The following is a 91157-nucleotide window of genomic DNA, read 5'->3' as shown; positions in this document are numbered from 1 at the left end:
GCTGTGCGCGTTGGAGACTTGAGAAGGGCTGTCCCTAGTACGAGAGGACCGGGACGGACGAACCTCTGGTGTGCCAGTTGTCCTGCCAAGGGCATGGCTGGTTGGCTACGTTCGGGAGGGATAACCGCTGAAAGCATCTAAGCGGGAAGCCTGCTTCGAGATGAGGTCTCCTGCCTCCTTGAGAGGGTAAGGCTCCCTGTAGACGACGGGGTTGATAGGCCGGGTGTGGAAGCCTTGTGAGGGGTGGAGCTGACCGGTACTAATAGGCCGAGGGCTTGTCCGCTGCAGATAATTGGATGTTCGCGCACATTTTTCACGGATTTTTCCCGTGTCCTGGTTGCCTGGTGGGTGGTCTGGGGTGTGGGGGTTGGTTTCCGTGGTGGTTATTGCTGGAGGGTCACACCCGGTCTCATTCCGAACCCGGTCGTTAAGTCTCTTTGCGCTGATGGTACTGCCCTGTGGTGGGGTGGGAGAGTAGGTCGCTGCCACGGTTTTTCTTGGAGGAAGGGGCGCCCCTGTTGTGGGGGTGTCCCTTTCTTTTTTGTGTGTTGGGGGGTGCCTTGGGGTGCCCCCCTTTTTTTGTGCCCGAAAACGGGAGCGGGGGTGGAGGGGCGCGGGTTCTCCGGGCTTCGAGTCTCAGGAGGGGTCCGTACCGCACCGCGGGGAAGGTCGTCACGACTCGGGGGGAGCAGGGGCGGACCGCGGAGGAGTGAGGCGACGGCACCGAGAACACCGGGGCCGCCCGGCCGGAGAACGTCTCGATGAGGGTGGACCCTCGCCGGGCGCCGGCTCCTCCAGGAGGAGGGCATGAGGGGAGAGGGGCCGGGGTGTCCGGGGGGCGGTTCAGGGAAAGGGCGGTCCGTGTTCGGCGCATCATCGAGGGACGGGCGGGGCTTCCTCGCCCGTCCGTCCTGGGAAGAGTCTCCGGACGACCCGCGCTCGAGAGGCGCTACTGGTCGTCGTCGACCTCCGGAGCGTCGATGAGCTGCCGCAGCAGCGCAACGAAATCCTCTTCGCTCATCGTCGACCAGTCCACGTGCTCGTTCATGTTGAGCGGTCTCCCCAAACTCGCGAGCGCTAAGCCTCGATGGCTCTGATCGCTCGGCGAAGTCCGGGTGAACTCGCTATCGTCGCAGGTGGAGACGGTGGCCGGAAGAGGCCGGCCGTTTCGTGTGTTCAGACGCGCTGCTGGAGGGCTCCTCGGCATTCGGGGCAACGGCAGCGCTTGTTGTACCCGGTCACGGTCCCGTGCGGCAGGGAGGGGTCCCTCTGCTCGGTGAGGGTGGCGTCCAACTGGTCGCCGAAGGCGGTGAGGATACGGGCGGTCGCGAACACCTGTTTCGGGTTGATACCGAGTTCCTCGGCCGCGTCGTCGATGTGCTTACCCATGCGGAGTTTCGCGATCAGCCGTGAGCGGGTGCTCGGCGGCATGTCGGCCTCCGCGTTAGCGATCAGCTGCTCGGCGTCGTCAAGCGGGTAGCTCATGGATTTCCTCACGTGTGCGGGTACGCCCGCCGAAACGGGCACCTCAAGCATCGTACGTGCCCCACGGAGTATCCCGGGATGGTCGTTCCGGGTGATGTCCGAGAAGTCGAGAAGGACGAATGAGCCCGTGAGCGGGCCATGTGACTCCTCTGTACGTCACTTCCTTCACACATCGTAACAAGAGGAGTAATTCCGGCGCTATGTGTCGAAGTTCCTCCTTCTTCGCGAACGAAACGACCGCTGTTTTCTAGAGACGCATTGCTAGATCCTAGAGAGCGTGTTTTTCTGGTGGGACACCCCCCCCGACACTCGGCCATTGGATCAGTGTTATGACCAGTCCCACGGTCCGCCGACGGCGCCTGTCCGCCGAACTCCGCCGCCGCCGTGTGCAGGCCGGCCTGACCCTCAACGACGTGGCCGAGGAACTCGAATGGTCCCCGGCCAAACTGGGCCATATAGAGACGGGCATCCGTAAGTGGCCCTCCGTTATGGAGATCTCCGCCCTGCTGAGGTTGTACGGGGTCACAGGGGGCCAAAGGGAGGCCGTCCTGACCCTGGTGCGCGAATCCCGCCTGCGGCCCTGGTGGACCGAGTACGAGGACGTCCTGTCCTCCGCCTACGTGGGGAACGAGGCCGGTGCCGTGGCCCTGTGGACCTACGGGGGGATCCTCGTCCCCGACCTGCTCCAGGTGCCCGACTACACGGCCGTGGTGGCCCGGGCCCTGGGGCACGACGACCGCGGAGTGGAGAGGATGGTCGCCGCGCACCTCAAGCGTCAGGAGATCCTGGAGTCGAGCTCCTCGGTGGTCTATGACGCTGTCGTCGAGGAGGACGCGCTTCAGCGGGTCCACGGGGATCGCTCCGTGTTCCGTGCGCAGACCCGGCGGATCGTCGAACTCGCGTCCGGTTCCGAGCGCGTCACGGTACGGATCGTGCCGACATCGGCGGGTCCTCACACCGGTTCGGCCGGACCCTTCTCCATCATGGAGTTCGAGGAGGACGAGGCGGACCTCGCCTACGTGGAGGCCCCTCATGGGGGGACGGTCGTGGAGTCGGAGGAGGGGGTCCGCGCCTGCCGGAGGGTCTGGGAGGGGTTGTGCCGGAGCGCGGCCTCCCCCGAGGTGACGGTGGGGATCCTGCGTCGTATGGCGCTGCTCACCTGAGGGTTCGACCTGCCCTTGGAAGGCCTGAAACCGCTGTCCGGGAGGGGACGTGGCCGGTGAAGGAGGGGTCTTCGTGGGAAAGCCGGGGCGAATCGGTCCACCATGGCAGGGAACGCCCGCCACGACTTGCTAGTCTGCTAGGTGACAACCTCATAAAGTTGCCCTCGGTGCCCCGTCGCGGTGACGGGTGCCCGTGTGTACGACCGGTTTTCAACAGAGAAAGGGTCCGGACAGTGAAGAAGATCATCGTTCTGGCGCTGGTGGCCCTCGGGGCTTTCGCCGTCTACCGCAAGATCCAGGCGGACCGCGCCGAGCTCGACCTGTGGACGGAAGCCACCGCGGCCAGCGAGAGCTGATCGCGGACCCGACTGGCCGCCCGACAGGGGGCCGGTGGGTTTCCAAGGCGGGTCGACGGCGCACACCCGGTGTGTCGCCCAGGGTCCGCGAGTGACACGAAGACGTGGGTGGGCCGACGAACCCGTGGTGCGACCCACGGCTTTGTGCTGTGTCCGGCCCCCTGTCCAGTGTGCCGGACCACCCTCCGATGCGGGTATGCTCTGCATGGTGACCGGGCCTGGACCCGGATCCGAGAAACGGGGCCATAGCTCAGCTGGCAGAGCGCCGGTTTTGCATACCGGAGGTCAGGGGTTCGACTCCCCTTGGCTCCACCACAGAAGAAGACTGCTTCGAGCGTACGTGACGGGGATCTCCGATTCGGGATCCCCGTCACCTCGTTCCCGAGGGCCGGCGATCACCTGATCGCCGGCCCTCGGTCATCCGGTACGGACGACCGTGATGTGTCGTTCCCCGCCGGGGATCTCGATCTCGTCGACGACGGCGATGGCGAGGTCGCCGGAGGTGATCCGGGAGACGCCGGTGACCGTGTGGCCCCGATCCAGGGCCTCCTCCACGATCGCGGTTCCGGCCATGCCGGTGGCTCCGAAGACGGAGATCCTCATGAGGTGGGGGCCTTTCGTCGAGTGGTACGAGGGGTGATCTGGCCGGCGAGCATCGCGGCCAGGGCCAGGACGAACCCGGCGATCTGGAGAAGGGTGAGGCTCTCGTCCAGGAGGAGTGCTCCGAGAGCGGCGGCCACGAGGGGTGAGAGCAGACCGAGCAGGGCGGTGGCGGTCACCGGCAGACGGCGGATCCCCCCGAACCACAGGGTGTAGGCCATGAGCCCACCGATGAGTCCGAGCCACAGGTAGCCGGCGAGGGCCGGGGCGTCGACATGGACGGGGACGCCTTCGATGAGCAGGGTGGGGACGAGGAGCACGAGGCCTCCGGCGGTGAGCTGCCACCCCGCCAGGGTGAGGTCGTCGACGCCTTCGGGGCGTCCCCAGCGTTTGGTCAGGACGACGCCCGTGCCCATGGAGGCGGCCCCCGTGAGACCGGCGAGGACACCGACGGGGTCGAGGGTCGCCTCGGGGCCCAGGACCACCATTCCGATACCGGCCAGGCCGACGACGCCCCAAACGACCCGCCAGGCCGACCACCGTTCGTTCAGGAGCGCGACGACGAGGAAGGCCACGATGATCGGCTGGGTGGCGCCCAGGGTGGCCGCCACGCCCCCGGGGAGACGCTCGGCGGTCAGGAACAGCAGGGGGAAGAAGGCGCCGATGTTGAGGGTGCCCAGGACCGCGGCCTTCCACCACCAGTCTCCGCGCGGGGGTCTTCGAACGATCGCCAGGGCCAGGAGGCCCGCGGGCAGTGCCCGCATGAGGGCCGCGAACAGCGGGTGGCCGAGGGGGAGGAACTCGGTCGTCACGATGTAGGTCGTGCCCCACACGGCCGGGGCGAGGGCGGTCAGCGCGGTCAGGCCGACTCTGCCCCCGACGCCCGTTTCGGGGGCTTCGGGAGTCGTCATCACGCACTCATCGTGCGGTCGGAGGTATCGATGAGTCCAACACATGCTTGTCATCGCATCGATCTCATATCAAGATCGATCTATGGAGCTGCAACAACTTCGCTATGTCATCGCCGTGGCCGAGGAGGCCAACTTCACCCGGGCCGCGGCGCGGTGTTTCGTGGTCCAGTCGGCGCTGAGCCACCGGATCAAGACGCTGGAGCGGGAGTTGGGCTTCGACCTGTTCGCCCGGACCAGCAGGAGGGTGGAGCTCACCGCGGCGGGGGAGGCCTTCCTGCCGGAGGCGAGGGCCGCCCTGGAGGCGGCCGAGCGCGCGGTCGCCGACGCCTCGGAGGCGGTGGGGCGGGTGAGGGGTCGGTTGAACGTGGGGGTCATACCGACGGTCACCGCCGTCGACGTGCCCGCCGTCCTCGGCCTGTTCCACCGGGCGCATCCGGAGGTCCGGGTCACCCTGCGGATGGGCGGTAGCGACGCGCTGGTGGAGGAGATCGTTCGAGGGGACGTCGACGTGGCCTTCCTCGGGCTTCCCGAGTCCCTCGAACCGCGCGGGGTCGCCTGGCGTCATCTGGGATCCGACCACCTCGTCGCCGTTCTGGCCGCGGAGCACCCCCTGGCCGAGCGTGCCGAGCTGAGGTTGACGGATCTGGAGGGGGAGACCTTCGCCGACTTCACCGCGGGGACTCCGGGGAGGGCCCAGAGCGATCTGGCCTTCGACGGCGCGGGTGTGCGGCGCGATGTGGCCTTCGAGTCGATGTCCGCCGACCTCATCGTCGATCTGGTCCGTCAGAACCTCGCCGTCACGCTTCTGGCGTCCCGTTACGCCCCTCGTGAGCGCGGGCTCGTCGTCCTTCCCGTGGTCGACGGGCCCTCCCGTGCCGAATATCTGTCCTGGAGCGATTTCAATCCGGGCCCCGCCGCACGCGCCTTCCTCGAACTGGTGGACGAGGCCCCTTCCGCATAGGGGCGGGGCGGTCGGCACGCTCCGATCCGAGAAAGCGCGTGTACGGCTTCGGGTGCCCCCATGGGCGGCCTCCTGTCTCCCGAGGTCGGAGCGGCGCTCTCGGGAGCTCTCAGAGGCCTTTCCCCGGCTGCGGTGGAGTCCGGGCCGAGTGATGAACGGATGTGGTGAAGCGGCCTTACATAAAGGTCCGCTTAAAACCCGGGAACGGGTCCTTCCGTCGGCTGAATAGGACTCTTCCCGTCTTCTGTGGACTATTTGTCGTGGTTACTAAACAGTAGTTCCAGGGGGGGTGGAGAGGGGGTGGGAAAAGGTGGGGGAGGGGGTTGCTCTAGGTGGCCGTGGAGGAGGGTCGCATAGCCCGATCGGGTGGGTTCACGGGAGGGCCGTCCGGTTCGACCAGGCCTGTCCGGACAGGCGGTCCGGGTCATCGGTGTTCCTGAAAGCGCAGGTCATTCAGGGGTTGTGCGTCTGGTTCGCGAGAGTTTCCGGTTTCTCTTCACTTGGTGCGCTCCTACCATATCCAGTGACTCTCCGTGTGTGTATGATGACACTTCCTGAGGAGGCAATGGTCCTACTGGGCCATATGAGAAATAGGCCTCTTGGGGCCTGTTGGTGAACTGGGACGATCCGTAGTTTCGACACCAACGACAACGAGGAACACAGCGCGCCGAAACGAACGACCCCCGAAGACGAGCCGAGCGGCCCCCGTTCGGCTTCGTGCATCGTCCTCGTGGCGGCCCGTTGGTCCCTCGTCCGCCGACAGCCGGTCGGCGGGTTCCGATCACCACACATGCTGATCTTGGGAGTGGGGCAACATGTGGAATGAGAAGATGGCGGCTCGTGCCAAATGCCGCGAGATCGACCCCGACGCACTGTTCGTGCAGGGAGCCGCGCAGAACCGCGCCAAGCTCATCTGCCGAGGATGCCCGGTCCGGACCCAGTGCCTGGCGGAGGCCCTGGACAGTCGGATCGAATTCGGCGTATGGGGCGGTATGACCGAACGTGAGCGTCGTGCTCTGCTGCGTAGGCGCAAGGACGTCACCAGCTGGTACGACCTCCTGACCAGTGCCGAGAAGCGTTACGAGGAGGAGAGGTCCCAGGAGGAGCCGGTGCGCAACGCTCCGGTCGTCGTCGCCGGGCACTGACCCGGGACGTCGAGGAGGGGAGCCTCGACGTCGATCGTGACGGGGATGTTCGCGTGAGGCCGTGGGGACGGCCGGGCGCGGGTTTCGAAGGGGAACGTTCCGACCTGGGACGGATCGACCCGGCCCTACGGGCCGAAGGTCGATGCCGCCTCCTCCTTTCGAAGGAGGGGCGGATCAGGGGAGGATCAGGGACGTCCCTCATGTACGCACTCGGCTCCATGCAGCATCATGGAGGAGGGCGCGACATTCTCGTACGGTCGAGCCCCACGCGGCTTTCGGGAGTGGGGATGACAGAGCAGAGTTCGCGGGACCCTCGGCCACGTCCGTGGAGTCCCGACGGTCCGCGACCACAGGTCCGGCTCACCCACCAGGATCGGGACGCCGTGGCCGAGGTCCTCCGAGAGGCCTATTCGAAGGGCCAATTGGAGGAGGACGAGTTCGACGAACGGCTCGACCGGGCCATGCGCGCCAAGGTCGCCTCGGATCTGGCTCCGCTCACGGAGGACCTCGGGGTCCGGCCCTTCACGGAGGGCGGGGCCCCGGGGCGACCCGGGGGCGAGGGCTTCGGCTCCAAGGGAGGCCGACGGCGTCCCGCCGCCGACCTTCGAGGGATGAGGACGGACAACCCCCTGGAGAAGGTCGGCTCGGGCCTGAGTCACGCGTCCGCGTACTTCTTCCCCCTGCTCGGTCCGCTCCTGATCCTGTTGATCAGTTCGGACAGCACGCCCTTCATGCGCAAGCACGCGTTGGAGGCCCTGAACTTCCAGCTCTTCTGGATCATCGCCATGGCGGTCAGCGCGGTGCTGTCCATCCTGGTCCTGCCGATCCTGATCCTGGTGGCCGTGGCGCTCGGAGGGCTCGTCCTTCCGGTCATCGCCGCCGCGACCAACATCATGGGGAACGGCTGGCGCTACCCCTTCACCTATCGGCTCATCAAGGGCGACGACGACTGACCCTCGTGTCCGGACCCCGGGTTCTCCCCGCGGCCCGGACACGAGGGTCGGGTTCGCGCTCTTACTCGCCGGACCTGCCGTTGGAGGAGGATCGGATCTTCTCCTTGGCCTTGGCCTTGGTCTCCTCGGCCTTGTCGGCCGCGTCCTCCGCGACGTCGGCCGCCTTCTCCTCCAGGTTCTCGCGGGTCTCACGGACCTGCTCACGGGCCTGGTCCAGGTGCTCCTGCCACTCGGCGTCCTGGGAGGCCTGACGCAGGCGGATGAGCGAGTACACGAGCACGCCGCCGACCAGGGCGGCGCCGCCGATCACGAGACCTCGGGGGATCCTCCGGCCACCGGCGCGGAGTCCGCGCAGACTACGGCGGCCCGGCTTCGGGTCGATCCGCTGGGCGGCGACGGTCAGCAGACCGGCCACCCGAGGGGCGACGGTGTCCTCGACGCGCTGAGCGGCGGTCTCCAGGCGGGGTGCGGTCCAGCCGCGGGCCTGGAGGAGCTTCACGGCCGCCTGGTCCCGTGCCTGATCGGCGTAGGGGCCGAGTCGGTCGGCCTGTTCCCGGGCCAGTTCCTGTAGGCGGGCGAGGGCGTCCTCGGCGTCCTTGCGTGCCTTGCGACGCTTGGCAGTGATAGGCACGTCGTCAGCTCCTTCGATCGTTCTCACCGGTTCGTACGGTCACTTCACCCGGCGGCCGACACGTTCCGGCCGCCTGAATGGTGCCGCCGGTCGTCCTTCCCTGTTATCCGGGTGTTATCTCAACATACGTCCTCTGCGTCTGTGATCTACGTTTCGACACCGTCCACGGTCGTCGGGCTTCCGGTGAAGCGCGCCGGTGGGCCGGGTAACGTGAGCACGTAATCTCACTCGAGCGAAAGGCACTGAGGTGTCGGACTCCACGGGTCAGCCCACCGCGCGGCTGAACACCTCCAAGGGAACCATCGTCGTCAAGCTGTTCGAGGAGCAGGCGCCGGAGACGGTCGCCAACTTCATCGGCCTGGCCGACGGTTCCAAGCAGTGGATGGACCCCACGACGGGCAAGCCGTCGAACAACAGCCTTTACGAGGGCACGATCTTCCACCGGGTCATCGACGGGTTCATGATCCAGGGCGGCGACCCGCTGGGCAATGGCCGCGGCGGCCCCGGCTACCAGTTCAAGGACGAGATCGACCCGAGCCTGCGCTTCGACCGTCCGTTCCTGCTGGCTATGGCCAACGCCGGTCCGGGCACCAACGGCTCCCAGTTCTTCATCACCGTCACCGAGCCGCACTGGCTCAACGGCCGCCACACCATCTTCGGTGAGGTCGTCGAGGGCGCCGACGTCGTGACCGCCATCAGCAAGGTCGAGACCGGCGCTCAGGACCGTCCGAACGAGGACGTCGTGATCAACAGCATCGAGATCACCCGATAACACGGGTATCGAGGTCAGACCCAGAGGAGTGACCAGCCGACCATGACCGCACCTCCCCCTTCCCCCGGGGCCTCGTCCGGCCAGGGAACGCCGCGTACCTGCTACCGGCACACCGACCGAGAGACCGGGGTCGGCTGCACGCGGTGCGGGAGGCCGATCTGCCCCGACTGCATGGTCGAGGCGGCCGTCGGCTTCCAGTGCCCGGCCTGTGTGGCCGAGGGGAACCGCAGGGTGCGGTCGGCGCGGACCACCTTCGGGGGCAAGGTCGTCGACAAGCCCTACGTGACCTGGTCGATCCTGGTCATGATGGTGGTGGGCTTCGTCCTCCAGCTGGGCACCTCCGTCCCGCTCGGCCAGGCCCTGAGCACACCTCTGGTCCAGCACTTCAGCATGTGGGGCCAGGGCGTCGTGTGGCACGGCGAGTGGTACCGGCTCATCACCGCGGCCTTCCTGCACGGGGGCGTCCTCCACCTGCTGTTCAACGGCTACGCGATGTACGCCCTCGGTCCGCAGTTGGAACGTTGGTTGGGGCACGGGCGTTTCCTGGCCCTGTGGGTCCTGGGCGCCCTGTCCGGTTCGGTGCTGAGCCTGATCGCCACGCCGAACCAGCCGTCCGTGGGCGCCTCCGGCGCGATCTTCGCCCTCTTCGGCGCGGTGTTCGTGATCGGTCGGCGTCTGCGGTTGGACATCCGGATGCTCCTGGTCCTGCTGGCGCTCAACCTCGGTATCACCTTCCTGGTCCCGGGGATCTCCTGGACCGCCCATATCGGTGGTCTGGTCGGAGGGCTGCTGATCGGGGCGGTCCTGGCCTATCTGCCGTCGAGTTCGGTCAAGGAGGGACGGCGCACCCTGGTGCACACGCTCCTCCTGGCGGCCTTCGGTGTTCTCCTGTTCACCCTGGTCGTTCTGGCCCCGAGACTGTGGATCCTGATCTACGGCTGACGTCCGGAAACGCGAAAGGCCCTCGGAGAACGTTCCGGGGGCCTTTCGTCCACATCCATGGCGGGCATGGTGCGACACGCAGAGTAGAGCTACCCACAACCTGTGGATAACTCTGTGGAAAACCTGATCAAGGCGGCTCGAACGGCCGAGTGGGGCGTCGGCGCCGTTATCGGGCCCGGGGGTGAACGGGGGACATCACGCCCACGGGAGGACCGGGGTCAGTGCCAGCGCGTCGACAGAATGACGGCGATGATGATGCCACTGAAGCCGATCAGCAGGTTCCAGTTGTGCCAGTCCTGCATGTACGGGACCGAGGCGCCGGCGAGGTAGTACACGCCGATCCAGAGGATGCCCAGGATGAAGAAGCCCAGCATCGTCGGCACCAGCCAGCGTGGGCTGACCTTCGGCTGCTCTTTGGAAGGAGGCGGCGTGTAGACGGCCTTCTTCTTGCGATCGTTGCGGGACTTGGGCACGGTCGCTGCTCCAGGATGTGGGGCGGTTCGGAATCACCACAGTGTACGCCCCGGGCGCCCCGGGCGTCACCGCCGGCAGGTCCCGAAACCCCAACGGTCCCACCCGGAACGTGAGAGGGGGCCGTGCCCCTTCGGACACGGCCCCCTCTCACACTGCTCCGGGTCTCATCGACGGCCGAGGACGAACCCGTTCTCCTCCGGCTGATCGGTCTCCCAGGGCGGAGGCGGGAACTCGATCGGCGGACTGTCCGTCTCGCTGGGCTCGTCCGGCTCGTCGGGCTCGGTCGGCTCCTCCTCGGCGGGGGCGACGGCGATCGTCACCGTCACGGTGGTGCCCACGTCCACGCTCTGCTGGGCGGCGTGGGACTGGTTGACGACGGTGTCCTCCGGGGCGTCCGCGGTCTCCTGCTCCTGGAAGTCCGCGACCAGGTTCGCCTGGTCCAGGGCGTTCTGCGCCTGCTCCCGGGTCATCCCCTGAAGGTCCGGCACGCTCGTCTGGTCGGGGCCGGAGGAGATGTGCAGGGTGATCTCCGTGTCCGGGGAGACCTCGTTGCCCGCCGGGGGGTCCGTACCGATCGCGCTGCCCTGGGCGATGGTGTCGTCGGCCCGGGAATCGGTGGTGACGTTCTCGAAGCCCTGATCGCTCAGAGTGGACCGGGCCTCCGACTCGGTCTGCCCCTCCACGCTCGGGATCTCGATCGCCCCGGGCCCGGAGGAGAGCACGATGACGACCTCCTCGTCGACGGGGGCCTCCGTGCCCGCCGTGGGGTCGGTCTCGATGGCCGTGCCCTCGTCGATCTCGTCGTCGGCCCGGGTATCGGTGCCGATGTTCTCGAAACCCTCATCGCGGAGCGCGGCCTCGGCGTCCTCCTGGGACATGCCGGCCACGTCGGGGACGGTGGCCTGTTCGGCCGTATCACCGCTCCGGTTGAGGAGGAAGAAGACCAGGATCAGGGAGCCGATGACGCCCAGGGCGAGCAGGACCCACAGGGCCGTCTTGCCCGCGTTGCCCTTCTTCTCGTCCCGGTAGTCGTCGTCGTAGTCGTCGTAATCGTCGTAGCGGTCGTCCCCCGCGGGCGGCATCGCCGTGGTGGCCCCCGCCGCGGCCATCGCCATGGTGCCCGCCTGGGTGGGCATCCCGGCCAGACCGCGCTGGATGTCGGCGCGCATCTCCGCGGCGTTCTGGTACCGCTCCTCACGGTCCTTGGTCATCGCGCGGAGGGTGACGTCCTCCAGCCACTCCGGGATCTGCGGATCCACCTCGGAGGGCGGGATCGGATCCTCACGGACGTGCTGGTAGGCGATGGACACGGGGGAGTCGCCGGTGAACGGGGGGCGCCCGGTGAGCAGCTCGTAGAGCACGCAACCGGTGGAGTAGATGTCGCTGCGAGGGTCCACGCGTTCGCCGCGCGCCTGCTCGGGAGAGAGGTACTGCGCGGTGCCGATGACCTGGGAGGTCTGGGTCATCGTCGCCTGGTCGTCGCCCATGGAGCGGGCGATACCGAAGTCCATCACCTTGACCTCGGCGTTGCGGGTCAACATGACGTTCGCGGGCTTGATGTCCCGGTGCACGATGCCGTTGTCGTGGCTGTACTCGAGAGCCTTGAGGATGCCGTCGACCAGCTCCGCCGAACGCTCCGGCACGAGCTTGCGGTCGTCGTCGAGGAGTTCCTTGAGGGTGCGGCCGTCCACGTACTCCATGACGATGTACGGGATGGAGACCCCGTCGATCATGTCCTCGCCGGTGTCGTACACCGCGATGATCGCCGGGTGGTTCAGGGAGGCCGCGGACTGGGCCTCCCTTCGGAACCTCGCCTGGAAGATGTGGTCACGGGCCAGATCGTGTCGGAGCGTCTTGATCGCGACGAGTCGGTCGAGTCGCAGATCTCGTGCGCGGTGTACCTCGGCCATGCCGCCGCGCCCGACCACCGTGTCGAGTTCGTAGCGTCCGCCGAGGAGCCGGGGCTGGGACATGTCGTGCACTAATCCTCGTGTCTTTCGGAGACCGCCCGCAGGCCGCCGCCTATCCTGAGCGTCTCTCGATCATCGCTTGGTCATCGGTCCGTGTCTCGTGCTGAAAGCTAGTTCCCTTCGTGCCCCGGCGGGTTGTCCACGCCACCGCCACCGCCGCCACCGCCGCCGGATCCGTCTTCTCCGCCGCCGTTGTCGCCGCCGTTGTCCGGGGGAGGATCCGTGTTGTCCCCACCGTCGGGGTTCTCGGTCTCGGGGACGTCGTCCTCGCCGTCGTCCTCGGGCTGAGTGGGTTCCTCGTCGCCCTCACCGGTGTCAGGGCCCTCGGAACCTCCCCAATCGTGGGCCGGAGGGGTCCAATCGGGGAGATCGTTCTCCGGCACCGGGATATCCGGCTCCTCCGGCTCCTCGGGTTCCTCACTGGGTGTGGGGGAGGGGGAGGTCTCCGAGACCGCGGGCGGGTTGCTGTCGTTGACCTTGTCGGTCCCGGGGTCCCCGCCGAACACGAAACCGGCCGCGGCGGCCGCCACGATCATGACGGCCGCGACCACGGCCGCGAGCACGACCGGCGTCCTGATCCGGCGTTCGGACCCGGAACCTTTCGCCAGGGTAGCGGAATCACCGTTCTGATCAGCGGGTACGAAGGGCTGATCGGCGGTTCGTCGAGCCTGGGATCCGCTCCGCGGCCCGGTGTCCGGAACGGCCCCGACCACCCGGGTCTGCGCCATACCGGAGAAACCGGTGGACGGGGTGGGCGGTCCCGTCCCCGCGTCGGAGCGGATGACCGCGGCCAGATGCGCGACCTCGCCTGCGGAGGAGGGGCGGTTCTCGGGGTCCTTCTCCAACATGGAGAAGACCAGGTCGTCGATCTCGGCCGGGATGTCCTCGGGAAGCGACGGAGGTTCGTCGCGCGTGTGGGCCAGGGCCAGCGCCACCGGGCTGTCGCCGGTGAACGGAGGCTCTCCGGCGAGGCATTCGTAGGCCACCACGCCGAGCGCGTACAGGTCGGAGGCGGCGCTCGCGGGCCGCCCGGACGCCTGCTCGGGCGAGATGTACTGCGCCGTGCCCATCACCATGCCGGTCTGGGTGAGGGTGACGGACGTGTCCCCGCGGGCGATACCGAAGTCGGTCAGCTTGAGCTGCCCCTCCTCGGTCACCAGCAGGTTGCCCGGTTTGATGTCCCGGTGCACCACGCCGCGGGCGTGCGCGGCGGCCAGTGCCTTGGCCGCCTGGCACACGAAGTCCAGGGTCTGGTCGGGGCTCAGCCTTCCCTGCTCGCGCAGGACCTGGGAGAGGGGGTCGCTGACCACCAGCTCCATGATCAGGAAGGCACGGCCGTCCTCCTCGCCGTAGTCGTAGACCTGGGCGATGCCGGGGTGGGAGAGACCGGCGGTGATCCGGCCCTCGGTTCGGAAGCGCTCGCGCGCGGTCGGTTCGGCCATCTGGGCCGGGTGGAGCAGCTTCACCGCGACGGAGCGGTTGAGCAGTGTGTCGGTCGCCCGCCACACGGTCCCCATACCGCCGGAGCCGATCTGCTCCTCCAGGCGGTAACGATCGCTCAGAACGGTCCCGGTGAGTCCACCGGGACCGCTCTGTGAAGACGGTTCGTAGGCGCTCACTACAGAACCACTGCCTCCATCATGTTCCGCGCGATCGGCGCGGCCAGGGACCCACCGCTGCCGCCGCCGTGCTCGATCACGACGGCGACCGCGACCTGTGGGTCGTCGGCCGGGGCGAACCCGATGAACCAGTTGTGGGTGCCCATCTCGCCACCGGTCTCGGCGGTACCGGTCTTACCGGCGACGTCGATACCGGAGATCGCGCCGTTGGGTCCGGAGCCGTCCGGCCCGGTGACCCGGACCATCATGTCGGTCAGGTCGGAGGCGGTGCTGGCGCTCATGGCCTGGGAGTAGACCTCGGGCGTGGTCTGGGTGACGACGGAACGGTCGGCGTCGCGGACCGAGTCCACCAGGTAGGGCCGCATGACCTCGCCGGAGTTGGCCACTCCGGCGGCGACCATCGCCATCTGGAGCGGGGTCGCCTCCACGTTGGACTGGCCGATGCCGGCGCGTCCCAGGATGTTGCGGTCGTCCTCGGGCGGGGCGAGGCTCGGCGTCACGCCCATCGGGACGGTCAGCCTCTCCTCTTCCTTCTCACGGTTGAACCCGAACGCCGTGGCCTGCTCGGACAGGTTCTTTCCGCCCACCTCGATCGCCCAGTTGGCGAACGAGGTGTTGCAGGAGATCTGGATCGAGTGGGCCAGGGTGTCGGGGTCGCCGCCGTTGCAGGTACCGCCCGGGGTGGCGTTGGGCAGCGGGTGCCCCAGCTCCAGGGTGTCCGGAGCGTCCATGGTGCTGTCCGGGCCGGCGTCCAGGTACTCCATGGCCGCCGTGGCGGTCACGATCTTGAACGTCGAGCCCGGGGGGTAACGCTCGTTGAGGGCGCGGTTGAGCAGCGGCTGGTCGGGTTCGACCTCCAACGCGCCGTAGTTCTCGATGGCCTCGGTCTGGTCGGTGATGCTCACGACGTCGTTGGCGTCGTAGGAGGGGTAGGACACCGCGCCGAGGATCGCCCCTGTGGAGGGGTCGATGGCGACGGCGGCGCCGTTCATGCCCAGGTCCTTGAAACCGTTGAAGCCCGCCTGCTGTACGGCGGGGTCGATGGTCAGCTCGACTCGGGCGCCCTCCGGTTCGCTGCCGGTGATCATGTCGCGGAAGTTGCGCACCGCCAGCCGGTCGTCACTGCCGTCCAGCAGGCTGTTCTCGGTGTCCTCGATACCGGAGGCACCGTAGCTGCGGAAGGAGCCCACCACCGGGGTGTAGAGCGTTCCGTCGGTGTACATCCGCTGGTAGCGGGCCGGGTCGCCCTCGTCGGCGATGTTCTCCGAGTAGGCGACGTTCTCCCCGCCGATGACGATCGGGCCGCGCGGCTCGGTGAGCCGTTCGGAGTACTGCCGTCGGTTCAGCGGGTCCTCTCGGATGGCGTCGGCCTGGAAGCCCTGGATCCAGGTGAGCTGGAGCATCAGGGCACCGAACAGGAGCATCGAGAAGACGCTGAGGCGTCGGATGGGTGTGTTCATCGTCGGATCACCTGTGTGGCCCCCTCGTCCTGGATCGCCTGGGGGGCGGGGCGGCGCGCGTTGTCGCTCATCCGGAGCAGCAGTCCGATCATCAACCAGCTGGCCATGAGGGCGGAACCGCCCGCGGCCAGGAAGGGTGTGGTCATACCGGTCAGCGGGATGATCCGGGTCAGGCCGCCGAGCACCACGAACACCTGGAAGCACATGACGAAGGCGATGCCGCTCGCGAGCATCTTGATGAAGAGCTCGCGGGAGGCCAGAGCCACGCGCATCCCTCGCTGCACGAGGAGGAAGACCACGATCAGGATGACCATGACGCCGGTCAGCCCGAGGTCCTCGGCCAACGAGGCGAAGATGAAGTCGCTGTCCGCGGCGAAGATGTGGTGCGCCTGGCCGCCGCCGAAGCCGGTGCCGAACAGGCCGCCGTAGGCCATGCCGATGAGCCCCTTGACGAGCTGTTCGCTGCCGCCGAGCCGTTCGTAGACCTCGGGGTCGAAGGCGTTGAACCAGATGTCCACGCGCTGGCGGAAGTGCCAGAAGATCTGCATCGCCAGGGCGGCCGCGCCGATGAACACGGTGAGGCCGATGATGACCCACGAGGATCGTTGGGTGGCCACGTACAGCATCGCGAGGAAGGTGCCGAACAGCAGCAGCGAGGTACCGAGGTCCTTGGTGATGACCAGCAGACCGATCGCGATGACCCAGCCGACGACCATCGGCATGAAGTCACGGGCACGCGGCAGGTCCAGGATCTTGAACCGGCCGACCTTGATCGACTTGGCGGCCAGCGACAGGACCTGGCGTTTGGTGACCAGATACGAGGACAGGAAGATCACCAGGGCGATCTTCGCGAACTCGGACGGTTGCATGGTGAAACCGCCGAAGCCGATCCACCGGCGGGCGCCGTACTCGTTGATGCCCAGACCCGGCACCATCGGCAGTGCGATCAGGATGATCGCGACCAGGGCGCTGATGTAGGTGTAGCGCTGGAGCACCCGCGGTTCCTTCAGGAAGAACAGCAGGGCGATGCAGAAGATCATGCCCACAGCGGTCCACACGAGCTGCATGCCGATGCCGGCGTGCTCGATCTCGCCGGACTCGGCGGCGTCCAGTCGCCAGATCATGGCCACGCCGACCCCGTTGAGGAACAGCGCGCAGGGCAGGATCAGCGGGTCGGCGTACGGGGCGATGAAGCGCAGCGCCACGTGGGTCGCCAGGGCCAGGGCGCCGAAGATGAGGCCGTAGCCCCACATGGCTCCCGGGATCTGGTTGTTGAGGTTCAACCCGGCGATCGCGATCGCGCCCATGGTGATGAGGATGGTGAGCCCGACCAGCACCAGTTCGGCGTTGCGCCGTTTGACCGGTGGTAGGGCGGTGGGTGCCTCAGGGGCGGTGGTGCTCACAGGGTCACCCCGATTCCTGGGTCTCGGTCCCCCGACCGGAGCCGTCCGCGTCCTTCTCCAGATCGGAGATCAGGGTTCGTGCCGCTTCGAGGTTCTCGACGTCGATGTTGGCCTCGACGCCCTGACGGTCGGTCGGGGCGAGGGAGTCCACGCCGAGGTCGGTCTTCTCGACCTCTTCGGAGAGGCTGATCCCGGCGATGTCGGTGTCGACGCCCTGGTAGATGCTGACGGTCCGGCCGTCGGAGGACAGACCCACGTAGTACTGGTCCTCGACGTATTGACGGCCGAAGTAGTAGCCGCCGCCGGCGATCGCGCCGACCACGATGACGAAGACGAGCACGATCGGCCACCAACTCCGGGACCGGTACTCCTGCTCGCCGTCCGCGTTCGGGCCGCCGGCGGGCGGGGCCTCGTAGGGACGTTCCTCGTACGAGGAGGGGGCGGCGCCCGCGGGCGCCGGGATCTCCTCCCGGATCGGGTTCATCTCGGCGGTGTCGCCGCCGCCGGCGCCGCGCAGTTCCTGCGCCCGTCTGGCCGGGCTGGTCTCGTTGGGGCCGGTGGACTCGTCACGCTGGTCCGCGGCGCCGACCGTCTGCGGAGCGGCGGTGGGCCCCTCCTGGTCGGTGTCGGTCTCGATGACGTCCGCGATCACCGCGGTGATGTTGTCCGGTCCGCCGCCGCGGATGGCCAGCTCGATCAGCTTCTTGGCCGCCGCGCGAGGGTCGCTCTCGGCGGCCAGGGTCTCGTGGATGGTCTTCTTGCTGACCACACCGGAGAGCCCGTCCGAGCAGAGCAGGTACCGGTCGCCGACCTTCGCCCGACTGATGGAGATGTCCGGGTCGACCGGGGTCTTGCCGTCCAGGGCGCGCAGGATCAGGGACCGCTGCGGGTGGGTGGCGACCTCCTCCTCGGTGATCTTGCCCTCGTCGACGAGGGTCTGCACCAGGGTGTGGTCGTGGGTGATCTGCTCGAACCGGGAGCCGCGCAGCAGGTAGGCGCGCGAGTCGCCGATGTGGATCAGGGCGACCTGGGAGCCCGACCACAGCATGGCGGTCAGGGTGGTGCCCATGTTCTCCAGCTGGGGCTCCTGCCGGATGCGGATGGCGAGGGAGTCGTTGGCCTGCTCGACGGCGCGTTGCAGGACCTCGGCCATCTCCTCGGCCCGTGGGTCGTCCGGGGTGTCCAGGCTGCGGATCGACGAGATCGCGATGGAGCTGGCCACCTCGCCGCCCGCGTAACCGCCCATACCGTCGGCCACCGCGAGGAGGTGTTGGCCGGCGTAACCGGAGTCTTCGTTGCCTTCGCGGAGGCATCCTACGTCGGAGTACGCCGCGTATCGGAGAGCGATTGTCATTTGCGCAGTTCCAGGACGGTTTTGCCGATACGGATGGGCTGACCCACCGTGATGGGCTGGGGGCGGTTCAGCTTCTGCTGGCCGAGGTAGGTGCCGTTCGTGGAGTTGAGATCCTCGACGAACCAGCGGCCGTTTTCGGAGTAGACGCGTGCGTGCCGACCCGAGGCGTAGTCATCGGTGATGACCAGGGTCGAGTCGGGGGCGCGTCCGATCAGGATGGGTTGGGAGGCCAGGTCGACCGTGGTGCCCGCCAGGGATCCCTGTGTCACGGCCAGGACCGTGGGCTCGTTACGACGTGCGCGCTGCGGCCGGGCCTGCGACGATGACGATGACGCCGCGACGGGCCTGCGCTGAGGAGGCCGAATGGAGGGCCTGGGTTTCTTCTTCCTGGACTTCCTCTTCGACTGGCCGAAGAGGTCCGTGCGAATGACACCGACCGCCATGAGGACGAACAGCCAAAGCACCGCGAGATACGCGATCTTGATCAATATGAGGGTCAAGTTGGACATCGAACTGCTCTTCAGCCCCTGTCGTGCTTCGGCCGGGGTGGCGGTCATCGGCGCCGCCACCATGTCTGCCCCACCTTCGGTCGGTGAGTCCGGGTCGCTGGTCCACGGCCCAGCCGGCCGCGGTCATTGTGCCCGATCGGTCGGGTCTTCGCGGAGACTACCCTCCCGGTCGGTGTTCCGATACGACTCGGTATCGGGACCGACCCGGTCATCGAACACTCAGACGCCGATTCGGCGCCGTTGGTTGCGGTCCGGAAGGGCCGGATCGTCATCCCTTAGGGGGATCGGGGAGACGATCAGTCGCGACGGAAGGTCATGGTGGTGCGGCCCAGGCTGATACGGGTGCCGTCCACCAGCCGGGCCTGCCTGACCTGCTGTCCGTTGACGAAGGTCCCGTTGGTGGACCCCTTGTCCTCCAGGATGACCTCGTCGCCGTCCACGCGGATCTCCACGTGGTGGCGGGAGACGCCGTTGTCCACCAGACGAAGGTCACAGTCGGTGCCGCGGCCCAGGAGGGTGACCGGGGTGGTCAGCTCGAAGGACTGCTGCATCCCCTGGCTCGCGATGTTGCCCTCGGCGGTCGCGCCGCCGGGGGAGATGAGGAGACGGGGGCGGCCCGTCTGCTGCGGCCCCGAACCCTGTCCCGGGTCGCCCACGGGCTGGCGGAGCTCTCCGCCCTCCACGAGGCTGCCCCGGACCACGCCGGAGCGGATGCGGAAGCGGCCCGTCTTCAGGCCGTCGTCCGAACGGAACTGTACGCGGACCGGGCCGACGAACGAGTAGCCCTGCTCCGTCGCGTAGTCCCGCGCCAACTTGGACAGTTCCTGCCCCAGGCTGTCGGCGTAGACCTCCAGGCGTTCCTTGTCGCTGGCCGAGAGTTCGACGATGAAGTCGTTCGGGACCAGTGTGCGGCCCTGGGCGACGATCGCGGCCCGCTCGTCCATCTCCCGCTGGACCGCGCTCGCGACCTCGACCGGCTGGAGCTCCGACTTGAAGGCCATCGCGAAGGTGCCTTCGATCATGCCCTCGAGCCTGCGCTCGAAGCGTTGGAGCACTCCCACGAGGTACCTCCCTTTCGTACTCCACTCCGTATGTGTAGACGATCGTAACCGGGCCGGGGTGCCCCTGGTTTCAGGTGCACCCCCGGGACGGGCCCGGAGGAGTGTGATCGGGGCCGTCCGCAAACGGTGTGCGAGGCACCTCCAGACCGTGCTAATCTTCTTCATGTCGCCAGGGCGAAGCGGGGAAAACCGGCTCCGAACTGGCATCATAATCGAATACATGTCACTCGGGCGGGTGGCGGAACGGTAGACGCGCACGGTTCAGGTCCGTGTGTCCGAAAGGATGTGAGGGTTCAAATCCCTCCTCGCCCACAAGTTCACGGGACGACCCCGTCGGTAGGCTCAGGCCTCCGGCGGGGTCGTTCTTCGTTTCCTCCGGGGTTCGTGGGTCGAGGGGGCCTCATCGGCCCTCCCCGGGGAGAGAGGCTTCGGGGAGGCGCCGGCTCCCCTGGTTTCGGGGTGACCGTAATACCGGGCAAGCGCGATCAACGATCTTGGATCGTTAGGTTCGCGGCAAGCCGCCTTCGCGGGTCGGAACCGAACACGGGGCACATGTCGGGCGTCGAGGGCCCGGTCGTCCGGTGGGGGTGAGGCCGGGGTGCTCATTCGGACGAAAAGCGTGTGATGAGACACTTCGGGCGTGGGTATCACCGAACGACTTCATGAGATCGGGCGGCCGCTGGTCGCCGAACAACTCGCGCACCCGACGGTCGCCGGCATCTCCCGAGGCGACCTCGACGAGCGCGCCTTCCGCTACTGGCTGGAGCAGGACCACCTCTACCTGCTCGACTACGCGAGGGCCTTCTCCCGTCTGGCCTGGCAGGCCCCCGACGACCATCTGGCCGACCTGGTCGGCATCGCGCACAGCACCCTCACCGAGGAACTCGAACTGCACCGCTCCCTGTCCGGGGAGTTCGGCGCGGACCTGACCACCAAGGAGAAGGGGCCCGCCTGCGAGGCCTACACCTCGTGGCTCCTGGAGGCCGCCGCCGACTACCGGGACGGGCTCGCCGCCGTCTACCCCTGCATGTGGGGGTACAACACCCTGGGGCGGGAACTGGCCCGCGACCGTCCGGAGGACCCCAGGTACGCCCGCTGGGTCGATACCTACAACGACCCCGGCTTCACCGAGCTCACCGAGAGGTACGGGCGCATGCTGGAGGAGTCCGGAGCCGACCCGGAAAGGGCCGAGCGCTTCTTCCTGGAGGGGATGCGTCACGAGATCGCCTTCTGGAACACCCCCTACACCTGATCTCCATCGGAATCACGGGCGAGCGCCCTCACTCCGGCCCCGGCCCCCGGACACGTTCTCTCCGTTCGGGGCCGGAGCGGGCGCGCCGCGGCCGGCTCAGGGAGCGATCACGGCCTCGACGTCGGAGAAGCGCTCGATCTCGCATCCGTTGTGCCTGTTGAACTCGGTGTCGATCTCGGTGCCCCCGACGTGACCGGTGACCCGGGCCGCCTCGGGGCCGCCGACCTGCATCGTGCAGGCCATGCCGTCGGTCTCCATGACGAAGGGCTCGGAGCCGAGTTCGTCGATCTCGGCGCAGGCGGCCTCGGGGTCGGGGTGGTCGCCGCCGGTCGGGGAACAGGTGAGGGTCCAGGTACCCTCCTGGAAGTCTTCGGAGGGGGGCAGGCCGTCCTCGTCGGCCACGAAGGCCTCGATCACGAGCTCCACCTCGGCGTCGCCGTTCCCACCGTCTTCGGAGGTTCCGGAATCGTCGGTGTCGTCGGAGTCGTTCTCCTCGGAGGTGCCGTCCGTGGGATCGGTCTCCTCCGAGGGGTCGGTCTCGGGTGCGGTCTCCTGAGGGGCTTCGGCGTCGGGCCCTGAGGATCCCACCTCGGTGGCGTCGTTGCCGCAGGCCGTGAGTAGCAGGCCTAGGGCCGCGAGCGCGGCGAGGCGGGTCGGCAGGGCCGTTCCGAAGTTGTGCTCACGCATACTGCTTGGACGGGGCGCGCGAACCCGGGGTTCCGTCGTCCTCTCACTTTTTCAGTACACACCCGATGCAGGGGGTCACCACCATGTCCGATGGTCAGGTAGCCGAGGTTCTCGTGAACGAGATTCCGGAGGGCGCCTATCTTCTCGACGTCCGCGAGCCCGCCGAGTGGAGCGCCGGGCACGCCCCGGACGCCGTGCACATCCCGCTGGGAACGCTGGGGGAGCGCGCGGCGGAGGTCCCCCAGGACCGGAAGGTCTACGTGGTGTGCCGTTCGGGCGGGCGTTCCGCTCAGGCCACGATGGCGCTCGGCCAGGCCGGCTGGGACGCGGTCAACGTCGCGGGCGGTATGCGCGCCTGGGAGGCGGCGGGGTTCGACATGAAGGCCGACTCGGACGCCGAGCCGACGGTCCTCTGAGACTCGAATCTGGACGGATTACGCAAAGGCCTGCCACTCGGGGGCTCCCGGGTGGCACTATGACGTCGTGAGTTCCGAGCGCGCGCCCCTCAGCGCCGAAGCCATGCTCGCCTCCTCAGCGGACGCGGTGATCGGCATCGACGGCGAGCTCCGAGTCACCTTCTGGAATCCGGCGGCGGAACGGATGTTCGGCTGGTCCGCGGACGAGGTGCTCGGTGGCGAGCTGCCGATCATCCCGCAAGAGCTGAGACCCGAGTACGGCGCGGTGCTCGAACAGGTGCGCGCGGGCACCCCGTTGACCATCTTCACCCGTCGTCTGCGCAGGGACGGGACCGCTCTCGACGTGCGGGTCAGCACCGGCTGCGTGCACGACGATCGAGGGCGGCACAACGGCTGGGTCCTGGTCCTCTACCCGCGGGAGAAGGAGGCCCAGGCGCAGGCCTCCGCGATGGAGCGGGCCCGACTGGTGCGCAGGCTCACGGACGTCGTGGCCGACATCAACACCGACCTCAGTCTCAAATCGGTCCTGGACCGGATCATCAGCAGCCTGACCGAGCTCACCGGCGCCGACGCGGGCGGTTTCGTCCTGTTGGACGAGAACCGGGTGCGGCTGGTGAGCCTCACGCACCTGTCCGACGAGTTGTACGGGGTGAGCGCACCGCTGGAGACCAGCCTGTTCGGTGAATTGCTGCGCAGCGGCAAGTCCGTGCTGTTGGCCAACAGCGACACCCGCAGCCTGGAGGATCTGGTCTGGGCCGACCTGCCCGGGCTGCACACCATCGCCCTGTGCGTCTCCAACGCCCAAGGACGCCCTTACGGGGCCCTGTACGCGCTGTACAGCCGGCGCAGGGTCGGCCACGTGGAGCTGGAGCTCCTGGAGTTGTTGGCCGAGCACGCCGGTGTGGCCATAGGCAACGCCATGGCCTACGAGGAGCTCAAGCTGCAACGGGCCCGAGAGCGGGCGGTGGCCGACTCCAGCGCCGACGGGATCGCCGTACTCGACTTCAGTGGCAAGGTCCGCAAGTGGAACCGCTCTGCCGCGGAGTTGACCGGTTACTCCTTCGAGGAGGTGGAGGGCAAGCATCCTCCCTTCCCGATCCCCGCCGCGCACGGAGAGCCCGTCAAGCACAAGAACGACGGAGGGCGTTGGCTGGAGATCCTCATGGCGCGGATCCCCAGCACCGACGAGTGGGTGGTGGACTTCCGGGACATCACGGCGCAGAAGGCGTTGGAGGAGGAACGGGAGTTCTTCCTGGCCAGCACCGGTCATGAGCTGCGGACCCCGGTCACCGTGATCCAGGGGTACGCGGCGATGCTCTCGCGAAAGGGAGAGCGGTTGGGTCCGGCCGGGCGCCAAGAGGCCAGCGAGATCATCCTGGATCGTGCCCGGGCCCTGGCCAAACTGGTGGAACGCCTGCGCCTGGGGTCGGACGTGGCCAGCGGTGAGATGACCCTGGACCGGGTCCCCTTCGACCTCGCGGAGCTGCTGGGCCAGTCGGTGGCGGCCTTCCGCCCGCTGGCCGAGCGGCAGGAGTTGGTGCTGGACTCGGAGGGGCCGCTGTGGACGGTGGGGGACCCGCTGGTCACCGGCATGGTCATGGATCAACTGCTGGAGAACTCGTTGAAGTTCTCGCCCGACGGCGGCGAGGTACGGGTCACGGTGGAGGAGGACGGGGAGGACTCTCTCACGATCCACGTTCAGGACGAGGGGGTGGGGATCGACCCGGGAGACGAGGAACGGATCTTCGAGCGCTTCTTCCAGAGCGGTGAGCGTGGTGACCGTCGAGGCTACGGCGGCCTGGGGATCGGCCTGTACATCGTGCGCCAACTCGTCCGGGAACAAGGTGGGGAGGTGACCGCTCATCGGTTGGAGCGGGGGACCCGGATGCGGATCACCCTGCCCAGACACCGCGGCGAGGAGGTCGAGTTCGGGGTGGGTCCGGAGGATACGTCCGTGCGAGGGAGGGTTCCGGGGCCTTCATCCGCGTGAGCGTAGTGCCAGGTCGTTCGTACCGGACGGAGTGCAAAAAAACCTGAAAGTTCCTCGAAGCCCTGTGGCGCCGATGATGTAAGCGCCGGTGAGAGGGGGTGTCAGGGGGGTTTCACCTCGGCGTTGGTTTCCTCCCCGGGTGATCGGGGCATTTCCACCCCTGGCGGAATTCGCCGTCATACAACGGACGGGTTCCGGGCCAGCCGATAAGTACGATCGCGCAGGGACGAAAGCCGTGTCAGGAGACCACACCCCACTCGACAACGGGGACCCCGGGAACCCGCGGAAGGTCGAGCGGAGCGTCGCTCTTCCCTACGCCGCCGAGAGCGTCACCGAGGCCAGACGAGGGTTGTGCGCCGACCTGCGCGCCCTGGAGGTCGGCGACGAACGGATCGGTGACGCGGCGCTGATCCTCAGCGAACTGGTCAGCAACGCCCTCAGACACGCCGGACCCCTACCGGACGACACCGTCGGGGTGGCCTGGCGGATCGAGATGGGCGGCGAGGCCGGTGGACGGTTGGAGATCGCGGTCCGTGACGGTGGATCGAGCAGCATGCCGCGGGTGGCCCGTCCTTCGATCTCCGGTCTGGGCGGCCGCGGGCTGAGCATCGTGCAGACCCTGGCCGGGCGTTGGGGCACCGAGATGGAGCCCACCACCACGACGGTCTGGGCGCTCGTGGACCTGGCCGTCGACGAACCCCCCGTGGCGGACGACGCCGCCGATACCGGCATGTCGTTCCCCTCGACGGGCGGGGAGGGGGCCGTGGAGTTCGGCCTCGACCCCCGAGAGCCGGTCCGCGGCCTTCTGCTGTAGTCGCGGACGACGGGGAGGCTCCGACCTTTCGGGAGGGTCCCCCACGCTCCGGGCGGAGGAACGTGACCGATGGAGCGAAACACCGTCGACGAGGTGGCCCGGCCCTGGTCTGGACGCTACAGTCACGACTGTGGAGTTGAAGATATCAAGCCGGTCTCAGGATGACGTCGCGGTGGTAACCGTGGGCGGCGAGATCGACCTGTACACGGCACCCCAATTGCGCAACGAGCTCGTCGATTCCCTGGAGGACGGGGCACGGCGGCTGGTCATCGACATGTCGCGGACGGAGTTCTGCGACTCGACCGGGATCAGCGTCCTGCTCTCCGCGATGAAGCGCTCTCGTGACAAGGGCGGTGATCTGGAACTCGTGGCCCCCAAGCCGGCGGTCATGAAGGTCCTGGAGGTCACCGGGCTCCACGAGGTCTTCACCATCCACGCCGATCTCGACGCCTCCCCGATGACCGCGGGGACCGGCGGGACCGAGTAACGCCGATGGCACCCGAGGACCGGAGCCGGCCCGCCGGGCCGGCCGATGCCGGGGTCGCCGTGGTGATCCCCGCCAAGGACGAGGCCGACCGCATCGCCGCCACGGTGACGGCCGCACGTGGACTTCCCGCCGTGGACCTCGTCGTCGTCGTCGACGACGGATCCTCGGACCGGACCGTCGAGATCGCCCTGGACTCGGGCGCCCGGGTGCTCCGGCACAGCCGCAACCGGGGCAAGGGCGCGGCCATGGAGACCGGGGCCGAGGGGGTCCTCATGGTGGAGGAGCACGAGGCCGCCGCGGGGACCGTACGTCCCCCGCGCCACCTGCTCTTCCTCGACGCCGACCTCGCGGAGACCGCCAAGGACGCGGCCCCGCTGGTGCTTCCGGTCCTGGAGGGCACCGCGGACATGACCGTCGCGCTCTTCCCGGCCACCCGTCTGCGCCTGGGCGGCCACGGTTTCGTGGTCCGTCTGGCCAGGGACGGGGTGCGCAAGGCCACCGGCTGGGAGCCCGAACAGCCCTTGAACGGTCAGCGATGCCTGAAGCGGGCGGCCTTCGAAGCGGCCCGACCTCTCGCCCCGGGTTTCGGGGTGGAGACCGGCCTGAGCATCGACGTCCTGCGCGCGGGCTTTCGGGTGAAGGAGGTCGAGGTGCCCCTGGAACACCGGGCCACCGGGACCGACCTGCGGGCCCAGATGCACCGGGCGCGTCAGTTCGTCGACGTGGCGCGCGCCCTGGCCGCCCGAGACCTGGGGCCCGCGGTACGGCGGACCTGGGGCGACGCGGTCGACGGGGCCAGGGGTGGGGCTAAGGAAATGTCTCGAAAAATCGGGCAGATTGCTCGCAAAAAACGCTAGGAGTGACCACACGGACGCGATGCGTGGCGATACGCTCGCGCTGTGTTCACTACGTTCCTGGCCTTCATCGGTCTACTCATCGGACTGGGGGGACTCGCCCTCGGCGTGTACATGCTGCTCAGGATCCGTGTGCTCCAGGACGAGTACCGGCTCCTGGCCCGTCGGGCCCTGGCCGTCAACGCCTCCGGCACCGACCCGCGCGCCGTCCGCGACGTCGCCGTTCTGCACTACGACGCCCTGGAGGAGATGACCGGGGCCCGCTCCTTCTCCCTGGCCCTGCTCAACAGCCATGGGGACGGGGTGGTCGTCACCTCCATCAACGGGCGCACCGAATCGCGCACCTACGCCAAGACGGTGACCGAGGGGGAGTCCGAGTCCCTCCTCAGCCCCGAGGAGTACCGGGTGGTCCGCTCCGCGCGCCTGGGAGCCGGGGTCGGCGCCGCCCTCCCCGATCCCGGACCGCTCGAGGAGGAGACCGCCGGATCGGAGGAAGAGCCCTCGGTCACCCTGGTCTCGGTCCCCGGGCCGGAGGGGGAGACGACCGGCGGCGCGGGTACGGGGCCCGACATCGGCCTCGACACGGAGGAGATGACGGACATGGAGGAACCGGTCGAGCGGACCACCGCCCGTACGCCCGAACCACGATCCGAGAGCTGACCACCTCCGACCGCGCTTCCCGTATAGCCTGAACAGCATGCCCAACCGTTACGCCTACCTCGGCCCCGAGGGCACCTTCACCGAAGCCGCCCTGCGCGACCTGCGCCCCGACGCCACCGAAGACGACCGCGTCCCCTGTGACGGGGTGGCGGCGGTCTTCGACGCGGTCCGTTCCGGGGCGGTCGACGGTGGGGTGGTGCCGCTGGAGAACTCGGTCGAGGGAGGGGTCACCACCACGATCGCCGAACTCGTCAACGGCGAACCTCTGCTCATCACCGGCGAGACCGCCGTCCCGGTCGAGTTCGCGCTCTTCGCCCGTCCGGGCACCGTGCTGGAGGACGTCAAACGGGTGGCCACCCACCCCCACGCGCTCGCGCAGTGCCGGGGGTGGCTCTCACGCCGGCTCCCCAACGCCGACACGCACACCGTCTCCTCCACCGCGGCCGCCGCCCGCGCCGTGGCCGAGCCGGGTGCCGCCTACGACGCGGCGATCTGCGCCGTCATCGCCGGTGAACGCTACGGACTCCACGCCCTGGCCACGGGGATCGGCGACCGGGCCGACGCGGCCACCCGCTTCATCTACCTGTCACGGGGCGGCGCGCTGCCCGAACCCACCGGGGCCGACCTGACCTCCCTGGTCGCCTTCATCACCGACGACCACCCCGGCGCGCTCATCGAGGTCCTCAACCAGTTCGCCGTCCGCGGGGTCAACCTGACCCGGCTGGAGTCCCGGCCCACCGGCGACGGCCTGGGCAACTACTGCTTCTGCATCGACGCCGAGGGACACGTCGCCGACGCGCGCGTGGGCGAGGCGCTCATGGGGATCCGCCGCGTCTGTCGTGACGTCCGCTTCCTCGGCAGCTATCCGCGCCGGAGCCGAGGGACCGAACTCGACCCGCCGCTGCGCCCGCGCACCACCACCGACGCGGACTTCGCCGAGGCCGAGCGCTGGCTCGCCCGCGTCCGCGCCGGCGACATCGACTGAGGGCCCCGAGCGGGGCCCTCCCCCTCCCCACCGGGCCGTCAACCGGCCTCGGTGAGGTCGCCCACCTCCTCGAACACCCACTCCTCGGACGCGGCCCGGCGCAGCTCCAGGTACAGGGCCAGCCTCAACGCGGTGTCCTCGGAGTGCGCGTCGTCCAAGGCCTCCAGAGCCCCCGTGAGCTCTTCGATGTTCATCTCGCCGAGTGGTTTCACGACTGTCTCCCCACGGTCGCCGTGCCGTCGGGAGCCCCCGCTCCCGTTCGGCCCTTCCACATGGAGGACGAGGGCGGTGACCTTCCATGACGCGACTACGCGGAAAAGATGTGAACCCGGGTGAGGGCGGGCGGTAACCTGCAAGACGTGATCGACCTTCGCGCTCTTCGAGAAGACCCCGAACGACTCCGTGCATCGCAGCGTGCGCGCGGCGAGGACCCCGCCGTCGCGGACCGGCTGCTCGCCCTGGACGCCGACCGCCGTTCCGCGTTGACCAGGTTCGAGACCCTGCGGGCCGAACAGAAGAGTGTGGGCAAGTCCGTCTCCAAGGCCTCTCCCGAGGAACGGGAGGGGCTGCTGGCCAAGGCCAGGTCGCTGGCCGCCGAGGTCAAGGAGGCCGAGGCCGAGGCCGGGCGTCTGGGAGACGAGCTCGACGCCGTCCTGGCCCGGGTGCCCAACCTCGTCGAGGAAGGGGCTCCCGAGGGCGGGGTCGACGACTTCGTGGTCCTGGAGACCGTGGGCGAGCCCCGCGAGTTCGACTTCACCCCGCGCGACCACCTGGAGCTGGGCGAGATGCTCGGCGCCATCGACATGGAGCGCGGCGCCAAGGTCTCCGGAGCCCGCTTCTACTTCCTCACGGGCGTGGGCGCCCGCCTGGAACTGGCCCTGCTCAACATGGCGATGAACCAGGCCGTCGAGGCCGGGTTCACCCCCATGATCCCGCCGGTCCTGGTCAAGCCCGAGACCATGGAGGGCACCGGGTTCCTCGGCGAGCACTCCGACGAGGTCTACCGTCTTCCCGAGGACGACCTCTATCTCGTGGGCACCTCCGAGGTGGCCTTGGCCGGATACCACGGCGGGGAGATCCTGCCCGGCGAATCCATGCCCCGACGCTACATCGGCTGGTCGTCCTGCTTCCGTCGTGAGGCCGGCTCCTACGGCAAGGACACCCGCGGCATCATCCGCGTCCACCAGTTCAACAAGGTGGAGATGTTCGTCTACACCCACCCGGACCAGGCGCACGAGGAGCACGAGAGGCTCCTCGCCTGGGAGCGGCGGATGCTCGACAAGCTCGACCTGCCCTACCGCGTGGTGGACATCGCCGGCGGCGACCTCGGCACCAGCGCGGCCCGCAAGTACGACTGCGAGGCCTGGGTCCCCACCCAGGAGACCTACCGCGAGCTGACCTCGACCTCGAACTGCACCGAGTTCCAGGCCCGCCGGCTCAACGTCCGCTATCGGGACGAGGACGGCAAGCCCCGTTTCGCGGCGACCCTCAACGGCACGCTCGCCACCACCCGGTGGATCGTCGCCATCCTGGAGAACCACCAGCGCGAGGACGGCTCCGTGGTCGTCCCCGAGGCGCTCCGCCCCTACCTGGGCCTGGACGTGCTCGAACCGATCCAGGCGCCGCGTGGCAAGAAGAAGTGAACGTGACGTCCCGACGGCCGTGAGCCGTCCGAGACACGAGAGCGGGGTCCGACCGGACGGGTCGGGCCCCGCTCTCGTTCAGGTGCGCGGTGAAGGACTACAGGTAGGGGCCCGACCCCATGTGGGGGCGCCCCCGACCGTCCTCGCCCTCGGGCTCCTGTTGGGCCTGCAACCCGGCGACGCCGGGCGGAAGCGCCTTGCGCATGTTCTCCAGCTGGGCCCGGGCCGCCATCTGCTGGGCGAACAGCGTGGTCTGGATGCCGTGGAAGAGGCCCTCCAGCCAGCCCACCAGCTGGGCCTGGGCGATCCGTAGTTCGGCGTCACTGGGCGCCGACCCCTCGGCGAACGGCAGGGTGAGCCGTTCGAGCTCCTCGATGAGCTCGGGGGCCAGACCGTCCTCCAGCTCCTTGATCGAGGAGGTGTGGATCTCCTTCAGGCGGGCGCGGCTGGCCTCGTCGAGAGGGGCGGCCTTCACCTCGTCGAGGAGCTGGCGGATCATGCTGCCGATCCGCATCACCTTGGCGGGCTGCTCCACCATGTCGGCGAGCGAGCGCGGCTCGGCCGTGCCCTCGCCGTCCTCGTCCCCGTGCCCCGAATCAGAGTCCATCACCAGGACCCGGGGTTCCTTCTGGTCGTCTGCGTTGCTCATCGATCCCCTAGCTCTGCTGTGTTCGGCACGCTGTCAGCGGGTGAGAAGGATCTTGCCGGTGTGCGCGCTCGATTCCATGACACGATGTGCCTCCGCCGCGTCCTCCAAGGGCAGTGCGCGGTCGACGACGGGGCGGATGTCTCCTTTTTCTACCAACGGCCAGACCTGCTCCAGTACTCCCGAGACGATCGTGGCCTTCTCCGCCGCGGGGCGGGAACGCAGGGTGGTCGCCTGGACCGAGAGCCGTTTGACCAGCATGCGGCCCAGATCGAGTTCGGCGGTACGGCCGCCCATCAACCCGATGATCACCAGACGGCCGCCCGTGGTCAGCGATCGAAGATTCGCCCCGAGGTACGACCCGCCCATGATGTCGAGGACGAGATCGGCGCCGCCCTCGGCCCGCATGCGTTCGGAGAAGGATTCGTTCCGGTAGTCGATGGTGATCTCGGCGCCCAGCTCACGGCAGCGCTCCAGCTTCTCCGCGCTACCGGCGGTGACCGCCACCCGGGCCCCCAGAGCGCGCGCGAACTGGATCGCGAAGGTTCCGATGCCGCTACCGCCACCGTGGATCAGGATGGTCTCCCCGGCACGCAGCCGGCCGGCCATCACCAGGTTGGACCACACGGTGCAGGCGACCTCGGGAAGCGCGGCGGCCTCGACCGGGTCCATACCCTTCGGGATCGGAAGGAGCTGGCCGACCGGAACGGCCACCCGCTCCGCGTAGCCGCCCCCCGTCAACAGGGCGCAGACCCTGTCGCCGACGGCCCAGCCGGTCGTCTCGACCCCGGGGCCCGACCCTACGATGGTCCCCGAGCATTCCAGCCCCGGATACTCGGAGGCCCCGGGCGGTGGGGGATAGTTCCCCTGACGCTGGGACACGTCGGCACGGTTGACCGCCGTGGCCGCCACGTCCACCAGGACCTCACCCTCTCCGGGAACGGGATCGGGGACCTCTGACCAGGCCAGGACCTCGGGTCCGCCCGGTTCGATGATTCGGATCGCGTGCATGGGGCTGACAGTACCCAGGATCGGGGAGGATCACGTCGCGGGGTCCGGACCGGTTCCGGGGGCCGGGAAGGATGCTTCGCCGCCCCGACACGGGTAAGAGAACCCCCGAGGGCCGTCCCGACACCTCCCCCAGGGAGGGCCCACCTCCCCAGCAAGCCCCCTTGACGCAGGAGAACCCCGGTGGCACAACACGAACACGACGGGTCAGGCACCGAATCGGAGACGCCCGACCGCACCGATTCGGTCCGGAGTTCCCCGGACGTCCCGGACGACCTCGGTGAGGAGACCGGCGAGGCCGCCCCGGGGGCGCCCGCGCCCACACCCAGGGAACAGTGGTTCGGAGGCTTCGAGGGCACCGCCCCACCGCCTCCTCCCTACGCCAGGTCGCCCGAGGAGACCCCGCCACCGCTCCCCGGCACCGCCTTCGACGCCCCCGCCCCACAGAGGGCGGAGGACGAGGAGACCCCCTTCGACGGTCTCGGAGAGGCCGGAGGCGGCACGATCCGGCTCATGCCCGGTGGCGCGCGCAAGGAACGGCCGGCCGGACCCTGGCGCGAGGATCCACCGAAACTCCCCGTCAGGCCCACCCGACCCGGTGCCGCGCCACGGGACCCGCTCGGCCCACGACGAACGCGCGCGGACTCCGACGTCCCCGAACCCGAACAGCTTCCGCCTCTCGAAGCCGAACGCGCCGAACCCCCGAGCGGACCATGGGGGCCGGAGAACGGCGCGTCCGCGCCGGTCGCGCACGAACCGCGCCCCGCCCCGAGCGATCGCGTCGAACCGGAACCGTTCCGGCCCCCGGCGTGGCCCGAACCGACCGGTCCGCGTTCCCAAGGCACCGCCCCTGTACGCCGCGATCCCCCGGCCCCTCCGCCCTACCCCGGGCCCGACCCCGAGGCCGGGGTGACCTCCGACGCCCTCGACGCGGCCACCCTGGTCCGCAACCGTAGACAAGGGCCCAGCGGAGGATGGCGCAAGGCCGTGCACACGGCCAGCCTCGGCCTGATCAACCCGGGAGAGTCCCCCAAGGTGCTGCGCGAACGCGAACTCGTCGCCCGCGCCTGCACACCCGTCGCCTCGGGCCATCACCGTGTGGCCGTGCTCAGCCTCAAGGGCGGGGTCGGCAAGACCACCACCACGGTCGCGCTCGGCGCCACCCTCGCCTCCCTGCGCGGGGACCGGGTCCTGGCCGTGGACGCCAACCCCGACCGGGGCACCCTCTCGGACAAGGTACGGCTGGAGACCGCCGCCACCATTCGCGACCTGCTCAACGAACGCCACCTGGTCGCGCGCTACGCCGACATCCGCGGCTTCACCTCCCAGTCGCCCAGTCGGCTGGAGATCCTGGCCTCCGACCGGGACCCGGCCGTCTCGGAGGCGTTCAGCGACCAGGACTACCGCGAGGTCGCGCGACTCGTCGAGCACTTCTACTCGATCTGCCTCACCGACTGCGGCACCGGTCTGCTGCACTCCGCGATGCGGGGGGTGCTCGGACTCGCCGACCAGGTGGTGCTGGTGAGTTCGGCCTCTGTGGACGGCGCGCGCAGCGCCAGCGCGACACTCGACTGGCTGGAGGCCCACGGCCACGGGGCCCTCGTCGCGAGCGCCGTCGTGGTGCTGTCCATGGTGCGGACCGACAACAAGAGCAGCGTCGACCTCGATCGGCTCCAGGACCATTTCGCCGGGCGCTGCCGGGCCGTCGTCCGGGTCCCCTGGGACGGACACCTGGAAGAGGGGGCCGAGGTGGACCTTGAGCGCCTGGCACCGGCCACCAGGGACGCCTACCTGCAACTGGCCGCGAACGTGGGGGAGGCCTTCGCCCATCGGGGCTGACCTCGAACGACCCTCGGCGCGTGTTTCCCTCGACACTGGTTTATCGCTCCCCGATGACGACAATGGGAGAGGAGGGGAAGGGGTGGACATGAGCGGACAGGAGCGCCCGCCGACGGTCATCGTGGGGGTGGACGGCACGTCGGCCGCGCAGGCGGCCCTGGCGTGGGCGATCGAGGCCGCCGTCGAACGGGACGAACGACTACGGATCGTGCACGGCCTGGGCATGTCCGCCGTGATGGGGACCCTCGCCGGATCCGGAACCGAACGCCACCAGGCCGGGGAACAGGCCCGGGAGGGCGGACACGCGCTCTTGGCGGCCGCGGCGGAGGAGGCCCGACGGGTCCACCCGGACCTGAACGTCTCCACCCTCCTGGCCATGGAGGACGCCCCGGCGGTCCTGCTCGACGAGGCCGGGCACCGGGACATGATCGTCGTCGGCTCGCGCGGGCTCGGTGCGGTCCGGGCGATCATGCTCGGCTCGGTCGGCCTGCGCACCTCCACCCACGCGCCCTGTCCGGTGATCGTGGTCCCCGAGGTGTCGGAGCGGCGGCGCGGGGGTCGGATCGTGGTCGGGGTCGACGGCTCGGCCTCCTCGCGTCGGGCCCTGCGCTTCGCCCTGGACCATGCCCTGGTCACCGACGCCGCCGTGGTGGTGGTCAACAGTTGGGAGGTGCCGTTGCCCCAGGACCCGGAGTCGCTCGCCGCCGACACCCACTCTCTGCACGAGGAGATGTTCGACCGCCAGTCGGAGGAGGTCGTCGCCGGTGTGCTGGCCGAGGTGATCGACGATCGGACCGAGGGGCTCGACATCTCCGCCGTTCGGATCCAGGCCGACCCGGTGGAGTCCCTGCTCGAAGCAGGAGAGGGGGCGGACATGATCGTCGTCGGATCCCGGGGCCGGGGCGGGGTGAGCGGACTGGTGATGGGGTCGACCAGCCAGGGGGTACTGCGCCGGGCGACGGTCCCGGTGGCCGTTCTGCCGCCGCGCGCGGAGGAGACGGACTGAACGGCGGACGACCCTTCCCACCAGGGACCTTCCGCCCTGTGCCGCTACGGGGCGGATCCGGTCTACTCGGTGATGATGGTGGTCGGCGCCAGGGGGAACCTAGGGGGAACAATGGCAACAGAACCGCAGCGAACCGCCAAGGTGGTCGTGGGTATCGATGGTTCCGATCAGTCGCGCGCGGCCCTGGAATGGGCGGCGGTGGAGGCCGCCCGTCGTCGGGTCCCGCTTCTCATCGTCCACGCCCTCGGGATGCCGGTGATCGTCTCGGCCTACGGTGGCCCGGCCCGCTTCCAGCCGACCGAGGAGATGTCGGGTCAGGCCGACGCGGTCCTGAACTCGGCCGAGAGGTACGTCAACGAGCTTCGCCCCTCCGTCGTCGTCGAGTTGGTGACGGCCTTGGAGGAGGCGCCGCTGGCCCTGCTCCGGCAGAGTCACCCGCACGACCTCATCGTCGTGGGCACCAGGGGGTTGGGCGCGTTCGCGTCCATGTTCGTGGGCTCCGTCAGCGTCCGCGTCTCCGCCCAGGCACCGTGCCCCGTGGTCGTGGTGCCCGCCGACGAGGAGGGGCACGCCACCAGGACCGGACTCGACCGTGTGGTGGTCGGGGTCGACGGGTCCAAGCCCTCCCACCGCGCCCTCGGGCTCGCGGTGGACGTGGCCGCGGAGAGCGGAGGGGAGCTCATCGTGGTCAACAGCTGGGAGGTGCCCTTCCCCTATGACCCGGTCGCGATGACCGCCGCGGGGTACAAGTCGCAGGACGAGATCTTCGAGAGGCAGTCCGAGAAGCTCGTCGCCGAACTGCTGGACGACGTGATGGCCGAGCGCCCGGGCGACCTCGGGATCGAGGTCACCATCGTGCGCACCCAGTCCAACCCGGTCGACGCCCTCTTGGAGGCCGCCGCGGAGGCCGACGTCATCGTGGTGGGCTCCCGAGGCCGTGGCACGGTCCGGGGGCTGCTCATGGGCTCCGTCAGCCAGGGCGTGCTCCACCACGCCAAGGTCCCGGTCGTCGTGATGCCCAAACACGCCGACGAGGACTGACCCTCCCCGGGGGCGTGAGAAGCCCCCCCGGGGCACGTCGCCCGGCCCGAGGTCCCTCTATCGATCCAGGAGTGCCCGCAGCTCGTCGACGGTCAGCCAGGGCCGGGACACGTGGATCATCCGATGGCAGTTGGCGCACAACAACGCGAGGTCCTCGAGACGGGTGACGCTCTCTCCGATGTGGTGGAGCGGGACCACATGGTGGACCTCGATGTAGTCCTTGCCGCGGGGGCCATAGGTGGCACCGAAGTCGAAGCCGCAGGCCTCGCAGGCGATGGGCCGGCCCTCGGCGCGGGTCCGGTCGATCTTCTTCTTCCGGAGGCCGCGGTCGCGCTCTCGGGCGTAGTGCTTACGGATGAGCAGACGCCCCTCGGGGGCGCTGATGTCCTCGTCCGCCTCCTCCTCGAAGGCAGGGAGCCCTGCCAACTCCCCGGAGCGCACACCGCGGCGGATGTTCTCCGCGGCGTTCCTCATGCGTCGGGGCTCGTCGAGGAAGGCCCACATGATCTCGGCGTCGCGGGCGCTGCCGTTGGTCTTCTTCGTGTCCCGATCGGGGTGCTCGTTGAGGATGTTGTCGGTCTTGAGCCTGACACTGTTCGGGGAGCGGAAGCCCACCGGTCTTTTCTCTCGGGGATGGAGGGGGAGACGCTGGAGCAGCTCGGAGAGCGCGATCACCTCGGAGCGGGTGGTGTCCAGGGTCTTCCATCCATGCTCGACCAGAAGGTCGCACGCCAGGATCAACTCGTCCCAGGCCCAGGGGATGCTCGGGGTCGAGCGGACCTCGAACCCGAGTTCGCGGAGCCGTTTCTCGATGTCGGCTCTCCCACCCGGGAGTTCGGAATCGTAGGGGAGTCGCCCCGTGGCGTACTTGTGGGCCGCATGGAAGACGGCCTTGGGGTCGTAGGTTCTGTCGTCGTGCGCGAGGGCGTAGGAGGAGGTGAGCCTGAACCCGTAGGTGTCGAGGAAGGCCTCCCGGCCGAGTGCGTCGTACTCGGCGATCGCCTTGAGGACCGCGTCCGCGGTGATGTCTGCCGGACCCATGCCGTCAGCCTAGAGACGAGGGGTGACAGCGTCTCCCCTCCCCGGGGTAACGAAGAAGGGCCGTTCGTCGGTGACGAACGGCCCTTCGGGCGCGGAGGGTGTGGGATTTGAACCCACGAAGCCCCGTCAAGGACTTGGTGCTTTTCAAGAGCACTGCACTCGGCCGCTATGCGAACCCTCCTGGGGGAGAGTGACTCTCCGCCAGACATGGTAGCCCACGGGTGCGTCGGGGGCATCGGGGTGTCAGGGGTGGCGCACTGTGGTTACTCGTGAGTAACATGTGTGGCATGGAGAAAATGGACGCCGCGACGGCGGAAATGGTCAAGACCGGGTTCCTCGACTCGGTTCCCTTCGCGCGCACCCTCGGGGTCACCTTCACCGACCTGGACCACGGTCGCGCCGTCATGCGGCTGCCCGATGACGCGGCCCACCACAATCACGTCGGCGGTCCCCACGCGGGCGCCATGTTCACCCTGGCGGAGTCCGCCTCCGGCGCCATCGTCATCGGCACCTTCGGAGACCAGCTGAACCGCGCGGTCCCGCTCGCGGTCAGTGCCGAGATCCGCTACCTCAAACTGGCCATGGGCGACGTCACCGCCGAGGCCGTCCTCGGACGCCCCCGTGAAGAGGTCGTCGCCGAACTCGACGAGGGCCGGCGTCCCGAGTTCCCCGTCGACATCGAGCTGCGTACCGACGACGGCACCGTCACCGGCCGCATGACGGTCCTGTGGACCCTGCGGCCGAACAAGAAGTAGGAGCGCTCCGGTCGGACCCCTCCTGCGGGGTCCGACCGTGTCCCGCCGATTGTCGTTACCCCTGGGTACGTTGACCTCGAAAGGCATCAGCCGAAGAGGAGGTCGCGCGGTGAGACTACGAGTGGATCGTGACGCGTTCGCCGAGGCGGTCACATGGACTGCTCGGGCCCTCCCGGCCAGGCACGCGGTACCCGTGCTCGCCGGGATGCGCATGGAGCTGTCCGAGGACGGTTCCGCCCTGCGCCTGTCCGGGTTCGACTACGAGGTCTCCACGCGGTCCTCGGTCGAGGTCCTGTCCGAGGAGGGCGGCGCCGTCCTGGTGCCCGGACGCCTGCTGGCCGAGATCGTCACCAACCTCCCCTCCGGCTCGGTGCGTATCGAGACCGACGGCCCCAAGGTGCGGATCGAGGGCGGGGCCGCGAGGTTCACGCTCATCACCATGCCTTTGGAGGACTACCCGGAGCTGCCCGGGATGCCCGACGCGGTCGGTTCGGTGGCCTCGGACGCGTTCGGAGCCGCGGTGCGTCAGGTGACCCCGGCCGCGAGCAGGGACGACACCCTGCCGATGCTCACCGGCGCCTATCTGGACCTCACCGGTGACACCCTCAAGGTGGCGGCCACCGACCGTTACCGGATCGCGGTGCGCGAACTCCGGTGGCGGCCCCTGGACCCGGGAATCGACACGTCCGCGCTGGTTCCCGCCCGTACCTTGGCGAACACGGTGAAGGGTCTGATCGGCCGTTCCCACGTGGACATCGCTCTTTCTCCGGCAGAGGCGGCCGAGGGCGGGGGGCTTTCTCCGGGCGAGGGGATGATCGGGTTCGCCAATGGCGACCGTCGTACCACCACCCGGCTGATCGACAGCGACTTCGTCAAGTACGAGACCTGGTTCCCCACCGAGTTCTCCTCACGGGCGGAAGTGCCCGTCACGGCATTGGTGGAGGCGGTCAAACGCGTCGCTTTGGTGGCGGACCGAAACACCCCTCTCCGGCTTGCTTTCACGGAGGGTGAAGTCGTTCTGGAGGCCGGTTCCGGGGAGGACGCCCAGGCGATGGAGGCCATTCCGGTGTCCTTCGAGGGGGACCCGATCAGGCTGTCCTTCCGCCCCGACTACCTCATCGACGGGCTGGCCGGGGTGGAGAGCGCCACCGCCCACCTGAACTTCACGCGACCCACGAAACCGGCCGTGTTCACCGACGTTCCCGAGAAGGAGGGGGAGAAGCCGGTCTTCCGCTATCTCGTGCAGCCTCTGCGTGCCGTGTGACCTGCGTCTTCTTGGCTTTCGAAGGGCTCCGTCCACCGTGGTGCACAAGTTATCCACAGGCTGCCCTTCGAGGCTGTGGACAACTCCGGGTGATCACCCTGTTCGAAGAGGCGGATCACCCCGGGAAAGGGCTCGTATTTCCCCTTTGACAAGGGAGAATCGAACTCTCCGCCAATCTGTGCACAGCCTGTGGATAACTCGGGGTGAGGGTCTATTCGCCCTCGGCCAGAGTGGACGTCCCGCCACTGGTCACAGGGGTCTCCAGACCCAACTCCGCCTGACGCCCCCGCCGGTATCCGGCCCGGTATCCGGCGGCGCTGTGAGTGCGTTCGGGGCGGTGTTTGCGCAACTGCGGGAACTGCTTGTGGAACTCCTCGTTGACCCGGTGCAGGTCGTCTCGGAGCACCAGTTCGGCCCCGCGCTTCGAGTTCTCGCCATCACCGTCGGTCACCCCTCCGGCGCCGGTTTCGGGCGAGACCGTTTCCTGGAGGCGGGCGCGGAACTCGCGAATGCGCTCGGCCACCGCCTGCCCGTAGGCGCGAACGAAGGAACGGTAGTAACGCTTGCGCTCGGTCTCCAACTCGGAACGCGTGTAGTTGCGCAGTTCCCTGATATCGGAGACGTGCGTCGAGCTCATGAACCTCGCAGACGCCTCCATCTGCATGGAGATCGACGGCATGAGCATTCGCAGCGCTTCCAGCGCGTTGGTCGTGCCCACCAGGATGATGGTGCGGTCCGTGTTCTCGGAGGAGTTGCCTCGGACCGCGGACTGGCAGCCGTAGGCGGCCGCGATGTCGGCCAGGGCCTTCACGCGGGCCTTGCCGTGGCCGCCCACTCCGGAGACGGTGTAGTCCATGCGGCTGATCGCGTCCGGCTCCTCGCCCCGCTCGACGCGGGCCTCGGCCTCGGCGATCGCGTGGCGGGTCATGAGCTCGGCGGCCTTGGCGGTGAACGCCTGGCTCTCGGCATCGGTGACCGCGGGGTCCTCCGCCATGCGAAGGAGCCCGCGGACCCGCTCGACCATCTTCTGACGGGCAGCTTCAGTCATCGGCGCCGGTCGTCTCCCCTAGGTGAGTGTCGTGGTCCCGTCCCCGGGCGGAAACAACGAGCCTAAGCCCTCTTGTTCCCCACCACCATCACGGAGCCCGGTGGATCGCCTCGGCGCCCGTCCGTGCCCGCCTCTCCCGCTCGCGGCGGCCCTGGTCTCCAGGCCGCCGAAAGGGGAGGACGGGGGCTAGGGAGTGTTTTTTGGATGCTTTCGCCTGGCATCGGCGGAGCCGATCCTCGGCGAGCGGTCGCCGGGCGATCTCTCGCCGGACGACGAGCGAAGGTGCCCCTACTGTGCCCTGCTACGCAGGATCGCACAGCGGGGGCCCGCCCGGGTTCGGATGTCCTCGTCAGTGTTTGCTTCGAATGGGCGGCGCCGCGAGAGGAAGCCCGGCCCCGTGTGAAGCACCGCGCGCGTCAGCGCGACCGTTGAGGGTGGTGGTGGGTGACGGCGCGGGAGGAATGATCCAAAAAGCACGACCTAGTTCTTGTCGCCGACCACGGCCGCGACGACGCCGATGATGAGCCACAGCATCAGGCCCACGCCCAGACCGGCGAAGGCCGCGCCGAACAGACCGCTGAAGATCGCGAAGCTGCCGATCACGGAACCGATGTAGGAGATCACTGCGGTGGCGCCGCCACCGAGGATCGCCGGAGCGCTCGCATAGCGGAACGGGTAGGTGGCGGCCCAACGGCGCCCTCGCCGGTCGCCCTTCTTGCTCATCACGCCGCCGATACCGCCGATCAGCGCGAAGAAGAAGATTCCGGTCGTGACCGCACCGGGGATACCGGCAAGCCCGAAGTTCATCAGGAAGGAGAGGGCGCCCGCCACCGAGCCGCCCACGATCGAGGCGCCCCACGGCCAGATCATCGTCGCCGAGGCGACGGGAGTGAATGCGTTACCGCGCTCCAGCGTCATGTTCACAGCTCCAGTCGAATCGCGTGGCCTCCGCGCTTCGCGGGACCCTCCCCACCAGGATGGGGTGTCGAGGCCTCCCGCGCATCAGGGCCTGTCCCTGACTTACCCCGGAGTCGACGCCCTGGCACCCGACATCCTTGAGGAAGCCGACACGTGCCCGGCCGAAAGCCGTCTTCGAGACGCCTCGGATGGGGACAACGATCAGAAGGCCCCGGAAGTGCCCGCCGTTCCGGTGTTCTCGTGTTCCCCTTCGTCCCGGGGGGACGCGCCCAGGTCGGCGCGCAGTTCCGGCCAGGCGGAACGGAACGCCGGGAGGAGGGGAAGGGACTCGGTCGTCTCCAACGGGATCCAGCGGATCTCCTCGCTCTCCGAGTTCCCGGCACGGAACGGGGTCAGGGCCGGGACACGCAGGAGGAAGGTGTCGTACCGCCATACGGACAGGTCGTGTTCGTGTCGAGCGAGTACCGTGTAGCCGTCGAGGTCTCCGTCGACCTCTTCGCGGAACTCGCGGACGGCGGCCTCGAGGGGACTCTCGTCCCTGTTGCGCGCCCCGCCGGGGATCCCCCAGGTGCCTCCCATATGGGTCCACCCAGCACGGTGTTGGAGCAGTACATGCCCACCACCGGCCTCATCGGTGGCGTACAACAACAGCCCGGCGGCGCCGTAGAGCCCCCACCTCTTGGAACCGTCGGGCAGCGTCACCCAACCGTTTCCGTCACCCTCCTGCATCAGGCCCTCCGATCGAGCGATCTCCTCCGGTCCACGATCTCCCACCGCGGACCTGTGGACAACGGGATTCGAGATCGCGAACCCCACTAATCTTTTGAACCTATGGCCCCCTTGACCTCTTCCGCAGCCCGTCTCCCCGTCTACACGCTCGGCCTGGTACGTCGCCACTGGGCTCCGCTGTTGTGCGTGTACACCGGTGGAATGTTGCTCCACGCCCTGATCATGCGTGGTCTGGTGGCGTTCAACGACGTCGAGCCCGCTCTCGCGCTGTCCGGTCTGGGATTGACCCTCCTGATCACCCTGGTCACCTTCGTGGTGATGTTCCAACTCCTGCGCCCCGGGCTTCCCCTCGTCGACTCCGAACTCAACGCGGAGATCGTACGGCGTAACAAGCGGAAAGGTTTCGCGGAACGGGAACGTCGGGTCGTGGACGGTGTCGCCCTCGCGATCATGCCCTTCCTGCTCTTCTACGGGGCCTGGGGGCTCTTCGAGGAGCAGTACAACACCTACAGTGTCGACCTGCTCAACACCGGCGGTGTCGAGGCCTTCTCCGCGCCCACCGAGATGGCCTGGTTCGGCATGCCCCTACTGGTGGCGTGCTCGGCATGGCTGCTGCGACGGGTGTGCGGGCACTTCTACAAGACGGGGCGCAACCCGGTCCTGGGCATCCTCACCGCTCTCTTCGAGGGCGTGTGGATGTTCATGGTCGTGTTCTCCATCGGTGTCCTCATAGGGCTCTGGAACGACTGGATCGGCAGCCGGGTCCTCTGGGTGTCGGTGGAGCTCTCGATCACCCGGGGCATCGACGGTTTCGGCGACCTCATCGACGTTCCGAACCTGTCCCTCGGGGTCTCCGCGGCCTTCGCCGCGCTCTGGGCCACGGTCAAGGAGGGGTTCATCGGGCCGATGCTGTGGCTGACCATCACCGCCGTCGTGTACCGGGCCCAGATCGACGATCACGACGCGCTCTTCGAGGAGCGCCGGGGCGGTGGCCGGTTCGGGGCCGCGGTCAACCGCACCGCGAGGTTGAGCCGGATCTTCGGTAAGCACGCCGACTCCGACTTCCGTGACAAGTTCACGCCCTGCCTCAACGCCGTACGGTTCGTGCTCGGGGCCGGTCCGGTGTTCTACCTGACCTTCTGCCTCTACTTCGTCCTTCTGGACCTGGTGTTCAGCAGGCTGCACCGGGGGGTCCTCGTGCTCCTGGAACGGACGGGGGAGCCGAACGAGGTGTGGCTCTGGACCCAACCGGTCGACTTCGTGATGACCGCTCTGCACATGCTGCTCCGGCTCTGCCTGTTGGCGGCGACCTTCGAGATCGCCCTGCGCAAGGCGGAGGAGACCAGTGTGGGACGGCACCTGTGGAGGGTCGCCGGGCACGCCGTGCCCACGCCCGAGGCCCGGGGCCCGGTCCGAAGAGGGACGGGCCCCGGTCGAGGCGCCCACTAGGAAGTGGTGTCCATGGGCTCGATGTCGAAGACCAGGGCCTCCGGGGCCGGCCGGGTCGAGTCTCCGGTGGTGGTGACGCTCACCTCGAACCGGAGCTCCTCCGCCACCTCCTCGGGGACCAGGTAGGACACCAGGAAGGTCTGTTCCGTGCCGCCTCGGACCGGCCGCATCGAGCCGTCGGTGCAACCACCGGACGTGTTCCCGGGGTCTCGGGACAGACCTCGGTCGCCGTATTCGAGAGTGGGCTCCCAGGATCGACCCTCGCCGTCCAGGGCGCGGAACCGGCAGTAGGCGCCCAGCAGTTCGCCGGCCTCGTCGTCCCGGGGGGTGACCCGGAAGCCGATGTCGACCAGCTCCACGCCTTCGGGGGGCGGGGGCTGCCCTCCCAGGACGCCGACCACGTAGACGGCCGCCAGCCACTCGCTGCCGACCAGGGAGGCGGTGTCCTCCCCCTCCACGAGCCGGGCCTCGGGACGGACACGGCCGTTCTCGCGGGCCTCGTCGAGCTCGCTCAGGTACGGCCAGCCGACCATGACGGGGAAGAGCACCAGGAGGGCGGCGACGTAGGGCAGGTGCAGCCGTTTCCACAGCGGCAGTCCACGACGCGGTCGGCCGGAGCGGGGCCGGGGCGCGCTCTCGGGGCGTCGGTGGGAGCGGTGTCCGTGCCCGAGAGGAGCCCGGCGCGGGTCCGGCCTCGTCCGGTCCCACCCCGGCCCTGACGGCGGCCCGTACGGCCCCGGGGCCCCGGGTGGAGGAGGAGTGGGCCCCGGGCCGCCACCGTGACGGCCGCGAGGCCCTCGGGGTACGGGAGGTGTTCGAGGATCGGGGGCGGCGGGGCCCCGGCCCGGCCCGCCCATGGGTGCGGGTCCGGCCGGAGGGCGGTCCCCGGGCCACCGCTGTGATGGAGGCGGCCCCTGGGCCGGAGGGGGAGGGAAGACCTCTCGACCCGGACGGAAGGGGTCCCGACGGCGAGGATCATTCGGATGCATCGTTGTCCTTCCCGGTACGGACCTCGGGAGGGAGGAGGACCAGGGGGTCGTCGAGAGGGCGGGGTTCCACCGGGTCCAGCGCCACGGACGCCTGAGCACCCAGATACCGGTTGAAGTCCGGTGCGTGGGTGACGACCAGCGCGGGCTCGTCGATCCGGTCGAGGGGGACTTCGAACAGGAACGCGCCCTCCTGTGGGAGGCCGGGGGAGAGGGTCGCCCGGTCCAGGGAGTCGGAGAACCAGCCGGGCACGTCGTAGGTGGTGCCGTCCTTCATCCGCAGTTCGGCCGGGAAGTTGGTCATGGTGGTGTGGGCGGCGGTGATCCGCGCACGGACGAGGACCCAGACACCATTGGCCTCGACCGGGCCGATCGGGTCTCCCAGGATGTCGGTGGCCTCCAGAGCCGATCCGACCTCCAGGTCCACGACCTCCAGGGAGAAGTCGTCGGTGACGACGGGCTCTCCGACGGAGCCGGTGGTGGTGACCGGGGCGAACAGGCTCTTCTTGTCCAGCGTGAAGTGCTGAAGGACGGCGATGCCGACGACCAGGAGCACGCACAGGAGGCCGGCCGTCAGGCTGCGGCTCATGAGCGCCCTCTCTCGTTCAGTGGGAGTGTGACGGTGCCCGCCACGTCGTCGGAGGAGATCCAGAAGGAGCCGAGACCGTCGCGCGTTCCCAGTTCCTGCATCCCATGGACGGCGAGGTCGACCTCGCCCAGGTCGGAGGCGGTGACGTCCTCGGGCATCTCCCAGGACAGCACCGCGTTCTCCTCGGCCATATGAGGCTGAAGGGAGGCCACGAGGCTCTCCGGCATGCGTTCGAAGGAGACGTCGGGCCGGTCGGTCGAGGTGCCGGAGGGGCCCAGGAGCAGGACGAGCCCGCTGCCGACCTCGAACACCGGGACCGAGACGTCGGACGCGCGCAGTTCGATGTCCGCCCGGACCCGGAGGCGGGCGCCGTCGTCACCGGTCTCCACCCACGCCTCGTAAGGGGTGACGGCGAACAGTTCGTTCTCCAGTTCGGTCCCCGGGGGCTCGGGGGAGGTCTGTGAGTCGGCCCTGTCCAGACCGCCGAAGGCGGCCACGATCAGGGTGACGATCGCTCCGGCCGCACCGACCACGGAGACCAGTGCGAAGCGGGCGAGGGGATCGACGGGGAGGAAGGACCGCCGTGCGATATCGGCGGCACGGACATGGTGGACCACGAGCCGCAATTCTAGGGCCAAAGCGCCAAAGGCGATCTCGGGACGATGACGATGAACAGGGTGGGCGGTGAAGGCGCAGGTCAGAGGGTGTTTGGATGGATGGAGGTGTCCTCGGTGGCGAACCCGGCCCCCGATTTCGATCCCTCTCTTCAGGGGGGTCGTGTTTAGAACGTCACCCGTTGTGCATAATTCGATTCGAGAGCGGAAGCGCCGTGAACGGCGCCCGTCGCCGGCGCGTGAAGAGCCCCCTGCTGACCCCCTCACCATTGAAAGCGCTTTGAAAGCGCGATGGAAGAGAGTCTCCCTAGTGTGAAACCTGTTCGACGAGGCCGATGCCCGCGAGAGGACGGCTCGCGGGAACACGGTCGACTCGTCGGAGTTTCGGACACCAGTCATCCGTGGCGTACCTGGAGGGGGCGCCACGGATGACCGTCCCGCCGGGGAGCGGTGATCCCATGATGCTTCGTAGACGACGTAGGGCCACTTTGCGGCTCTACACGAGCGCTGTGAGAAGAGGAGTTCGCGTGCCGAAGATGCTGACGATGGACGAACGCTTCGAAGCGATCGTCGCCGATGTGGCCCTGACCCCCGAGGCCAAGATGGGCCCGCTCCGAGAGCCGGACCCCGAGCGCAGGCTTCCGGACGAGACCGAGGACGGCCCCGAGGAACGGGAGCCCGCCGAGGAGAAGTAGTTCCTCGTCCGTGGCCCGACGGTCACCCCGAGTACGACAATGGGAGGCGTACTCGGGGCCGTCGGGCTTATCTTCTTTCGCGAGTGCGACCTTGCTAGGGTTGCTGCTTGTGGAATTCGGTGTGCTCGGCCCTATCGCCGTATGGTCAGACGGAAAACCCGTTTCCGTGGGCGGACCACGCCAGCGTTGTGTCCTGGGCGCGCTTCTGGTCCACGTGGGGCGCGAGGTCACCATAGACCAGCTCACCGGTTACCTCTGGAACGAGGACCCGCCCCGCACCGCCCGTTCGGTCATCCAGGTGCAGGTTTCCCACCTGCGCCGACTGCTCCCGGGGCGGATCGCGACGACCAGTGGCGGGTACGTCCTGGAGGTGGACCCCGAATCGGTCGACCTCCATCGTTTTCGCAGACTCAGAGACGAAGCGGCCCGCGCGGATTCCGCGGAGGCCATCGAATTCCTCGATCTCGCTTTGAAATGCTGGCGTGGAATTCCTTTTTCCGGCGTCGGTTCCGATTATCTGGACGATTCGGTGGTCCGCCCCATACGCGAGGAGCGATGGTCGGCGGTCATCTCCTGGGCCTCCCATGCACTGGAGCTGGAGCGCCACTCCGACGTCGTGGCCAGGTTGACCTCGCTGAGTAGTGAGGAGCCCTTCAGTGAGCGTCTGCACGAGTTCCTCATCACCGCCCTGTGGAAAGCGAGCGGTAGGGCCAAGGCCCTCTCCGTGTACGAGGACTTCCGGCGACGTCTGGCCGATGAGCTGGGCGTCGACCCCGGACACGAACTCCTCTCCCTCCACTCCCGCATCCTTCATGAGGACGTATCCCCCCAAGGGGACGTCGATCCAGTGGAGGAATCGGTACCGGATTTCAGGATCCGCAACGATCTGCCGCGGGATCTTCCCGACTTCACCGGCCGAGGCGAGGCCCTGAAGAACCTGGAGGACTTCTCACTCGGCGACGACGGTCGGGCCAAGATCTGCGTCATCACCGATAGCGGTGGTGCGGGCAAGACCACGACCGCCGTGCATTTCGGCTATGAGATAGCGGACCGGTATCCGGACGGTCAGATCTTCATCGACCTCTACGGTTACACCTCGAACAAGGAACCACTGGATCCGGCCTCGGCCCTCGGCTCCCTACTGCGCGCGGTCGGGATCGAGCCGGAGACCGTTCCCGAGTCCCTGGCCGAACGTTCGGCGCTGTGGCGGGCCACGTTGCGCGGGCGCAGGGTGCTGCTCATCCTGGACAACGCCTTCAGCCATGCCCAGGTCAGCCCGCTGCTCCCCTCCTCTTCCGGGACCCTGACGCTCATCACGACACGGAACGAACTCGTCGGACTGAGCGGGGCGCGGTTCCTGTCCTTGGGGATGTTCGACGACGACTCGTCTCTGGAGCTGCTGCGACTGATCCTCGGAGACGCGCGCGTCGACTCCGAGTTGGAGGGGGCCCGCGAGGTGGCCCGCTTCTGCGGCGGCCTCCCGCTGGCGTTGAGGGTGATCGCCGGTCGTATGGCGGGTCGGCCGAAATGGACGTTCGCACACGTCATCAGACGGTTGGTGGAACAGAACCGGACGTTCCGGGAGCTGGCGGTCGAAGGCCAGAGCGTCGAGGTCGCCATCGACCTCTCCTTCCAGAGCCTCAACCCGACCCAGCGGAGGGCCTTCCTCCTTCTGGGGCTGATGGTCGGGAACGTCATCGACCTCTCCGGCGCCGCGGCGCTCTTCGATACGTCGGTCGAGGACGCCGACGACACCCTCCAAGAGCTCGTCGGGGTGTGCCTCCTGGAGGAACCCCAAGAGGACGTGTACCGGGCGCACGACCTCATAAGGGCCTTCGCCCTCGACCGGGCCCTGGCGGAGTTCGGACACGAGGAGGCCGACCGGATCAAGGTGCGGCTCTCCGGTTTCTACCTGGAGACCGCGCAGCGCGCGGCGGAACTCCTGGGGCCCCGGGTCCAGGAGAGGTCCGAGGTGTCGTTCTCCCGCTACCGGGTGGAGTTGTCCAGTCGGCGGGAGGCCGAGGACTGGTTCTCCCTCCACCAGGAGAATCTGGCCGACGCCATCGAGTACTTCGCCTCGCGCGACCACGGAGAGGAGGCCTGGCGTCTGGCCGACGCCGTGTGGCGCTTCTACGCGGTGCGCGGTCAGATGGGGCTGCTGGTCACCTCCCATGAGCGGGTCCTACAGATCAGCGAACGTCAGGGGAACCGGCGAGGGCGCGCCGTCACCCTGATCGGACTGGGGATCGCCTACTACATCTCCGGGCGTTTCGAAGAGTCCCTGAGACTGCTCGGCGAGGCCAGGACGATCCTCGAGGGGCTCGGGGACGGTCGAGGCGTGATCCGCGCCCTCGCGAACCTGGGCATGGTCTATGAGCGCATGGGACGGTTCGCCGACTCCGCCGCGGCGATCAAGGAGGTGCTCCGTTACGCCGAGGAGCTCCGCAACCCCAAGGTCGAGGCCCTCCAGTGGGGCAACCTGGCCGTTCTCCAACAGTCCCTCGGTGAGTACAAGGAGGCCCTGGCGAGCGCGGAACGGGCGATCCTGATCTCCCAGGGAGAGCAGGAGGGGGAGATCCGGGCCCGGGCCAAACGGGTCATGGGAGAGGCGCACACGTGCCTGGGGAACATGGACTCGGCCTTTCAGGAGTTGGACGAGGCCATGGAACTCTCCTCCCACCTACAGCTGGTGGGGAACAGGATCTACGTGCACAACTCCAGGGGGATCGCCCACCGCGCGGCGGGGCGGTTCGACGAGGCCGTCCGGGAGCACGGCAGGGCCCTCGCGTTGGCGGAGACGTCCGGCGACCGGAGTGGGGACGCCGAGATCCTCACCGATCTGGGGGTCACCCAGGTCGAGGCCGCCCGCTATGAGGAGGCCCGCGAAGGACTCGATCGGGCCCTGGAGCTCGCGGTCGAACGCGGAGAGCGGTACATCGAGGCCCGTGCCTCGCTCGCGCTCGGAGGGATCCCGGGGCCGTTCGTCGACCCGGGACGCGCGCGCGACCTGCTCGCGGAGTCGGTACGGATCTTCGAGGACCTCGACCTGCCGGAGGCGGAGGCGGCCCGTCGGCGGCTTCAGACCCTGGACGCGGAACCCGGCCCCGACGTCGCGCCCGCCTTCTAGGAGACCCGGGCCCTTCTTCCGGCCGAGCCTGATCCACGACGGCGCTTCTTCCAGCCGCCGCCTCGACGCATCGACCTCAGGTACAACGTCGACGGCAGTGTCCTCACCCCTCGTGGGAGCCTCGGATACACCGCTCCGACCATCCGGAACAGGCGATCGAATCTTCGCTGGTGGGCCGGTGACCAGGGGATGCCGAAGGCCTCTCGAAGATCCGGGGGGAGCAGGCCGCCGCTGATGAAACGCTGGGCCGCGGTGAGCGGCCACAGCAGGCGGTTGTTCGGCCGGAACAGATCACGGGCCAGGGCCCGGGCCTCGGGGCCGACCTCCAGGCGCGCGCAGGCCCGTTCCCAGTACTCCTCGAACTCCTCCAGGGAGGCGGGCCAGTGCTCCTCCGGCAGTCCCAACGAGGTCCCGTACCGGGCGGACTCCCTCAACAGAAGCTCACGCTCCTGTTCGGACCGTTCGCCGAGCACCAGTTCGTACAACCGGGCGCCCGAGTGGTAGAGGGTCGCGGCCACCCACAGCAGCAGTTCGGGGTCGAGCGCGTCGTAACCGGGACCGCGCACCTTCCGGTGCAGGGCCCGCACGATCGCCCCGACCCGGGCGCGCTCCTCCTCGGTGCCGAGGGAGACGCCGTAGACGTAGTAGAGCGTGCCGCGCAGTCGGTCGAGAGGGCGGGACGCGAAGTCGCTGTGGTCGGCCACACCGCGGGCCACGTCGGGGTGGGCGATCTGGAGCAGGACCGCGTAACCGGCGCCGGCGAGGATGCCGGCCTCCCCACCGGTCCGACGCAGCATGGATTCATCGGACGGGTCCATGTTCGAATCGTACGGCAGCGCCCCACCTCCCCGCAGGTGGCACGCCTTTCCCTGGCGGGGGATAAGGCGCGTTTCATCCCTCTTCCTCCAGGAACCGCCCGGCGAGGTCGCGCAGCGGACCGAGGCGTGCGAGGGCGTCGGTGCCGTCGATGTACTGGTCGACCGCGCCCACCGGGACGCCGTCGCGCAGCGCGGGGTCCTCGATCCGTGCCAGAAGCGCCTCGGTGAACCGCCCGGCGTCCAGGACCGGATAGGGGCGAGAGTGGAAGGGGCGTGGTTCGGGGGAGAGGGGGTCGGCCAGACCGGTGCGGTTCTGGAGTTCCGCCACCTTCCGGTAGGCCTCGGCGAGTTCGGTCGCGGGGCGGGCCGAGGTCAGGGCCCTTTCGAGTACCGGTCCCACCTCGACCGCCGCGTCGAGGGAGGCGAACACCGTCCCGAGCCACTTGGAGTAGGGCGGGTACCGGCGTTCCAGGAGCAGACAGAGCCGCATCAGGTCACGGACCAGGCGGGCCGTGACGATCCGTTCGCCGAGCCCGTCCCCGACCTCGGCGCAACGGCCCACGAACGCCTCCTCCTGGGCGATCCGCCGCCATTGGCAGGCCAGAACATAGCGCCACAGGTCGTCGGGGTACCACTCCAGGGCGTGGCGGATCCGGGTGATCTCGCCGAGGTCGTCGTGGAAGACGGTTCCCCCGGTCACCTCGGCCAGTCGTTGGGTCGGAACGGCGAGCCAATCGATGGTGCGGACCCCATGTCCCGGGTCGAACCCCAGCCGTTCGACCGACCAGGTCCTCGGGTCGACGACGTCCACCCCATGACGCCCTTCGGGGGAGTCGGTGAGCATCCGGTTCCCGGGGTCGTCGGGGTCGGGCAGGAAGCGCGTGGGCCATCCGCGGATCCGTCCGGCAGGCTCCGCTCCAGGAGATCGTCGATCCGCCGATGGTTCCGGTCCACGAAGATCTGGAGGCGAGGTCCCCAACCGTGGTCCGTGGAACGTTCCGTGTCCAGACCCGGCACCTCCGACCCCGGCCCCAGTAGGGCGGCGGCGTGCGGGAACCCTTGAAGAAGAGGGGCGACGGCCTCTTCGTACAGAGCCCTGGACAACTCCAGTCCGGGAAGGAAACGCGGGGGCGGATCGTTCATCGGCGTCCTCTCATGGAGATCGGGGTCGGTTATCCCATGCAGACCTCGAGGAGGGCCACGGATTTTCCGCCCGGAGGGCTCCCGAGGGGTGGGTAAGGAAAACATCACCTTGTGGTGAGGTCTGCCTCGATGGTCATGGAAAGACCCTCTTGGTCCACCTTGTGTCGCACCGGACCGGACACGATCGGTGAGTGAGTCGTGCCAGTTCGGAGCCGCACCCGTGATCGAGGGGGCCAGTACCAGTGGCCGCCGACGGCCCCCTGGTCCCGAAAACCGGTACGTAGGGGCCTGCCTGCCTTCGGTAACGGCGGCCTTGACGGGGGATGACGCGCTTTTTACGGTCTTCGAAAACCGGGTGGGGGAAGTTCCCGAGAACCACGGGATCTTTCTCGGACATCCCCTGGAGCTCATGGAAATAACCGGCCGTGAGTGCCTCCGCCCACCCCTGGACCGGTAACGGTCCGGGTCACCCCCGCTACGGCTCCTCGGAGCCGTGACCCACAGGAAGGGCACGAATTCATGACCGTGCGCAGCAAGATCCGTTCCGGCGCGGCCGTAGCCGCCGCGACCGCCCTGGCCTTCACCCTCATGCCGGCCGGCGCCGCCAGCGCCCACGGCTACGTTTCCGACCCGCCCAGCCGTCAGGCCCAGTGCGCCGCGGGTGTTGTCCAGTGCGGCCCGATCCAGTGGGAGCCGCAGAGCGTCGAAGGCCCCAAGGGGCTGATGGAGTGCGCCGGAGGCAACGCCGCCTTCTCCGAGCTCAACGACGACAACTACGGTTGGGACGTCACCCCCATCGGCACCACCGCCAACTTCGAGTGGACGATCACCGCCGCTCACGCCAGCGCCGAGTGGGAGTACTTCATCGACGGTCAGCTGGTCGCCAGCTTCGACGACGGTGGCGCCCGTCCGCCGTGGAACTTCACCCACCAGGTCGACCTCTCCAACTACCCCGGTGAGCAGACCGTCCTGGCCCGGTGGAACGTCGCCGACACCGCCAACGCCTTCTACGCCTGCATCGACGTCAACGTCGGCGCCCTGTGAGCCTCGGGCGGAGTGATCCGCCCTGAGGGCCATGAGCGTCCTCGCGTCCCGGTCCGGCCGTGAGCCGGGCCGGGACGTATTCGTTCGCGAGGATCGGGGTGCTTTCGTCCGGCGCCTCGTGGGAATATCCGTCGAGTCAGGTTTCGACTACCCCCCGGACGGACCTCCACGCATGGGCCACCCCTACCCGCCCCCTCACGGACAGCCCCGCCCCGGACCCCAAGGGCCGCCCCCACCGGGGCTCACCGGACCTCCGGGACCTCCACCCCACCCGCCCGGCCCTCCGCATGCGGCCCACCTAGCGGCGCCCCCTCCCCGGCCCCCGAGAACGCTCGCGGCCATCGCCCTCACCGCCTCCGGAACGCTGGCGGTCGCCGGGATCCTCACCTGGACCGTCGTCTTCGCCTACGGATCCGGCGGGGTGAGCTCCGCCGGAGGCCTCCCCACCGACGACCCGTGCGCCGTCCTCGCCGAAGAGACCCTCACGGACCTGGACGCCGAGGTCTCCTCCTGGAACACGAGCCCCTACTCCAACGGCTGTTCCTGGACGGTCTCCCTCGACGGCGACGAGACGACCCTGCACTTCGAACGCATGGTGCCGCTGTCCGAAGAGGACGCCGCCCTGGAGGAGGAACGCGGGGAGGAAGAGGTCCCCCGGGACGCCGATGGGCTCTACCGATCCGCTCTCGAAAGCGCGGCCGGCGGTGACTACGCGGTGGACAGCGAGGCGTCCCTCTCCACGGATACGCGCTCCCTCTCCTACGGGGACGAGAGCACGCTCACGATGCTGGACACCGCCTACGAGTACTCCGACGGCAGGTCGCAGTATGTGAGTCTCACCGTTCGAGAAGAAGGCCTGGTGAGCGTGCTCTCCTTCCTCGTGGGCACCGAGTTCGAGGACATCGACCTGGCCGAGGCGGAGCGACTTCTCACCCCCGTGGCCGACGACGTGTTCGGCTGAGCGACCCCCACACCAAGACCGGCGCATGGACGACGCCCAGAACAGGAGATCCGCCGTGTACCACGGCCCGGAAGCGCGGTTCCCCCACCCTCCGACTCCCCCGCCCGCACGCCCGCCTCGTTCGACCGGACGCGTCGTGGCGATCACCATGGCGGTGACGCTCGGAGCCTACGTACTGGTCGCCGGTGCCGTCGGCGCGGTGCTGGCGGGAGGGGGAGGAGGGAGTGTCACCGGCCCGGAGTTCGAAGGTCTGCCCACCGAATCGTGCGGGGTGGCGACCGCGGCCGAACTCGACTCCGTCTCCGCGACCCTGCCCTACGCCACGTTCTCCGAGACCTCCTCCTCGTGCGGGTGGGGCGCCGAGTTCTCGGACGGGACGGAGGGCTTCCTCCGGCTCGAATACCGACTTCCCGTCGACGAGGATCGAGAACCCCTCCGGGCTGTGAGCGACGCGGAGGAGGAGTACGAGACCGAGTCCGGGAAACTGCTCGACGGGGAGGACGAGGGTTACTGGGCCGTGGAGGTCCTCGACTCCCGTGAACTCGAACTCGGGGACGGGGCCGTCCTCTCCCACCACCTGGAGGGCGGCGACGAGAAGAGCAGCCGGGTCACGGTGCTGGCCCGTGTGGAGGGCGTCCTGGTCGAGGTCACCGCCCAGGAGCGTTGGGACGGGCGTTCCGGGGCCGCGGACTTCACCGACGACGAGGAGACCATCGTCGCCATCGCCGAACGCGCGGTGTCCCTGCTGGAGGGGTGAGACGGCCGGCCTCGGAAGGCCGGCCCCACCACCCACGGGAAGCGTCAGTGACCGCCGTCGGAGGAGACGTTCCTCAGGAACAGGACCGCTCCGACCGCCACGAGAACGAAGAGGAACGCGCTGCCGAGCCCGGCCCAGGCGAAGCCCTGGGCGAAGGCCTCCTGGGCCCGATGTACCAGCTCCGGGCCGATCACGTCCGCCTCCGCCAAGGCCCCGTCCAGGCTCTCCACGGCACGACGGGAGGCCTCCTCCGGGACCCCCTCCACGTCCGCGCCGGACATCCACCCTCGATAGAGGACGGCGCCCACGCTGCCCAGGACGGCGATGCCGGTGGCGACGCCGAACTCGGCCGCGGTCTCCTCCATCGCCGAGGCGGAGCCCGCCTTCTCCTGGGGAGCGGAGCCCACCACCAGATCCGCTCCCAGCACCATGGACGGCCCCATGCCGAGGAAGGCGAGGGTCACCCCGAGCTGGAGAAGAAGGAAGGAGGGGGAGGAGGTGTCGGTCTCGCCCGCCGTCGCCACCTGGGACATCAGACCCAGGCCGACGACCGAGAGTACGAGACCGCCGGCCGCGACGACACCCGGCCGGGCCCAACGGACCAGGGAGGGCGCGAGCAGGGAGCCCACCAGCAGCCCCGCGGCGGAGGGCGCCATCCAGATCCCGGACCACATCGGAGAGAACCCGACCACCTGTTGGAGATAGATCGAGAACAGGAACTGGATGCCGCCGAACACGAAGAGCACCAGCACGATCAGCGACAGAGCGGCACTGAAAGCGCGATCGCGGAACATGGTCAGATCCAGCAGCGGGTCGTCGAGCCTGTGCTGGCGGCGCAGGAAGATCACGCCGATGACGACACCGGCCACGGCCGAGGCGACGGTGGAGAGGGTGAGCCCGTCGGTCGCCGCGTGCTTGATCCCGTAGATGACGGCCAGGACCGAGACCAGGGACAGGGCGACGCTGAGCAGGTCGATCGAGCCTCTGACCGTGGGATCCCGATACTCGGGAAGCAGGATCGGCCCCACGATGAGCAACAGGATCAGGAACGGCAGGCCGATCAGCAGGGTGGAACCCCACCAGAAGAACTGGAGCATCGCGCCGCTGAGGAGCGGGCCCAGGGCGATGCCGACCGACAGCGAGGTCGCCCACACCGCGATCGCCGACGTGCGCTGTCGAGGATCGTGGAACATGCTCCGGATCAGGGAGAGCGTCGACGGCATGATCGTCGCGCCGGCGACGCCCATCAGCCCTCGGGTGACGATCGCCAGTTCGGGGGTGGGGGAGAAGGCCGCCAGCACCGAGGCCAGGGAGAAGGTCGCCGCGCCGATCAGCAGCAGGCGGCGTCGACCGATCCGGTCTCCGAGGGTCCCCATGGTGATGAGGAACCCGGCGATGAGGAACCCGTAGATATCGGTGATCCACAGGCGTTGGGCCTCGTTCGCGCCGAGCTCCGCGCTCAGCTCCGGTTGCGCCAGGAACAGCACGGTGGTGTTGATGCCGACGAGCAGTGTCGGCAGGGCCAGTACCGCGAGTCCGAGCCATGCCCGGGCGCCGGCCCGGTCCTCGGTCGCTTGGGGGTTCATTCGATCCTCCACTGATTAGAACGTTCGATCTAGACAATAGAACGATCGCTCTATCCAGTAAAGTCGGGGGTATGGACGAGTCGACCGGTTCAACGCTCCCTACACGCGACCGGATCCTGCGGGCGACCGTGGAACTGCTGCGCAGGCAGGGCTACGACGGCACCGGGGTCAAACAGATCGCCCGCGAGGCCGACGCCACACTCGGCTCCCTCTACCACTTCTTCCCCGACGGCAAGGGTCAGTTGGCCGCGGAGGCGCTCCGCGTCGACGCCGACCACTACGCCTCCCTTCTCCGCCAGGGCATGGAGAGCAGCGACGACCCGGCCGAGGGGATCGTGGCCTTCGCGCACCTGCACATCGAGGAACTACGCGCCTCGGAATGGCGCGACGCCTGCCTGGCCTCGGCCGCGGCCCTGGAACGGATCGGCCACTCGGCCCCCGTCCAACACGACTACGAGACCGCCCTGAGCACCTGGAGGGACATCATCGCCGCCAGGCTTCGGGCCGTCGGAGTGGACGAGGCGACCGCCGACGACGCGGCCTGCTTCGCGCTCAGCGCCCTGGAGGGCGCCGAGATCCAGTGCCGCGCCACCCGAAGCGAGAAGCCGCTGGTCACCGCCGGCACCCACCTCGCCGAACTCTTCCGAGGCCTCCACCCCACCCCCTGAGGTTCTTTCGTCCCCTCCACACCTTCTCGATACCTGCGGAGCGTGGGTGTCGTCGCCTGTCGTTATTCTCGGCGCGGGAACATGAGAGCGGTGGGAAGGGGTGGCTGTGAAAGGCCGGTTGCGTGCAGGGCAGGTATTTCGTTATCCACGACCCAAGGTCGAACATATTTCTCAGGTGGACGGCTACCCCAATTTCCATCACGTGACCCACTCTTCCGCGTACGGAGAACAGGTCCAGTTGGAGAAGGGGATCAACGGGACGGCAGGCATCACCGCGGTCGATGGCTCACGTCGTCCCGCCATCCTCATCCGATCGAGCCCTTGGAAGTCCGGGACGGTGGAGACACCCTGGAAAGACCACTTCGAGGTGGAAGACGGGTACGTCCGCTACTACGGCGACCACAAGGCGAGCACGGAGGTCGCACTCGGCAGGACCCCCGGTAACGCTGCGATGCTCGAAGCCTTCGATCATCATCGGGTGCCGTCCGCGTACGCACCTCCACTTCTCCTGTTCCGCGCCGTCCCGCGCAACGGAAAACAGAAGGGCTACGTGGAGTTCTGCGGATTGGGGGTGATCGAGCGGGTCGAGAAAGTCGAGCAGCAGGGTGGGCAGGCGAAGGATTCCTTCATCAACTACGCCTATGACATCGCACTTCTCGATCTGACCCCCGAAAACGACGCTGTCGCATGGGAGTGGATCGAAGCACGTAGGAACAAGACGTACTCGGCGGAGGAGACCCTGGAATGGGCGCCCAAATCATGGCGCCACTGGGTCGAGAACGGCACTGTGGGAAACCTTCGATCGTCACGGCGGGCCACCGTCTCCGAGAACCCGAAACCGAAAGAGCGAAAGCCGGAGGCGGAGAGTCCCGAGGTCCTGGAGGCCGAGGAGGCGGCGGCCAGGACCGCCGGGCGCCGTCGGTCGGGCACGGGCCAGGGGCGCCGGATGAGCGCGGCCGAACGGAAGGCGCTGGAGGACCACAGCGTCGGTAGAGCCACCGCCCACTTCGAGGCCGACGGGTGGTCGGTCGAGGACGTCGGCGCGAAGAGATCCTACGATCTGCTCCTGACCCGAGGGGACGAACGACTGTACGTGGAGGTGAAGGGGACCACCTCCGAAGGGGCACAGGTGATCCTCACCCGCGCCGAAGTGGAGAAGCAGCGCGAGTTCGCGCCCCACAACGCTCTCGTGGTCGTCCATTCGATCGAGTTGGACCGCACGGTGTCGCCTCCCGAGGCCAAGGGAGGCGTTCTGCACTGCACCTCCCCCTGGGAGATCCGGGAGCAGCACCTCAAAGTCGTCTCGTACGTCTACCACCATCCGGACCTCTCCTAGAGGACCGGAAGGAGGAAAGCCCGGGAGGGGCGGGACGGCCCCTCCCGGGTGGGGTCAGAGGGCGAGGAGCCTCCTGACGCGCTCGGCCTCCTCCTCGGAGAGACGCACCGAGGCGGCGGCCATGTTCTCCTCCAGGTGCTCCACGCGTGAGGTGCCCGGGATCGGCAGCATCACCGGCGACCGGTGCAGGAGCCAGGCCAGCGCGAGCTGGGCCGGTGTCACCCCGTGCTCGGCCGCGAGCGGGGCCAGCGGCGAGTCCGGGTGCGCCAGTTCTCCACGCGAGATCGGAGCCCAGGGCAGGAAGGCGATCCCGTCCTGCTCGCATCGCTCCAGGACGTCCTCGGACCTGCGCTGGGAAGGGCTGTACTCGTTCTGTACCGAGGCGATGGGGGTGGTCTTGCGGGCGGTCCTGAGCTGTTCCCTGGTCACACCGGTCAGCCCGATGTGGTGGATCTTGCCCTCTTCGCGCAGCTCCACGAGGGCGCCCAGCTGTTCGGAGAGCGGCACCTCCGGGTCGATCCAGTGGAGCTGGAGCAGGTCGATGCGCTCCAGGCCCAGGTTGCGAAGGCTCGCCTCCACCTGTCGCTTGAGGTGGGAGGGGGTGCCCTCGGCCTCCCACAGCCCGGGGCCGGAGTGCACCATGCCGACCTTGGTGGTGACGAGAAGGTCCTCGGGGTAGGGGTGCAGGGCCTCGCGGATCAGCCGCTCGTTGACCTCGGGGCCGTAGGAGTCGGCGGTGTCGATGAGGGTGACGCCCAGTTCGACCGCGCGTCGCAGGACGGCGATCGCCTCCTCGCGGTCATGTGGCTCTCCCCACGCACCCGGACCGGTCAAGCGCATGGCGCCGAACCCGAGCCGGTGTACCGGGAGGTCGCCGCCGATGGCGAAGGTCCCCGACAGGCGGGCGAGATCCGGTGTGGTGTGTACGTCGGTCACGAGAGGTTCCTTCCGGGCGGCGCGAGGCGCCGCGTGTTCATGGCGGAGGGGGATCGGGCCACGACGTGCGAGAGCAGGCTCGCTGCGGTGTTGCGGGCAGAATCCCAGCAGGTCGGGGCGGTGGCAAGGAACCTCTGAGCGCGTCGGCGAGGTGATGCGGTTTCCGGTTCGCCTCGACGGTGGAAACGTCCGAGGACGGTGCTTTCGCCCGGTCGGCCCCTCTCGAACGGTGGCGGTGTCGTCCGTGATCGACATGGTCGGTCCCGCGCTCCGGGGCGACCCTCGTCGCTTTCGGGGGCGTCGGGTTCACACTCTGGCCGTTATGGGCCATATGGCCTGATTCGGGGGTGGGTGACGCCTACCGTGGTCGTCGATTCCCCACGACCGTTCGGGGGCCGGCTCCGGAACGCGGGCCCGGCCGCCCTTCCGCCGGTCGTGTCCTTCCACCACCACTCGCGTAACCCCGAGAGGGCGCGAAAGAGGAGTGTCGCCCCTTGGGCCGGATGAGAGCGTGGGTGTTCTTCGCCGGAGGCGCCGTCGTCGGATCGGTGGCGGCGTCGCTCGTCTCCTGGACGCCGAACGACCCCGAGGAGGTCGATCGGGTGGCGACGTTCGGCGAGTACGTCGCCCCACCGGGGCGCGATGTGGAGGACTCCCTGGTGCGGACCGTCTCGAGGACGGAGGCCTTCGGGGGTGCCGCGGTGTCCCGGATCCACGAATTCGTACTGATCGTCGTCAACCGGACGGAGAACATGTCGGAGGGGAACATCCCTCGGATCGAGTGTGCGGGCGGATCGGAGAACATCCTCGTCTTCGAACCCGCGGACCATCGGGGCGAATATCCGACCGGGCTGGAGGGGCAGGGGGCGAGGACCCTCGCCTCGACCTTCCGATTCGCGTGCGAGTTCGAGGAACGTGTCTCCGACGCGGAGGTCGAGGTGAGGCTGATCGAGCGTGGGAGGGAGCAGGAGGAACGGGTGATCGTCTTCAGGGACCCGTTCCACGGAGTGGATCGTGTGAAGTGGGAGCACGAGGGGCCGACCTGGCCCGGAAGGTCGGCCGTGATGCCCTCGGGACCGTCGTGACGCATGGGTGACGCACGAACCGACGTCAGGCCCCGTATCACCTCGGACACGACGAAGGCCGGTCCCTGAGGAACCGGCCTTCGTGCTCTGTCGGGGTGGCGGGATTTGAACCCACGACCTCTTCGTCCCGAACGAAGCGCGCTGCCAAGCTGCGCTACACCCCGAAGCAACGTCCCCAAGTCTAGCGGACTCGGGGAGTGCTCGCGACGCGGTTCGCGCCACATCGACCGGAGGGGCGTCAGGCCTTCGCGACGAGGTCCAGGAGGGAGGCCTCGGGGCGGCAGCAGAAGCGCACCGGGGCGTAGGGCGAGGTGCCCAGGCCGCCGGAGACGTGCAGCCACGCGTCGTCGTACTCGTGAAGTCCCCAGGCCCGCTTGCGGTCGATCCCGCAGTTGGTGACGAGCGTGCCGTAGAACGGCAGGCACAGCTGGCCGCCGTGGGTGTGTCCGGCGAGCAGGAGTTGATAGCCGTCGGCCACGAACCGGTCCAGGTTGGCCGGTTCGGGGGAGTGGAGCACGCCCAGCCGCAGGTCGGCGGCGGGGTCGGCCGGGCCGGCGATGTCGTCGTAGCGGTCCAGTTTGATGTGCGAGTCGTGCACCCCGGCCAGGGCGACGTCGATCTCGCCGACCTTCAGGGACCCCTTGTGGTTGTTCAGGTCCAACCAGCCCGACGCGGACATCGCCGCGCCGAGTTCGCGCCAGGGCAGGTCCGGTACCCGACGCTTGCGGTAGTCGGTCTTACTGGTCCGCCACAGGTAGCGCGCGGGGTTCTTCAGCTGGGGGGAGAAGAGGTCGTTGGAGCCGTAGACGAAGGCGCCGGGCCGGTCCAGAAGCGGACCGAGGGCGTCGATGAAGGGGACCACGGCCTCCGGGTGGGCGAGGGAGTCGCCGGTGTTGACGACCAGGTCGGGCTCGTACCTCTCCAGCCCGCGGATCCAGTCGATGAGCATGCGGCGCCCGGGTGTCAGGTGGGCGTCGGACAGATGCAGGATCCGGGTCCGGGGGCTCCCCGGTGGCAGCAGGGGGAGTTCGTATCTGCGCAGCCGGAACCAGTTGCGTTCGATGACCGAGGCGTATCCCAGCCCGGCCACACCGACCGCGCCCGTGATCGCGGCCGCACGCCCGATTCCACGCAGAATCCGTCTGTTGTCAGCGCCCATCCGACCCTCCTTCGTCGTCGCACGATCGTCTCAGATCCGGAACGGTCCCGTGCGCAAACCGTTGGTGATGGCGGGAGCGGCGACCGTAGGATCGACGCATGTCCGAACTCAAAGACCGCATCAAGTCCGACCTCACCACCGCGATGAAGGCGCGCGACAAGGTGCGTACCGCCACCCTGCGCATGGTGCTCGCCTCGATCGCCACCGAGGAGTCCTCCGGCTCCTCCCGAAGCGTCCTGAGCGACGAGGAGGTCACCCGGCTCCTGGTCCGTGAGACCAAGAAGCGCCGTGAGGCGGCCGAGGCCTTCGACGCGGGCGGTCGACCCGACGACGCCGCCAACGAGCGCGCCGAGAGCGAGGTCATCTCGGACTACCTGCCCCAGCCTCTCACCGACGCGGAGCTGACCGAACTCGTCGAGGCCGCGATCGCCGAGACCGGCGCCTCCGGGATGAAGGAGATGGGCAAGGTCATGAAGGTGCTCAACCCCCGTATCGCGGGTCGCGCGGACGGTGCCCGCGTGGCCGCCGAGGTCAAGGGCCGGCTCGGCTAGAACACGCGGAAGGGGCGGGGTGATGTGCTCACCCCGCCCCTTCTTCGCGGTTCCGGAACCTACTCGCCGGAGTTCTCCCCTGTGGGGAGAGTGGCGGGTCGGACCGGATGCCATTCCTCGTTCCCGGGGTGCGTTCCACCGGCGCTCTCACGTCCGGAGCCGTCGCTCAGGAACACGATGACCGTGGCGCCCTTGGGCAGTCGCCGGCCGGGGTCGGGGTTGATCGCGGCCACGGAACCGGAGGGCTCGGAGGAGCGCAGGGTCGTACCGGAGACGTTCACCGAGTATCCGGCGTCCTCCAGCTGCGCCACCGCGGCCGTCTCCGACATGCCGATCACGTTCGGGACCCCGCCGTCGTCGGAGGCCGGGCTGGCCTCCTCGTCCCCGTCATCGTCCTCGTCGGACGAGCGCGGTTCGGAGGTGGAACCGAAGCTTCCCGGCGCGGAGGCGAGCCGGCGGGTCTCCAGCCCCTCGTGGGCGCCGCGCATGGTCTCCTGCCAGATCGGCCCGGGGATCGTCGCCCCGTACACGACCGGGAAGTGGCGGCTGCCGATGGTGACGTTGCGCAGCGGGTACTGCTGCGGTCCGCGGGGGTCGCCCACGAACACGGCGCTGGCCATCTGCGGGGTGAAACCGGCGAACCACGCGGCGGCCGAGCCGTCGGTCGTACCGGTCTTGCCGCCGGCGGGACGGCCGATGCCGAGGCTGGCCGCCGTACCGCCGTTGAAGGTCTGCGACAGCAGGTAGGCGGTTCCGTCGGCGACGTCCTCGCTGATGGCCCGCTCGCATTCGGGCTCGATGTCGATCGTGGTGCCGGCCTGGCGGTCCTCGATCTTGGTGATGGCCTGCGGCTCGCAGTACATGCCGCCGGAGGCGAAGGTCGCGTAGGCGTTGGCCACCCGCATCGGGGAGACCTCCTCGCTGCCGAGCGTGAAGCTGCTGTTGGCGAGGGTGTTCTCGTTCTCCGTGAACAGTGTCCCGTCGGCCCGCTGTAGCCCGAGCCGCTCGGCCATCTTGATGGTGTCGCACAGACCGACCCGCGCCTGGAGCTGGGCGAAGAAGGTGTTGGAGGACGCCTTGGTACCGGAGATCATGTTGTGGTTGCCGGCGTTGCTGTCACCGGCGTTGCTCAGGCTCCAACTCTCCAGGCGGCCTCCGTTACAGGAGGTCTGTCCGCTCACCGTGGTGGAGCTGGGCGAGTTGAACGAGGTGCTGAACGGCAGTCCCTCGTCGAGCGCGGCCGCCAGGGTGATCGCCTTGAAGGTCGAACCGGCCTGGAAACCGCTGCTGCCGCCCCGGTCGGAGTCGGTCGTGAAGTTGATCGACGTCTCGCCGAGCTTGCTCTCGTCCGGCCCGTAGTTGCGGCTCTGCATCATGCCGAGGATGTGGCCGGTGCCCGGCTCGATGACGGCCTGGGCGGCCACCTTGCGGGACTCGTTCTCACGCGGGACCCACTTGTCCACGGCGGCCTGGCCGGCCTCCTGGGTCTGCGGGTCCAGGGTCGTGTGGATCTCCAGTCCGGCGGTGCGCAGCCAGCGGGCCCGTTCGGTCTCGTTGGGGCCGAAGCGCTCGTCCTGCTCGATCTCCTGGACCACGTAGTCGCAGAAGAACGGCTGGTCGCTGGGCACGCATCCGTTGGGCGGGGTGTCCAGTTCGAGGTCGAGTTCGACCTTCTTGGCCTCCTCGGCCTCCTCCTCGGTGATGGCGCCGGTGACGACCATCCGGTCCAGGACGACGTTGCGCCGTTCCTCGGTCTGTTCGGGGAAGAAGCGCGGGTTGTACAGGTAGGGGTAGCGGACCAGGCCGGCGATGGTGGCCGCCTGGTCCAGCTTCAGCTCGCTCGCGGGCACCTGGAAGAAGTGCTGCGCGGCGGACTCGACGCCGTAGGCGCCATCGCTGAAGTAGGCGATGTTGAGGTAGCCCTCGAGGATCTCGTCCTTGGTCATCCGCTGTTCGAGGGCGATCGCGTACCGCAGCTCGCGGATCTTGCGGGCGATGGTCTCCTCGCGGGCGTGGTCGAGCTCCTCCTGGGAGGTGGCCGCTTCGATCTGGACGTTCTTGACGTACTGCTGGGTGATGGAGGAGGCGCCCTCGGTGTTGCCGCCCATCGTGCGGACGGCGGCGCGCAGGGTGCCGGACACGTCCAGTCCGCCGTGGTCGTAGAAGCGCGAGTCCTCGATCGCGAGGATCGCGTCGCGCATCATCGGGGAGATGTCGTCGAATTCGACCAGTTCGCGGTTCTGGTCGAAGATCTCGGCGATCACACCGCCGTCCCGGTCATAGATGGTGGAGCGTTGCGGGGGAGGCGGGGTCTCCAGTTGGCTGGGCATCTCCAGGAAGCCGGCGGCCACGTTGCGGGCGGTGATCCCCAGACCACCGACCGCGGGGAGGGCCAACGCGGCGACGAGGAGGCCGGCGACCACGCCGACGATCATGAGTTGGCTGATTCTTTGAAGCAATGTCCCCTGACCCACCCCATCAGACTAAGTGACCGCGAACGCGATAAAGCGGTGCGATCGGCGCCGGACGTTGCGTTTCACGCGATAACGCCCGACTCCACGCACGAGCCGTGCCCCTTGATCATCTTTACACGCTTATCGCCGAACAGATCCGGTGCGGTTCGACCGACGCACGTCGTTCTCCTGGTGGGAGCGGGTGGTCGATCGGCCATGTCGGGACCCGTACGGGTCATGCCCGGTGAGACGGGAGGCGGGGCGCCCGGGTTCTGTCGGTTCGACGGTCCGAACCTTGTTTTCCAGAGACGAAGGTGTGGCGACACCGCGCGTGTCGCCTATCCCGTTCGACGGTACGAGGCCGCCGTGTCACCCTCCACTCAACCAGAGCACACCGACCACCTGTGACCGAGAAACCGATCACATGTCGGGAGAACGACCGAATCCGGAACGAACGGTGCGCGTGAGGCGCTCTCCACCGGCGAATCGGCGCCGACGCGTCGTTCGTCACCCTGGCACCGCGATCCCTATCCTTCCGTCTCCGGGGCGGCGCCCGCCAGGGACGCGCCGATGCCGCGCAGCCCGTTCAGGTCGTGCACGGCCTCGGCGCGGTCGGCGACCTCGACCGTCCGGATCCCCGGGTGGGCGGCCAGTGTCCGGTCCCGCAGGAGCAGCTCCCGTTCGCGTGCGCGCACCCGCTCGGCGTGCAGGCGCAGCGCCGCGGCGGCCAGGGGGTGTTCTCCCGTGCCCTCCAGCGACTCCGCCGCCTCCAAGGCCTCCTGAGCGCTCAGTTCGGCGGCCGGGCCGGCGGGAAGGGGGTGGGTCCGGTTCAGGACCAGCCCGGCCGGAGACATCGAGTCCCGGCGCAGCCGTTCGATGAAGAAGGAGGCCTCGCGCAGGGGGTCGGGCTCGGGCGCGGCCACGACCAGGAACGCGGTGTCGGGGCCGCGGAGCGACCGGTAGGTGCGTTCCGCCCGTTCCTGGAAGCCGCCGAACACCGCGTCGAAGGCGGAGACGAAGGAGCGCAGGTCGTTCAGGAAACCGGGGCCCGTGATCCTCCCGATCACCGAGCCGACCACGTCGAAGCCCACGCCCAGGAAGCGGAGGACCCCGTTGCCCTTCGGGGCGGTCAGGAAGCGGACGAGCCCGCCGTCCAGGAACCGGCCCAGCCGTTTCGGCGCGTCCAGGAAGTCCAGGGCGGACCGGCTGGGAGGGGTGTCGACGACGATCAGATCCCAGGCCTCGGAGCGGCGCAGCTGCCCCAACTTCTCCATGGCCATGTACTCCTGCGTGCCGGAGAAGCCCGTGGAGAGGGATCGGTAGAAGGGGTTGGCCAGGATCCGGCGGGCTCTCTCGGGGTCGGCGTGCTCCTCGACGATCTCGTCGAAGGTCCGCTTCATGTCGAGCATCATCGCGTGCAGTTCGCCTCGCCCGGAGGAACCCTCCGCGTCCTCCCGCGAAGTGACGGGGCGCGGCGTGTGGTCCAGCCGGTCCAGGCCCATGGCCTGGGCCAGTCGGCGGGCCGGGTCCACGGTGATCACGACCGTGCGTCGTCCGCGTTCGGCGGCCCGCAGGGCCAACGCGGCCGCCGTGGTGGTCTTGCCGACGCCGCCGGAGCCGCAGCACACCACGACCCGTGTGGCGACGTCGTCGATCAGGGCGTCCACGTCCAGGGGTGGGGGTTCGGGACGAGCGGTCCGCGGTCTCGCCGCCTCGGTCATCGACGTGCCCCCTGTTCGGTCAGTCTTCGCGCCAGCCCGGACAGCGCGGATCGTGGCGCGCCCGATTCCAGACGGGGCAGGGTCAGGAGAGGGCGGCCGGTCTCTCGGAGTTCGCCGAGGAGGCGTAGTTCCAGGAGGTGGCGCAGCGCGTACGTTCGCAGTTCGGAGGCCAGGCCCTCGGACAGGAGCGCGGGATCGTCCAGCCCGGCGGCCTTCAGGCCTTCGGTGATGGCGTCGACGTCCGGGCCCGCCGCGGCGGTGGCGGACAGATCGGCCGCGTCGAGCAGCGTCGGGCCGACCATGTTCACGATCACGGCCCCGACGCGCAGCCCGGACGCCTCGATCTCGGCGATCCCCTCTCGGGTCTCCTGGACGGGCATCTCCTCCGGCGTCGTCACGAAGTGCACGCGGGTCCGGTCGGAGCGGACGACCTTCATGGCCCGTTCGGCCTGGTCGTGGACGGGACCGGTGGTGGCCAGGCCGGCCACCTCGGAGTGCACGTTCAGGAACGACCCGATCCGTCCGGTCGGCGGGGCGTCCAGCACCACCGCGTCGTAGTGGTGGCGTCCGGTGCCGGAACCCGGCGGGCGGCGCCGCCCGCCCTCACGGCGCTGGACCGCCTCGGTGATCTTGCCCGTGAGTAGAACGTCCCTCAGCCCGGGGGCGATGGAGGTGGCGAAGTCCACGGCGCCCAACCCGGTCAGGGCCCGGCCGGCGCGCCGCATCCCGTAGAACAGGTCCAGGTACTCCAGGAGCGCGGCCTCGGCGTCCGCCGCCAGGACGGACACGGAACCGCCGCCCGGGGCCGAGAGCGCCTCGCGTTCCTCATGAGGGAGGGGATCGCTTTCGAGGAGGGACGCCACCCCTTGGCGTCCTTCGACCTCCACCAGCAGCACCCGTCCACCGTCGGTGGCCAGGGCCAACGCCAAAGCGGTGGCGACGGTCGTCTTCCCGGTGCCGCCCTTGCCCGTCACGATGTGCAATCGGGCCCCGGCGAACGCCTCTTCGGGGCCGCCGTCGTGCGGTCCGTCCTCACGCTCGTTCACCTTACGGAGTCTATGCGTGCGCCTCTCTCGGGGGTGGGGCGAGGGGCGGGTGGTTCTCCTGTCCACCGAGGGGGCCCGGGTGAGTAAGGTGGCGGCGTCGAGGTGCGGTCCTTCGGGCCGCCTGTCAGCGAAGAGGGGTAGTAACGATGACCCGGTGGGAGTACCAGAGTGTGGCGCTGCTGTCGCACGCCACCAAGCAGATCCTGGACGGTTGGGGCGAGGACGGCTGGGAGCTCGTCAGCGTCGTCCCCGCGCCGCTGCCCGAGGGAGCGGACCCGCGTAACCAGCAGTACGTCGCGTACATGAAGCGGGCCAAGTAGATGGCGACCCCCGAGGAGCGGATCGTCGAGCTGGGCCTGACCCTGCCCGAGGTGGTGCCCCCGGTCGCGGCGTACCGCCCCTCCGTGCGCAGTGGCGACCACGTGTACGTCTCCGGGCAGCTTCCCTTCGTCGAGGGTGAGCTCCCCGCGACCGGCAAGGTCGGTGCCGAGGTCGACGCGGACCGGGCGCGGGAACTGGCCGCCGTGTGCGCGCTCAACGCCATCGCCGCGGTCAAGGCCGAGGTCGGCGACCTGTCGAAGGTCGTGCGGATCGTGAAGGTCGGCGGTTTCGTCGCGAGCACCCCCGACTTCACCGGACAGCCCGGGGTCATCAACGGGGCGAGCGAACTGTTCGGCGAGGTGTTCGGCGAGGCCGGGGTGCACGCCCGGGCGGCCGTCGGCGTCGTCGCCCTGCCGTTGGACGCGCCGGTCGAGGTCGACATGGTCGTCGAGGTCCGCTGACCGCTTCTGAGACGATGCGGGTCATGGCGCGGCTTTCGTGAACGACAGGAGTGCGTCGATGACCGAGAACGATGGTGTGGCCCGACCCCGTACCGCCGCCACCGTGATGCTGGTGCGTCCGGTGGCGGAGGCGTCGGGTTCCCCGGCGGAGCGCCCCGTGGAGGTCCTGCTCATGCGCAGGGTCGCCTCCATGGGGTTCGCTCCGGGGGCCTACGTCTTCCCCGGGGGGAGGGTGGACGAACGCGATGCCGACGGCGGTGTCCCCTGGACCGGCCCGAGCCCCGAGGAGTGGGCCGGGGTCCTGGGCACCGATGTGCGGACCGCGCGGGCGCTGGTCTGCGCCGCGGTGCGGGAGACCTTCGAGGAGACCGGGGTCCTACTGGCCGGTGCTCCGGAGGGTGGGGAGATCACCCCGTTGGATACCGCGACCGAGGACTGGGAGCGGGATCGGCTGGGGCTCATCGACCGTTCGCGCTCCTTCACCGAGGTCCTGTCCCGGCGCGGACTGGTGTTGCGCTCGGAGTGGTTGCGGGCCTGGTCCCGGTGGATCACCCCCGCCCGTGAACCGCGTCGTTACGACACCTGGTTCTTCACGGCCGAGCTGCCTCCGGGGCAGGAACCGCGTGACGTGGGCGGGGAGGCCGACCACACCCTGTGGGTGGACCCCTCCATCGTGGCGGACGAATGGCACGCGGGGCGGATGCCGATGCTTCCTCCGACGGTGATCGCCTGCGCCGAACTGGCGGATCGGCGGACCCTCGAAGGTGTACGAAGCGCACTTCGGGATATCTTTCCCATCGAACCGGACGTTCGGGAGATCGACGGACAACTCCGCGTCGTCGCCCCGGACGGCAGGGACTTCCCTCTACCCAGGCCCGACGCGACGCCCTGAGATCACGCCACGGGACCGACCTCGTGGCGGACGCGACGCGAAAGACGGAACCGTCCGACGGTGTGGGACCTCCTCACCGCGGGCAGGTTCCCGCCATGTCCTCTCGGCCGTCCTCCGTACCGGTCCGGTTCCGGCGAGTGAAGCGAGGTGCGATGAGGATCGACGGTTCCGGAACGCTGCGTGCGGGCTGCGTGCTCTGCCCCAACCCGGGTCCCATGACCTTGGAGGGGACCAACACCTGGATCCTGCGCGAGCCGGGCGCGCGCGGGGTCGTGGTCGTCGACCCGGGCCCGCACGACGAACGACACCTGGAACGGGTGGCGCGGAACGTGCAGGAACAGGGCGCCCAGGTACAGATGGCCCTGGTGACCCACCGACACTTCGACCACTCGGAGGGGTCGCGCTACTTCTCCGAACTGACGGGCGCCCCCGTGCACGCGGTCGATCCGGACATGCGGGTGGGCGGAGAGGGGCTGGAGGACGGGAGCACGATCGTCGCCGACGGTCTGGAGCTCGGGGTGATCGCGACACCGGGGCACACCGACGACTCGATCTGTCTTCTTCTGGAGGCCGACGGCGCCATCCTGACCGGGGACACGATCCTGGGGCACGGGACCCCCGTGATCGACGGGGACGACGGCCTGGCCCCCTACATGGAATCGCTCTATCGATTGCGCGAGCTGGTCCGCGAACACCAGGTGCGCACCCTGCTGCCGGGGCACGGGCCGATCCTGACCTCACCGGCCACGGTCCTCGACTCCTACATCGACCACCGTGAGTCACGCCTGGAACAGGTCCGGGACGCGGTCCGCGCGGGCGCCGGCACGGTCGAGGAGGTCGTCGACCGCGTCTACCCGGAGGTCGTCGAGAGCGTCCGGCCCGCGGCGGCCTCCTCGGTCCGCGCCCAGCTCCGATACCTGGCGGTCAAGGGGGAGCTCCCCGAGGGTGTCGAGGGCTGATCGGACGGAAGGGGCCCGGACAGAGCTGTGGCCGCCACCCCGGAGGGTGACGGCCGCACAGCGTTCGTGGTCGTCGTGTTCGCGTCGCGGCCACCACGAGCCGCGTCACGTCCTAACGGGCGCGACGACGCATCCGCTCGACGTCCAGCAGCACCACGGCCTTGGCCTCGATCCGCAGCCAGCCGCGCAGGGCGAACTCGGCGAGGGCCTTGTTGACCGTCTCACGGGAGGCGCCGACGAGCTGGGCGAGCTCCTCCTGGGTGAGGTCGTGGTGGACGTGCAGGCCGTCGTCGCCCTCCTTGCCGAACTTGTCGGCGAGTTCGAGCAGGGCCTTGGCCACACGGCCGGGAACGTCGGTGAAGACCAGGTCGGCCATCACGTCGTTGGTACGGCGCAGACGGGCGGCCAGCGACTTCAGCAGCTGTAGGCCCACCTGCGGGCGGCTGGACAGGAACGGCCGCAGGTCGTCGTGGCCCAGCCCGGCGAGCACGGAGTCGGTGACGGCCACGGCGCTCGCGGTGCGCGGGCGCGGGTCGAACAGCGACAACTCACCGAACATCTCGCTGGGGCCGAGTACGCCCAGCAGGTTCTCGCGACCGTCGACGGCCGTGCGGGTCAGCTTCACCTTCCCGCTGAGGATCACGTACAGGCGGTCGCCCTCGTCACCCTCGTTGAACAGGGTCTGACCGCGGCCGAGACGCACCTCGTTCACCGAAGAGCGGAGCGCGGCCGTGTCCTCCTCGTCCAGCGCCTCGAACAGAGGAGCCTTCCGGAGCACCTCGTTGATCTCGTCCACACGTCCTCCTAAAACCTGACCGTCAACAGTGTGACGTATATCGCAACCGAGTGTGAAACCAGGTCGTTACCTCGGCTTGTCCGCCGGGAGACAACGTGCCCACAACAGCCGACGTCAGCCCCTACGATCCTAGTCGTCATCGGCCTGTCGCAGGGATGCCCGCGCCGGTCGACCGGGACATTGGTTACATAATCTCGGTCACCGGTCGTAATGCCGAGGTGAGCCATGGGGGTGGAGCGTCCCGGGCGCCGTCTCCGGGAGCGGACGCCTACCCTGTGACGATGCCTCGTGACACCCCAGACGCACCCGCGGAGAACCCGACGCCGACCGGTGAGAGCCGACTGGCGTTGGTCCGCCGCGCTCGGAAGATGTACCGGGAGCTCTCGGAGCTGTATCCGGACGCCCACGCCGAACTGAACTTCACGACTCCACTGGAGCTGCTGGTCGCGACGATCCTGTCGGCCCAGTGCACCGACAAGAGGGTCAACCAGGTCACTCCGGCGCTCTTCGCGCGCTACCCCGACGCGGAGGCCTACGCGTCGGCCCGGCGCGAGGAGCTGGAGGAGATGATCCGTCCGACGGGGTTCTTCCGGGCCAAGACCAACAGCCTGATCGGCCTGGGCCAGGCCTTGTGCGAACACCACGGTGGCGAGGTTCCTGGAAACCTCGCCGACCTGGTCAAACTACCCGGTGTAGGGCGGAAAACCGCAAACGTATTGCTTGGAAACGCCTTCGATGTGCCGGGGATCACCGTAGATACCCATTTCGGGCGCCTTGTCCGTCGTTTCGGATGGACCGATGAAGAGGATCCGGTCAAGGTGGAGCACGCGGTCGGCGAACTCTTCCCGCGTCGGGACTGGACGATGCTCTCCCACCGCGTGGTCTGGCACGGTCGTCGCGTCTGCCACGCCCGCAGGCCCGCCTGTGGCGCCTGTGTCCTCGCCCGCTGGTGCCCCTCCTTCGGAGAGGGGCCCACGGACCCCGAGGCCGCGGAGAAACTGCTCCGGATGCGCTCCTTCGCCTGACCCCGCCCCCCTGGGCGATCGTCACCGACGGTGGTCGCCCGGGCGGGTCCACGGAAGTGGTCGACGGCGGTTTGTACCCTGAACACGTGAGCGTGCGCACATCGTCCGGGACGGAGGGTCCGGCCGCGTGCCCCGGAGGCCCCGACCCGCACGGTCCGGAACGGGGATCCCACCACCGGACGACCGACCGGGAGAGCCCCGGGTGAAGGGGACCACACGTCCCTCGCCGAGCGCGTCCATCCACGCGACCTCCGCTCACCGGCCACAGACGACGGTGCGAGAAACCCGGAACAGGTGCCTCTCATGAACCCCATCCCGCCCTGGCTGTCCACGCTCGCCGATTCCGCGCGGACGATGCCGATCCCCCGCCCGATGCGACCTCCCGAGCGGGGCGGACGCGAATCGGCGGTCCTCATCCTGTTCGGAGAGACCGATCGAGGGCCCGACCTGCTGCTCATCCAGCGCAAGGACGGCCTGCGCCGCCACTCGGGCCAGCCGGCCTTCCCCGGTGGACGCATCGAGCCCACCGACGTCTCCCCCGAGGCCGCCGCCCTGCGCGAGGCCGAGGAGGAGACCGGCGCGGACCCCGTGGGCATCGACGTGGTCGGCCGCCTGCCCGAGCTCTACCTGAGCTTCAGCGACTTCAGGGTCGCCCCCGTCCTGGGCTGGTGGCGGGAGCCCTCGGAGGTGCGGGCCGCCGACACCGACGAGGTCGCCGCGGTCTCCCGCGTGCCCATCGCCGAACTCGCCTCCCCGGCCAACCGGGTCAAGGTGCGCTACGGGGACGGCCGGATGTGGGGGCCGGGGTTCCGGGTCGACGACATGTTGGTGTGGGGCTTCACCGGCAAGATCGTCGATCTGCTCCTCACACTCGGAGGGTGGGAACTTCCGTGGCGTGAACGGGGTCTTACGGAAGAGTTCGAAGCCACCCCGCAGGGACTGCGTCCGGTCGGGTAACCGCTCACTATTGGAGGGCAACCGTGCTCGACGCGGTTCTGGTCGTCCTGTTGCTGCTCTTCGCGGTGACCGGCTACCGGCAGGGTTTCATCGTCGGCGTGTTCAGCTTCGTCGGCTTCGTCGGCGGAGGCGTGATCGCCGCGCTGACCGCCCCCGATCACATCCAGAACTGGATCGAGGACCCCGGGCGGCGGGCGCTGCTGGCGATCGCGGTCGTCTTCCTCGCCGCCGCGCTCGGCCAGTTCCTCACCTCCTATCTGGGCACACTGGTGCGCAACAGGGTCACCTGGGATTCGGCCCGGGTCCTGGACGCGTTGGGCGGCGCCGTGGTCAGTGGCGTCTCGGTCCTGCTCGTGGCCTGGTTCATAGGGAGCACGGTCGCCAACTCCGCGCTCCCCTACGTGTCACAGCAGGTCAAGGACTCGCGCATCCTCCACTCGGTGGACGCGCTGATGCCCGACGCCGCCCACCAGGGCTTCTCCACCTTCCGACGGATCGTGGACCAGAGCGCCTTCCCCCAGGTCTTCAGCGGCCTGGGCACCGGCGACCTCGCGGAGGTCGAGCCGCCGGACCCGGACGTGCTCACCACCCCCGAACTCATCGAGTCCAGCCGCAGCGTGGTCAAGGTCCTGGGCACCGCGCCCTCCTGCCAGAGGCGGGTCGAGGGCACCGGATTCGTGTACGGCGAGAACCGCATCATGACCAACGCCCACGTGGTCGCCGGGGTCACCGACGACCTGCGCGTGGTCACCAGGGACGGGCACCAACTCCCGGCCACGCTGGTGCTGTTCGATGCCCAGCAGGACCTGGCCGTGCTGGACGTCCCCGGCCTGGACCTGCCCGCCCTGGAGTTCGACGGCGACGCGGAGCAGGGGGACGACGCGGTCGTCGCCGGCTTCCCGCGCAACAGCGGCTTCACCGCGGTCCCCGCCCGGATCCGGGCCCGCCAGACGGCGCAGGGGTCGGACTTCTACCACTCCCAGCAGGTCAGCCGGGAGATCTACCAGGTCCGCGCCGTGGTGCGCCCCGGTAACTCCGGCGGTCCCCTGCTCGCACCCGACGGAACCGTCTACGGGGTGGTCTTCGCCGCCGCCACGAACGAGGACGAGACCGGTTACGTCCTGACCGCGGACGAGGTCGCCGAGAACGCCGAGAAGGGGCTGACGGCCACCGAGGAGGTCTCCTCCCAGACCTGCGACTGATCGTGCCCCGGGAGGCGCCACGGCGCCGTCCCGGGCCGGCCACGACGAAGGGGCGCCTCCCCGGTGGGGGACGCCCCTTCGTCGTGTTCGTCGTTCGCGGGCCGTCGATCGACGGCCGGACGGGTCAGTTCGGCTCGCCGCTTCGCGGGTCGTCGCCGGTGAGCGGCCAGCTCATCCGAACGACCGTGCCCGTGTCACGGGGATCGATGCTCACCTCGTCCGCCAGGCCGGTGATCACCGCCAGGCCGAGGCCGGGGGAGAAACCGGAGATACCGCCGGGAGGGGTGTCGTCTCCGTCGAGGAAGAGTCCGTCGAGCAGGGGTTCGAGCGGGTTCGCGGTCTCCTCGGCGTCCTTGGAGGGGGCCTGGTCGGAGACCACGACCTCGAAACGCCGAGGGGCGCTCCCGTTACCGCTCGGGATCTCGGCGCGGGGGTCCGCCACCGGATCGGATCCGCCACCGTCGATCAGCTGGAGCAGGATCGGCTGCTCCGGGCAGTGCAGCTTGTGCGCCGCGACAGCCCGGGAACAGGCCTCACCGACCGCCAGCCTGATCTCGTCGATCGCGGAGGCGGCGACACCCGCCCGACGTGCCACGGTCGCGGCCATGAGCCGAGCCGTGCGCACGTGGGCGGGAAGCGCGCTGATCGTGAGCGTGATGGTCGCCATCGCTCGCTCTGGGCTACTTCGAGGAGCGCTTGTCGATGGCTTCCTGCACCGTTTCGTGGATGCCGAACACCTTGGTCAGACCGGTGATCCGGAAGATCTTCAGGATCCGCTCCTGGGTGCAGACCAGGTCCAGCGTCCCGTCGTGCGCGCGGACGCGCTTCAACCCGCCCACGAGCACACCGAGACCCGTCGAGTCCAGGAATTCCACCTTCTCCATGTTGACCACGAGGTGGAAGTTGCCCTTGTTGACGAGGTCGATCAGCAGCTCACGGAGCCGGGGCGCGGTATAGACATCGATCTCACCCTCAACGACGACGATCTCGGTGTCGCCCTCGGTGTAATGATCAAGCTTCAAGTCCACTAGTCCTCCAGCGCCGAACCGCGAAATTACGCGAATGGTCTCTGCCGGGCGTTACCCCACCAGCACGCATTCAACCACGGGTGCGGTGAGTGTCTTCCCGCCATGAACGGAAAGCGACGACCCCGCGCAACTCTTCCCCCGGATGTCACACTGAAACCGATGTCCATCGATGCCCGGGGCGTGTTCCCAGGGTCCCGAGCTCGGTGAACGTGTCCAGTGAGGAGGGGTCTCGATGAGGCGATCGGAGCCCGTGCTCCCCGGTGTATGGCGTGATGACACACGGTACCCGCAGGTCACCCATATCGAGCATGTGACCCGGAACGAGGGAGAGAGCGGGGACTGGCCGACGTGGACCGCCCCCCGCCTGGTCGCGCGACTGGCCGAACGGGGGATCACGAAACCGTGGTCCCACCAGGCGGCAGCCGCCGATCTCGCACGTTCGGGCCGCGATGTGATCATAGCCACGGGCACCGCCTCGGGGAAGTCGCTCGCCTTCCTCCTACCCGCCGTGGACGCGATCGACGCGGGAGGAACGGTGCTCTATCTCTCGCCGACCAAGGCGCTCGCCCAAGACCAACTCCGGTGGATTACGGACCTGGGACTTTCGGGCATGAGGGCGGCCGTCTATGACGGTGACACCTCTCGTGAGGAGCGCTCCTGGGTCCGTGAACACGCGAACTACGTCCTCACCAATCCGGACATGTTGCACCACGGGATGCTTCCCGGACACCCCGCCTGGACCCGCTTCCTCCGTCGGCTCCGCTACGTGGTGATCGACGAGGCGCATCGGTACCGAGGGGTGTTCGGGTCGCACGTCTCCCAGATCCTGCGGCGTCTACGCAGGCTGTGCGCCCGCCACCGGTCCGAACCGGTGTTCGTGCTGGCCTCGGCCACGTCGGGGTCGCCCGCCGAGAGCGCCGGCCGGCTGACCGGGGTGCCGGTCGTCGCGGTGAGCGAGGACGGATCGCCCCGGCCGGGGATGTCCGTGGCCCTCGTGGAGCCGGAGCTGACCGACATGACCGGCGAACAGGGGGCGCCCATTCGACGTACCGCGCCCTCTCAGGCCGCGGAGATGCTGGCCGACCTGGTCGTCGAGGGGGTGCGCACCCTCGTGTTCGTACGCTCCCGTCAGGGCGCGGAGGTCGTCGCGTTGAACACGCAACGCCTACTGGCCGAGCGGGGCGAGAAGGATCTGGTCGACCGTGTGGCGGCCTACCGGGGCGGTTACCTCGCGGGCGATCGGAGGGCCCTGGAGGAGGCGCTCCGCACGGGCGAGCTCCTGGGGCTGGCCAGCACCAACGCCCTGGAACTGGGCGTGGACATCAGTGGTCTGGACGCGGTGCTCATCGCCGGATGGCCCGGCACGCTGGCCTCGCTGTGGCAACAGGCGGGGCGAGCGGGACGACGGGGCGGCGACGCCCTGGCCGTGTTCATCGCCCGGGACGACCCCCTCGACACCTACCTGGCGCATCACCCCGAGGCCATTTTCGGACGCTCGGTCGAGGCCACCGTCCTGGATCCGGAAAACCCCCATATTCTGGGTCCTCACCTCTGTGCGGCCGCTCAGGAGCTGCCGATCACCCATGAGGATTTCTCCCTCTTCGGTGGGACGACCGGTGAGAGACTCGACGATCTCGTGGCCGGGGGACTGCTCAGGAAGCGGCCCCGGGGCTGGTTCTGGACCAGCAACGAAAGGGCTAGTGACCTCGCCGATATCCGAGGTTCGGGTGGTGCGCCGGTACAGATCGTCGACACGGGCAGCGGACAACTGCTGGGAGAGATCGACGAGGCGGCCGCGCACGGCACCGTCCACCCCGGAGCCGTCTACCTCCACCAGGGGGTGACCCACCTGGTCGACGAACTCGACCTGACGGAGGGCGTCGCCCTGGTACACGAGGCCGAACCCCCCTACAGCACCTGGGCCAGGGACACCACGGACATCACCATCCGCTCCGAACTGCGCGGTGAGAGCTGGCCGAGCGGGGCCACCGTGCACTTCGGAGAGGTCGAGGTCGTCCGCCGGGTGGTGGGCTATCTCAAACGCGACGTGCGCACCGGCGCAGTCCTCGGCGAGCAGCCCCTCGACATGCCGGAACGCACCCTCCAGACCCGCGCGGTCTGGTGGACCCTCGACCAGGACGCCGAGAACCGGCTTCGAGGGCAGGACGTGGGTCTGCTCGGAGCGGCGCACGCCGCCGAACACGCCTCGATCGGGCTGCTGCCGCTACTGGCCACCTGCGACCGGTGGGACATCGGAGGGGTCTCGACCTCGCTGCACGCCGACACCGGAAGACCGACGGTGTTCGTCTACGACGGATACGAGGGCGGGGCCGGGTTCGCCGAGCGCGGATACGCGGCCGCCCACGAATGGTTGACGGCCACCCGGGCGGTGATCGCCGACTGCGAGTGCGATCAAGGCTGTCCTTCCTGTGTCCAGTCGCCCAAGTGCGGCAACGGGAACGAGCCGCTGAGCAAGTCCGGTGCCCTGCGCCTTCTCGACGAGGTGCTGGGGAAGGTGGCCACCGACCCCTGAGCGAACGTTCCGCGGTGTCCGGTGGGGCTCGGGCGGAACGGGGGGTGTGGCGGTTCGGGGTGGGTTGTCCACAGGCTGTGGATCGCCACTTCCCCGACGCCCCCCGACCGACCAACCTGGAAGTACCGGGGTGGCGACCACACCCCCGTGACCAGGGAGGTCCCGTGTTCCCCTATCAGTGCTCGAACGACCGCACGCCCCTCGACGACCGGGGGATGACGACCGCGGAGTACGCCATGTGCACCGTCGCCGCGGTCGCGCTCGCCGGAATCCTCTACCTCATCGTCACCGGAGATCCCGTCCAGTCCGCCCTCACCTCGACCATCGTCGATGCGCTCGGCTCCGACCGCTGAGCGCGGCTCCGTCACCATGGAGACGGCCATGGTGCTCCCCGCGCTCCTGGTGGTGTTGACGATCGGACTCGGTGGGGTCGGGGCGGCGAACGCCCAACTCTCCTGTGCCGACGCCGCCCGGATCGGCGCCCGTGCGCTGGCCCGGGGTGAGACACCGGAAAGGGCCCGTTCCCTGGCGGAGGAGGCCGCCCCCGCCGGAGCACGGGTCGATCTCACCACCGAGTCGAGCACCGCCCTGGTCTCCGTGTCGGCCGCGTTCCGACTCGGCCCGGAATGGGCACCGTCCGTCGAGGTGGCCGGGGACGCCTCGGTCCCGTTGGAACCCGGCCTGTGAGGGGCGACGACATGGGATCCGCCGCCGTCTGGTGGGTCTCCTGCTGTCTGGTGTCGTGGTTCCTGGTCCACACCGTGCTCACCATCGCCGCGGTCCGCCTGGAACGCGACCGCGCCGGTACCGCCGCCGACCTCGCGGCGTTGTCGGCGGCGGCCCGGGCCCACCGGGGAACGGAGGCGGCCTGCGCGGTCGCTCGGGAGACCGCGCGGGCCAACGGAGCCGATCTCGACGAGTGCGCCGTCGACGTCCACACGGTCACCGTGACGGTCGCGCTCTCCTCGACCGTCCTGCCCCGGACGGTCCGGGCCCGTTCCCGTGCCGGCCCGGCCCACCTTCTCGAAGCGGAGCCGGAGGGGACGGCACCCTCTCCCGGGGTTCCTCCCTCTCCGTCCTCCTGACGGGCCCGGACCGTGGCTTGGTGCGGGCACCCCTCCTCAGTGGGCCAGAGCGGCGTCGAGCAGACCGGCGGCCATCGGAACCAGGCCGATGAGGATGAAGGCCGGCAGGAAACATGTCCCCAGAGGGGCGATCACCAGTACACCCAGGCGTTCGATCCGTTCCATCGACCGGGCTCGAGACGCTCTCCTCAGATCCGCGGCGTGCCGGTCGAGGAGATCGGCCACCGGAGCCCCGGTCTCGGAGGCCCGGGCCAGATCGCGCCCCACCGCGAGCAGGGGAGCGGGCAGGGCGGAACGTCGCCAGGCCTCGGCGGGTTCCGCTCCCAGCCGCAGACGTTCGGCGACGGCGGCCAACTCCGCTCCGGACGTGCCGGTGGCGGCCCTGGAGACAGCGGTCAGACAGGCCGGAAGGGTGGCGCCGGCCCGGATCCCCGAGGCGATCAGACCGATCAGTATCGGGAGGTCGGTGTCGACCGGAAGCCGCTCCGGCGAGGAACGTCCCCTTCTCCGCCACCACACGGCGGCGGCCCCGGCGAAGACGAGGGGCCCGGCGAGCGGACCGAACAGCACGGTCGCCACCGTGACCGCTCCCGCCATGATCGTCACCGGAATCCACCACGTCGGTGGGCGCCGGCGGGGGAGCCGCGGGGGACGAGCCGGGCCGGAGCCACGTCCGGGGCCCGAGGCCACCGTCACGGCGGCAACCGCGCAGAGCACGGTCGTCACCTCGAAGAACATCCCTCATCCCCTTTCGGTCGCGCGAATCGAGGCACGGATCACCGCACCGCGCCCCTGACCATGCGCAGGGTCCACCAGGCTCCGATCAGGTCCAGGGCCACCCCGACCGACAGACACAGGAGCCCCCACGCCGTGGTGAACAGGAACGTCAGTGGGGAACCACCGAGCCCGGCCGACATGACCAGCCCCACCAGGGGCAACCCGCTCAGGACCAGGGCCGTGGTCCTGGGGCCCGCGGCCCGGGCGACGGCCTCGGCCCGCAACTCCTCCCGTTCGGTGAGTCCGGCCGCGAGCTCGTCCACCACGTCGGCCAGACCCGCCCCGGTCTCCGAGGCCACCTCCCAACACGCCGCCAGGTACGCCAGGGCCCGCAGGTCCTCCTCCCGTCCCGCCGCACGGCGCAGCGAGGCGATGTCCGACAACCCGCCCACGAGGGGTCCGACCTCGACCGAGGCCGTGGCCAACGCGGGTTCGGGCGGCTGGCCGGCCCGGAGCTCGGCTGCCATCACACGACAGAGCGAGATCACCGCCCGCCGTCGTTCGGCGCTCGTGCGGTCGGTGAACGAGGGGAGACGCCACGCCGGTGGGCGCCGTCGGAGCACGGAAGGGGTGCCGGGCAGCAACAGGGCCAATCGGTGACGGCCGCCGGGAGGGGACGACCACAACAGGGCGGCGCCCAGAGCGCACACCACCAGGAACGTCATCGCCTCCACCCTTCGCCGAGTCGGAGGGAGAGCTCCGCGACCCCCGCGTACTCGTGCCGGTGGCCCTCTCCATCGAAGGCCACCGCCGGCACCGCGCTCACCAGCCCGGAGGGACGGCGCCGTAGTGTACGGACCTCGGCGAGTCGACGTCCGGCCCGATCGCGCACCAGATGCAGGACGAGCACACCGGTGGCGGCGAGTTGGCTGTGCACGGCGGCCCGGTCCATCCCGGCCGCGCAGCCCATCGCCTCCACCCGCGCGGGGACCTCCGCCGCGCCGTTGGCGTGCAGGGTGCCGGCGCCGCCCTCGTGGCCGGTGTTCAGAGCACCCAACAGGGACACGATCTCCGGACCTCGGGCCTCTCCGACCACCAGACGATCCGGGCGCATCCGCAACCCCTGACGGACCAGGGTCTCCAGGGTCACCTCGCCGCTGCCCTCGATATTGGGCGGCCGGGTCTGGAGCCGCACCACGTGCGGATGGTCGGGGCGAAGCTCGGGGGAGTCCTCGGCCAGCACGATCCGTTGGTCCGGAGGCACCAGGGACAGGAGGCAGGACAGCAGGGTGGTCTTTCCGCTGCCGGTGCCCCCGCTGATCAGGAAGGGCACCCGGCGTTCCACCAGGGCCGCCAGCAACGCGGCCCCGGAGCGGGTGAGGGTGCCGCATTCGATCAACCGCGCGAGGCCGAACACCCGGTTCGGCGGTAGACGGAGCGAGATGCAGGCGCTGCCGGCGCAGATCGGGGGTAGGACGGCGTGCAGCCTCGCCCCGCCGGGGAGACGCGCGTCGACGTAGGGGGACGCGGCGTCCAGTCGGCGGCCGGCCCGAAAGGCCAGCCGTTGGGCCAGCCGCCGGACCTCCTCGGCCGAGTCGAAGCGCACCCCCTCGGCCCTGCGCAGGCCCTCTCCGGAGTCGACCCACACCTGGTCGGGTCCGTTGACGAGGATGTCGGTGACACCGGTGGTCATCAGCGCCTCCAGGGGGCCCGCTCCGTAGAGTTCCGCCCCCAGCTCCCTGGTGAGGTCGAGCATGTCGGTCCCGCCGAGCGGGGTGCCCTCGGCGCGCAGGGCGGCCGCGACACCGGCCGGGGTGATGGGACCTCCTTCGGCCACGAAGCGATCGCGGACGCGTTCGACCAGGGCCCTGCGTCGCGCGGCGGTCACCGGGCCGGTGTCCCGTTCCGGGCCGGGCGGAGACGCGGGAAGGGGCGGGGCGTCGGACGAGCGATGTTCCCGGGTCGGCGCGGCGCGATCCGCTCCGCCTCGCCACAGACGTTCGAGGCGCGTCATCCGGCCTCCCGACGGTCGAGGAGGAGCGAGACCACCCGGTGGGCGTAGCGGGCCATCGGAGAACGGGGATGCCGCGCCGGTACCTCGCCCGCGGCCAGAGCGCGGGACAGTCCGGGTTCCGGGGGGAGGTCGGCGTCGAGTTCCACGCGCAGGTTGCGTGCGACCACCGATGCCGGCACCTCCTCCCGGGCTCCGCGTACCACCAGCCTGAGCCGGTCGGTCTCCCGGCGGAGTCGGCCGACCATCCGGGAGGCGGAGAGGACGGAGCGTACGTCGGCGGGGACCACCATCAAGACCAGGTCGGAGCCGTTCAAGAGGGCTCGGGTCGCCGGGTCGAAGGAGCGTGGCAGGTCGACGACGACCAGGTCGGCGCCGCGTCGAGCGGAATCCAGGACCGAGCGGGCCGTGCCCGCCGGGAGGGGGAGACCCTGGGCGTCCTCGTCGCCTCGTGACCAGGTGAGCACGCTCACCGGGCCGGCCCGGGGCAGGCCTTCCCGGAGGATCCGCCAGGGGGTCCGGGACCGCCGATCGGCCAGATCTCCCCATCCCGTGCGGGGAGAGGAAGGGGAGCGCTCGTGGCCGAGGTGGACGTCGGGACCGTGTCCGAGGGGGTCGGCGTCCAAGAGGGCGGTGTCCCGCCCCGCCCGGCCGGCGGCCAGCGCGAGGGCGATCGTGAGCAGGCTGGCCCCGGCCCCGCCGCGCCCTCCGATCACGGAGACGACGGGCGCCGTGCCGCGTTCGTCGATCGAGGAGAACAGTTCGACGAGCGCCGCCTCGTCCCGAGGCAGTGCGAAGGAGAGGGCCCCAACGTCCCCTCGTCGGTCCGCCGGGGGCCTCGGTCCGGAGTCCGAGGATGGTTCGCGCGGTCCGGTGGTCCTCGTGGGGAGAGGGCGCGGGTCGAGGGAACGGGTGACGAGGATCGGTCGAGGCCCGGGCTCGGGTTCCGAGCCGCGCAGGGCCGGTTCCAGATCCGGGCCGACGACGACCAGAGGGGCCCGGTGCCAGGAGCGGAGCGCCTGTTCCGGGGTGCGGGCCACGGTGATCTCGGTGGCCGCGGCGGCGGCCACCCTGCGCAGGTCGTCGAGGAGCGCGGGGTCTTCGGTGACGATGAGGGGGTGGCGCGGACCGTCCATCGGACCTCCGGGAGGCGGCGGGGCTGCTTCTTCGACCATGGCCGACGCCGGAGAGGGAGGGAAGCGGGGTACGCGGATCTGTGGACAACCCTCGACCGCTCGGGGGACCGAGACGGGAGGGGCGAGGTCCACCCGGCGGGCGGGACACACGCACGGGGGCGCTCGTGTGTCCCGGCCCGTCAGGTGTGACGGAGCGGATCCCGTGGGCCGACCCCACAGGGGGGACCTGGGGCGACCCGACTCCGGTTCCGGGGGTGGATCGGAGCCGACCCGGGGGCGGGTCGTCGTTCCGCTCTCCTTGGGAGGATCGAAGGGCGCGGTGGGCGCTCCCCCGATCGAGGAGAAAGGTTCGTGGATTCGAGTCCTGTGGGGAACGGCCGGCGATCTGTCATGCGTGACATGTCCGCATTGTCGATGTCCCGGCCGAGGACGTACCCGTCCCGGTGTGTTCGCCGGATGGGCGTGGTCCTTCGCTCGACTTCCGGATCAGACGTTACCACGAGGCTTCGCTTATGGTCTCGCGAATCGAGAACGGGAAAACGATTGTTCGTCTTTTCGATGAAGGGAGGACGGCGCACAAAGAAAGAAGGCCGTGGGGTGATCGTGTCCCGGCGCGGATGTTCGGAACCCGCGTGTCGAAGCGGATGTAGGGCCTGACCAGTGTCGGTGGTACCGGGTTTCACCGGCTTGGTGTGGAGTTTTACGGCTTCCGGTGGTCCGTTTCGTCGGGTCGGAAACGGGAGCCCGGTATCTCCACTCGAGGCGCCCTTCCATCTGCGCGTGCATCTGCACGCGGCAATCCGACCATTCCCCGACTTCCAAGCGTGACCGAACCGATATGAATGGTCGGGCTACTGGTTGGTAAATAAACTTGTTCGGTGAAGCGGAGCGGCTTTCCCGGAAACGCCGCGAAGGCCGTTCCCGGGAGAACGGACAGAGCCTCAGCCCCGCTTGAGCGCCTCACAGGTCGCCAGGGAGTCCTGGGCTCCGGCGAGCACCGCACGGCAGCAGTACACGATCCAGCCGCCCACGCCCTCGGGGGTTCCCGCCATGTACCCGCGCAACGCGGGACCGTACTCGTCCTTCAGCGTCCTGTGCCCCGACTCGGAGGCGACCAGGGACTTCGGGTCCAGGCCGCGTTCGATGAGGGTCAGGCGCTCGGCGGCACGCGCGACCAGGCCGTCCCCCCAGCCGAACGGGCGGATCGCCATCAGTTCGCCGTGCACGAGAGAGGAGGTGACCAGGGCGGGCACCTTGGTCCGGGACTCCAGCAATCGGTACAGGCCTTCGAGGCGGGCGGAGGCCACCGCGGCGCTCGGAGCGGGACCCAGCTCCAGCGGGTCCTCGATCCGCTCGCCCTCCAGGCGGGGGCGCCCCAGGGCCTCTTCGGAGACCGCGTCGGCGGCGGCCAGCGTGTGCAGTCGCGCCAGGGTCTGACGAGGGGCCTTGGGCCAGGTGTCCACCAGACCGCCCAGCTCACCGCCGATCCGGAGCGCGCCCTTGATCCGCGTGTCGTACACGTGTCCTTCGCGAATCTCGTCCATCGAGACTTCGGCGCCCTCCAACGCGGCGGAGGCGCACGCTCCCCGCAACGAGGACTCCAAGGACACGTCGTTGCTGCGCCGACGCAGGATCCGATGGTCCCGGAGACGGTCGACCAGGGTCCGTGTCTCGTCGATCGCGTCGTTCACGCCCGGAAGCTCGGCGATCCGGGAGAGTGGGTCGGACAGGGAGGCAGAACTCGATTCGCTCACGTCAACCAACACTACGCGCCGGTAACACCGTGTGCCTCCACCGAGGAGCGGGCAGAACAGAACCGCTCATCGTGAACCGACGACCGCTCGCCGACCGTTCGTCGCGTGTTCGGCCCTTGCCGCCGCTGGACGCCACCCCGGCTGTTCACGAGGTATAGACCACATGGTTAATTGGGTGTCAACCGCCAACGTAAGGAGAGTCACAGTGGCCGACAGCACTCCCACGAGCCAGGAGACACTGTCCAACCTGCTCCGTGAGACCCGTAGTTTCCCGCCGCCCGCGGAGTTGGCCGCGCACGCCAACGTCAAGGCGGACGTCTACGAGACCGCGGACGCCGATCGCCTCGGCTTCTGGGAGGAGCAGGCCCGGAGGCTCCAGTGGGATCGGCCCTGGGACACCGTCCTGGACTGGAACCCGCCGTACGCGAAGTGGTTCGTCGGTGGAAGGCTCAACGCCTCCGTCAACTGCGTGGACCGCCACGTGGACGCGGGGTTGGGCGACCGGGTCGCCATCCAGTGGGAGGGCGAGCCCGGCGACAGCCGCAGCATCACCTACGCCGATCTCAAGGACCAGGTCTCCCAGGCGGCCAACGCCCTCACCGAACTCGGTGTGACCAAGGGCGACCGGGTCGCCATCTACATGCCGATGATCCCGGAGACGGTCGTGGCCATGCTGGCCTGCGCGCGTCTGGGCGCCGTGCACATGGTGGTCTTCGGCGGATTCTCCGTGGACGCTCTCGGCCAGCGACTGGACGACAGTCAGGCCAAGCTGGTCATCACCGCCGACGGCGGTTACCGGCGGGGCAAGCCCAGTGCGCTCAAGCCCGCCGTGGACGAGGCCGTCGCGACCCGCCCCACCGTGGAGAACGTCCTCGTCGTCCGCCGCACCGGCCAGGACGTCGAGTGGACCGACCGTGACGTGTGGTGGCACGAGGCCGTCGGTTCCGCGAGCACCGAGCACACGCCCGAGGCCCATGACGCCGAGGACCCGCTGTACATCATGTACACCAGCGGCACCACGGCCAAGCCCAAGGGCATCCTGCACACGACCGGCGGCTACCTCACCCAGGCCTCCTACACGCACTGGGCGGTCTTCGACCTCAAGCCCGAGACCGACGTCTACTGGTGCGCCGCCGACATCGGCTGGGTGACCGGTCACTCCTACATCGTCTACGGTCCGCTCTCCAACGCCGCGACCGTCGTCATGTACGAGGGGACCCCGGACACCCCGCACAAGGGGCGCTTCTGGGAGATCATCGAGAAGTACAAGGTCACCATCGCCTACATGGCCCCGACGGCGATCCGTACCTTCATGAAGTGGGGCGATCGGATCCCCGCCGAGTACGACCTGTCGAGCCTGCGCGTCATCGGCTCGGTCGGCGAACCGATCAACCCCGAGGCCTACGTCTGGTACCGGGAGAACATCGGCGGGGGCAGGACCCCGGTCGTGGACACCTGGTGGCAGACCGAGACCGGAGCCATCATGGTCAGCCCGCTGCCCGGCGTCACCGCGGGCAAGCCCGGCGCCGCCATGCGCGCCGTACCGGGCATCGTCGCCGACGTGGTGGACGAGAACGGGGCGTCGGTCCCGAACGGCGAGGGCGGCTTCATCGTCATCCGTGAGCCGTGGCCGTCGATGCTCCGCGGCATCTGGGGCGACGACCAGCGCTACAAGGACACCTACTGGTCGCGCTTCGAGGGTCTGTACTTCCCCGGCGACGGCGCCAAGAAGGACGAGGACGGCGACCTGTGGCTGCTCGGCCGTGTGGACGACGTCATGCTCGTCTCCGGCCACAACATCTCCACCACCGAGGTGGAGTCCGCCCTGGTCTCGCACGAGAAGGTCGCCGAGGCCGCGGTCGTCGGCGCCACCGACAAGGTGACCGGCCAGTCGATCGTCGGCTTCGTCATCCTGCGAGGCGGCCAGGAGGAGGTCCCGGAGGACCTGGTGAAGGAACTGCGCGACCACGTCGGCGGTTCGCTCGGCCCGATCGCCAAGCCGGCCCGTCTGCTCGCGGTCCCGGAGCTGCCCAAGACCCGTTCCGGAAAGATCATGCGGCGCCTGCTGCGTGACATCGCCGAGAACCGTGACATCGGTGACACCTCGACCCTCACCGACGCGTCGATCATGGACGTGATCGCCAAGCAGCTGCCCTCTACGGGCAAGGCCGACTAGAACGTCGGTCGGCCGACGCGTGGCGCCCCGCCCCCGGAACGGGGCGGGGCGCCTTTACGGTTCGGCCGTTGACAAAACCCGAGGCCGCCGTTTTGCGTGCCGTGAGAGACATCCGTGGCAGGGCATGTGCGAGGATGCGGAGGATCATCCGCGTGTTCGGACCGAGAGAAGGGAACCCCCACGATGGTGGACAAGCCGGGTGCCGGCCGACCTGGCGCTGCCAGCGACCCCGAACGTTCCATCGGTGAGCTGGTCTCCGACGCCACCGACAACCTCTCCCGCCTCGTACGGCTCGAGATCAAGCTCGCCAAGCTCGAGGCCAAGGCGGACGCCACCAAGATCGGGAAGAGCATCGGCGAGTTCGGTGCCGCCGGTGTCGTCCTGCACCTCGTCGCGATCCTCTTCTCCGTCACCGTCGGGCTCTTCCTGGCGGAGGTCGTGGGCTGGCAGTACTGGCTCTCGTTCCTCGCCGTCACCGGGTTCTACCTGCTGATCGCGCTGATCTTCATCCTGGTCGCCGTCATCAACCTGCGACGTCGCCAGGGTCTGGCCCGTACCGCGGTCACCACCTCCCGACTCATGGGGATCCTGCGCGGAGAGATCCGTCCGCCCAAGCGGAGCGACCTCGACACCGCCGAGGAGGGCGAGACCTCCGGCTCGGCGAACAGCTAGCCCTCCCCGAGTGCTGGACGATTCGGCCGCCTACGTCGACGGCCCCTGGAACCATCGGACGGTCAGCGCCGCCGGTGCCCGCTTCCATGTGGCCGAGACGGGAGAGGGGCCCCTGGTCCTCCTCCTGCACGGATTCCCCCAGTTCTGGTGGGCCTGGCGCTCACAATTGGTGGCGCTGGCCGAGGCCGGATACCGTGCCGTCGCCGTGGACCTGAGGGGATACGGGGCCAGTGACAAGACGCCCCGCGGCTATGACCTGGTGGGTTCGGCCCAGGACATGGCGGGTCTGATCCGGGCGCTGGGAGCGGCCGACGCCATCGTGGTCGGCCACGGCGTGGGTGGGCTCGTCGGTTGGACGATGGCCTCCTACCACCCGGAGTCGGTCCGTGCCCTGGCGGTCCTCTCCGCCCCCCACCCCCGACGGGCGGCACGTGTCCTGCTCTCCGGTGGTCCGGGCGTCTCCCACATGCTCCGGGCCCAGATACCGATCCTTCCCGAGCACCGTCTGCTCACCGACGGCTGTGTCCGCGTGGGCGAACTCCTCGACGCCTGGTCCGGGCCGGGATGGCCCCACGCGGAGACGGAGGAGCGCTACCGGCTGGCCTTCGCGATCCCGAAGGTCTCGCACTGCTCGCTCGAATACCACCGGTGGATCTTCCGATCGCGCTGGCGTACCGATGGGCTCCGCTACGCCCTGCGTATGCGGACCCCGTTGCGCATCCCCGTCCTTCAACTGCACGGATCGCTGGATCCGGTCTGCCCTCCGAAGGTCGCTCGGGCCTCGGGGGGTCTGGTCCGGGGCCCGTATCTCTGGAAGCCGGTGGAGGGGACCGGGCACTTCCTTCACGAGGAGAGCCCGAACGAGGTGAACGAGGCTCTCGTAGGCTGGACGAGCGAGATCGGAACGGCGGTGGGGGACGGATGACGACCCGAACGGACGACGCACGCGATCGGAACCCCGAGGGGCGCGCCCAGAATCAGCGGCCTCGCGACCGCTATGGGCGGCCGATGCCGCACGGTAGCAGGGGAGAGGTCGAACGGGTCCCCGACGACGCCGAGTTCACCGTGGAGGAAGGGTTGAACGAGGCCCAGCGTCTGCTCGACCAGGGGTACGCCTTCACCGCGCACGAGGTGCTCGAAGCGGTGTGGAAGTCGTCCCCGGAACCCGAGCGCGAGCTGTGGCGCGGGTTGGCGCAGACCGCGGTCGGGGTCACCCACGCCCAGCGCGGTAATCGGGTGGGTGCGGCCCGCCTGCTCCGCCGGGGCGCCGAGAGGGTGGAACCGTTCGGACCGAACGCCCCGCACGGCGTGGACGTGGCGGGGGTGGCCGGGTTCGCGCGAGGGCTGGCCGACGACCTCGACGCGGGACGCGCGACCTCCGGGGACGGTATCGACCCCTCGGGAATGCGGCTCCGCACCGCCTAGATCCGGTTGGACCGAAACCCCCGCGCAGCCGAGGCGCAGGGGGCCACTGTGGCGCTCGCTGCCTCCTGTGGCCCCTGGGGGCGAAGAGGGACATTCCTGCTTCATGCTTCTATGTGTGTTTTAGTGTGCCGATGGCGTTAAAGCATTATGCAACGTTATTCGAGTGCCAAAGGCTCGTTGAAACTATTTATCCGAATCATGAGATCACCGGGGGGTCACATCTTCCGGCTCTCTTGAGAAAATGCCGAACCGGCCCTCTTATTCATTCTGATTCGTGCGTACAATCCCCGGATCACCGTTCGCGAGAACGCCACGCGAGCGGCGTGTACCACACAGAAGGGTGGCACCGCTTCGACCCCGACACGTGTGCCGTCACTCCAGTTCATGAGCCTTTCGGACGGCGGCGCACACACCGCGGTGCGCGGCACCGGAGCCCGTGAGACGGCTGTTCCGCACACCTTGGACGGCGGGGCCGAAAAGAAAGTGCCCGTCTCAAGGAGGACGGATTGTCTGGGCTCAACCTCGCCGCGGGAAGCGGCATGGTCCTGGCACTGGAGGGCAGGGATCTCACACTTGTCATCGTCGTCATGGTGGTCGCGCTACTCGCGCTCGCCGTGGCGGGAATGCTCGTACGTGAGGTACTCTCCGCCGGCCAGGGCACCGAGCGAATGCGCAATATCGCGGTCGCGGTTCAAGAAGGGGCCGGGGCCTACCTGAAGCGACAGTTCCGCACCCTCGCGGTCTTCGTCGTCGTCATCCCACTACTTCTGCTGATGCTCCCCGCCGACACCTGGGGCATCGCCATCGGCAGGTCGGTCTTCTTCGCCCTCGGAGCACTGCTCTCCGCGGCCACCGGGTTCATCGGCATGTGGCTCGCGGTCCGCGGCAACGTCCGTGTGGCCGCCGCCGCCCGAGGAGGCGGCGAGAACGACGGTCGTACCGCGATGCGGATCGCCTTCCGCACCGGTGGCGTCGCCGGCATGATCACCGTCGGCCTCGGCCTCTTCGGCGCCGCGCTCGTCGTCGTCCTCTACCGGGGCGACGCGCCCATCGTCCTGGAGGGCTTCGGCTTCGGCGCCGCCCTCCTCGCGATGTTCATGCGTGTCGGCGGCGGCATCTTCACCAAGGCCGCCGACGTCGGCGCCGACCTCGTCGGCAAGGTCGAACAGGGCATCCCCGAGGACGATCCGCGCAACGCCGCCACCATCGCCGACAACGTCGGGGACAACGTGGGCGACTGCGCGGGCATGGCCGCCGACCTCTTCGAGTCCTACGCCGTGGTCCTCGTCGCCTCGCTCATCCTCGGCCGGGTCGCCTTCGGTACCGAGGGGCTCGTCTTCCCGCTCCTGGTCCCGATGATCGGCGTCATCACGGCCATGATCGGCATCTTCATCGTCGCCCCCAGGGCCAGGGACCGGTCCGCGATGAGCGCGATCAACCGCGGTTTCTTCATCTCCGCGGCGATCTCCGCAGTCCTGGTCACCCTGACCGCCCTGTGGTACCTGCCCGGCAGTTTCCAGGAGATGAACGGGGTGAGCGAGTCCGTCCTCCAGGAGATCGCCGCCGCGGGTACCGACCCGGACCCGAGGTTCATCGCCATCGCCGCCGTCCTCATCGGCCTGGTGCTCGCCGCCGCCATCCAGCTCCTCACCGGCTACTTCACCGAGACCGACAAGCGTCCGGTCAGGGACATCGGGGAGAGCTCCCGCACCGGGGCCGCCACCGTCATCCTCTCCGGCATCTCCGTCGGTCTGGAGTCGGCGGTCTACTCGGCCCTGCTCATCGCGGGTGCCGTCTACGCGGCCTTCCTCCTCGGAGGCGGGTCCATCACCCTGAGCCTGTTCGCCGTCGCCCTCGCGGGCACGGGGCTCCTCACCACCGTCGGCATCATCGTCGCGATGGACACCTTCGGTCCCGTCTCCGACAACGCCCAGGGCATCGCGGAGATGTCCGGTGACGTCGAGGGCAAGGGTGCCGACATCCTCACCGGTCTCGACGCCGTCGGAAACACGACCAAGGCCATCACCAAGGGGATCGCGATCGCCACGGCGGTCCTGGCCGCCACCGCTCTCTTCGGGGCCTTCCGGACCTCGGTGCAGGAACGTCTCGGGGACACCGAGGTCTTCTCCCTGTCCCTCGACGAACCCGACGTGCTCGTCGGCGTGATCATCGGCGCCGGCGTCGTGTTCTTCTTCTCCGGCCTGGCCATCATGGCGGTCGGTCGCGCGGCGCAGCGCGTGGTCATGGAGGTGCGCGACCAGTTCCGTACCCGCCCGGGGATCATGGACGGCACCGAGAAGCCGGAGTACGCGCGGGTGGTCGACATCTGCACCAAGGACTCCCTGAGGGAACTGGTCACCCCGGGGCTGCTCGCGGTCCTGGCTCCCATCGCCGTCGGGTTCGCCTTCGGGTACGCGCCGTTGGGCGCCTTCCTCGGTGGGGCCATCGCCGCGGGTGTGCTCATGGCGGTGTTCCTGTCCAACGCGGGAGGCGCCTGGGACAACGCCAAGAAGCTCGTCGAGGACGGGCACCACGGAGGGAAGGGGTCCGAGGCGCACGAGGCCACCATCATCGGCGACACCGTGGGCGACCCCTTCAAGGACACCGCGGGTCCGGCCATCAACCCGTTGCTCAAGGTGATGAACCTGGTCGCGCTGATCGTCGCCCCCAGCGTGGTGATCTACGCGGACAACGTCGTCCTCCGGGTCGTGGTGACCGTGGTCGCGGTCGGACTCCTGGTCGCGGCCGTGCTCTGGTCGAAGAACCGCGGCGCCGGCGGCGAGACGGACCCGGCCGACCTGGAGGGGAGCGTGGAGCCCGAGGCCGCTCCCGAACACGACGGCGGTACGGCGCTCGGAGACGGGGGCCCGTCCCCGTCCGGGAACGTCGACGGCGATGTGATCGGGAACGGTGAGGGAGAACGCAGGGAGGAGGCCCGCGCCGGAGACGTCGGTAAGGACTGACGGAGAAGAGGTCTTCTCCGACGAGGCCGTCCGGGGGCCGACCCCCGGACGGCCTCGTCATATGCGCACCTACCCTGAGGGAAGGACGTAGGTGAGAGGGAGTGGGTCGCGGTGTCCGGAATGAAGGGGCTGTTCGTCATCCTCGGGGTCATGTTCGGCTTCATGGCGTTCCTGGCCATCGTCGCGACGGTGGTGTCGCCGTGACCCGCACTCTGTTGCTGATGCGGCACGCCCAGGCCGAGGACGGCGCCGGGACGGCGGATTTCGATCGTCCCCTCACCGATCGCGGGCGTGCCCAGGCCGAGTCGGTCGGCCGTCTGCTCGTCGAGCGGGGATACCGTCCCGACCATGTCGTCTGTTCCTCCGCTCTGCGCACGCGGCAGACCCTCGAGGGGGTCTTGGCGGCGATGGGCCATGAGCCCGAGGTCGACCACACCGAGGCCGCCTACCTCGCCGGACCGGAGAGCCTTCTGGAACTGGTGGGTTATGTGGCTCCCGAGGTGAACACGTTGCTGGTGGTGGGACACAACCCGACCATCGCCCAGGTCGCCTCCTCCTTCGTGGGGCCCGAGGCTCTGGCGGCCTTCTCTCCGGCCACCGTGGCGTCGGTGGAGCTGGAGGTCGAGTGGCTCTACGCGGCCCCGGGAACGGGGACCGGGCACATCCTCGGTTGATGTGACCCACGACACCACCGGAACCGTTTGCTTCGGCCGATGGGCGGGGGTAGTGTTCTCCGAGTCGCCTCCGACCGGCCCAAGGCCGCGAGGGGGGTCGAAATCCTCTCGATCGAAACGAACACGGATTCTCCGTGGGCGTGATCGGATCTTCGAATCGGACATCTTCTCTTTCTCAGCCGAAACGGTTCGGGCACTGCCTGGGGCATGTAGGATGAAAGAGTCGCTTCCCGGAAGCCTCCACCACAAAGGCGGAGAACAAAGGAAGCAAACGGGCTTTACCCCGATCGGGAACACCGAAAACCGCCGAGTTGCGGGACACGGAATACCTGATAAAGTAAAGACACAACACAGCGGGAAACACCGGAAACGGTGCGAACGCGAACAAAGCCTTCCACGGAAGAGCAGAACGGGACATCGGTTCCGGAGCTTGTACGGGAAGCGTGATTGTTTCTTGAGAACTCAACAGCGCGTGTTTGATTTTCTTTAAGCCATGTTTGTTTTGGCCCCGACCACACTTCGGTGTGGAGGGTTCCTTTGATTGGTCACGAGAGTGACCGGTCAGGATTTCTTCTAGGTTTACCCTTCCCAGGCTGATCTTCGGGTCGCCGGGTCGGGTTGAGTGACCTTTATGGAGAGTTTGATCCTGGCTCAGGACGAACGCTGGCGGCGTGCTTAACACATGCAAGTCGAGCGGTAAGGCCCTTCGGGGTACACGAGCGGCGAACGGGTGAGTAACACGTGAGCAACCTGCCCCTGACTCTGGGATAAGCGGTGGAAACGCCGTCTAATAC

87 protein-coding genes, 4 tRNA genes and 3 rRNA genes are annotated in these 91157 nt (G+C 68.9%); 53 read left to right on the top strand and 41 right to left on the bottom strand.

All coding sequences use genetic code 11. The features are described from left to right. Positions 1-283, top strand: a 23S ribosomal RNA gene (locus TR33_RS24605); the annotation flags it as partial. Between the two features lie 92 nt (positions 284-375). Next, positions 376-491 (top strand): 5S ribosomal RNA (rrf, locus tag TR33_RS24600). Between the two features lie 685 nt (positions 492-1176). Here rrf and TR33_RS24595 read toward each other — a convergent pair. Further along, complete coding sequence (locus tag TR33_RS24595) at positions 1177-1485, bottom strand: hypothetical protein (protein ID WP_017536123.1); 309 nt, start codon at positions 1483-1485, stop codon at positions 1177-1179. Between the two features lie 329 nt (positions 1486-1814). Here TR33_RS24595 and TR33_RS24590 point away from each other — a divergent pair, with 329 nt between their 5' ends. The 3 genes from TR33_RS24590 to TR33_RS24585 all read left to right on the top strand — a co-directional run bounded on the left by TR33_RS24590 (position 1815) and on the right by TR33_RS24585 (position 3319). After that, complete coding sequence (locus tag TR33_RS24590; RefSeq protein WP_017536124.1) at positions 1815-2648, top strand: helix-turn-helix domain-containing protein; 834 nt, start codon at positions 1815-1817, stop codon at positions 2646-2648. Positions 2649-2881: 233 nt separating this feature from the next. Then, positions 2882-3004 (top strand): DLW-39 family protein, encoded by a 123-nt coding sequence (locus TR33_RS27335; RefSeq protein ID WP_014912962.1) that lies wholly within the window; start codon positions 2882-2884, stop codon positions 3002-3004. Positions 3005-3243: 239 nt separating this feature from the next. Next, positions 3244-3319, top strand: a tRNA-Ala gene (locus tag TR33_RS24585). A 102-nt stretch (positions 3320-3421) separates the two neighbouring features. Here TR33_RS24585 and TR33_RS24580 read toward each other — a convergent pair. Continuing rightward, on the bottom strand, positions 3422-3607 hold the full coding sequence (locus tag TR33_RS24580) for an NAD-dependent epimerase/dehydratase family protein (protein ID WP_017536125.1): 186 nt from the start codon (positions 3605-3607) through the stop codon (positions 3422-3424). Continuing rightward, the gene (locus TR33_RS24575) at positions 3604-4515 is read right to left on the bottom strand and encodes an EamA family transporter (RefSeq protein ID WP_042285773.1); all 912 of its coding nucleotides are present in this window, start codon (positions 4513-4515) and stop codon (positions 3604-3606) included. Before TR33_RS24575 ends, TR33_RS24580 begins: the two co-directional genes overlap by 4 nt. A gap of 82 nt (positions 4516-4597) precedes the next feature. Between TR33_RS24575 and TR33_RS24570 the strand changes: the two genes are divergently transcribed. The 3 genes from TR33_RS24570 to TR33_RS24560 all read left to right on the top strand — a co-directional run bounded on the left by TR33_RS24570 (position 4598) and on the right by TR33_RS24560 (position 7574). Next, positions 4598-5476: a LysR family transcriptional regulator gene (locus TR33_RS24570; RefSeq protein ID WP_017536127.1), complete on the top strand. Its 879-nt coding sequence runs from the start codon at positions 4598-4600 to the stop codon at positions 5474-5476. Between the two features lie 815 nt (positions 5477-6291). After that, positions 6292-6621, top strand: coding sequence for a WhiB family transcriptional regulator (locus TR33_RS24565; protein WP_014912558.1), 330 nt, complete (start codon positions 6292-6294; stop codon positions 6619-6621). A gap of 287 nt (positions 6622-6908) precedes the next feature. After that, positions 6909-7574 carry a DUF1707 and DUF4870 domain-containing protein gene (locus TR33_RS24560; RefSeq protein WP_026125292.1) on the top strand — a complete coding sequence of 222 codons (666 nt, stop codon included), beginning with the start codon at positions 6909-6911 and terminating at the stop codon, positions 7572-7574. 61 nt (positions 7575-7635) lie between these two features. On the opposite strand, the gene TR33_RS24555 is transcribed toward TR33_RS24560, so the two are convergent. Further along, positions 7636-8205: a hypothetical protein gene (locus TR33_RS24555; protein WP_017536192.1), complete on the bottom strand. Its 570-nt coding sequence runs from the start codon at positions 8203-8205 to the stop codon at positions 7636-7638. A 247-nt stretch (positions 8206-8452) separates the two neighbouring features. On the opposite strand from TR33_RS24555, the gene TR33_RS24550 reads away from it, so the two are divergent. Together TR33_RS24550 and TR33_RS24545 are read left to right on the top strand one after the other, a co-directional pair. Further along, positions 8453-8977, top strand: coding sequence for a peptidylprolyl isomerase (locus TR33_RS24550; RefSeq protein ID WP_017536129.1), 525 nt, complete (start codon positions 8453-8455; stop codon positions 8975-8977). Between the two features lie 42 nt (positions 8978-9019). Then, complete coding sequence (locus TR33_RS24545) at positions 9020-9919, top strand: rhomboid family intramembrane serine protease (RefSeq protein ID WP_193789628.1); 900 nt, start codon at positions 9020-9022, stop codon at positions 9917-9919. Between the two features lie 218 nt (positions 9920-10137). On the opposite strand, the gene TR33_RS24540 is transcribed toward TR33_RS24545, so the two are convergent. The 8 genes from TR33_RS24540 to TR33_RS24505 all read right to left on the bottom strand — a co-directional run bounded on the left by TR33_RS24540 (position 10138) and on the right by TR33_RS24505 (position 19769). Continuing rightward, positions 10138-10392 carry a cell division protein CrgA gene (locus TR33_RS24540; protein ID WP_014909918.1) on the bottom strand — a complete coding sequence of 85 codons (255 nt, stop codon included), beginning with the start codon at positions 10390-10392 and terminating at the stop codon, positions 10138-10140. Between the two features lie 165 nt (positions 10393-10557). Continuing rightward, positions 10558-12366: a Stk1 family PASTA domain-containing Ser/Thr kinase gene (pknB, locus tag TR33_RS24535; protein WP_036568597.1), complete on the bottom strand. Its 1809-nt coding sequence runs from the start codon at positions 12364-12366 to the stop codon at positions 10558-10560. A gap of 107 nt (positions 12367-12473) precedes the next feature. Then, on the bottom strand, positions 12474-13982 hold the full coding sequence (locus TR33_RS24530; protein WP_026125293.1) for a serine/threonine-protein kinase: 1509 nt from the start codon (positions 13980-13982) through the stop codon (positions 12474-12476). Next, positions 13982-15442: a peptidoglycan D,D-transpeptidase FtsI family protein gene (locus TR33_RS24525; protein ID WP_017536132.1), complete on the bottom strand. Its 1461-nt coding sequence runs from the start codon at positions 15440-15442 to the stop codon at positions 13982-13984. Before TR33_RS24525 ends, TR33_RS24530 begins: the two co-directional genes overlap by 1 nt. After that, positions 15439-16845: an FtsW/RodA/SpoVE family cell cycle protein gene (locus TR33_RS24520; RefSeq protein WP_017536133.1), complete on the bottom strand. Its 1407-nt coding sequence runs from the start codon at positions 16843-16845 to the stop codon at positions 15439-15441. Before TR33_RS24520 ends, TR33_RS24525 begins: the two co-directional genes overlap by 4 nt. A gap of 4 nt (positions 16846-16849) precedes the next feature. After that, positions 16850-18199 (bottom strand): Stp1/IreP family PP2C-type Ser/Thr phosphatase, encoded by a 1350-nt coding sequence (locus TR33_RS24515; RefSeq protein ID WP_017536134.1) that lies wholly within the window; start codon positions 18197-18199, stop codon positions 16850-16852. After that, positions 18196-18708, bottom strand: coding sequence for an FHA domain-containing protein FhaB/FipA (locus TR33_RS24510; protein ID WP_014912863.1), 513 nt, complete (start codon positions 18706-18708; stop codon positions 18196-18198). Before TR33_RS24510 ends, TR33_RS24515 begins: the two co-directional genes overlap by 4 nt. A gap of 296 nt (positions 18709-19004) precedes the next feature. Beyond that, the gene (locus TR33_RS24505) at positions 19005-19769 is read right to left on the bottom strand and encodes an FHA domain-containing protein (protein ID WP_421648055.1); all 765 of its coding nucleotides are present in this window, start codon (positions 19767-19769) and stop codon (positions 19005-19007) included. Between the two features lie 229 nt (positions 19770-19998). Here TR33_RS24505 and TR33_RS24500 point away from each other — a divergent pair. Beyond that, a tRNA-Leu gene (locus TR33_RS24500) sits at positions 19999-20081 on the top strand. Between the two features lie 328 nt (positions 20082-20409). Further along, a complete protein-coding gene (locus tag TR33_RS24495) occupies positions 20410-21021 on the top strand; it encodes a TenA family protein (protein WP_014910743.1) in 612 nt (203 codons plus the stop codon). Positions 21022-21117: 96 nt separating this feature from the next. Here the strand turns inward: TR33_RS24495 and TR33_RS24490 are convergent, their stop codons facing one another. After that, positions 21118-21708, bottom strand: coding sequence for an SSI family serine proteinase inhibitor (locus TR33_RS24490; protein WP_042285769.1), 591 nt, complete (start codon positions 21706-21708; stop codon positions 21118-21120). Positions 21709-21791: 83 nt separating this feature from the next. Between TR33_RS24490 and TR33_RS24485 the strand changes: the two genes are divergently transcribed. The 7 genes from TR33_RS24485 to pheA all read left to right on the top strand — a co-directional run bounded on the left by TR33_RS24485 (position 21792) and on the right by pheA (position 27914). Then, positions 21792-22124, top strand: coding sequence for a rhodanese-like domain-containing protein (locus TR33_RS24485; RefSeq protein ID WP_017536137.1), 333 nt, complete (start codon positions 21792-21794; stop codon positions 22122-22124). A gap of 67 nt (positions 22125-22191) precedes the next feature. Continuing rightward, positions 22192-24114, top strand: coding sequence for a PAS domain S-box protein (locus TR33_RS24480; protein WP_017536138.1), 1923 nt, complete (start codon positions 22192-22194; stop codon positions 24112-24114). A 235-nt stretch (positions 24115-24349) separates the two neighbouring features. Beyond that, positions 24350-24928, top strand: a complete 579-nt coding sequence (locus TR33_RS24475; RefSeq protein WP_017536139.1) for an ATP-binding protein — start codon at positions 24350-24352, stop codon at positions 24926-24928. Positions 24929-25058: 130 nt separating this feature from the next. After that, complete coding sequence (locus TR33_RS24470) at positions 25059-25415, top strand: STAS domain-containing protein (protein ID WP_199806191.1); 357 nt, start codon at positions 25059-25061, stop codon at positions 25413-25415. A 5-nt stretch (positions 25416-25420) separates the two neighbouring features. After that, on the top strand, positions 25421-26272 hold the full coding sequence (locus TR33_RS24465; protein WP_017536141.1) for a glycosyltransferase: 852 nt from the start codon (positions 25421-25423) through the stop codon (positions 26270-26272). A gap of 42 nt (positions 26273-26314) precedes the next feature. Continuing rightward, positions 26315-26929, top strand: coding sequence for a DUF4446 family protein (locus TR33_RS24460; RefSeq protein ID WP_042285765.1), 615 nt, complete (start codon positions 26315-26317; stop codon positions 26927-26929). 37 nt (positions 26930-26966) lie between these two features. Next, positions 26967-27914, top strand: coding sequence for a prephenate dehydratase (pheA, locus tag TR33_RS24455; protein ID WP_014908585.1), 948 nt, complete (start codon positions 26967-26969; stop codon positions 27912-27914). A 38-nt stretch (positions 27915-27952) separates the two neighbouring features. On the opposite strand, the gene TR33_RS27020 is transcribed toward pheA, so the two are convergent. Next, complete coding sequence (locus TR33_RS27020; protein ID WP_014913146.1) at positions 27953-28126, bottom strand: hypothetical protein; 174 nt, start codon at positions 28124-28126, stop codon at positions 27953-27955. A 147-nt stretch (positions 28127-28273) separates the two neighbouring features. On the opposite strand from TR33_RS27020, the gene serS reads away from it, so the two are divergent. Then, positions 28274-29557 carry a serine--tRNA ligase gene (gene serS / locus TR33_RS24450; protein ID WP_014910424.1) on the top strand — a complete coding sequence of 428 codons (1284 nt, stop codon included), beginning with the start codon at positions 28274-28276 and terminating at the stop codon, positions 29555-29557. A gap of 97 nt (positions 29558-29654) precedes the next feature. Here the strand turns inward: serS and TR33_RS24445 are convergent, their stop codons facing one another. After that, a complete protein-coding gene (locus TR33_RS24445) occupies positions 29655-30206 on the bottom strand; it encodes a bacterial proteasome activator family protein (RefSeq protein WP_017536143.1) in 552 nt (183 codons plus the stop codon). Positions 30207-30239: 33 nt separating this feature from the next. After that, positions 30240-31214 (bottom strand): NAD(P)H-quinone oxidoreductase, encoded by a 975-nt coding sequence (locus tag TR33_RS24440; RefSeq protein WP_017536144.1) that lies wholly within the window; start codon positions 31212-31214, stop codon positions 30240-30242. 180 nt (positions 31215-31394) lie between these two features. On the opposite strand from TR33_RS24440, the gene TR33_RS26230 reads away from it, so the two are divergent. The 3 genes from TR33_RS26230 (at position 31395) to TR33_RS24425 (ending at position 35097) form a co-directional block, all read left to right on the top strand. Next, positions 31395-33050 (top strand): MinD/ParA family ATP-binding protein, encoded by a 1656-nt coding sequence (locus TR33_RS26230; RefSeq protein ID WP_017536145.1) that lies wholly within the window; start codon positions 31395-31397, stop codon positions 33048-33050. A gap of 88 nt (positions 33051-33138) precedes the next feature. After that, positions 33139-34056 (top strand): universal stress protein, encoded by a 918-nt coding sequence (locus TR33_RS24430; RefSeq protein ID WP_199806190.1) that lies wholly within the window; start codon positions 33139-33141, stop codon positions 34054-34056. A gap of 111 nt (positions 34057-34167) precedes the next feature. Then, the gene (locus TR33_RS24425) at positions 34168-35097 is read left to right on the top strand and encodes a universal stress protein (protein ID WP_026125296.1); all 930 of its coding nucleotides are present in this window, start codon (positions 34168-34170) and stop codon (positions 35095-35097) included. A gap of 57 nt (positions 35098-35154) precedes the next feature. Here TR33_RS24425 and TR33_RS24420 read toward each other — a convergent pair whose 3' ends face one another. Both TR33_RS24420 and TR33_RS24415 read right to left on the bottom strand, forming a co-directional pair. Continuing rightward, positions 35155-36138 (bottom strand): HNH endonuclease, encoded by a 984-nt coding sequence (locus tag TR33_RS24420; RefSeq protein WP_017536148.1) that lies wholly within the window; start codon positions 36136-36138, stop codon positions 35155-35157. A 92-nt stretch (positions 36139-36230) separates the two neighbouring features. Further along, positions 36231-36319: transfer RNA gene (locus TR33_RS24415), tRNA-Ser, on the bottom strand. Between the two features lie 115 nt (positions 36320-36434). Here TR33_RS24415 and TR33_RS24410 point away from each other — a divergent pair. Together TR33_RS24410 and dnaN are read left to right on the top strand one after the other, a co-directional pair. Next, on the top strand, positions 36435-36893 hold the full coding sequence (locus tag TR33_RS24410) for a DUF4442 domain-containing protein (protein ID WP_026125297.1): 459 nt from the start codon (positions 36435-36437) through the stop codon (positions 36891-36893). 121 nt (positions 36894-37014) lie between these two features. Next, positions 37015-38157, top strand: coding sequence for a DNA polymerase III subunit beta (gene dnaN / locus TR33_RS24405; protein WP_084570327.1), 1143 nt, complete (start codon positions 37015-37017; stop codon positions 38155-38157). Positions 38158-38368: 211 nt separating this feature from the next. Here the strand turns inward: dnaN and TR33_RS24400 are convergent, their stop codons facing one another. The 3 genes from TR33_RS24400 to TR33_RS24390 form a co-directional block, all read right to left on the bottom strand. Continuing rightward, a complete protein-coding gene (locus TR33_RS24400) occupies positions 38369-39181 on the bottom strand; it encodes a DUF2786 domain-containing protein (RefSeq protein ID WP_026125298.1) in 813 nt (270 codons plus the stop codon). A gap of 504 nt (positions 39182-39685) precedes the next feature. Next, complete coding sequence (locus TR33_RS24395; protein WP_017536151.1) at positions 39686-40123, bottom strand: hypothetical protein; 438 nt, start codon at positions 40121-40123, stop codon at positions 39686-39688. A gap of 201 nt (positions 40124-40324) precedes the next feature. Beyond that, positions 40325-40852: an NUDIX hydrolase gene (locus TR33_RS24390; protein WP_036568589.1), complete on the bottom strand. Its 528-nt coding sequence runs from the start codon at positions 40850-40852 to the stop codon at positions 40325-40327. A 102-nt stretch (positions 40853-40954) separates the two neighbouring features. Between TR33_RS24390 and TR33_RS24385 the strand changes: the two genes are divergently transcribed. After that, positions 40955-42301, top strand: a complete 1347-nt coding sequence (locus tag TR33_RS24385) for a hypothetical protein (protein WP_014908959.1) — start codon at positions 40955-40957, stop codon at positions 42299-42301. On the opposite strand, the gene TR33_RS24380 is transcribed toward TR33_RS24385, so the two are convergent. From TR33_RS24380 to TR33_RS24370, 3 genes are all read right to left on the bottom strand, one after another. Further along, the gene (locus TR33_RS24380; protein WP_152472985.1) at positions 42298-42834 is read right to left on the bottom strand and encodes a hypothetical protein; all 537 of its coding nucleotides are present in this window, start codon (positions 42832-42834) and stop codon (positions 42298-42300) included. The genes TR33_RS24385 and TR33_RS24380 overlap by 4 nt on opposite strands. A gap of 442 nt (positions 42835-43276) precedes the next feature. Further along, entirely contained in the window at positions 43277-43876 is a 600-nt protein-coding gene (locus tag TR33_RS24375) for a hypothetical protein (protein ID WP_017536155.1), read from the bottom strand. Beyond that, complete coding sequence (locus TR33_RS24370) at positions 43873-44493, bottom strand: hypothetical protein (RefSeq protein ID WP_234305955.1); 621 nt, start codon at positions 44491-44493, stop codon at positions 43873-43875. Before TR33_RS24370 ends, TR33_RS24375 begins: the two co-directional genes overlap by 4 nt. 524 nt (positions 44494-45017) lie before the next feature. Between TR33_RS24370 and TR33_RS27015 the strand changes: the two genes are divergently transcribed. Together TR33_RS27015 and TR33_RS24365 are read left to right on the top strand one after the other, a co-directional pair. Next, positions 45018-45185, top strand: coding sequence for a hypothetical protein (locus tag TR33_RS27015; RefSeq protein WP_017536157.1), 168 nt, complete (start codon positions 45018-45020; stop codon positions 45183-45185). Between the two features lie 166 nt (positions 45186-45351). Then, positions 45352-48312, top strand: a complete 2961-nt coding sequence (locus TR33_RS24365; RefSeq protein WP_042285753.1) for an AfsR/SARP family transcriptional regulator — start codon at positions 45352-45354, stop codon at positions 48310-48312. Here the strand turns inward: TR33_RS24365 and TR33_RS24360 are convergent. Together TR33_RS24360 and TR33_RS24355 are read right to left on the bottom strand one after the other, a co-directional pair. Then, on the bottom strand, positions 48309-49130 hold the full coding sequence (locus TR33_RS24360) for an oxygenase MpaB family protein (protein ID WP_017536159.1): 822 nt from the start codon (positions 49128-49130) through the stop codon (positions 48309-48311). The genes TR33_RS24365 and TR33_RS24360 overlap by 4 nt on opposite strands. Before the next feature lie 73 nt (positions 49131-49203). Then, a complete protein-coding gene (locus TR33_RS24355) occupies positions 49204-49974 on the bottom strand; it encodes a DUF4037 domain-containing protein (protein WP_234305954.1) in 771 nt (256 codons plus the stop codon). Between the two features lie 818 nt (positions 49975-50792). On the opposite strand from TR33_RS24355, the gene TR33_RS24350 reads away from it, so the two are divergent. The 3 genes from TR33_RS24350 to TR33_RS24340 all read left to right on the top strand — a co-directional run bounded on the left by TR33_RS24350 (position 50793) and on the right by TR33_RS24340 (position 53035). After that, entirely contained in the window at positions 50793-51317 is a 525-nt protein-coding gene (locus tag TR33_RS24350; RefSeq protein ID WP_017536161.1) for a lytic polysaccharide monooxygenase auxiliary activity family 9 protein, read from the top strand. Between the two features lie 421 nt (positions 51318-51738). Continuing rightward, positions 51739-52278: a hypothetical protein gene (locus tag TR33_RS24345; RefSeq protein WP_052358244.1), complete on the top strand. Its 540-nt coding sequence runs from the start codon at positions 51739-51741 to the stop codon at positions 52276-52278. Between the two features lie 136 nt (positions 52279-52414). Then, on the top strand, positions 52415-53035 hold the full coding sequence (locus TR33_RS24340) for a hypothetical protein (RefSeq protein ID WP_234305953.1): 621 nt from the start codon (positions 52415-52417) through the stop codon (positions 53033-53035). Between the two features lie 44 nt (positions 53036-53079). Here TR33_RS24340 and TR33_RS24335 read toward each other — a convergent pair whose 3' ends face one another. Further along, positions 53080-54621: an MFS transporter gene (locus tag TR33_RS24335; protein WP_042285747.1), complete on the bottom strand. Its 1542-nt coding sequence runs from the start codon at positions 54619-54621 to the stop codon at positions 53080-53082. Between the two features lie 71 nt (positions 54622-54692). Between TR33_RS24335 and TR33_RS24330 the strand changes: the two genes are divergently transcribed. Together TR33_RS24330 and TR33_RS24325 are read left to right on the top strand one after the other, a co-directional pair. Further along, a complete protein-coding gene (locus TR33_RS24330) occupies positions 54693-55289 on the top strand; it encodes a TetR/AcrR family transcriptional regulator (RefSeq protein ID WP_017536164.1) in 597 nt (198 codons plus the stop codon). Positions 55290-55491: 202 nt separating this feature from the next. Beyond that, complete coding sequence (locus TR33_RS24325) at positions 55492-56625, top strand: protein NO VEIN domain-containing protein (protein ID WP_234305952.1); 1134 nt, start codon at positions 55492-55494, stop codon at positions 56623-56625. Between the two features lie 54 nt (positions 56626-56679). On the opposite strand, the gene TR33_RS24320 is transcribed toward TR33_RS24325, so the two are convergent. Further along, the gene (locus TR33_RS24320; protein WP_042285745.1) at positions 56680-57561 is read right to left on the bottom strand and encodes an aldo/keto reductase; all 882 of its coding nucleotides are present in this window, start codon (positions 57559-57561) and stop codon (positions 56680-56682) included. 503 nt (positions 57562-58064) lie between these two features. Between TR33_RS24320 and TR33_RS24315 the strand changes: the two genes are divergently transcribed. Continuing rightward, on the top strand, positions 58065-58646 hold the full coding sequence (locus tag TR33_RS24315) for a hypothetical protein (protein ID WP_042285743.1): 582 nt from the start codon (positions 58065-58067) through the stop codon (positions 58644-58646). A gap of 90 nt (positions 58647-58736) precedes the next feature. Here TR33_RS24315 and TR33_RS24310 read toward each other — a convergent pair. Both TR33_RS24310 and TR33_RS24305 read right to left on the bottom strand, forming a co-directional pair. Next, positions 58737-58810, bottom strand: a tRNA-Pro gene (locus tag TR33_RS24310). A 74-nt stretch (positions 58811-58884) separates the two neighbouring features. Then, positions 58885-59805: a metallophosphoesterase gene (locus tag TR33_RS24305; RefSeq protein WP_042285742.1), complete on the bottom strand. Its 921-nt coding sequence runs from the start codon at positions 59803-59805 to the stop codon at positions 58885-58887. A gap of 98 nt (positions 59806-59903) precedes the next feature. Between TR33_RS24305 and TR33_RS24300 the strand changes: the two genes are divergently transcribed. After that, positions 59904-60356, top strand: a complete 453-nt coding sequence (locus tag TR33_RS24300; RefSeq protein WP_014912788.1) for a GatB/YqeY domain-containing protein — start codon at positions 59904-59906, stop codon at positions 60354-60356. Positions 60357-60415: 59 nt separating this feature from the next. Here TR33_RS24300 and TR33_RS24295 read toward each other — a convergent pair whose 3' ends face one another. The 3 genes from TR33_RS24295 to TR33_RS24285 all read right to left on the bottom strand — a co-directional run bounded on the left by TR33_RS24295 (position 60416) and on the right by TR33_RS24285 (position 65576). Continuing rightward, positions 60416-62815, bottom strand: coding sequence for a penicillin-binding protein (locus tag TR33_RS24295; RefSeq protein ID WP_042285740.1), 2400 nt, complete (start codon positions 62813-62815; stop codon positions 60416-60418). A gap of 521 nt (positions 62816-63336) precedes the next feature. Further along, positions 63337-64530 (bottom strand): ArsA family ATPase, encoded by a 1194-nt coding sequence (locus tag TR33_RS24290; protein ID WP_042285738.1) that lies wholly within the window; start codon positions 64528-64530, stop codon positions 63337-63339. Next, complete coding sequence (locus TR33_RS24285) at positions 64527-65576, bottom strand: ArsA-related P-loop ATPase (RefSeq protein ID WP_042285735.1); 1050 nt, start codon at positions 65574-65576, stop codon at positions 64527-64529. Before TR33_RS24285 ends, TR33_RS24290 begins: the two co-directional genes overlap by 4 nt. A 146-nt stretch (positions 65577-65722) precedes the next feature. Here TR33_RS24285 and TR33_RS26460 point away from each other — a divergent pair, with 146 nt between their 5' ends. From TR33_RS26460 to TR33_RS24270, 4 genes are all read left to right on the top strand, one after another. Further along, the gene (locus tag TR33_RS26460) at positions 65723-65896 is read left to right on the top strand and encodes a DUF4177 domain-containing protein (protein WP_014912138.1); all 174 of its coding nucleotides are present in this window, start codon (positions 65723-65725) and stop codon (positions 65894-65896) included. Further along, a complete protein-coding gene (locus tag TR33_RS24280; protein WP_042285732.1) occupies positions 65897-66358 on the top strand; it encodes a RidA family protein in 462 nt (153 codons plus the stop codon). Positions 66359-66416: 58 nt separating this feature from the next. Next, on the top strand, positions 66417-67250 hold the full coding sequence (locus tag TR33_RS24275; RefSeq protein WP_017536172.1) for an NUDIX hydrolase: 834 nt from the start codon (positions 66417-66419) through the stop codon (positions 67248-67250). Between the two features lie 152 nt (positions 67251-67402). Further along, a complete protein-coding gene (locus tag TR33_RS24270) occupies positions 67403-68209 on the top strand; it encodes an MBL fold metallo-hydrolase (protein ID WP_017536173.1) in 807 nt (268 codons plus the stop codon). Positions 68210-68321: 112 nt separating this feature from the next. On the opposite strand, the gene TR33_RS24265 is transcribed toward TR33_RS24270, so the two are convergent. After that, entirely contained in the window at positions 68322-69005 is a 684-nt protein-coding gene (locus TR33_RS24265) for a Crp/Fnr family transcriptional regulator (RefSeq protein ID WP_014908639.1), read from the bottom strand. A 281-nt stretch (positions 69006-69286) separates the two neighbouring features. On the opposite strand from TR33_RS24265, the gene nth reads away from it, so the two are divergent. The 3 genes from nth (at position 69287) to TR33_RS24250 (ending at position 72189) form a co-directional block, all read left to right on the top strand. After that, positions 69287-70030, top strand: a complete 744-nt coding sequence (nth, locus tag TR33_RS24260) for an endonuclease III (protein WP_199806189.1) — start codon at positions 69287-69289, stop codon at positions 70028-70030. Between the two features lie 303 nt (positions 70031-70333). Further along, positions 70334-70987 carry an NUDIX hydrolase gene (locus TR33_RS24255; RefSeq protein ID WP_042285730.1) on the top strand — a complete coding sequence of 218 codons (654 nt, stop codon included), beginning with the start codon at positions 70334-70336 and terminating at the stop codon, positions 70985-70987. Between the two features lie 23 nt (positions 70988-71010). Further along, positions 71011-72189 carry a MarP family serine protease gene (locus tag TR33_RS24250; RefSeq protein ID WP_014911944.1) on the top strand — a complete coding sequence of 393 codons (1179 nt, stop codon included), beginning with the start codon at positions 71011-71013 and terminating at the stop codon, positions 72187-72189. Between the two features lie 124 nt (positions 72190-72313). On the opposite strand, the gene TR33_RS24245 is transcribed toward TR33_RS24250, so the two are convergent. Continuing rightward, the gene (locus TR33_RS24245) at positions 72314-72856 is read right to left on the bottom strand and encodes an ATP-binding protein (protein ID WP_042285727.1); all 543 of its coding nucleotides are present in this window, start codon (positions 72854-72856) and stop codon (positions 72314-72316) included. 13 nt (positions 72857-72869) lie between these two features. Next, the gene (locus tag TR33_RS24240) at positions 72870-73217 is read right to left on the bottom strand and encodes an STAS domain-containing protein (protein WP_017536177.1); all 348 of its coding nucleotides are present in this window, start codon (positions 73215-73217) and stop codon (positions 72870-72872) included. A 232-nt stretch (positions 73218-73449) separates the two neighbouring features. Here TR33_RS24240 and TR33_RS24235 point away from each other — a divergent pair, with 232 nt between their 5' ends. The 4 genes from TR33_RS24235 to TR33_RS24220 all read left to right on the top strand — a co-directional run bounded on the left by TR33_RS24235 (position 73450) and on the right by TR33_RS24220 (position 76835). Then, positions 73450-75750 carry a DEAD/DEAH box helicase gene (locus TR33_RS24235; RefSeq protein WP_199806188.1) on the top strand — a complete coding sequence of 767 codons (2301 nt, stop codon included), beginning with the start codon at positions 73450-73452 and terminating at the stop codon, positions 75748-75750. A gap of 164 nt (positions 75751-75914) precedes the next feature. Continuing rightward, positions 75915-76103: a DUF4244 domain-containing protein gene (locus TR33_RS24230; RefSeq protein ID WP_042285725.1), complete on the top strand. Its 189-nt coding sequence runs from the start codon at positions 75915-75917 to the stop codon at positions 76101-76103. Next, entirely contained in the window at positions 76081-76437 is a 357-nt protein-coding gene (locus TR33_RS24225; RefSeq protein ID WP_017536180.1) for a TadE family protein, read from the top strand. The genes TR33_RS24230 and TR33_RS24225 overlap by 23 nt, the downstream gene beginning before the upstream one ends. Positions 76438-76448: 11 nt before the next feature. Beyond that, positions 76449-76835: an Rv3654c family TadE-like protein gene (locus TR33_RS24220; RefSeq protein WP_042285724.1), complete on the top strand. Its 387-nt coding sequence runs from the start codon at positions 76449-76451 to the stop codon at positions 76833-76835. 36 nt (positions 76836-76871) lie between these two features. On the opposite strand, the gene TR33_RS24215 is transcribed toward TR33_RS24220, so the two are convergent. The 5 genes from TR33_RS24215 to TR33_RS24195 all read right to left on the bottom strand — a co-directional run bounded on the left by TR33_RS24215 (position 76872) and on the right by TR33_RS24195 (position 82453). Next, positions 76872-77573, bottom strand: a complete 702-nt coding sequence (locus TR33_RS24215; RefSeq protein ID WP_042285723.1) for a type II secretion system F family protein — start codon at positions 77571-77573, stop codon at positions 76872-76874. A gap of 38 nt (positions 77574-77611) precedes the next feature. After that, positions 77612-78277, bottom strand: coding sequence for a type II secretion system F family protein (locus TR33_RS24210; protein WP_042285721.1), 666 nt, complete (start codon positions 78275-78277; stop codon positions 77612-77614). Further along, complete coding sequence (locus TR33_RS24205; RefSeq protein ID WP_042285720.1) at positions 78274-79566, bottom strand: TadA family conjugal transfer-associated ATPase; 1293 nt, start codon at positions 79564-79566, stop codon at positions 78274-78276. Before TR33_RS24205 ends, TR33_RS24210 begins: the two co-directional genes overlap by 4 nt. Then, complete coding sequence (ssd, locus tag TR33_RS24200) at positions 79563-80699, bottom strand: septum site-determining protein Ssd (protein WP_042285718.1); 1137 nt, start codon at positions 80697-80699, stop codon at positions 79563-79565. The genes TR33_RS24205 and ssd overlap by 4 nt, the downstream gene beginning before the upstream one ends. 941 nt (positions 80700-81640) lie before the next feature. Next, positions 81641-82453, bottom strand: coding sequence for a Fic family protein (locus tag TR33_RS24195; RefSeq protein WP_026125303.1), 813 nt, complete (start codon positions 82451-82453; stop codon positions 81641-81643). A 205-nt stretch (positions 82454-82658) separates the two neighbouring features. On the opposite strand from TR33_RS24195, the gene acs reads away from it, so the two are divergent. From acs to TR33_RS24160, 7 genes are all read left to right on the top strand, one after another. After that, on the top strand, positions 82659-84629 hold the full coding sequence (gene acs, locus TR33_RS24190) for an acetate--CoA ligase (protein ID WP_042285716.1): 1971 nt from the start codon (positions 82659-82661) through the stop codon (positions 84627-84629). Positions 84630-84812: 183 nt separating this feature from the next. Continuing rightward, positions 84813-85301, top strand: a complete 489-nt coding sequence (locus TR33_RS24185) for a phage holin family protein (protein ID WP_014909062.1) — start codon at positions 84813-84815, stop codon at positions 85299-85301. 10 nt (positions 85302-85311) lie between these two features. Further along, a complete protein-coding gene (locus tag TR33_RS24180; RefSeq protein ID WP_017536188.1) occupies positions 85312-86226 on the top strand; it encodes an alpha/beta fold hydrolase in 915 nt (304 codons plus the stop codon). After that, positions 86223-86726: a DUF309 domain-containing protein gene (locus TR33_RS24175; RefSeq protein WP_026125304.1), complete on the top strand. Its 504-nt coding sequence runs from the start codon at positions 86223-86225 to the stop codon at positions 86724-86726. Before TR33_RS24180 ends, TR33_RS24175 begins: the two co-directional genes overlap by 4 nt. A 539-nt stretch (positions 86727-87265) precedes the next feature. Beyond that, positions 87266-89689 (top strand): sodium-translocating pyrophosphatase, encoded by a 2424-nt coding sequence (locus TR33_RS24170; RefSeq protein WP_042285777.1) that lies wholly within the window; start codon positions 87266-87268, stop codon positions 89687-89689. A 200-nt stretch (positions 89690-89889) separates the two neighbouring features. Then, entirely contained in the window at positions 89890-90363 is a 474-nt protein-coding gene (locus TR33_RS24165; protein WP_042285714.1) for a SixA phosphatase family protein, read from the top strand. Between the two features lie 628 nt (positions 90364-90991). Continuing rightward, positions 90992-91157 (top strand): 16S ribosomal RNA (locus tag TR33_RS24160); the annotation flags it as partial.

Source organism: Nocardiopsis alba, assembly GCF_000710955.1.
Taxonomy (GTDB): Bacteria; Actinomycetota; Actinomycetes; order Streptosporangiales; family Streptosporangiaceae; genus Nocardiopsis; species Nocardiopsis alba.
The sequence above is the reverse complement of the archived record's forward strand: the minus strand, read 5'-3'. Positions and strand labels throughout refer to the sequence as shown.

Excerpts from the sequence above, each read along its gene's own strand:
- TR33_RS24595 (WP_017536123.1), bottom strand. The coding sequence starts at position 1,485 with ATGAGCTACCCGCTTGACGACGCCGAGCAGCTGATCGCTAACGCGGAG.
- TR33_RS24590 (WP_017536124.1), top strand. The coding sequence starts at position 1,815 with ATGACCAGTCCCACGGTCCGCCGACGGCGCCTGTCCGCCGAACTCCGC.
- TR33_RS24580 (WP_017536125.1), bottom strand. The coding sequence starts at position 3,607 with ATGAGGATCTCCGTCTTCGGAGCCACCGGCATGGCCGGAACCGCGATC.
- TR33_RS24575 (WP_042285773.1), bottom strand. The coding sequence starts at position 4,515 with ATGACGACTCCCGAAGCCCCCGAAACGGGCGTCGGGGGCAGAGTCGGC.
- TR33_RS24570 (WP_017536127.1), top strand. The coding sequence starts at position 4,598 with ATGGAGCTGCAACAACTTCGCTATGTCATCGCCGTGGCCGAGGAGGCC.
- TR33_RS24565 (WP_014912558.1), top strand. The coding sequence starts at position 6,292 with ATGTGGAATGAGAAGATGGCGGCTCGTGCCAAATGCCGCGAGATCGAC.
- TR33_RS24560 (WP_026125292.1), top strand. The coding sequence starts at position 6,909 with ATGACAGAGCAGAGTTCGCGGGACCCTCGGCCACGTCCGTGGAGTCCC.
- TR33_RS24545 (WP_193789628.1), top strand. The coding sequence starts at position 9,020 with ATGACCGCACCTCCCCCTTCCCCCGGGGCCTCGTCCGGCCAGGGAACG.
- pknB (WP_036568597.1), bottom strand. The coding sequence starts at position 12,366 with ATGTCCCAGCCCCGGCTCCTCGGCGGACGCTACGAACTCGACACGGTG.
- TR33_RS24525 (WP_017536132.1), bottom strand. The coding sequence starts at position 15,442 with ATGAACACACCCATCCGACGCCTCAGCGTCTTCTCGATGCTCCTGTTC.
- TR33_RS24515 (WP_017536134.1), bottom strand. The coding sequence starts at position 18,199 with ATGACAATCGCTCTCCGATACGCGGCGTACTCCGACGTAGGATGCCTC.
- TR33_RS24510 (WP_014912863.1), bottom strand. The coding sequence starts at position 18,708 with ATGTCCAACTTGACCCTCATATTGATCAAGATCGCGTATCTCGCGGTG.
- TR33_RS24490 (WP_042285769.1), bottom strand. The coding sequence starts at position 21,708 with ATGCGTGAGCACAACTTCGGAACGGCCCTGCCGACCCGCCTCGCCGCG.
- TR33_RS24485 (WP_017536137.1), top strand. The coding sequence starts at position 21,792 with ATGTCCGATGGTCAGGTAGCCGAGGTTCTCGTGAACGAGATTCCGGAG.
- TR33_RS24465 (WP_017536141.1), top strand. The coding sequence starts at position 25,421 with ATGGCACCCGAGGACCGGAGCCGGCCCGCCGGGCCGGCCGATGCCGGG.
- pheA (WP_014908585.1), top strand. The coding sequence starts at position 26,967 with ATGCCCAACCGTTACGCCTACCTCGGCCCCGAGGGCACCTTCACCGAA.
- TR33_RS24445 (WP_017536143.1), bottom strand. The coding sequence starts at position 30,206 with ATGAGCAACGCAGACGACCAGAAGGAACCCCGGGTCCTGGTGATGGAC.
- TR33_RS24440 (WP_017536144.1), bottom strand. The coding sequence starts at position 31,214 with ATGCACGCGATCCGAATCATCGAACCGGGCGGACCCGAGGTCCTGGCC.
- TR33_RS24430 (WP_199806190.1), top strand. The coding sequence starts at position 33,139 with ATGAGCGGACAGGAGCGCCCGCCGACGGTCATCGTGGGGGTGGACGGC.
- TR33_RS24425 (WP_026125296.1), top strand. The coding sequence starts at position 34,168 with ATGGCAACAGAACCGCAGCGAACCGCCAAGGTGGTCGTGGGTATCGAT.
- TR33_RS24420 (WP_017536148.1), bottom strand. The coding sequence starts at position 36,138 with ATGGGTCCGGCAGACATCACCGCGGACGCGGTCCTCAAGGCGATCGCC.
- TR33_RS24410 (WP_026125297.1), top strand. The coding sequence starts at position 36,435 with ATGGACGCCGCGACGGCGGAAATGGTCAAGACCGGGTTCCTCGACTCG.
- TR33_RS24400 (WP_026125298.1), bottom strand. The coding sequence starts at position 39,181 with ATGGTCGAGCGGGTCCGCGGGCTCCTTCGCATGGCGGAGGACCCCGCG.
- TR33_RS24395 (WP_017536151.1), bottom strand. The coding sequence starts at position 40,123 with ATGACGCTGGAGCGCGGTAACGCATTCACTCCCGTCGCCTCGGCGACG.
- TR33_RS24390 (WP_036568589.1), bottom strand. The coding sequence starts at position 40,852 with ATGCAGGAGGGTGACGGAAACGGTTGGGTGACGCTGCCCGACGGTTCC.
- TR33_RS24385 (WP_014908959.1), top strand. The coding sequence starts at position 40,955 with ATGGCCCCCTTGACCTCTTCCGCAGCCCGTCTCCCCGTCTACACGCTC.
- TR33_RS24380 (WP_152472985.1), bottom strand. The coding sequence starts at position 42,834 with ATGGTCGGCTGGCCGTACCTGAGCGAGCTCGACGAGGCCCGCGAGAAC.
- TR33_RS24375 (WP_017536155.1), bottom strand. The coding sequence starts at position 43,876 with ATGAGCCGCAGCCTGACGGCCGGCCTCCTGTGCGTGCTCCTGGTCGTC.
- TR33_RS24360 (WP_017536159.1), bottom strand. The coding sequence starts at position 49,130 with ATGGACCCGTCCGATGAATCCATGCTGCGTCGGACCGGTGGGGAGGCC.
- TR33_RS24355 (WP_234305954.1), bottom strand. The coding sequence starts at position 49,974 with ATGCTCACCGACTCCCCCGAAGGGCGTCATGGGGTGGACGTCGTCGAC.
- TR33_RS24350 (WP_017536161.1), top strand. The coding sequence starts at position 50,793 with ATGACCGTGCGCAGCAAGATCCGTTCCGGCGCGGCCGTAGCCGCCGCG.
- TR33_RS24335 (WP_042285747.1), bottom strand. The coding sequence starts at position 54,621 with ATGAACCCCCAAGCGACCGAGGACCGGGCCGGCGCCCGGGCATGGCTC.
- TR33_RS24330 (WP_017536164.1), top strand. The coding sequence starts at position 54,693 with ATGGACGAGTCGACCGGTTCAACGCTCCCTACACGCGACCGGATCCTG.
- TR33_RS24315 (WP_042285743.1), top strand. The coding sequence starts at position 58,065 with ATGAGAGCGTGGGTGTTCTTCGCCGGAGGCGCCGTCGTCGGATCGGTG.
- TR33_RS24305 (WP_042285742.1), bottom strand. The coding sequence starts at position 59,805 with ATGGGCGCTGACAACAGACGGATTCTGCGTGGAATCGGGCGTGCGGCC.
- TR33_RS24300 (WP_014912788.1), top strand. The coding sequence starts at position 59,904 with ATGTCCGAACTCAAAGACCGCATCAAGTCCGACCTCACCACCGCGATG.
- TR33_RS24290 (WP_042285738.1), bottom strand. The coding sequence starts at position 64,530 with ATGACCGAGGCGGCGAGACCGCGGACCGCTCGTCCCGAACCCCCACCC.
- TR33_RS26460 (WP_014912138.1), top strand. The coding sequence starts at position 65,723 with ATGACCCGGTGGGAGTACCAGAGTGTGGCGCTGCTGTCGCACGCCACC.
- TR33_RS24280 (WP_042285732.1), top strand. The coding sequence starts at position 65,897 with ATGGCGACCCCCGAGGAGCGGATCGTCGAGCTGGGCCTGACCCTGCCC.
- TR33_RS24275 (WP_017536172.1), top strand. The coding sequence starts at position 66,417 with ATGACCGAGAACGATGGTGTGGCCCGACCCCGTACCGCCGCCACCGTG.
- TR33_RS24270 (WP_017536173.1), top strand. The coding sequence starts at position 67,403 with ATGAGGATCGACGGTTCCGGAACGCTGCGTGCGGGCTGCGTGCTCTGC.
- nth (WP_199806189.1), top strand. The coding sequence starts at position 69,287 with ATGCCTCGTGACACCCCAGACGCACCCGCGGAGAACCCGACGCCGACC.
- TR33_RS24255 (WP_042285730.1), top strand. The coding sequence starts at position 70,334 with ATGAACCCCATCCCGCCCTGGCTGTCCACGCTCGCCGATTCCGCGCGG.
- TR33_RS24245 (WP_042285727.1), bottom strand. The coding sequence starts at position 72,856 with ATGGCGACCATCACGCTCACGATCAGCGCGCTTCCCGCCCACGTGCGC.
- TR33_RS24235 (WP_199806188.1), top strand. The coding sequence starts at position 73,450 with ATGAGGCGATCGGAGCCCGTGCTCCCCGGTGTATGGCGTGATGACACA.
- TR33_RS24225 (WP_017536180.1), top strand. The coding sequence starts at position 76,081 with ATGCGCTCGGCTCCGACCGCTGAGCGCGGCTCCGTCACCATGGAGACG.
- TR33_RS24220 (WP_042285724.1), top strand. The coding sequence starts at position 76,449 with ATGGGATCCGCCGCCGTCTGGTGGGTCTCCTGCTGTCTGGTGTCGTGG.
- TR33_RS24215 (WP_042285723.1), bottom strand. The coding sequence starts at position 77,573 with ATGTTCTTCGAGGTGACGACCGTGCTCTGCGCGGTTGCCGCCGTGACG.
- TR33_RS24210 (WP_042285721.1), bottom strand. The coding sequence starts at position 78,277 with ATGACGTTCCTGGTGGTGTGCGCTCTGGGCGCCGCCCTGTTGTGGTCG.
- TR33_RS24205 (WP_042285720.1), bottom strand. The coding sequence starts at position 79,566 with ATGACGCGCCTCGAACGTCTGTGGCGAGGCGGAGCGGATCGCGCCGCG.
- ssd (WP_042285718.1), bottom strand. The coding sequence starts at position 80,699 with ATGGACGGTCCGCGCCACCCCCTCATCGTCACCGAAGACCCCGCGCTC.
- TR33_RS24185 (WP_014909062.1), top strand. The coding sequence starts at position 84,813 with ATGGTGGACAAGCCGGGTGCCGGCCGACCTGGCGCTGCCAGCGACCCC.
- TR33_RS24175 (WP_026125304.1), top strand. The coding sequence starts at position 86,223 with ATGACGACCCGAACGGACGACGCACGCGATCGGAACCCCGAGGGGCGC.
- TR33_RS24170 (WP_042285777.1), top strand. The coding sequence starts at position 87,266 with ATGGTCCTGGCACTGGAGGGCAGGGATCTCACACTTGTCATCGTCGTC.